Here is a 115,343-nt window from a genome sequence, read left to right on the forward strand (position 1 = left end):
CGATGCGGCCGAGGTAGTATTGCGCCTCGTTGGCATGCTGGCCCTGCTCCACCAGTTGCGACAGTTCTTCCCGTGCCAGTTCCTCTTGGTCATTTTCCATGGCGACCAGGGCATGGGAGAGGCGCAGTCCGGGCACGTCCGGGAACTGTTGCACCAAGCGGGCGAACTCGTCCTGGGCGGCCTGCAGCTCACCCTCGCTGATCAGCATGCGGCCATAGAGGGTGCCCATCTGCCGGCTGTCCGGAAACCGCCGGGTATTGCTCATCATGTAGTCGAGGGCCTCATGCTTGCGGCCGGTCTCGTACAGCAGGTCCCCCTTGAGGACAATGGCGGGCTGAAAGTTGTCATGGGCGTCCAGCAGCGGTTCCAGTCGTGCCAGGGCCTGTTTCGGTTGGCCGGTGACCTTCAGCAGCAGGGCGATGCCATACTCCAGTTCCGGCGTGTCGGGGTGGCGTTCCGCCAGTTGCTTGTACAGCGTCAGCAGCTCTTGCTGCTGGGCCGGCGCCAGGCTGCCCGCCATCACCGCCAGGCTGTCGAAATCGGCGTCTTCGCCCAGATTCATGATGGCTTCCATGTGGGCCAGCGCCGTGGCCAGGTCGCCACGCTTCACCGCCTGGATGGCGGCGATCCGGTGTGCCGGAAGGCTGTCCGGCTGTTCCTCGAGCCAGAGTTCGGCCAGCCGGGTTTGGGCGTTGTCGCCGTGCAGCGACTGGGCGATCTGCATGGCCCGTTCGATGACGCCCAGGTCGCGGGATTGCTGCGCCGCCTTGAGGTAGTTCACCAGGGTGACGTCATAGCGTCCGCGCTGGGCGGCGATCTCGGCGCTCAGGAGCAGGTACAGGACATCCGGTTCGAAATCGGCGTAGGCCGGGGCCGGCGGAGCGGGCTCGGTCTGGGCGGTTTGGGCCGCGTCTGGCTGAGACTGTGACGTGGGTGAGGATACGCTGGCGCAACCGGCGGCGAGGGTGAAAACGGCGCCGGCCAGACAACGGGCCATGAGTGGAGCGGATATGTGCATGCAGCTTCCCGTGACGGTTCGAGACACTTCAGAAAGACCCGGATTGCCACGAAATTGAGGTAGGTCGGGTCCCTGTCCAGAGCGAACCACTATAATGGCACAAGCATCTGAGCTTGCCCAACCCGTCCGAGTTTGCCGAAGGACCGCTGTCCGCGGGTGGCGGGGCGGGCGGCGGGTCGTTAAAATGACGCCATCTTTTCCTTTTGAAGCACAGGGTTTTTCGGGCTCGACATGGCACTGGTAACGCTGGGAATCAATCACCGCACGGCCCCCGTGGAGCTTCGGGAGCGTATTGCGTTCACGCCGGAACGGATGCCGGAAGCCTTTGCCGAACTTCGGGTGGCCTCCGGTGCCAGCGAGGCCGCGATCCTGTCCACCTGCAACCGCACCGAGTTGTACCTGGCCGGCGACGATGATTGCGCGCCGGCGGTGCTGCGCTGGCTGGCCGGGTTTCACAACCTGGACGTCGCCGATCTGGAAGCCGCGGTGTACGTACACCGGGACGCCGACGCGGTGCGTCACGTCATGCGGGTGGCGGCGGGCCTGGACTCCATGGTGCTCGGCGAGCCTCAGATCTTTGGCCAGCTGAAGGATGCCTACGCGCTGGCGCGCCAGCACAACGCCTGCGGCTCCTTCCTCTCCCGCATGTTCGAGCACTCCTTCTCGGTGGCCAAGCGGGTGCGTACCCAGACCGCCATTGGCGAGAACCCGGTGTCGGTGGCTTACGCCGCGGTGAGCATGGCACACCACATCTTTGCCGACATGTCCCGCAACCGGGCACTGTTGATCGGTGCCGGCAAGACCATCGAGCTGGTGGCTCAGCATCTGTCGGAGGCGGGGGTCCGGGATTTCGTCGTTGCCAACCGGACCCTGGAGCGGGCCCAGATCCTGGCGGAGTCCCACGGAGGCCGGGGCATCGTGCTGTCGGAGATCCCCGATCACCTGGCCGACGTGGACATCATCATTTCCTCCACCGCCAGTCCCCTGCCGATTCTGGGCAAGGGCGCGGTGGAGCGGGCCCTGAAGCGGCGCAAGCACCGTCCGTATTTCATGGTGGACATCGCCGTGCCCCGGGACATCGAGCCGGAGGTGGCGTCGCTGGATGACGTCTACCTCTACACCGTGGATGACCTGCGCCAGGTGATCGAAGAGAACATCCGTTCCCGCGAAGGGGCCGCCCGGGAGGCGGAAAACCTGATCGCCGACGGGGTCCAGGAGTTTCTCAACCAGTTGCGGGCGCTCGACGCCGTCTCCACCCTCAAGCAGTTTCGCCGCCGGGCGGAGATGATGCGGGACGCGGAGACGGAAAAGGCCCTGCGGGCCCTGCGCAACGGCGCGGACCCGGAGACCGTGGTGCGCAGCCTGGCCCGGGGGCTCACCAACAAACTGCTGCATGAACCGTCCGTCCAGGTCCGCAAGGCCACTACGGAAGGCCGCACCGAAGTCACCGAGTGGCTACGTGAGCTGCATCAGCTCGACGCCCTGGAGCCGGACGCGGCCACCACACCGGAAAAACTATGAAACCATCCATTCAGTCCCGCCTCGAGCAGTTGGCCGACCGTTTCGAGGAGGTCAGCGCGTTGTTGAGCGACGCGTCGGTCATCGCCGACCAGACCAAGTTTCGCGAGTTGTCCCAGGAATTTGCCGAGATCGAGCCGGTGGTGAAGTGCTTCCGGGCCTGGCGGGCATCGCTGGACGATATGGCCACCGCCCGGGAACTGGCCAGCGACGGCGACGCTGAGATGCGGGCCATGGCCGAGGAGGAGCTGAAGGCCGCCCGCGAGCGAAACGAGGCGCTGGAGGAGGAACTGCAGCGGCTGATGCTGCCGCGGGATCCGGATGACGGCAAGAACGTGTTCCTGGAAATCCGTGCCGGCACCGGTGGCGATGAAGCCGCGCTGTTCGCCGGAGACCTGTTCCGCATGTACTCCCGCTACGCAGAACGCCGCCGCTGGCAGGTGGAGGTGCTGAGCGAAAGCGAAGGGGAACACGGCGGTTACAAGGAAGTGATTGCCCGGGTGTCCGGAGACGGCGTGTACGGTGCCCTCAAGTTCGAATCCGGTGCACATCGGGTGCAGCGGGTTCCGGAAACCGAGTCCCAGGGGCGTATTCACACCTCCGCCTGTACCGTTGCCGTCATTCCGGAGGCGGACGAGGCCGAGGCGGTGGAAATCAACAAGGCCGACCTGCGCATCGACACCTTCCGGGCCTCCGGTGCCGGTGGCCAGCACGTCAACAAGACCGACTCCGCCATTCGCATCACCCACCTGCCCACCGGACTGGTGGTGGAATGCCAGGAGGAGCGCTCGCAGCACAAGAACCGGGCCAAGGCCATGAGTCTGCTGGCATCCCGGCTGCGCAACGCCGAACAGGAGCGGCAGCAGAAGGCGATGGCGGAAACCCGCAAGAGTCTGGTGGGCAGCGGTGACCGCTCCGAGCGCATTCGTACTTACAACTTCCCCCAGGGCCGGGTTACCGATCACCGCATCAACCTGACGCTGTACAAGCTGGACGAGGTTCTGGCCGGCGACCTGGACGCCGTCATCCTGCCGTTGCAGCAGGAACACCAGGCCGAACTGCTGGCCTCCATGGCCGATGACCAGTAAGCCCTCCCGGACCTGTGAGCAGCTGATTCGCGATGCCGTGGCCCGCATTGGCGGAGCGTCCCCGCGCCTGGATGCGGAGCTGCTGCTCAGTCACGTCACCGGTCTGAGCCGGACCCGGTTCCGGGCCTGGCCGGAACAGCCGGTGCCGGCGGACCAGGTCGAGGCGTTCGAGCGGCTGGTGGCCGGGCGAGTGGCGGGCCAGCCGGTCGCCTACCTGCTCGGGCATCAGGAATTCTGGTCGCTGCCGCTGAAGGTCAGCCCGGCCACGCTGATTCCCCGCCCGGACACCGAATGTCTGGTGGAGGTGGCACTGACCCTGCCGCTGGCCGAGCAGGCCCGGGTGCTGGACCTGGGAACTGGCACCGGCGCCATAGCCCTGGCGCTGGCCTCGGAACGGCCGGGCTGGCGGGTGGGCGCCTGCGACCGGATCGCCGAGGCGGTTGCGCTGGCGCGGTGCAATGCCGAGGCGTTGGGGCTGCCACTGCAGGTGTGGCAAAGCCGCTGGTTCGACGGCTTGCCTCCGGCCCGGTTTGACCTGATCGTTTCCAATCCTCCCTATATAAAGGAAGGCGACCGTCATCTGGGTGAGGGCGACGTGCGTTTCGAGCCGCCATCGGCGCTGGTGTCCGGGCCGGATGGCCTGAATGACCTGCGCGAGATCGTGCAGCGGGCGCCGGACTGGCTGGTACCGGGGGGCTGGCTGCTGGTCGAGCATGGCTACGACCAGGGCGCGCCGGTGCGGGCATTGTTTCAGGCCCGCGGCTTTGCCCGGGTGGAGAGCCGGCAGGACTATGGGGCGCGGGAGCGCCTGACCCTCGGTTGCTGGCCGGGGGCGGAGAAGGACTGAGGAGGCGGACATGCTCAGCGACGAGGAATTGCTGCGCTACAGTCGGCAGATCCTGATGCCGGCGTTCGATGTCGCCGGCCAGCGGCGCCTGAAGGCCGCGCATGTGTTGGTGGTGGGGGCCGGCGGCCTGGGCTGCCCGGTGGCCCTGTATCTGGGCGCAGCCGGTATCGGTCGGCTCACTCTGGTGGATGATGACGTGGTGGAGCTGGCCAACCTGCAACGCCAGGTCGCCTTCATCCAGGACGACCTGGGGCAGTCCAAAGCCGAGGTGCTGGCGGCGCGGGTGCGACGCATCAATCCGGGCATCGAGGTCCGGGCTCACCCGGTCCGACTGGATGGCCCGGCCCTGACCGAGGCGGTGGCGGCGGCGGATCTGGTGGTGGACTGTTCCGACAATTTCGCCACCCGTTTTGCTCTGAACCGGGCCTGTGTCGGCGCTCGGGTGCCGCTGGTGTCCGGCGCCGCGATACGGGGTGAGGGGCAGCTGTCGGTGTTCGATGTCCGCCTTGCCCACAGCCCCTGTTACCACTGCCTGTATCCCGAGCAGGGCAACGAGGACCTGACCTGTTCCGAAGCCGGTGTCATCGCCCCGGTGGTGGGCCTGGTCGGTTCCGCCCAGGCGATGGAGGCGATCAAGGTGATCAGCGGTGTCGGTGAGCCGCTGGTGGGGCGTCTGCTGCTGCTCGATGCCTGGCGGATGCAGTGGCGGGAAATGGCCCTGACGCCCGATCCGGGCTGTCCGGTCTGCGCCAGACGCTAGCCGCCCTCGGCTCCGTCCTTCAGGGCCCGGAACCTCGCAATCGCCGCCTGCCGGCTTGCCTTCAGATCCACGATCGGTCCGGGGTAGCCCTTCACCGTCGGGCCGTCCTGCCACGGCTGGTGAATGCGCTTGCTGTCCAGCGCCGCCAGTTCCGGCACCCAGCGGCGGATGAATTCACCGTCCGGATCGAAACGCGCACTCTGGCTGACCGGGTTGAAGATCCGGAAGTAGGGGGCAGCGTCGGTACCGGTGGAGGCGCTCCATTGCCAGCCGCCGTTGTTCGAGGCCAGGAACCCGTCCACCAGCCGTGACATGAACCAGGCCTCGCCGAGACGCCAGTCGATGAACAGGTTCTTGCTCAGGAACATCGCCGTGATCATCCGCAGCCGGTTATGCATCCAGCCGGTGGCGGCGAGCTGGCGCATCGCCGCGTCGACGATGGGGACGCCGGTCTGCCCGGCTTTCCAGGCCTCGAATGCCGGCCCGGTACCGTTCCAGTCCAGGGCTTCCGTTTCCGGCTTGAACGCCCGGTGCATGCTGACCTGGGGGTAGTGGTAGAGAATGTGGATGTAGAAGTCGCGCCAGGCGATTTCGTTGATCCAGCTGTCCACGCCTTCCCGGTTGCCGGCTGTGCGCGCCGCCTGGGCCGCCACCAGGCACTGGCGGCCAGAGAGCACGCCGCTGGCCAGGTAGGGGGACAGCCCGCTGGTGCCGTCGAGGGCCGGGACGTCCCGCCGCGTCTTGTAGTGCCCGGCCGCAGCGTCGAGGAACCGGGCCAGCCGGGCGTGGGCGGCGGCTTCGCCGGTGGCCACCAGGGCCGGGGGCGCCGGGTCGAAACCGTCCGGCACGGCAGCGATGGGCTTCGGTTCCAGTGCCTCGGCCCGGGGCCGCGGTGTCGGCAGGACCTGCGGAGGCTGGTGGTCGAGCCATTGCCGCCAGCGTCGCGAGAAGGGCGTGAACACCGTGTAAGGGGTGCCCTGGGCGGTGAGGATCTTGCCCACCGGGGCAACGCTCTGGTCCCGGTACTTGTTTACCGCCACGCCGTCGCGCTCCGCCCGCTGTTTCAGCGCCTTGTCGCGGCGTCGTTCATTGATACCGTACTCCTCGTTGAAATGAATCCGACGAACCCGGTGCTGCCGGGCGTGCTCGATCAGCCGGTCCAGGGCATCGTCAAACCGGTCCGCCCACAGGAAATGCATCGGGATGCCGAGGCGGGCCAGTTGTCGGGCCAGATCGTTGGCATGATCCACCACGAAGCGCACCCGAGCCGGTGACCAGTCATGGGCCTGCCACTGGCCCGGGGTCAGGATGAAGCAGGCACGTACCGGTGCGTTGCCGGCACAGGCGGCGGTGAGGGCGGGGTTGTCCGCCAAGCGGAGGTCGTTGCGAAACCAGACCAGTTCTGTCATGGGCGTATCCGTGTTCGGGGTTGGGGAATACGGGTAATTACCGTGGCTGCACCAATAAAATCACTAACTTGGATATTCGCTGGCGCCGCGCCTTTGGATTATAGTTAACCGATATTTGCCTTCCACGCAGCAGAGGATCGGTACCGAATGGAGCAGGAGTCCGAAGGCCGGCGCAACGGTGTCTGGGCGCAGCCCTACACGCTGGCTTCCGGTGAAACCCAGTATCACGAATTGGGCCATGTCCAGCTCTGGGTGACGTTGCTGGACCTGGAATGGCAGATCCGGGTCCGGTCGATCCAGGCGGAAGGTGATCCCTTCGACTGGACCGAACGGGTCGGCCATGTGCTGCCGGCGCAGGATGTACCGTTGCAACGCTTCATCCGGTCGGACCGTGGTACCGGCACGGTAACCTTCGTGCCGGCTCTGGCGGATCGGCCGACGGTGATCCGGCCGTTTCAGCCGCTGACCATTCCGGCCGGCCACCGGTGCGTGATCTACGTGGGTACCATGGTCTGGATGAAGGTCTGCGCCGGTCCGGCCCGGACGGTGTTGACGGAGATCCCGCTGTCCACGCCGCTGATGACCTGGGTGGGTCGCAACACCATGGAGGGGGAACTGTGCTACACCTCCTCCAGCTTTGCCCGGCTGGTTCTGGAGGCGGTGCCCAAGCGCCCCTGGCGGGCACTGACCCCGGTCACCATCGTCAACCGCCGGACCGAGCCGTTGCTGTTGGAACGGTTCAGCCTGCCGACGCCGTTGCTGCCGCTGTACCTGAATGACAAGGGGCAGCTGTGGACGCCGGGGGTGACGGTGGAGTGCGAGACTGACATGAACTCGGCGAGCCTGCGGGTGGAGCGGGGCCTGCACCAGGCCGCCGGCGCCTGTGTCGCCGTTGGCGAGGCGCGAGAAAAGATTTCCCGGGGCCGGCTGGTGCGGGCGTTCGACCGGATGTTTGGCTGATGACCCGCGGAGCATGAGGCATGATTGAGGATATCCAGGCTGGCCTGTCCCAGGCACTGACCGACATTCCCTGGGGCCAGTGGCTCAGTTCCCTGTTCCTGCTGCTGCTGGGACTGCTGCTGGCGTCCCTGGCGGGACGCAGCGCCGGCTCGCTGCTGGCCGACCGGGCCTCCCGTCATCAGTCTGCGATGATCCGCCGGCTGGTGTTCTACCTGGTGTTCCTGCTGTTCGCGATGGCCGCGCTGCGGGAAGCGGGGTTCTCCCTGGACGTGGTGCTGGGCGCCGCCGGGATCCTGACGGTGGCGGTGGGGTTTGCGTCCCAGACCTCGGCGTCGAACATGATCAGCGGGTTGTTCCTGCTGATGGAAAAGCCGTTCCAGATTGGGGACTTCATCGAGGTGGACGCCACCATCGGCGAGGTGGTGGGGATCGACCTGCTGAGCGTCAAACTGCGCACGCCGGACAACCTGTATGTGCGGATCCCCAACGAAACCCTGATCAAAACCCAGGTGGTGAACCGCTCCCGGTTCCCGATCCGTCGGCTCGACCTGACGGTGGGCATTGCCTACGCTGAGGATGTGGAGCGGGTCGAGGCCCTGCTGCTGCAGCTGGCCGAGCGGGACGCCATATGCCTGGAAGAACCCCGTCCGTTTGTCCTGGTCACCGACTTTGGGCCTTCGTCCGTGGATCTGCAGTTTTCCTACTGGGTTCCCAAGGACAAGGTGCTGGAAGGGCGCAGCGCCATGATGGTGGCGATAAAGAAAGCGCTGGACCAAGAGGGCATTGAGATTCCATTTCCCCATACCAGTGTGTATGCCGGCACGCACTCGGCGCCGTTCCGGGTCGAACTGCTGTCGCCGATGCACAGAGAAAAGGATGTACCGGATGCAGAAAAACACCAATGACACCAGCAAAACGACCCCGCCGACGCCGGCTGACCGCAAGGTCGCCCTGGGCTGGCGGGAGTGGGTGGCGCTGCCGGATCTCGGCATCCCCAGAATCAAGGCCAAGGTGGACACCGGCGCCCGCACCTCGTGCCTGCACGCGTTCCGGACCGAACCCTACACCCGGGACGGGGAGCGGCGGGTCCGGTTCTGGGTGCATCCGGTCCAGAACAACTTGCATGAGGTGGCCGAGTGCGATGCCCGGGTGCTGGACGAGCGCACCGTCTCGGACTCCGGTGGCCACCGGGAGTTGCGCCTGGTGATCGAAACCACGGTGGTGGTGGGCGACCAGGCTTGGCCCATCGAAATGACGCTGACCAACCGGGACTCCATGCGGTTCCGGATGCTGCTCGGGCGCACGGCCATGGCCGGACGCTCGGTGATCTACCCTGAAGCTTCCTATCTTGCCGGCCAGCCGGTGCTAAGGACTGAATCATGAAAATTGCTGTACTGTCGCGGAACAAGAACCTGTACTCCACCCGTCGCCTGGTGGAAGAGGGGATCAACCGCGGCCACGAGGTGCGGGTGATCGACTGCCTGCACTGTTCCATGAACATTACCTCCGCCAAACCCCAGATCCACTACCACGAGGAAGTGCTGGAGGACTTCGACGTGGTGATTCCCCGGATCGGGGCCTCGGTGACCTTCTACGGCACCGCCGTGCTGCGCCAGTTCGAGATGATGGGGGTGTTCCCGGTGAACGAGTCGGTGGCCATCACCCGGGCCCGGGACAAGCTGCGCTCGCTGCAGCTGCTGGCCCGCAAAGGGTTGGGGATGCCGGTGACCGGCTTCGCCAACAAGCCGGACAACGTGCCGGAACTGCTGCGCATGGTCGGCGGCGCGCCGGTGGTGATCAAACTGCTGCAGGGCACCCAGGGCATCGGTGTGGTGCTGGCGGAAACCCGTAAAGCGGCGGAGAGTGTGATCGAGGCCTTCATGGGACTGAAGGCGGATATCCTGGTGCAGGAGTTCATCAAGGAGGCCGGCGGTTCCGACATTCGCTGCTTCGTGATCGGCGACAAGGTCATTGCCGCCATGAAGAGGCAGGCCCCGGAAGGGGAGTTCCGCTCCAACTTGCACCGGGGCGGTTCGGCCTCGCTGGTTCGGATCACGCCGGAGGAGCGGCGTACCGCCATCGCCGCCGCCAAGGCTATGGGCCTGAACGTGGCCGGGGTGGATCTGCTGCGCTCCAGCCGGGGGCCGCTGGTGATGGAGGTGAATTCTTCGCCGGGCCTCGAAGGCATCGAGAATGCCACCGGCAAGAACGTGGCTGGCATGATCATCAACTGGACCGAAAAAAACCACAAGCCCTGGAAAACCAGAACCAAGGGCAAGGGGTAACGCATGGCCCGCGCGCCGTTTGAAATTGCCGGGGTGCAGGTGCCCCCCGGTACCCGCCGACTGGTGGAGGTGCCGGTGGCCCGGCTCTACACCCACACGCCTCTGCACATCCCGGTGGAGGTGGTGCACGGGCGCCGGGATGGCCCGGTGCTGATGGTGTGCGGCGCCATCCACGGCGACGAGATCAACGGTGTCGAGATCGTGCGCCGGGTACTGACCAACTCGGCCCTGCGCTACCTGCGCGGTACCCTGCTGGCGGTGCCCATCGTCAATGTTTTCGGTTTCGTTCAGCGGACCCGCTACTTGCCGGACCGGCGGGACCTGAACCGCTGTTTCCCCGGCAGTGAATCCGGTTCCCTCGGGGGCCGGATCGCCTACCTGCTGCGCACCCAGATCATGGAAAAGGTGACACACCTGATCGACCTGCACACCGGGGCCATTCACCGCTTCAATCTGCCCCAGATCCGTGCTGAGCTGACCAACCCGGAGACCATCCGCATGGCCGAGGCCTTCGGTGCCCCGATCATCCTCAACGCCAGCCTCCGCGAGGGTAGCCTGCGGGCCTACGCCGACTCCCAGGACATTCCGGTCATCACCTTCGAGGGCGGCGAGGCGTTGCGCTTTGACGAGGTGGTGATCGCCAGCGGGACCAAGGGCGTGATCCGGGTGATGCGGGCGCTGGATATGATCCCGGCCAAGAAAGGCCCGCGGGCCCCCAAGAAGCGTTCCGAAACCGCCGCCAATTCCCAGTGGGTGCGGGCGGACATGGACGGCATCATGCGCCCGGTGGCTAAGCTGGGACACAAGGTCCGTAAGGGCCAGAAGCTGGCGATGATCGCCGACCCCTTCGGCGAGACCGAGGTGGCGGTGATCGCACCCTGTTCCGGGATTGTCATCTGCGTCAACAACCTGCCGCTGGTGAATGAGGGCGAAGCCATCTACCACATTGCCCGGTTCGATGAGCTGAGCGAGGCGGAAAAGGTGATGGACTACTTCCTCAGCGAAGTGGAAACGGAAGTCAGCGAGGCGGTGGTGCCGGTCCATCCCTGGGACGAACTGCAAAAATGACGGAACACCGATAGGAGATGCCATGATCTGGGATCAGACGCTGATCGAACTGCCGCCCCTGCCCCGGGGCTTCCACCTGGTGACCAACGAGGTGCTGGCCCAGGCGCCCAGCCTGGCCAACTGCGAAGTGGGGCTGCTGCACCTGTTCATCCAGCATACCTCGGCGTCGCTGGCGGTGAACGAGAACGCCGATCCGGATGTCCGGGGCGACCTCGAGCGCCACTTCAACGTGCTGGTCCCGGAGCAGGCGCCCCACTACGCGCACGTGATGGAAGGGCCGGACGACATGCCGGCGCACATCAAGAGCGTGCTGATCGGCCCCTTCCTGACCTTGCCCGTCAGTCATGGCCATCTGGCCCTGGGGACCTGGCAGGGCATCTATCTGTGTGAGCACCGGGACCGGGCGGATGGCCGCAAGATTGTGGCGACGCTGCAGGGGCGCTGGTAGCACGCGTGCTTCCTTGACGTAAACGTCAGAGGTGGGCGCCTGCGGTGCCCGTGTGTGGAACTCCACCCATTTGCTGGGCCGGCGTGTGTGAATCCCCACCCATTTGCCCATCGGGCAGCGCCGGAATTTTCATCTAACTCGCTGGATTGTAAGTAATTTCCGAAACTGGTCCGCTCCTTGCTCCCTCTCAGGGCCACCGTGACCCTGACGGTCACGTCAAGCACCCGACAACCAGAATGACAAGGGAGCCTTTCCTATGAAAACCCAAGCTGTGATGGCGGCGGCCATTGCCTCCACGCTCGTAATGTCGACCGCAACCCAGGCCCAGGACCGTTCCGGCTGGCCCGAGAGCTTCACCGTAGGCACCGCCAGCCAGGGCGGAACCTACTTCGCGTACGGCTCCGGCTGGGCCAACTTCGTGGCGGAGAATCTGGGCGTGTCCGGCGGCGCCGAGATCACCGGCGGGCCGATGCAGAACATGGCGCTGGTGCACACCGGGGATCTGATGTTCGGCCTGACGACCCTGGGCCCGGCACGGGAATCCCTGGAAGGCAACAGCCCGCTGGCTCCGGGCATGAAAATGGACAACGTCTGCGCCATGTTCCCGATGTATGAGACGCCGTTCTCCATCACCGCCCTGGCCAGCTCCGGTATTACTTCCATCAGCGACATTCCCGACGGCGCCACCATCGGTTTCGGCCCGGCCGGCTCCACGTCCGACACCTACTTCCCGCGCATGATGGAAACCCTGGGCGTGAAATTCGAGCGCCGCAACGGCAGCTGGTCGGATCTGGGCGGACAGCTGCAGGATGGCCTGATCGACGTGGTGGCCTTTGCCGCCGGCATCCCCATCCCGGCGGTCAGCCAGCTGGAGGTGCAGACCAAGGTCAACATCATCGGCATGACCGACGAGGAAGTGAAGAAGATCACCGAGGCCTTCCCGGTCTCTGAGTTCACCATTCCGGCATCGACCTATCAGTCTCTGGACGCGCCGTCCCGGGTGGTGTCCATGTGGAACTTCGCCATGGTCAACTGTGACGTTCCCGAGAGCTTCGTGTACGAAGTGACCAAGCTGACCATGGAGAACAACGACAAAATGGTCTCCATCCACAAGGCTGCTCGTAACTCGGTGCCCGAGAACTACAGCAAGAACAACGTCCTGCCTTGGCATCCGGGCGCTGCGCGCTGGTTCAACGAACACGGTTACACCATCGACGCGAGCATGATCAAGCAGTAACCGACCCGAGCCGGAGGGCCGCCGAGGGCGGCCCTCCGCCGTGCCGTCGGCCAGGGGCCGACACGGTTTTTCTGTAAACAGGGCTAAACATGACCACTGAACACCCATCCCAAGACCGCCTCGGGCAAACACCGGGAACCCTCATTACCGACGACGACCACATGCTCGCCCACAACGTGGACGAGGAGCCGGTCGAGGCCAACCGCCGGCTGTTTCAGGGCGGTTTGCTGAAATTTGTCGTCCTGCTGGCCATCGCCTATTCGGCGTTTCACCTGTACACCCTGAACATCGCCCCGCTGGAAACCTGGTCGTTCCGTATCGTGCACATCGCTGGGGCGCTGGTGCTGGGGTTCATTCTGTTTGCCGGGGCCCGGTTCGTGTCCGCGGACGAGGGCGAGGCCCGGCGCCGCTGGACCACCTGGATCAGCGCCGTGGCCCTGCTGCCGGCGCTGTACGCCCTGTACCAGGGCTTCGCCTTCTATCAGGCGATTCGCGGAGGCGCGATGCGGATCGCGCCGGATCTGGAAACCTGGCACTTCGGCTGGCCGCTGCTGGCGGCGACCGGTACCGGCATCGTCATGTCCTGGTTCCACCGCCGTGACCGTGCCCGTTTCAGCGTGCCGGACCTGGTGCTGGTGGTGACCTCGCTGGCGGTCGCGGTGTATTTCCTGGTGGTGTACAACACCCCCATGCGTATGTCGACAGGGACGTCCTTTGCCCCGGTTGGCATCTCCTTCGCCGCCATCGCCGGCACCGCCCTGATCATGGAGCTGACCCGGCGCGTGGCCGGGCTGGCGCTGGTGGTGATTGGCTTGGTGTTCCTGGCGTATGTCTTCGCCGGCCCCTACCTGCCGGGCTTCCTGGGTTACCCGGGCCTGTCGGTGCAGCGGTTCTTCAGCCAGGTCTATACCGATGCCGGTATTCTGGGGCCGACCACGGCGGTGTCGTCCACCTACATCATTCTGTTCATCATCTTCGCTGCTTTCCTGCAGTCCTCGAAGGTGGGGGACTATTTCGTGAATTTCGCGTTCGCGGCGGCGGGCCGTTCCCGTGGGGGACCGGCCAAGGTGTCCATCTTCGCGTCCGGCCTGATGGGCATGATCAACGGCACCAGCGCCGGCAACGTGGTGTCCACCGGTTCCCTGACCATTCCGCTGATGAAACGGGTGGGCTACAGCAAGCAGTCCGCCGGCGCGGTGGAGGCGGCGGCCTCCACCGGTGGTCAGATCATGCCGCCGATCATGGGCGCGGGTGCCTTCATCATGGCGGAGATCACCGGCATTCCCTACACCGAGATCGCCATCGCGGCCCTGATTCCGGCCATCCTCTACTTCGCCTCGGTCTACTTCATGGTCGACTTCGAGGCCAAGAAGCTGGGCATGCGTGGCATGCGCTCGGACGAGCTGCCGCACTTGGGACGCCTGATGCGTCAGGTTTACCTGTTCGTGCCGATCATCATTCTGGTGGTGGCCCTGTTCCTGGGCTATTCGGTGATCCGCGCCGGTACCCTGGCGACCGTGTCCGCCGCTGTGGTGAGCTGGATCTCGCCCAATAAGATGGGCTTGAAGTCCATTCTCAAGGCGCTGGAGCAAGCCTCCTACATGTCGATCCAGATCATCGTGGTGTGTGCCGCCGCCGGTGTCATCGTGGGGGTGATTTCCCTGACCGGGGTCGGTGCCCGGTTCTCCTCCCTGCTGCTGGACGTGGCCGCCGCCAGCCACCTGCTGGCGCTGATATTCGCCATGTTCATTTCCATTCTGCTGGGCATGGGCATGCCGACCACCGCAGCTTACGCGGTCGCCGCCTCGGTGGTCGCGCCGGGCCTGGTGCAGCTGGGCATCGAGCCGCTTACCGCCCACTTCTTCGTATTCTATTTTGCCGTGGTGTCGGCCATCACGCCGCCGGTGGCGCTGGCCAGTTACGCGGCGGCCGGCATCTCCGGTGCCAATGCCATGGAAACCTCGGTGGCGTCGTTCCGGATCGGGATTGCGGCCTTTATCGTGCCCTTCATGTTCTTCTACAACAGCGCGTTGCTGATGGAGGCTGGCTGGTTCGAGATCGCCCGTGCCCTGGTCACCGCCACCTTTGGGGTCTACCTGCTGTCCGGTGGGGTGATCGGCTGGTTCGCCCGTGCCCGCGCGCCCTGGCTGATCCGCCTGATGCTGGTGGCCGCCGCGCTGTTGATGATCGAGGGTGGCCTCTGGACCGACCTGGCCGGTCTTGGCCTGACGGTGCTGGCGTATCTCATCCAGCGCCAACGGGGGGCGACCCTGGCGGCGGCCTGAGACGGTGGCCGCCGCCGGCCCGGCCGGCGACCGCGTGGGTGCGGTTGCCGTGCCGGGCGCCGGCGTCTAATCTGGCGTTTTTGGGCGGGTAAGGGGTGTCATGACCTACCGGATCGGTGCGAGTGTTCTGTTGCTGCTGACGGTCGCCGCGGCCTGGGTGCTCGGAGGCTGGTTCGGCTACCGCCAGGTGGAACAGCAGAGCCTGGAGGAGTCCTTCCGCTACCGGCAGCTGGTGGCGAATGAACTGAACCGGTACCTGCCCATTCCGGAGCTGATGGCGGAGCATCCGTTGCTGGCCGAGGCGTTGCGCTTTCCGGACAATCCGGAGGTGCTGCTGCGGGCCAACGAGGAAATGCAGCGCATGGCCACCATCGTCGGCAGCTCCGATGTCTACCTTATGGACCGCACCGGCCTGACCATCGCCGCCAACAACTACCGTCAGGAAGACAGTTTCGTTGGCCGCAACTTCAGTTTCCGGCCGTATTTCTATGAAGCCCTGGCCGCCGGGGACTCGGCCATCTACTTTGCCCTGGGGTTGATGTCCGGAGTTCGTGGTCTGTACTTCTCCCACCCGGTTCGTGACGACGCCGGCGAGGTGCTCGGCGTGGTGGCAGTGAAAGTGCTGGTGCACGAGCTGGAGTCCCAGTGGCATCGGCCGGCCGCGCTGCGGGAGGCGGAGATGGTGGTGCTGGACCGGGACGGCGTGAGTTTCCTGGCCAGCCGGCCCCAGTGGCTGTACCGGGATTTCTCCGGCCCCGATTCGCCGCCGCTGTCGCCGGAGGTCCGGCAGCGTTATCCGGACCGGGACCTGACGCCGATGAACCTGCGGCTGTTGCCGCGCCCCTGGGGGGTGTCTGAGCCCTCCGGCAAGATTCGTCTGGAAGACGCGGGGGCGTGGCGGGAGTACCTGGCGGTGCGCACGCCCCTGCCCAGGCTGGACTGGACCTTGCAGGTGATGGTATCCACCCGGTCGGTGCTCTGGACCCGCCTGGGTTTCGTGCTGGCCGGCGGGGTGATTTATGTCGGTGCTTTCCTGGCCTGGCTGTACCTGCGCGAGCGCTACCGACGGGAGGCCGAACTGGCCCTACGGGGCGAGCAACTGGAACGGCGGGTGGCGGAACGCACCGCTGACCTGGAACGTTCAAACCGGCAGCTGCTGGCGGAAATCCGTGAGCGGGAACGGGCCCAGAGCGAGCTGAGGGAAACCCAGCAGGAGCTGATTCAGGCGGCCAAGCTGGCGGTGCTCGGCCAGATGTCCGCCGGCCTGAACCATGAGATGAACCAACCGATCACCGCGATTCAGGCGTATGCCCGCAACAGCCGACGTTTTCTGGAGAAAGGCGCCCTGGACATGGTTGATGCCAACCTGGCGGAAATCGTCACCCTGTGCGGCAAGATGGCGGAGCTGACCCGTCAGTTCAAGGTCTTTGCCCGCAAGTCCGAAGGGCGCCCGGCGGTGGTGGATCTGCGCATGCCGGTGGACGCGGCCCTAAAAATCATCATGGCTCAAAAGGACAGCGAAGGCATCGATATCCGTTGGCAGCGGCCCGAGCGGCCGGTGCTCTGCCATGGCGACCTGATCCGCATCGAGCAGGTGATGGTCAACCTGCTGGCCAACGCCGTGCAGGCGGTGGAGGGACGGGCGCAGCCGGAGATCACCATCGACATCGGCGAGGAGTCGGGACACTGGCGGTGTCGGGTGCGGGACAACGGTTCCGGGCTGCCGGCGAACACCGAACAGATTTTCGAGCCGTTCTTCACCACCAAGTCGATGAAGCGGGGCCTGGGACTCGGTCTGTCCATTTCCCGCCAGATCGTGGATGCCCTGGGGGGACGGCTGACCGGTCATAACCGCACCGACGGCCCGGGTGCGGAATTTGTATTGATCCTACAGAAGCGTGAGACAGCGGAATGAACAAACCTTCGGTCATCTTTGTGGACGACGACCCCCACATCCTCCAGGCGATGGCCCAGAGCCTCACGCTGGAGGACCTGCCGGTGGCTTGTTTCGAGGACGCCGCCAGTGCCCTGCGTACTCTCGGCCCGGAGTTCGAGGGCGTGGTGCTGTGCGATTACAACATGCCCGGCATGGACGGGCTGGACATGCTCCAGCAGGTCCGGGCGGTGGACGACGCCATCCCAGTGATCATCCTGACCGGGCAGGGGGACATCAGCACGGCGGTGACGGCGATGCAGCAGGGGGCCTATGACTTCATCGAAAAGCCTTTTGACCACGACGAGCTGATCGAGCTGCTCCGGCACGCCCTGGAAAAACGCCATCTGGCACTGGAGAACCGCCGTCTGAAGGCCCAGTTGCGGCAGATGGCCAAGCCCGGCCCCCGGATTCTCGGCAACTCGCCGGCGATGCAGCGTGTGCTGGCCACCATCCATCCGATCCTGGAAACCTCCGCCAACATCCTGTTGCACGGCGAGACCGGCTCCGGCAAGGATGCCCTGGCCCGTTACATTCACGAAAACAGCCCCCGCAGCGCCCATAACTTCGTGGCCATCAATTGTGGCGCGGTGCCGGAAAACCTGATTGAGAGCGAGCTGTTTGGCCACGAACCCGGAGCCTTCACCGGCGCCGACAAGCTGCGCATTGGCAAGATCGAGTATGCTCACCAGGGCACGCTGTTTCTGGATGAGGTGGAAAGCATGCCGATGCCGTTGCAGGTGAAGCTGCTGCGGGTACTGGAAGAACGGATGGTGGAACGGCTGGGTAGCAATCAGGTCCGGCCGGTGGATGTGCGCATCATTGCCGCCACCAAGGCCGACCTGAAGCAGCTCAGCGACGAGGGCCGCTTCCGCCAGGATCTCTACTACCGCTTGAACGTGGTGAAGGTGGACATCCCGCCGCTGCGTGAGCGCAAGGAAGATATCCCGCTGCTGTTTCACCACTTCGCGCTGATCGCCGCCGCCCGCTACGACCGGGAAAGCATTCCCCTGGACGCCAGCCAGACGGCGCGGTTGATGCAGCGTTCATGGCCGGGCAACGTGCGGGAGCTGCGCAACCTGGCCGAACGCTACGTGCTGCTGGGCCCGGCGGCCCTGGACGAGAACGAGCGGGCCGGCGCCGGCAACATCTCGGGGCGCCAGACCCTGGCGGAAATGATGGACAGCTTCGAGCGCTCGGCCATCATCAGTGCCCTCAACGCGTGCCACGGCAGCATCAAGGACACCATGGTGCAGCTGGGCATTGCCCGCAAGACCCTGTACGACAAGATGAAGAAGCACGGCCTGGACAAGGCCCAGTTCAAGGACTGATCGCGCCTCAGGGCGCGATCTTCCGTTTCAGGGCCCGGGTCAGCGGACGCGGCAGGCTGGGCAGCGAGCGCAGCAGCCAGGGCAGCATCTTGCGCTTCAGCCCGGTCAGTGACTCCGGAATCATCACCTCGATCAGGTGCGGACCGGGCATCGACCAGGCATAGTCCAGCGCTTTCAGCAGGGCGTCGGTGGTGCTCACCCGGGTGCCATGCACGCCCAGACTCCGGGCGAGTTGGGCGTAGTGGGTGACCGGTCGGCTGATGTCGAGCTGGGCCCGGGCCTTGTCGCCGGCGCCTTCGGCTCCCACCCGCTCCAGTTCCACGTTGAGGATGGAGTAGGCGGCGTTGTTGAAGATCACCGTGGTCACGTTCAGGTTTTCCCGGGCCATGGTCCACAGTGCCTGGATGGTGTACATGGCACTGCCGTCGCCGACCAGGGCCAGCACCGGCCGGTCCGGGCAGGCAATGGCGGCGCCCACGGCATTGGGCAGGCCCTGACCGATGGCGCCGCCGGTCAGGGTCAGCAGGTCGTGCCGGGGCGCGCCGGCGGTGAGGGCATTGAGCATCAACCCGGAAGTGATGGCTTCATCCACCAGAATGCAGTGTTCCGGCATCCGGTAGCCAATCGCTTTGCATACCTTCTCGGCGGTCAGCTTGCCACGGGGGCGTGCCGGGCGGGCGGCGGGTTGCCGCGGGGGTTCCGCCGTGCCGGCCCCCAGCGCCTGAACCAGGGCTTCCAAGCTCGCCAGGCTGTCCTGTTCGGGCGTAGCCAGGGTGTGCAGGGTGCAGGTGTCGGGGACCAGGTAACTGGGCTTGCCGGGGTAGGCAAAGAACGACACCGGAGCCTTGGCGTCCACCAGTATCAGCTGATCGAACGCGGACAGCTGCAGGGTCGCCAGTTCCGCCAGGTAGGCGATCCGTTCCACCGGCGGCAGGCCCGCGCCCCGCTCCAGACGGGTGGGGAAGGTCTCGGCGAGCAGGGTCACGCCACAGTGGGCGGCAAGGCGTCCGGCCGCTTCCAACGCCGGCGCCCGCAGGGCCCGGCCACCCAACAACAGGGCGGTCTTGGCGCCGGTACGGATGGCCTCGGCCACGGTCTCGACGGTGGCGCTGTCCGCCGCCGGTGGCTGGGGTTGGGGCAAGGGCGGGCAGGGGGTCGCGCCCTCGCTCCAGGACACATCCGCCGGCAGGATCAGGGTTGCCACCTGGCCGGGCAGGCCACGGGCTGCGGCAATCGCTTCCGCGGCGTCCCGGCACAGGGTTTCCGGGCTGCGGGCGGTACGCACGAACCCCGGGGATACGTTGCGGGCCACGGTTTCGATGTCTGACTGCAGCTGGGCGTCGTATGGAACATGGTCGGTGGCGTGGTCGCCGACGATGTTCAGCACCGGCACCTTGCCCTTGCGGGCATTGTGCAGGTTGGCGAGGCCGTTGCCGAGGCCGCAGCCGAGGTGCAGCAGGGTGGCGGCGGGTTTGTCTGCCATCCTGGCGTAGCCGTCGGCGGCACCGGTGGCGACACCCTCGAACAGGGTCAGGACGGCCCGCATCCTCGGCTCGCTGTCCAGGGCTGCGACAAAGTGCATTTCACTGGTGCCGGGGTTGGTGAAGCAGACATCGATGCCAGCCTCGACCAGCGTGTTCATCAGGGCATGTGCGCCGTTGCTCATGGCTCTCTCCCACGGTTGAAAAGGTGAGTCGGTGGTTAGCGTCCGGTCAGAATGGAGCGGGCGGCCGCCCGGGCGGTCAGGATGCAGCCTGGCAGGAAGGTGCCTTCCAGCGAGCGCTTGCCGTTGGCGCCGCCACCGCCGAACCCGGCCGCCTCGCCGACGCAGTAGAGCCCGCCGATGGCCTCGCCGGCCGGGTTCAGCACCCGGCTTTGCAAGTCGGTGTGCAGGCCGCCGAGGCTCTTGCGGGTGGTCAGCTGCATGTGGATGGCGATGAAGGGTCCAGCGCCCGGTTTCTGCAGCGGTGCCGGCTTGCAGGTGCGCAGCCGGTCCGGGCCCCACTGGCGGGCGTGCTGGATCATCCGGATCTGGGCGTCGTTGTGCAGTTGCCGGCCTTTGCTGAAGTTGGCGTCGAAGTCATCCACCGTGGCCTGGAGAACGGCCGGGTCGATGTCCAGGGTGCAGGTGAGCGCGTTCATCTTCCGGGCCAGACCCGCTAGGGTGTCGTCCACCAGGAAATGGGGACTTTCCTCACTCATCTGGCGCACCAGCGGCGCGTTGCCCAGCAGCAGTTCCCTGAGAAAACGCAGGAACTGCCGGTCCCGGATCCGGGCGTTGTGTTCGGCCCCGGAAATGGCGAACTCTTTCAAGGCGATGCGCCGGTTCAGCAGATGCCAGGTCCAGGGCTGCTCTTGGGCGGCGACCCGCTGGCACAACCAGTGGGTATCAAAGCCCGTGACCAGTGGCTCGGGGCCAATCCGCTCGCCCCGGTGATTCAGCCAGAGCGCCGACTTGCAGGGAATGGTGGACAGGCCGTGGCCTTCAAAATGGGGAAAGGGATGGGGGAAACCGGCGGCGTAGTTCCACATTTCACCGGCATGGCGGATGCGGGCTTCCAGGTGGTCTTCGGCCCAGTGGTGCAAGGCACCGTCGGCCAGGGGGTGGGCCCCGTTCAGCAGGGTGGCCGGTTGGGGCCGGTCCTTGGGCCAGTTGGCGCGGCATTCCCGGTGGTTGCCGTTGAGGCCCCCCATGGCCAATACCACCACCGGCGCTTTGATGCGCACCTCGCGGCCGCTGGGTTCGTGCACGGCCAGGGCGCCGTGAACCTGGCCCGCCTGGTGCTCCAGGGCGGTCACCCGGTGCTGGTGCAGCAGGGTCAGGCGCCCGCCCGGGTCGGCCCGGTGCAATGCCGTCACCAGGCAACGGACCAGCGCCAGGCCGGTGCCCCAGACAATGTGATAGCGGGGCAGGCTGTTGCCATCGCCGAACCGGCCCCGTTCGACCCAGTTGACTGCCGGCAGGAATTTCAGGCCTTCGGCGCGAAGCCAGTCGTAAACCTCTGGGCGGGAACGTTCGACGTAGTGGCGGGCCCACTGCATCGGCCATGGGTCGGTTGGATCGAGCTCGCCAAAGCGCAGCCAGTCGCGCAGGGCGCGCTCGGGGGTGTCGGGAATCTTCAGACGCTGCTGCAGCGGTGTGCCAACCAGTGCCATGCCGCCGAAGGCCCAGCGTGCCAGCCCGCCGAAACGCTCCGGGCGATCGCGGTCCACGAGGGTGACCGAGCGGCCGGCGCGCAGGGCCTCCAGTGCCGTGACGATGCCGGCAAGTCCGCCCCCGGCGACGACGAGATCTGAGGAAATGACCTGGCTCATGGTGTGTATCCTGGATCGGTTCTTGTTGTGTTTTTCCAGACCTTAACCCGCTATGATGAGGACGGAATTGACCTTGGAGGCCAAGAAAATTGACATTAGAGGCCACGGTGTCCATCGGTTGGGTCAATACGGTGATCGACACGGCCCAGAGGCTGGGTGTTGAGCCCGATTCCCTGCTGCGGATGGCAGAGTTGCCGGCGGAGTCCTTGTCGTGGCCGCGCTGGCCCATCGATTTCATCACCCGGCTCTGGCACGCCGCCGAGCGCGGTACCGGCGATCCCGGCTTCGGACTGAAGGTGGGGGCAGGGGTGCGCCCGGCCAGCATGGACGTGGTGGCCTTCGCCATGCAGTCCGCCGCGACACTGCGGGAAGCCATTGCCCTGGTGCAGAAATACCAGCGGTTGATCTCCGACGGTGGCCGCTTCCAGCTGCTGCCGGGAGGTCGAAGCACCTGGCTGGTGTATCACCCGCGCCAGGGGCGGCTGGCGTTCAGCCCCCACCAGATCGAAGCCGTGCTGGCAGCGGTGGTCCGGTTTTCGGACTGGATCACCGGCTGCGGCGTGCGACCGCTGCGGGTGCAGTTCAGCCAGGGGCGGCTGGGGCCGCTGACGGGCTACCGGGCGGTGTTTGCCTGCCCGGTGGAGTTTGAGCAGGCCTTCAGTGGCCTGCTGCTGGCCAACGATGTACTGGACCGCCCGCTGCCCCAGGCCGACCCCAGGCTGGCGGTGCTCCATGAACGGTTCAGCGCCGGCCGCCTGGCGGCACTGGAGCGCGACGGTGCCGAGCTCCAGAATCTGGGTCGCTGGCTGTCCGAGCGCATGGGCCAGGGGGTGCCTCGCCGGGCCGAGGCGGCCCGGGCCCTGGGCATCAGTGAGCGCACGCTGGCTCGCCGGCTGGCGGCCCGGGGGCAGACCTTTCAGGGCCTGGTGGACGAGACCCGGCGAGCCCTGGCGTTGCAGGCGGTGGCGCAAAGCCGGCGCCCGCTGGCGGACATTGCCCAGTTCCTGGGCTTTGCCGAGGTCAGCACCTTCTATCGCGCGTTCCGGCGCTGGACCGGCCTGCCACCGGCCCGTTGGCGTCGGCAGGCTCGGGGCTGACGGTTCCAACTCAGGAGCGAGTTACAGTCCGTATACAAACGATGCAGTTCTCCCGGTGATCCGGTCGGCCGGCTCCGTTATCATTCCAGGCCGTTTCCCCGCCGCCTTGTCGGCGTCCACGGACCGGTAGACAACGGATCGCCATGAACAGACTGACCATTCAAACGCGGGTACTGCTGCTGGCGCTGTTGCCCGTCATTGGCCTGACGGCCTTTCTGACTGTCTATAACCTGAGCCAGGCGCGCGCGATCGGAGAGAACGCCGTCGCCGGTTTCGCCACCGACATGGAGGCGAGCAAGCGTCAGGAACTGAAGAATTACCTGCAGTTGGCCCGCTCGGCCATCGCCCATCTGTACGAACGGCCGGACGCGGCGACGGATCCTGCGGTCCGCGAGGAGGCCATGGCCATCCTGCGACAGATGCGGTTCAACGATTCCGGCGGCACCGGTTACCTGTTCGCCTACGACACCCAGGGTGTCAACGTCATGCATGGGGTCAATCCTGCGCTGGAGGGCAAGAACCTGTGGGATTTTCAGGATCCCAACGGGGTGTACCTGATCCGGGAGCTGGTGCAGGCGGCCCGCGGCGGTGGCGGTTATGTGTCCTATGGCTGGAAGAATGCGGACACCGGCCAGGTGGAGCCCAAACTCGGTTATGCGGAGATGCTGCCCAAGTGGGGACTCATGCTTGGCACCGGCTTCTGGGTCACCGGGCTGGAGAATCAGGTGGCGGCGATGGAGGGCGAAGTGGCGGATGACTTGTCCGACGCGGTGTTTGCCTCGGTGACCACTTCCCTGGTGGCGTTGGCGCTGATCGTACTGCTGGCGTTGCTGGTGGTGCGGGGTATTGTCCGGCCGCTGAGGCGTGTGGTGGCCGCCATGGACGACATCGCCGGCGGCGACGGTGACCTGACCCGGCGCCTGGAGGTTGACGGGTCCGATGAGCTTGGCCAGCTGGCCAAGGCGTTCAATCAGTTTGCCGATCAGGTGCACGGTTTGGTGCGCCATCTGCTGGCCACCGCCCACACCCTGAATGAGTCGGCCACCGATCTGGCCCGGGTGATGGACGAGACCGAGAAGGGCGTGGAACGCCAGACCTCGGAGAGCGATCAGGTGGCCACGGCGATGAACGAGATGACCGCGGCGGCGCAGCAGGTGGCGGGGAATGCCAGCGAGGCCTCGACTGCGGCGGAGAGTGCCAGTGCTCAGGTCGGCGAGGCCCGGGGCATGATCCAGCAGGCCGCCGAGGTGATTGGCGGGCTGTCGGACCAGGTGGCCCAGGGCGTTCAGGTGATTGAACGGTTGGGGGCGGACTCCCGCAAGATCGACCGTGTTCTGGAGGTGATCCGGGACATCGCCGACCAGACCAACCTGCTGGCCCTGAACGCGGCCATCGAGGCGGCCCGGGCCGGGGAGGCCGGCCGTGGTTTCGCGGTGGTGGCGGATGAGGTGAGAACCCTGGCCAGCCGCACCCAGGAAAGCACTCAGGAGATTCAGGGCACCATCGAACGGTTACAGCGGGGCGTGGATGACGCGGTGGCCCTGATCGGCGCGATCAGCGAACGCAGCGAGGCAACGGTGCAGGAAACCCGCCAGGTCATCGAGGCGCTGCAGCGTATCAGCGAGGCGGTGGCGACCATCACCGACATGAATACCCAGATCGCCAGCGCTGCCGAGGAGCAGACTCAGGTGTCGGAGGCGATCAATCAGAATGTGCACAGTATCGTCGCGGTGATTGAACAGAGTGCCCAGGGCACCCGCCGGGCTGGGGAGACCACCAAGCGGTTGCGGGCACTGGCCTCGGAACTCGCGGATCAGGTGGCGCGTTACCGGGTCTGATCAACGGCCGGCGAAGCCGGGCCCTGGGGCCCCGGCGTCGCCGGCTCCGGTTACAGGTTGGCTTCCGCGTATTCGGCCAGGGCCGAGCGGGGAACCCCCTGCAGATGGATGTGGGCGCCGTGGCGGAACCCCTTGAAGCGTTCGGTCATGTAGGTCAGACCTGAGCTGAGGGCGCTCAGATAGGGGGTATCGATCTGCGCCAGGTTGCCCAGGCAGATCACCTTGGAGCCGTTGCCGGCGCGGGTGATGATGGTCTTGATCTGGTGTGGGGTCAGGTTCTGGGACTCGTCGATGATGATCAGGCTGTGCTGGAAACTGCGGCCGCGGATGTAGTTCATCGACTTGAAGTGCAGCGGCACTTTGCTGAGGATGTAGTCGACCGATGCGGTCATGTTCTCGTCGTCCTCGTGCAGTGCCTCCAGGTTATCGACGATGGCGCCGAGCCAGGGCTCCATCTTCTCCGCCTCGGTGCCGGGCAGGAATCCGATGTCCTCGTCCAGACCCTGGGTGGAGCGGGTGGCGATGATGCGCTTGTACATTTTGCTGGCCACGGTCATCTCGATGCAGGCGGCCAGTGCCAGAATGGTCTTGCCGGAGCCGGCTGAGCCGGTCAGGTTCACCAGATGGATGTCCGGGTCCAGCAGCAGATGCAGGGCCATGGCCTGGTAGATGTCCCGGGGCACCAGGCCCCACACCTCTTCGTTCATCAAATCGTGCTGGTGCAGGTCGCGGATGATGACCTGCTCGCTGTCCACGTCCACCACCTTGCCGACGAAGCCCCGCTCGTCGATCAGGAACTCGTTGATGTTGACCTTCGCCAGCACGCCTTCCCGGCGCAGGATGTGCTCGGTGGCGCCTTCCCGCTGAACCGTCTCCACCTTCTCGATGTTGTCCCAGAACGAGTTCTCGAACTCGTGGTACCCCTTGGGCAGCAGGTCGATGTCGTCCAGTAGCTGGTCGTTATGGTAGTCCTGGGCCTCGACACCAAAGCCGCGCGCCTTCAGGCGCATGTTGATGTCCTTGCTGACCAGGATGATGTCCCGTGACTTGTGCCGTTCCTGCAGGGCCGCCAGGGTGTTGATGATCTTGTTGTCATTGAGGTGCTCGGGCAGGGCGTGGGCGCCGGCCCGCTCAGTGCTCATCAGGATCAGCAGCCGGCCCATCGGTTCGGCCTTCTCGCCGCGCACGATCGGCACGCCCTTCTCGATTTCCTTGGGGGTGGCGTCACCCAGGACCTTGTCGATGTTGCGGATGGCCTGGCGGCAGTCCGCCGCCACCGTTTGCTTGCCGGATTTGAGCTTGTCGAGCTCTTCCAGCACGGTCATGGGGATGATGACATCGTGTTCTTCAAAATTCAGGAGGGCGTTGGGGTCGTGGATCAGGACGTTGGTGTCGAGGACGTACATCTTCTTGCGAGCTTGCGGTGCTCTGGGCATAGGTGGGGCTACCTCTCTGGTGGCTCAGTCGTTCTCGGCGCAGCGCTGCGTCAGTTCCCGGTCGGAAATCAGTTTCAGCATGTCATAGGTGGTGATGATACCGGTGATTTTGGACTCCTTGGTGACGAAGATTCGGTGCAGGTGCTCCCGCATCATGATATTGGCGATGTCCCGGACCGGGGTCTGCTCATCGACCGACAGCACGCTGGGGGTCATGATATCCCGGACCTCCACCGGCACTTTGCCCATCTCCTCGAAAATGGCCAAGCGCAGCCGCCGGGCCTCGGCCAGTTCTTCCGGGGTGAGCTCGGCTTCGGTGTCCGGGCTGGTGGCGTTCCAGCGGAATTCGGTGATGTCCTTGAGGGTGACGATGCCCACCACGTCGCCGTGCTCGTCGGTGACGGGACTGCCGGTGATTTCGTTGTCGGTGAGGAAGCGGGCGAGCTGGTTCATGGTCCAGCTTTGGGGAACCGCCTTGATCTGAGGGGTCATGATCTCTCGGGCGAGAACGGTCATGGAGCCTTGCCTGCCTGTGGTGGTCGTCGGTTACTCCAAAGCTTAGCGTGACTTTGCCAGCCCGTCACCTATCAGGTCAGGAGCCGGGGCCGGCGACATCCACCAGGCGGCCGTGGTCATCCCAGACCAGGCGAAAGCCCTGGTAACGGGGCTGGCGGGCCACCCGTTCCAGCGACTGCATGGAGCGTACGGGAATGTCGATGACCAGAGCGTTCACCAGCCAGCCGGGCAGGGTGCCGTTGGGGTCGGTGTGCTGGATCCATACCATCCGGGTCCGGTCGCCCTCGGGGGTGAAGCGGTAGCGCGTGTCGGACCGGTCCACCCGGGTCCGGCCCTGGGTGTTGGGGCGCTGGTCGGGGGTGGCATTCAGATCCATCACGATGACCCCCGTGTCCCGCTCGCCCCGGGTGCGAATGTGCAGGACGTAGTCCCGGTCCGCGACCGGCCAGGGCATGTCGTTGACCGAGTAAGCGAAGCGGTCGTGGAAATCGCCCGGTCCGAAGGCCTGGGACTCCACGCAGTTGTGGACCCAGGCAACGCAGGACGTGGGATCGATCATGACCGCCATCAGGTTCTCGATCGGCACGTCCAGGGTGGCGACCGCCTTGAAGGCCTCGAACCGGGAGCCCGGCTGTTCGGTGGTATAGACGCGGATGCCGTCGGTCTCCTTGCGCAGGTGCCAGTCGGCGGCCTGCTCGTCGGGCAGGGCCTCGGCCTGTGCGGTGGCGCTGGCCAGAGCCAGCACCAGCAGCGCGCAGATCAGGCCAAAGGCCGGTGCAGCCCAGCCCGTAAAGCCATGGGCTCGGGGATTTCGCATGGGGTACACTCCAGGGAATGTGGTGATGCCGAGTCTAGCACGGTGCCTGGAACGGCAAAGCCACGGTCGCGGGGATTGTGAACCAGGTAGCTGGTGGAACCGGCAATCCCGTCAATTGGCCTGATCTGACGGTGCCTGAAACCTTGAACAAACTGATCGATGCCCAAGGCCGGATTCGTCCCGGTGTATTGTCGCAACCGGTGGATGAAATCAACTATCTGGACTATGACCTGCGTTCGGTGATGGACCGTCCCCGGGGACGCCTGGTCCGGCGCTGGCGGTTCAACCAGTTCCAGTTCGTCAGCGCCATGGCACCGGGCTGGGTATTCGGGCTGGCGGTGGTGGATCTGAAGCTGGTCGGCAACGCCTTTTTCTACCTCTATGATTTCGAAACCGGGGAGCTGCAGCAGCAGTCCCTGCTGCGGCCTCTGGCTTTGGGGACGTATCTGGAGCCCCGGCCCGAACGGGGGGTGGCGCGTTTTCACAAGGGCGATGTGCGGATCCAGGTGACGCCGGTGACGGCGGGTCGGCATGTCTCCGTTGTCGCCCCCGGCGGTGTCCGGGTGGACCTGGAATTGCGGGAACCGGTCGAGCCGTTGCGCCTGGTGTGTCCGGCCGGCTACAACGGCTGGGTGTTCACCCGCAAGTCGGCGGGGCTGCCGGTGGAGGGCCAGATTCGCTGGGGCGACCGGATCTGGCGTTGCGATGACGCCACCCGGGGCGCCGTCGACTGGAGCTGCGGCTTCATGCGCCGGGAAACGGCATGGAACTGGGCGTCTCTGGCCGGGGTACTGGCGGATGGCCGTACGCTGGGCCTGAACTTGGCGGCGGGGGTCAACGAAACGGGGATGACGGAGAATGCGCTGTGGCTGGGCGAGCGTCGCCTGAGGCTGGGCGCGGCCCGGTTCGAGTTCGACCGTTACCGGCCGGACAGTGCTTGGCGGGTCTGTACCGAAGACGGTCGCGTCGAGCTGCGGTTTACACCGGCCGGCGTGCGCCGGGAGAAGCTGAACGCCGGCTTGCTGGCATCCAACTTCCGCCAGTACATCGGTACCTTTGAAGGCCAGGTGATTGATGACACGGGCACCGCAATCCCCGTGTCCGGGCTACGGGGACTGATGGAGGACCACTTCGCCCGCTGGTAAGGCCCCGCCTATTCAGGCAGGGTGACGTTGAGCTCCAGGATGGAGCAGTTGTCGTTGCGGTCCACTTCCACCTGGACCATGTCGTCGGAGATCTGCACGTATTTGCGGATCACCGCCAGCAGCTCCTGCTGCAGCTGAGGCAGGTAATCCGGCTGGTCCCGACGGCCCCGTTCGTGGGCGACGATGATCTGCAGCCGCTCCTTGGCGACACTGGCGCTGGAGGTTTTCTTGCTCCGGAAATAGTCGAGGAAACGCATCCCTTAACCCCCCTTGAACATCCGTGAGAAGAACCCCTTCTTCTGGGCTGTCATGAACCGGTGCTCCCGCTCCTCGCCGAGCAGCCGGGCCACGGCGTCGTCGTACGCCTGACCGGCGTCGCTGTCTTCTTCCAGGATCACCGGCACGCCACGGTTGGAGGCGTTGAGCACCACCTGACTCTCGGGGATGACCCCGAGCAGGGGAATGGCCAGGATTTCCTCCACGTCCGCCACCGACAGCATTTCGCCCCGCTGTACCCGGGCCGGGTTGTAGCGGGTCAGCAGCAAGTGCTCCTTGACCGGCTCCTGGCCCATTTCCGCCCGCCGGGACTTGCTCTGGAGAATGCCCAGAATCCGGTCGGAGTCGCGCACCGAGGACACCTCGGGGTTGGTGACCACGATGGCTTCGTCGGCGTAGTAGAGCGCCATCAGCGCGCCATGCTCGATGCCCGCGGGCGAATCGCAGACGATGTACTCGAAGGTTTCAGACAGTTCGTTGATGACCCGTTCCACGCCGTCCTTGGTCAGGGCTTCCTTCTCCCGGGTCTGGGAGGCGGGCAGGATGTACAGGTCCTCCACCCGCTTGTCCCGGATCAGCGCCTGGTTCAGAGTGGCTTCGCCCTGGATGACGTTGACGAAGTCGTACACCACCCGGCGTTCGCAGTTCATGATCAGGTCCAGATTGCGCAGACCCACATCGAAGTCGATGACCACGGTCTTGTGACCGCGCTTGGCAAGGCCGGTACTGATCGAGGCGCTGGTCGTGGTCTTGCCAACGCCGCCTTTTCCTGAAGTTACGACAATAATTCTAGCCAAGGTTCAGTTCCTTTGTCGGGATGAGTTCGTCGTCGGTTCACGGTCGTTGTTGTGTGTCGTTATCAGGCCTTGTCCAGTGGCGAGACCACCAGCAGGTCGTCCTTGAGCTGGATGTGCACAGCGCTTTTCCAGCCATTGTCCTGAAGATCTTCGGAGATTTTATAGTGTCCCGCAATGGAGACAAGCTCCGCTTCCAGCGACTGGCAGAAGATCCGGGCGTCCTCGTTGCCGTGGATGCCGGCCAGCGCGCGACCCCGCAGGGGACCATAGACGTGGATATTGCCGCCAGCCAGGATTTCGGCGCCCGCCTGGACCGGGCCGAGTACCACCACGTCGCCCTCCGGAGCATGCACTTGCTGGCCGGACCGGACCGGCTGACTGATGACCCGGGCGGGGGCCGGGGACGGCGCGGTTTCGGCCTCCGGTTCGGCGCGGATGGGCTCGGCTTCGGCCGCACGCTCCCGATGGCTGCTGGCGGGCAGCAAGGGCAGAGAGGCGCCCCGGGCGAGCCGGCGCTGGTCATCGTTGCCGCCGCGCACACCCATGACGTGGATGTGGTGACGGCGGCAGGTGCCGATGATCTTGAAGAAATCCAGCTCGCTGTCGAGCCCCTCGTATTTTTCCAGGCTGATGATCAGGGGGATGTCCTTGAAGAAACCCGGCGCCTGGCTGATTTTTTCCCGAAGCGTGGCCTCGAAGTCGTGGCTGTCAAAATAGTAGAGTTCCAGAGTGGTCAGGGACAGGCTGGCACTCTTGAGCTGGAAACTGTGTCGAGTTCCCGTGCTGGCGGTTTCGGTCATGAATGGTTCTCTTCTGCCGTGGGGGGCGGGCTCTGGGGATCCTGTTTCGGGCCGTGTTGATAGCGCGCCTTCCATTCCTCGTAGGGCATGCCGTAGATCGCTTCCCGCGCCTGCGGGTCGGAGATCTCCAGCCCCCGCGCCTCGGCCTCCGCCCGGTACCACTTGGACAGGCAGTTGCGACAAAAGCCGGCCAGGTTCATCAGGTCGATGTTCTGGACTTCGGTGTGCTCGCGCAGGTGCTGGACCAGGCGGCGGAACGCCGCGGCTTCAATGGCGATGCGTTCGGATTCCGGAATGGGATTGCTCATGGGCCCCTCGGGACGATGGTCGTTGTGATCGCTGACGTCCCTGACATTCTCGGGATGTCAGCGTAAGATACAAGTCTGTATAAATGTACAGATGTCGGATGTAAACCCGGACCATGGCCCAGCGCAAGATCATCCATGTCGATTGCGACTGTTTCTACGCGGCGGTAGAGATGCGCGACGACCCGAGTCTGCGTGAGGTACCCCTGGCGGTGGGCGGGCAGGGGCCCCGGGGCGTTGTGACCACCTGCAACTACACGGCCCGCGCCTTCGGCGTGCGCTCGGCCATGCCCGGCGGAGAGGCCCGCCGGCTGTGTCCGGGCCTGGTCATGGTGCCGCCGGACATGGCCAAGTATCGGGCCGTTTCCCGGCAGGTCATGGACATTCTGCGCCAGCTCACCGACCTGGTGGAGCCTTTGTCCCTCGACGAAGCCTTTCTCGATGTCACCGACGTCACCGAGCACCACGGCAGCGCCACCCTGATGGCCCGACACCTGCGCGAACGGATCCGTCGGGAGGTGGGGATCACCGTGTCCGCCGGGGTGGCGCCCAACAAGTTCCTGGCCAAGATCGCCAGTGACTGGCGCAAGCCGGATGGGCTGTTCGTGATCACACCAGAGCAGGTGCCGGATTTCGTACGGACCCTGCCGGTGAACAAGATCCATGGGGTGGGTCGGGTCACCGCCGCCAAGCTGGGGGCGCTCGGTGTAGAGACCTGCGGCGACCTGCAGGATCTGGGGGTGGAGGTGCTGCTCGAACGATTCGGCAAACAGGGCTACCGCCTGTATGAAATGGCCCACGGTCGGGATGACCGGCCGGTGGTGGTGTCCCGGGTGGCCAAGTCGGTCAGCGTCGAGCGCACCTTCTCCCAGGATCTGCCGGACAAAAACGCCTGCGCGGCGGTGCTGCCATCCCTGGTCGCGGACCTGGGGGTGCGGCTGAGCCGGCGGGCCCGGGGACAGGCGATCCACAAGCTGTTCATGAAGGTGCGCTACGGCGATTTCTCGACCCACACCCTGGAGCGGGTACGGGAGTCGGTGACGGCGCCGGAGGTGGAGGATTTCCGGCCGCTGCTGGACCAGCTGGTTACCCGTGAGGGGCGTTCGGTGCGCCTGCTCGGGGTGGGCGTGCGGTTTCGCAACACCGATGCCCCGGTGACCCAGCTGCGTCTGTTTGACTGATCCGGTTCAGGCGGCCACGGTCAGTGCGGGTGCCAGCATGCGCACCGACAGCAGACCAAGGCTGCCACCGATCAGCGCCCCGGCGACCACATCGCTGGGGTAATGCAGACCGAGCACGACCCGCGAGGCCGCCACCGACAGAGTAAAGGGCAGCACCCACCAGGCCAGTGCCGGCAGGGTACAGGCCAGCATCACCTGAAAACAGACTGCGTGCAGGGTGTGGCCGGATGGGAAACTGTAGCGGTCAAGAGGCGGCGTGCCGCAGTTGATCGCAGGGAAGGAAATGAACGGGCGCTCGCGGATCAGCCAGCGCTTGAGCCCCTTGTAGGTCAGGGTACAGGTGAGCCCGGTCAGCGCCATCAGCAGGGCCAGGGCGGCGCCGTTGCCCGGTGCCAGCACCGGGATCGACAGGATCAGGACGTACCAGAACCAGCCATCGCCCAACCGGGACACCGTCCGGAAGTAGGCCAGCACCGGCCGGAACCGGACCGTGCGGTTCAGTGCCTGGCAGAACAGGTACTCCCGCTGGTCGATCCGGTCAAAAAGTCGAGAGGCTTTGCTTATTGAGGACATGGTACTTCCCCGGAGTGTTCGGTTTGAGCGCCAGATGTTCGAACTGTTCGATCTGGCTGGGCCAGTCCAGGTCCAGCGCGTCCAGGCGGGCCTGGGCCCGGAGTCGGTTGAGCAGGGACGGCTGGTCCGCCAGCCGGAGAGCGCAGTCAACGAAGCCCTCGTCGTCGTCCAGGGGCACCTTCATGCCGTTTTCCTCATGGCGGATGTGCTCGCTGGCGGCGGCGTCGTCGAAGGCGACCACCGCCAGGCCGCTGGCCATGGCTTCCAGTACCACGTTGCCGAAGGTGTCGGTCTTGCTGGGGAACAGGAACAGGTCGCCGGAGGCGTAGTGCCGGGCCAGATCCTCGCCCCGCTGGATGCCGCAGAAAATGTAGTCCCTGTGCCGTTCCCTGAGCTCGCGCTTGAGCGGGCCGTCGCCCACCAGCACGAACCGGGCGTTGGGATGCAGTCCGCGAATGCGCTCGTAGCAGGCCACCGCCATGCGCAGGTTTTTCTCCGCCGCCAGCCGGCCGACGTAGAGCACGGCCCGGTCATTGCCGGTCAGTCCCCAGCTGGCCCGCAGCGCGTTGTCCCGCTTGTGGGGAGAAAAACGGTGACAGTCGACCCCCCGGCTCCACAGCCCGGTTGGTGTGATGCCCATGGCCCGGGTTACCTGCTGCATCTTCGGCGTGGGTACCAGTGTGATGTCGGTGCGGTTGTGGAACCAGCGGCCATAGGCGCACAACAGTTTTTCCAGCATGCCCACGCCGTAGTAGCGGCTGTAGCGATGAAAGTTGGTGTGGAAACCCGAGCTGACCGGGATGCCCAGGCGCCGCGCCGCATTCACCGCCGCCACTCCCAGGGGGCCTTGGGTGGCCACGTACACCGCGTCCGGCCGTTCCCGGCGCCACAGACGGACCAGGCGGGTGGTGGTGGTCAGGCCGAAGCGCAGGTCGGCGTAGCCTGGCAGGGGTAGGCCGGTGACTACGTGCTCATGGCTGAACAGAGACTCGCCGGCCGCCGCCACATACCCCTTGATCTCGTGGCGCTGTCGTGGCCGAATCACCGTCACCCGGTGCTGGCGCTGCATCAGCCCCTGGCACAAATGCCGGAGGGTGTTGGCCACTCCATTGATTTCCGGGGGAAAAGTCTCGGAAACAATGGTAATGTGCTGATGACGCCGACTGGCTGTGGTGAGCTCGGTCACGGTGCTTCCTGTGGTTCCTCGAACATGGCTTCAACTATGGAAATCCGGCATGACAGTTCCGAGACACTCCCGTGACACTTCTCTTACCCGTGCCATCAACCTGACGGAGACGACATGCAAACGCGAAAGCTAGGCAATACCGACATCGACGTGACGCTCATCTGCCTGGGCACCATGACCTGGGGGGAACAGAACACCGAGCAGGATGCCTTCGAGCAGCTGGACTATGCCATCGCCGAGGGCATCAACTTCATTGACGCCGCCGAGATGTATCCGGTGCCACCGAGGCAGGAAACTCAGGGCCGGACCGAGGAGATTCTCGGCAACTGGCTGGCGCGCCGGGGCCGCCGGGACGACCTGGTGATCGCCTCCAAGGTGGCCGGGCCGGGCAATGGCCTGGGGTACCTGCGCCAGGGCCCGAGGCTGACCCGGGAACACATCCGCCAGGCCTGTGAGGACAGCCTCCGGCGCCTGCGCACGGACTACATCGACCTGTATCAGGTGCACTGGCCGGACCGGAACACCAACTTTTTCGGCAAGCTCGGCTATGTGCACCGCGAGGATGAGGACGCCACGCCGATCGAGGAAACCCTCGCGGCCCTCGACGAACTGGTGCGCGAGGGCAAGGTACGCCACATCGGTCTGTCCAACGAAACGCCGTGGGGGCTGGCCGAATACCTTCGCCTGTCCCGGGAGAAGGGGTGGCCCCGGGTGGCGAGTATCCAGAACCCGTACAACCTGCTGAACCGGTCGTTCGAGGTGGGGCTGGCGGAGTTCGCCCATCGCGAACAGGTGGGGCTGCTGGCCTATTCGCCGCTGGCCTTCGGCATGCTGACCGGCAAGTATCTCGGGGGCAAGTGGCCGGAGAAGGGGCGTCTGACCCTGTATGAGCGTTTCAGTCGTTATTCCAGTGAGCGCGCGCTGGACGCCACCCGCGCCTACGTCGAGCTGGCGCGCCAGCATGGCCTGTCGCCGGCCCAGATGGCCCTGGCCTATGTCAACAGCCGCGGCTTCGTGACCAGCAATATCATCGGCGCGACCACCATGGAACAACTGAAGGAAAACGTCGGCTCGGCCCAGGTGACCCTCAGTCCGCAGGTGCTGGAGGCGATTGAGTCGATCCACCAGGAGTTCACCTACCCCTGTCCCTGAGCGGACCGTAAGGGCCGGCCACGGCGGGCTGGCCCGGTTCCCGATGGTTCCGGTTTACAGACGGAAACATCGGGAATCTTTTCTTGACGAAAATCTGCCCAACGTGTGACAAAAAAACGGCGTCATTGTGTGCAATTTCACATCTTTCTGGCCCGCATCCATTAGACTTTAGCCTTACGAGTCCTTACACTTGCCACCTGAAACACGCTTTGGTCCGGAACATGATTATTCGCATCTTCGCCGCACTGCTCGCACTGAACCTGGTTGCCTTCGTGGTGCGGGCGGACGCCGCCGAGCACGAATTCGACCATGCCGACATCGCCCTGAGCGCGGCCCAGGAGGTCAACGAGATCCAGGAGCGGGTTTCTGGTCAATATGAGCAGGACAGTTCCGAAGCCTTCTCCGAAATTGGCTCGCGTCTGCTGAGCCTGACGCTGGTACGCGCTCGCCAGAACGAGCGTCACTACGCTTCCGACCCGGCCCAGCCGGACCACGGGATCGCCCTGCTCAACGAAGGGGCCTGCCTCAACCTGAAGTGGAAGTTCTGACCCGTCGCTGCCCGGTTTCCCCTTCCTTTTTCCCCTGCCGGCTCCGGTACCATGCCATAAGCTGACCTAGCGCATTGTCTGGGGTCGCCCGGCATGGGATCATCGCCCCATCGTTTGATCACCGACGCAACAACAAACAAGAAGGAGCTTGGCCATGTCGGAAGCCTGTCAGCGCCTGCGTGACGCCGAGGCCTGTGTGGAGGCCGTGATCCAGAGGGTCGGTCAGCAGATCACCCTGGGCTTGCCGCTGGGACTGGGCAAACCCATCCGTTTCGTCAATGCCCTGTACGAGCGTGCCCGGCAGGACCCGGAACTGCAGCTCCATATCGTGACGGCGCTGTCCCTGCGGCCGCCCGGCGGCCGTTCCTCCCTGGAGCGCCGATTCCTGACGCCGTTCGTGCAACGGCTGTATGGCGACATCCCGGAACTCGCCTATGCCCGGGACGTGGCCCGCGGTGCCCTGCCAGACAACGTCAGGGTTTCGGAGTTTTTCTTCAAGGCCGGTTCCTATCTGAACAATGACACCCAGCAGCGTCACTACATCTGCTCCAACTACACCCATGCGGTCCGGGACCTGCTGGCCCAGGGCGTGAACGTGGTGGCCCAGATGGTGGCTCCGGGCGAGGCGCACGGGGCCCAGGGGCAGGTCAGCCTCAGCTGCAACCCCGATTTGTCCCTCGACCTGATCCCCCTGCTGCGGGAGCGGGAAGCGCGCGGACAGCCGGTGGCGGTGGTGGGCGAGCACAACGCCCAGCTGCCGTTCCTGGGCCGGCACGCGGCGGTGCCTGAAACCACCTTCGACGTGATTCTGGATCAGCCGTCGACGGACTACCCGTTGTTTTCCGCGCCGCAGATGGCGATCAGCCCCGAGGATCACCTGATTGGGTTTTATGCCAGCTGTTTGTTGCGGGATGGCGGCACGCTGCAGGTGGGCATCGGTTCCCTGGGTGCGGCCCTGGTTCACAGCACCATCCTGCGGCACCGCCGGAATGAGCCGTGGCAGGCGGTGTTCAACCACCTGGAGGTGGACCGGCATTTCCCGGTGGTGGCCGAAATCGGCGGCTGCGGGCCGTTCGAGGCGGGCCTGTATGGCTGCAGTGAGATGATGGTGGACGGATTTCTGTACCTGATGGAGGCGGGTGTCCTTACCCGGGAAGTGTTTGACGACGCCGACCTGCAGACGCTGATCAACGACGGCCAGGTTGGCCTGCGGCCCACCCTGGAGGCTCTGGATGCCCTACGCCAGGCGGGGCGGATCGATTCTCCCCTGCGTGCGCGGGATGTCCACTGGCTGGTGGATTGCGGCTTCTTCCGCCCGGAGACCCGGTTCCGGGGTGGTCGCCTGCAGGTGGGGGAGCGGTCGCTGGCGGCCGATCTGGACGACGCGGACAGCCGGCGGCAACTGGCGGACTGGGTGCTGGGGGAGCGTCTGGCCGGAGGCACCGTTATGCATGGCGGCTTCTACGTCGGGCCGGAGCGCTTTTACCAGGCGCTCAGGGATCTGCCCGAAGAGCAACGCCAGCGCATTTGCATGACCAGCGTCAACTTCATCAACCAGCTTTACGACCACCGCTTCGGCGACCAGCGGCTGAAGGTCGCGCAGCGCCAGCACGGCCGATTCATCAACTCCGCCATGATGTATACCCTGAGTGGCGCGGCGGTCTCGGATGGCTTGGAGGACGGCCGGGTGGTCAGCGGGGTGGGTGGGCAGTACAACTTTGTCGCCATGGCGCACGAACTGCCAGGCGCCCGCTCCATCCTGACACTGCGGGCGACCCGGACGTCCCGGGGGCAGACCCTCTCGAACATCGTGTTCAACTACGGCCACTGCACCATTCCCCGTCACCTTCGGGACATTGTTATCACCGAATACGGCATTGCCGATTTGCGCGGGCAGCCGGACGAGCAGGTGTACCTGCGCCTGATCCGCATTGCCGATGCCCGCTTCCAGGAAGCGTTGCTGCGCCAAGCCCAGGCCGCGGGCAAGGTCAGCCGTGCGTTCCGGCTGCCGGAATCCTGGCGCCGGAACACCCCGGAGGCCGTGCGCGCGGCGCTGGCGGCCGGCGGCGCGGAGGACCTGTTCCCGGCCTTCCCGTTCGGCCGTGATTTCACCGACGACGAGCTGGTGTTGGGGAAAGCCCTTAAGGGATTGCAGGCCTCGACCGCGACCTGGCGTGGTAAACTGCGCACCCTCTGGCTGGCGGCCCGGGCCCGGGATGATGGCCGTTACCGGCGCCTGCTGGCCCGGATGGGGCTGGCGTCCGCCCGGACACCGCGGGAAGCCCTCGATCGGCGGCTGGTCATTCACGGGCTGCGGCAGCTCGACATTCAACCGGATACAGACAACTCGGAAGCCTGATGCACGATACCGACACACGACCGGACGTTTTTACCGTCCACTATGTCCTGAAAAACAGACTGGGAGAGCTGGTCGACACCTCCGAGGGCAGCGAGCCGCTGCACTTTCTCTATGGCAGCCCCAACATCATCCAGGGGATCCAGGAGGCGGTGAAAGATCGTCACGTGGGCGACTGTCTGGAGGTGACCATCCCGCCGGAGATGGCCTACGGCGAACACCGGGCGGATCTGGTCCGGAAGGTGCCGCGCTCCCTGTTCGAGGGCGTGGAGGAGCTCCAGGTGGGCATGAAGTTTCAGACCAACACCGGCCGGGAGGCCCAGGTGGTCAAGGTGGTTGGCATCGACGGTAACCTGGTGACCGTCGATGCCAACCACCCCCTGGCGGGTTTCACGCTTTATTTTGATCTGGAGATTGTTGGCCGGCGGCCAGCGACGGAAGAGGAGATAGCCCAGGGGCGTCCTCTGTTCTGAGGTCCGGGGCCTGGGTGTCGTAGCGGCCGGCCTGTATCTGCCTCAGTCCCTCCCGGACGGTGCCGTGGAGCCGCTCCGCCAGCTCGCCGGTGGTCAGCTCGCCGGTGGCCCGGACCGGGGGATGAAAGAGTACATCCACCCGGGACGGAGGCTGCTTCAGCATGCCGAGCAGGTGATGGTGAAAGGCGTCGTCGCCAATGAACGGCAGGATGTGGTCGGGGTGGCCGTCCCGGCGGTAGCTGATGGTCACCGGCTGAATGGGCACGTCCGCATCCCGGGCCGCCTGCAACAGCAGGCCATGGAACGGCAACACGGTCAGGCCGGCACTGGTGGTGCCTTCCGGAAAGAACAATACCGATTCCCCCTGCTGCAGCGTCCGTGCCATGGTGCCTTTCACACGCCGGGCCTGACCGCCTCCCCGCTGGATGAACAGCGTTCCGGCCTGGCGTGCCAGCCAGCCGATCAGTGGCCAGCGGGCCACTTCCGCCTTGGACAAGAAGCGGGCCGGAGCGAGGCTGCCGAGTACGGGAATGTCGCACCAGCTGATGTGGTTACTGACATACAGGGCCGGCTCCGTCGCCGGTGTGCCGTGGTATCGCAGGCTCAGTCCCAGACAACGGCAGGCACCGCGAAAGCAGCGCCCCGCCCAGGGGGTGCGGTCGATACGGCGGCGACAGACGACATCCGCCAGTCGCAGGATTAGGGCGAGCCCGGCCGTGCCGACCAGGAACAGCACAAAGGCGGACAACCGTACCAGTAATCGAATCCAGCCCATAGCGGCCTCCCGGTGTCAGGACGCTTTGCCCATGAAGTGGCGGCTGTAGCGGGCGGAGAGTTTTTCCACCTCCAGCAGCACCAGCAGATCGGCACAGCGGAACTCCGGATCCCAGCAGGGAGCGCCGCACACCCGGGCACCCAGGCGCATGTAGGCGCGGATCAGCGGAGGAACCTCCACGGGCCGGTCCGCTGGCGTCGTCTGGGTGAGGTGCGGCAGCTCGCGCCGTGGCGTCACCCGGAAGGATTCGCCGGCAAGATAGGTTTCCTGAAGGTGGTTGGCGATGCGCCAAGCCCGGTGGCCACCGTCGGACATGCCAATGCTGGCGCAGCCGATCAGATAGTCGATCCGGTGTTGCACCAGGTACTCCGCCAGGGTGGACCACAGCAGGGCGATGGTGGCGCCGTTACGGTGTTCCGGGTGGACGCAGGTGCGGCCGAGTTCCGCCAGAGATCCTGGCAGGCCGGCCAGCGCAGACAGGTCGAATTCGCCCGCGGAATACAATTGATGAACCGACGGGACACGCTCGGCCGGCAGAATCCGGGTGGTGGCCACCAGGGTGCCGGTCCGCTGGTCGGTCACGATGAGGTGGTCGCAGAGCGCGTCGAAGGCGTCCGCGTCCAGGCCCGGGGTACTGGCCCCGAGGTCACTGTCGTACTCGGCGGAGAACACTTGGTAGCGCAGCCTCTGTGCCTGCTCGACCAAGGCGGGATCACGGGTGATCCCGGTGACCAGGGATCGGGCGGTTTGCCGGACGCTCGCGGTTTGTGCAGTCATGGCTCGTTCTCTTTGTGTCCATTTCCGGGCAAGGTTATGAACCGGCTGTGACACCCCGGTGACTGACCGGTGACGAGTTCGTGACAGCCCGGAGGCGGGTGCGCGGGGGAAGAGGCTTGTGTGACGGGGTGTTACGGAGCGGCGGTTCCATGTATATTTCCGAACAGCATGTATAATTGCTGTAACAGCAGGTTGCCTGCTTATCCGGCGAGGTGGCAGCCAGAAACCGGAATAACAACACCAGAGATGGACGGCGTGGAACAGACGAACGAAAGTTGGCGAATTCTCATCGTTGAGGATGACGAACGACTCGCGGAACTGACCCGGGAGTACCTCGAAAGCAACGGCCTGACCGTATCCCTCGAAGCCAATGGCGCGGCGGCGGTGGAGCGCATCCGTAATGAGCAACCGGACTTGGTGGTGCTGGACCTGGTGCTGCCGGGCGAGGACGGTCTGTCGATCTGTCGCAAGGTCCGCCCGTTCTACAACGGCCCGATCGTTATGCTCACGGCCCGCACCGACGACCTGGATCAGGTATTGGGCCTGGAAATGGGGGCCGATGACTACATCAGCAAGCCGGTCAAGCCGCGGGTTCTGCTGGCCCGCATCCGGGCGATGCTGCGTCGGGTCTCCGAGGCAGCCCAGGCCGGCGGCGACGACGAGGGGGGCGAGGAGCCGGTTCGTCTTCAGTTCAATGACTTGGTGGTCGATCGTTCCATGCGCGAAGCCTGGCTCAACGACCAGAGCATCGACCTGACCAGTGCCGAATTCGACCTGTTGTGGCTGCTGGCGAGCAACGCCGGACGGGTGCTCAGCCGGGAGGAAATCTTCACGGCGCTGCGGGGCATCGAATACGATGGCCAGGATCGCTCCATAGATGTACGGGTGTCCCGGATCCGTCCCAAGATCGGTGACGATCCGATACATCCACGGCGCATCAAGACCGTTCGCAGCAAAGGCTATCTGTTTGTGAAGGAAGCCTGATCCAGCGGTTTCCGTGGGCGCGGCACCCATGTCCGGGGGGCCGCGCTGTTCCCCAGCCAGGGTCGTCACCATGCCCTTAACCTACCTCCTGAAGCTTTACGCCCGCCTGCTGGCCATCGCCGCTGCCGTCGTCCTGCTGTGTGTTGTTTTGTTCAACGGCCTCAATGCCGTTCGTCACCAGTTCTGGCTGGAGCGCATGCCGGACCCGTTGATGCGCTGGTTGGCATCGGTGCCACTGGCGGAAGAACCGTACCAGTGGCTCTCGGCTTGGTACGGGTTGACGGTGGCCAGCCCCGAGGACCTGGCGTTGCCCCCGGTGCTCCAGGAGCGGCTGGCCTACGGCCAGGTGGTGGCGACCGAAACGCCGGTTGGGGTATGGCTGATGGTGCAGACACCCGCTGGCGATGTCCTGCGGTTGTCGTTCGACGAACCCTACCGGGATGTTGCCAATGTCCTGTCGGAGTTGGTCAGCTGGTATCTGGGGCCGGCGGAGGCGGACCAGCGCGAGTCCCTGGCCCGGCAGCTGGAGCACCACCTCGGGGTCCGCATCCTCTGGCCGGATGACGGCCACGCGCTGCCCGGGGGCGCGGTCTTGCAGCGGGTATCCGAGCAGGGACTGGCGTTGTATCGGGAGTCCCCGGAAGGGCCGCTGAACGCCCTGCTGCAGCTGGACGACGGGGCACTGGTGGGCGTGGCGCTGCCGGCACCGTTTTCGCCCTGGGCCTGGCCCATGGTCCTGCTGCTGTTGCTGGTGGTTGGCGCGGTGCTGTGGCTGGCCCTGTTTCTGGGGGTACGCGAGCTGGACAGCAACCTGCGCAAGGTGGAATCCGTTGCCATGCGCATCGCCCGGGGGGAAATGGGCGCGCGGGTGGACGCCGGTCACGGCACCCTGGTGGAGCGTCTGGCCTCGGCGTTTAACGGCATGGCCGAGCATATCCAGCGGCTGGTCCAGGTCCAGCGGGAAATGATCCACGCCGTTTCCCATGAGCTGAGAACGCCGGTGGCGCGCATCCGGTTTGGTGTTCAGATGATCGAGGATTGCCGGGACGAGGTGGCCCTGAAGAAGCAGCTGGACGGAATCGACGGCGACATCCAGGAGCTGGATGAACTGATTGACGAAATCCTCACTTACGCCCGTCTGGAGCAGGGCGGCCCGGTGTTCTCGTTACGGGAGCACTCGGTCACGGACATCGTCCGGCAGGTGGTTTCGGAGCAGCAAGTGCTCCGGCCCCAGCTGGAGATCGAGGCGGATATCGACGAGGACACCGAGCGGCACGCCCTGTCCGACATAGAACCCCGCTACATCCACCGCGCCATCCAGAACCTGGTGGGCAATGCCGGCCGCTACGCCCGGCACCGGGTCCGGGTCCGGTGCCGGATCGACGACGACAACTGCCGGGTGGACGTGGAGGACGACGGTCCGGGCATCCCGGAGCAGGATTGGGAGAGGGTCTTCACCGCGTTTGCCCGTCTTGACGACAGCCGTACCCGGACATCCGGCGGCTACGGCCTGGGTCTGTCCATCGTGCGCCGAATCCTGTACTGGCATGGCGGGCAGGCATTCGTGTGCCGCAGTGATACTCTTGGGGGCGCCCGCTTCAGTCTGGTCTGGCCACGCCGTAAGCCCGAGGACGCGGTTTTGTGAACCAGGCCTCAGGACCTCACCTGATGTAACAAAGCCGCTACACAACCGCAACGGACGGGGCCGGGGCCATGGCCGATAATCGTTCGGGTAAGGGATGACTTTTGAGGTTGTAGTTCTTACGAACTTTCCTTGTTTCATTCGTCATTTCAAGGGCCGGTTTTCCGGCCCTTTTTTTGTTCGTTTTTGTGCACCGGCCCTCGCACGGCCCGGTCTTGCGTTTATGGCCTCGTGGTAGACTTCCCGGAAACAACAAGGAGGCATGTCATGAGCCGCTACCTGCTCGCCATCGATCAGGGCACCACCAGTTCCCGCGCCATCGTGTTCGACGCCACCGGCACCCGGATTGGCGTGGCCCAGCAGGAGTTTCGCCAGTACTTCCCGAGGGACGGTTGGGTGGAGCACGATGCCCGGGAAATCTGGGACACCACCCTGAGCGTGTGTCGTCAGGCCCTGGCGCGGGCGAAGATCGAAGCCCGGCAGCTGGTTGGTGTTGGCATTACCAACCAGCGGGAGACCACCATCCTCTGGGATCGGGCCTCGGGCGAACCCATCCACCCCGCAATCGTTTGGCAGGACCGGCGCACCACCTCCACCTGCGTCAAACTCCGCGCCGATGGCCATGAAGATCTGGTGGTGGAGCGTACCGGGCTGCTGATTGACCCCTACTTCTCGGCGACCAAGGTGGCCTGGATTCTCGACCATGTCGATGGCGCCCGGGTCCGTGCTGAGCGGGGCGAGCTGGCGTTCGGCACCGTCGACAGCTGGCTGCTCTGGAATCTGACCGGAGGGCGTACTCATTGCACCGACGCCACCAACGCCTCCCGCACCGCGTTGTTCAACATCCATACCCAGGACTGGGACGATCGGCTGCTGGCGCTGTTCCGGGTGCCTCGGGCGCTGCTGCCCGAGGTCCGGGACTGTGCTGCCGATTACGGCCGGACTGACCGCCAGTGGCTGGGAGCGGAGGTACCAATCGCCGGGGTTGCCGGTGATCAGCACGCCGCCCTGGTTGGGCAGGCCTGCTTTGAGCCGGGCATGGCCAAGAGCACCTACGGTACGGGCTGCTTTCTCATGCTCAATACCGGCGAACGGGCGTTGCGATCGGAAAACCGGCTGCTCACCACCCTGGCTTACCGCCTGCAGGGGCGCCCGGTATATGCGGTGGAAGGCAGCATTTTCGTGGCCGGGGCGGCGATGCAGTGGCTGCGGGACGGCCTGGGACTGATCCGGCATGCCAGCGAATCCCTGGCCCACGCCGAGCAGGTGGGCGTCGAGAACCCGGTTTATCTGGTGCCGGCGTTCACCGGCCTGGGCGCCCCTCACTGGGACCCCGACGCCCGCGGCGCGATTCTGGGCCTGACCCGGGACACGGGCATCGCCGAGATCGTCACCGCCGGTCTGCAGTCGGTCTGCTACCAGACCAAGGATTTGGTGCGGGCGATCCAGAATGACGGCGCCCGGCTGGAGACGTTGCGGGTAGATGGTGGCATGGCGGTGAATGACTGGGTGATGCAGTTTTTGGCCGACATCCTGAATGTGACGGTGGACCGTCCCGCGGTCACCGAAACCACGGCGCTGGGGGCAGCGTACCTCGCCGGCCTGCAAACGGGCGTGTTTTCGGGGCTGGATGACATTGCCCGGCTATGGAGCTGCGAGCGCCGTTTCCAGCCGGACATGCGCCCGGCGCTCCGGGAATCTCTGTATGCCGGCTGGCTCGATGCGGTCGACCGGATCTGCAACCACTGACGGGGTCAGGCCGATCGCTCGAAGGCAATCAGGTGGTCGGCCTCGACCCGCACCGGTACGTGCTCGCCCAAGTGAAAGTCCAGATGGCTCCGGAACAGGGCCTCGAACTCCGTTTCCTCGGAGCAGCGGAACCGGTAGAGGGTGGACGTGCCGGCAAAGGTTTTCTCGATCACCCGGGGGCGCAGCTCGGAGTCGGGGGCATAGACGATGTCGTCCGGCCGGATCAGCACGTCTACCAATGTGCCCGGAGGCCACTTGTAGGCCCGGTTGCCACGAATGATGCCCAATTCCGACTCGATCGTGTCCGGCCCCAGGGCCTTGCCGGGAATGAAGCCGCCCTGGCCAACGAAACTGGCCACGAACCGGTTGGCGGGCTCGTGGTAGAGATTGTAGGGCACGTCCCACTGCAGGAGCCGGCCGTCCCTGAGTACCGCGACCTGATCGCACATGGCGAACGCTTCTTGCTGATCGTGGGTGACCAGAAGGGCACTGATGCCCAGGGTTTTGAGGATGTCCCGGACATCCAGGCTGAGCCGGCGGCGCAGGTCCGCGTCCAGGTTGGAGAAGGGCTCGTCCAGCAGGATCAGCGTCGGCTCCGGGGCCAGCGCCCGGGCCAGGGCAACGCGTTGCTGCTGTCCGCCCGAGAGCTCATGGGGATAGCTGTCGGCAAGGTCCTTCAGGTGCACCAGGTCGAGCAGCTCCAGAACCTTGTGGCGGCGTTCCACCTTGCTCATGTCCTTGAGCCCGAAACCCACGTTGTCGGCGATGTTCAGGTGCGGGAACAGGGCATAGTCCTGGAAGACCATGCCAATGCGGCGTTTTTCGGGCGCCAGCGTGCGGCCTGGCAGGCTGATGGCGCGGGACGCCAGACGGATCTCGCCGGCGTCCAGGGGGAGAAATCCGGCGAGCGCCCTCAAAATGGTGCTCTTGCCACAGCCGCTGGGGCCGAGCAGGCAGCCAATGTCCCCCTGACTCAGGGCGAAGCTGACGTCTTTGACGACGGACTCGCCGCCATAGCCGCAAGACAGGTTGTTGACCTCCAGCAGCCAGTCGCTGGCGGGAGAAGCCGGAATGCCCATGGTCTCAGTCCAGACGGTTCAGGATAAGGAACTCCAGCAGCGCCTTTTGGGCGTGCAGACGGTTTTCCGCTTCGTGCCAGACCACGGACGACGGATGCGCCATCATGTCCTCGGAAACCTCCTCGCCCCGATGCGCCGGCAAGCAGTGCATGAACAGGGCATCCCGGTCCGCGAGAGTCATCAGCTCCGGGTTGACCTGGTAACGGCGGAAGACCCGCTCCCGGTCCGCCTGCTCGTCTTCCTGGCCCATCGAAGCCCAAACATCGGTGACCAGCAGCTGCGCACCCCGAGCAGCCTGCTCCGGCTCGCGCATGACGGTGACTCGGTCGGCGTGCTTTGCAAGCAACTCCGGGCTTGGCTCGTAACCCTCCGGGCAGGCGATGTTCAGCCTAAAATCGAATTTGGCGGCGGCGTTGATGTACGACTGACACATGTTGTTGCCATCGCCAATCCAGGCGACGGTGGCGCCGCGGATGCTGCCCCGGTGCTCACGGTAGGTTTGCATGTCGGCCAGCAGCTGACAGGGGTGGAAGTCATCGGTCAGGGCATTGATCACCGGTGCCCGGGAGGCCCGGGCAAAACGCTCGACCGTGGCGTGGGCGAAGGTGCGGATCATGACCGCGTCGACCATGCTGGAAATGACGATGGCGGAATCTTCAATCGGCTCGCCGCGACCCAGTTGGGTGTCCCGGGGGGAAAGAAACATGGCGGAACCGCCCAGCTGCGTCATGCCGGCTTCGAACGACACCCGGGTCCGGGTGGAGGATTTCTCGAAGATCATGGCCAGAACCCGGTTTTTCAGGGAGTCGCGTACCTTGCCCTGATGCCACTCGTTACGGAGTCGGGAGGCGTGATCCAGCAGCTGCTCAAGCTCGCCGGTGCTCATGTCGTTCAGTGTCAGAAAATGTCTTGCCGCCATGGACTGGCCCTTACCTCAATGAAACCGCGCCGGGGCGCCGGTCCCCTGATGTCTGTTCGTGGGAATGGGAATGAAAAAACGGGGGATCAAGTCTAGCCCTTCGGGCCAGGGATGACAACGCCGGGGCTGGTGGGGAGGTTTGGTGGGCGCCGCGGGGGGCGTGTACAATATGGGCAGCCGGTTGCCAGTCAGGCAATTCCGTTTTCAAGTCAGAGGTGAATGTTCATGGACATCAACGAAACCATCAAGAGCCAGCTGGAAGAGAACCCCATCATCCTGTACATGAAGGGTACGCCGCAGGCTCCCCAATGCGGTTTCTCGGCCAGGACCGTGCAGGCGTTGATGGCCTGCGGCGAGCGTTTCGCGTTCGTCAACATCCTGGAAAACCAGGAGCTTCGTGAGGCGCTGAAGGTTTACTCCAGCTGGCCGACCTACCCGCAGTTGTACATCAACGGTGAACTGGTGGGCGGTTGCGACATCGTCCTGGAGCTGGCCGAAAGCGGTGAGCTGGAAAAAATGGTCAAGGCTGCGGCCAAGCAGGCAGAGGCCTGATCAGCCCCTGACCCCGGTTGCGCTTCGGGGTGTGACCTCCACGTCCACCTCGAAGCGTTCTTCCCCTCCTTTTCCTTTTTTCCCCCCGGGCGGCTCCGGATAGGGGCTGGCCGCCAGGGCCGCGCGATAGGCGGCGCTGTCCATACTTTCGATCCCGCTGGATGTCATGACTCGGGCCCGAGTCAGGGTGCCATTGGCCATCAGATACAACTCCAGGCGGATACGCCGGACCTCCTTCAGCTGACGAACGCCGGGCAAAGGCTGCCGAGCCATGACTTCGGCAATACGCAGCGCCAGTTGGTCGTGGTACGACATGTGTTCTGAGGGCCGCTGCGTCAGTTGGGCCACCGTCTGCGTGGGCGAGGGAGGCGTCGCCTCTTGCGGTGTTCGGCGGGCGGCGCCGGACACCGCCGGGCGCTGGAGCGGCTGTGGTTTGGGATGCGCTGCCGGCGTGGGGACGTCGGTCGCCTGTCCGGTCGCCGGGTGTGGGCTGGTGGTGTGCCGGCGGTCGGGGCGCGACGCCGTCGGCATGTCGGACGACCGACGGCCGGGCGGTGTCGAAGCCGGGGCGGCGGGAAGGGGCGCGGGGGTGCCTGTCGCCAGGAGGGTCAGGTTGAGAGGGTGTTGCGGTGGTTGTGGGGGGTGGTCCGGCCCGGGCAGGCCCAACAGCAACAGGGTGTGGAGGCACAGTGCCAGGGACAGGGCCAGTATCAGGCGCAGGTTAGCCGGTAGCGTCGTCCCAGGCATCCAGAATCGTCAGGCGGTCTTGCTGCGGAGACTGCCCACCACTGCATCCAGAGCGCGGTCGATGAGTGAGCCCTGCTCCAGCAGAGTCAGGCGCCCGCGGCGCATTTCGTGGGCCAGCTCCAGCCGCGTTTTCTCAATCACCTTGAGCCCCATCCGGTTGACGAACACGAAGGAATCGGCTTCCTCGATGATGGCGGACAGCTTGCAGCGGAAACTGGCACCGTTGACTAGGCGGAATTCCACCCAGTCGCCGATTTCGATGGCGTCGATCTGGGTGACGAACTCGGCGATGGCGGCATCCTCCGGCTGGCCGGCCGGGCTGCTGGCCGCCGGTTGTTCCGAGGCTTCAGCGGTGGTGGCTTCGTCCTCGCGCACCTCGCTGAGTGGCCGGGTGCGGAAGGCTTTCGCCAATTCATGCTTGAGTTCGCCCATCATTTCGTCCAGCCGGGAGGCGTTGTAGGACACTTCCTCCAGACCGGCCCGCAGCGATTTCAGCAGCCCGGGAACCACCCGGACCCACTGGTCGCGTTCGGCATCTTCCTGATGGGGGTGCAGGCACCAGATCAGGTCGTCCACAACCTTGACGGTTTCTTGCCAGCGGTGTTCGACGTCATCACGCAGATAGGCCAGAAACATGACCCGGCTCCAGCCGTTGACGAGGATGGAATGGATGGGCTCCGGCAGCGGGTAGCGGCGAATTTTCTCCTGCAGAATGCGGTCCACCGTTTCCTGGGCCTTCTGGGACTTGATCCTTCCTCGTTCGGACTCCCGCGTCCGTTGTTCCACCAGGGAGGCCCGGCGATTTTCCCGGGCCAGGTACTGTTCAAACTCCTCGTTGAGCGTTTCGAACAGGGCCAGGTCGCCGTCGAATTCATTGAGGATGCGCTGAACGATGCCGTGGATTTTGTCGTACAGCTGGTCCTTGGTCTTCTCGTCGCTCTTGCTCCAGCCGATGCCGGCCCGTGCCAGTGCATTCAGCAGTTTCCGGGCCGGATGGGTCGCCTTGCTGAAGAACGTCTTGTCCTTGATGACCACTTTCAGGATGGGGATTTGCAGGCGGCTGATCAGAACCTGTACCGGGGGGGACAGGTTGTAGTCGTCCAGGATGAACTCGAACAGCATGGAGACCAGGTTGATCAGGTCCTCGTCCACCTCTTTCAGGGCCGGCTGCTTGCCGTCACCGGTGTCCACCTGGGTCAGCGCCTGCTGGATCAGACCGCGAAGATCGATGGTAACGGGCTCGCCCTCGCTCAGGTTGACGCCTGGCTCGGCCGGAACCGGCGTCGGCAGTGCGCTGAGCAGGGTGATCAGCTCCCGGTCACCGATAACATGGAACCTGGGGTCCGTGGCGCGGGCCGGGATGCCGGCATTGGCCCGCTGCAGGGCCAGCATCTGGCGTATCTGTTCGAATACCGCGGTGCTGTCGGCGGCGGTCTCGGCCGGGCCGGTGCTGGCCTCGGAGGTTTCGCTCGAATCGGCCTTCGCTCCCGGCGGCGGGGCTTGCTTGCCGGTTTTACCGTGGTACCGGAAATTGGGAATGATGCCGGCCTGGATCAATATCCGGTTGGCCTCGTCCAGCAGCATGCCCAGATTGGAAACCACGTAGCGATCGAACTGCTTGAGCAGGATCAGGCGTTCACGAATCTGGATTTCCAGTACCTGTATCGCCTCGGTGAAGGCACTGCACAGGTGTTCCGGCGCCAGTGGGTTGACCGGCGACTCATCGCTGGCGCCCGGGTAAACTTGGCTGAACCGGGCCTGGAGTTGCAGCAGGGGCCCTTGAAAGTGGGCCTTTGCCTTGGTGATCATGGCGTTGAGCGCGACCTGTTCCTCCAAGTCGTCGTTACCGACCAGGGAGAGGGTTTCCGCGCTCACCGGTGGGGCGGAGGGTTCCGGCTCGGGCTGGGCGCTGCCGGGCGGATCGGCAAAGAACTGGGCAATGGCGTTCTGGAAGTGGCGTTCGACGCCCTTGCGCTTGATGCGGATTTCCCGCATCGCTTCGAAATAACGGTTCTGTTCGTTATTGCTGCGGGCGTTGTTGGCGAGCTCGAACAGGGAGTCATCGACGGCGTCAAAAGCCCCCTGCAGCAAATCGCCCAGTCCGGCGATGACTGTATCCCGTATGCGGGCCACCTCCGGGGGCACTGGCCTGGTGCTGCCGGCCTTCCTGTGTTCTCGGAGGTAATGTATCCCGGACTGCTTGTTCATGGCCGTCTCCTGTCTACGCCTCAACCGGATACATGACCGAGCTCTGACTGCCTGCGTTTTGGTTATTGGTTAAATTTACCGCATTCCGCCGAACATTAACATGACTAAATGCTAACCCGGGGGACTTGTCAACCTGGGATCAGGATTGTGTGGTTGCCGGGCGTTTTTTCCGCTTCTTCGGATGCACGATGGCGGCTTTCACCACATTGTCCTTGATCTGCAGTACCTCGACCCGGTGGCCGTCCACCTTCAGGCAGACGTTGGTCTCGGGAATGTTTTCCAGGGTTTCCGTGATCAGGCCGTTCAGGGTTTTCGGACCGTCGGTCGGCAGCTTCCAGCCCAGGGTCTTATTGATGGTCCGCACTGGGGTGCCGCCATCGATGATGAAGGTCCCGTCCTCCTGGGGAATGATGTCCGGGCTGGTGGCGGCGTAGTCGGTGGTGAATTCGCCCACGATTTCTTCCAGGATATCCTCCAGCGTTGCCAGGCCGAGCACGTCGCCGTACTCATCCACCACCATACCGAACCGGCGCTTTTCTTTCTGGAAGTTGAGCAGCTGGGTATTCAGGGGAGTGCTCTCGGGGATGAAATAGGGCTCCTGGCACAGCTGCATGATCATGGCCTTGTTGACCTCCTCCTGTTGCAGCAGTTTGGAAACGCTGCGCAGATGCAGGATGCCGAGGATGTTGTTGATGTCGCCCCTGTACACCGGCAACCGGGTGTGCTGGCTGCTTCGCAACTGGCGCAGGATGGTGTCGGTGTCGTCATCCAGATCGATGCCGATGACCTCGTTGCGCGGCACCATGATGTCGTTGACGGTCACCTTTTCCAGGTCCAGGATGCTGACCAGCATATCCTTGTGCTTGGCGGGGATCAGTGCCCCCGCCTCATTGACCAGGGTGCGCAGTTCCTCGCGGCTGAGGTGCTCGCTGGACGCCTCCTCCGGCGACACCTTCAACAGCTTGAGAATCAGGCCGGTGAAAAGGTTGACGGCCCAGACAATCGGATACAGTGCCTTGAGCAGCGGGCCAAGCACATGGCTGGCGGGGAAGGCAATCTTCTCTGGAAATAGCGCCGCCAGGGTCTTTGGAGTGACCTCCGCGAAAATCAGAATGACGATGGTCAGCAGCAGGGTGGCGATGGCAATACCAGCGTCGCCCCAGAGGCGCATGGCGATGACCGTGGCGATCGATGAGGCCAGAATGTTGACAAAGTTATTGCCAATAAGAATGACGCCGATCAGCTGGTCGGTCCGCTGCAGCAGGGCCTGAGCGCGTCGGGCTCCCTTGTGCCCGGTTTTCGCCATGTGCTTCAGGCGGTACCGGTTCAGGGACATCATTCCCGTTTCCGAGCTGGAGAAGAATCCCGACAGGAGAATGAGGGCGACGAGAAGGATAAACAGCGCGGTGAGCGATGTTTCGTTCAAAGGGGGACGTCCTTATATTGCCGACAAGTTGGGAACATAGGGTGTGGCCCGGCGGGGTGTCAAGGCCCCGGTGGCGGATCAGCCGCCCCGGTGGAAGACCAGCTCCAGAACGAACTTGCTGCCATAAAAAGCGATCATCAGCAGCAGGCAGCCGGCCAGGGTCCAGCGGCTGGCCGTCATGCCGCGCCAGCCCTGGGTGTAGCGGCCGATCAGCAGCGCCACGAACACCGCCAGGGACAACAGGGAGAACAGGGTCTTGTGGGCCAGATCCTGGGCGAACAGATCCTTGATGAACAGGGCGCCGGTGATGATGGCCAGCACCAGCAGCACTACCCCGGCCCAGACCATTTCGAACAGCAGGGATTCCATGGTTTGCAGCGGCGGCAGGTTGCGCACCAGGATGCTGTTGTAGTTGCGCTTGAGTTGTCGGTTCTGGAAGTACAGCAGAATGGCCTGGATGGCGGCCAGGGTGAACAGGCTGTAGGCGGTCACCGACAGCGCCACGTGGGACAGCATGCCGTAGCTCTCGTCCGATACCAGTTTCGATGGCGTATGGGTCACCAGCACGGCGATGATGGTCAAGGTGGCCAGTGGGTACACCACCAGGAACAAGCTTTGCACCGGCTTTTTCAGATTGAGCCCCAGCAGAAGCAGCACGATCAGCCAGGAGATCAGCAACGAGCTCTTGAAGAAACTGGTGTCGAGGGCGCCGTCATGGTAGACGGTCTGGGAAATCAGCAGGCCGTGGCTGGTGAGGGCCAGCAGGCCGATCAGCGTGGTGATGGCCAGGTTGGCCTGGATGCGGCCCCGAAACTGGAGTGCCTGCAACGCGGTACCGATGCTGTACAGGAAAAGCGAGGTTACCGCGAGAATCAGCGTTCCCATGACGTCCTTAATCGCACTCTTGGCTGGAAAGCGGATACAAGTCCCATCCGATTTGACCGGGCTGGTCGTTTCGGGGCGATAGTCTGGTTATAATGTCGCGATTATGCAACAGGAATCAAGGCGCCGCGCCGCCGGTGGCCCGATTCGGCATTCACTTTTTCTCCCGGATACGGAAGAGACGCATGTTTGAAAATCTTCAGGACCGGCTTTCCGGTAGTTTGCGCAAGATTACCGGTCAGGCACGGCTGACCGACGACAACATCAAGGACACGCTGCGCGAGGTGCGCAAGGCGCTGCTGGAGGCGGATGTTGCCCTTCCGGTGGTCAAAGCGTTCGTGGAGAGTGTGCGCAAGCGGGCGATTGGCCAAGAAGTCCAGCGCAGCCTGACGCCGGGCCAGGTGTTCGTGAAGGTCGTCCAGCAGGAGCTGGAGCGGGTGATGGGGTCGGGCAGCGAACCCTTGAATCTGTCGGTACAGCCACCGGCGGTGATCATGATGGCGGGTCTGCAGGGCGCCGGTAAGACCACAACGGTGGCCAAACTGTCCCGTTTCCTCAAGGAGCGCCAGAAGAAGACGGTGATGGTGGTCAGTGCCGACGTATACCGTCCGGCGGCCATCAAGCAGCTGGAGACCCTGGCGGCGGAAGTTGGCGTTGAATTCCATCCCAGCAGCGCCGACCAGGACCCCGTGGCCATTGCCGAGGGGGCGATCGCCGCAGCCCGCAGGAAGCATGTGGATGTGGTGATTCTGGATACGGCGGGGCGTTTGCACGTCGATGAGCAGATGATGGCGGAAATCGGCCGCCTGCATCGCGCCGTCAACCCGGTGGAAACGCTGTTCGTGGTTGATGCCATGACCGGCCAGGACGCCGCCAATACCGCCAAGGCCTTCAATGATGCGTTGCCGCTGACCGGCGTGGTGCTGACCAAGACGGACGGCGATGCCCGGGGCGGGGCCGCATTGTCGGTTCGCCACATCACCGGCAAGCCCATCAAATTCCTCGGGGTGGGCGAGAAGACGGATGCGCTCGAACCCTTCCATCCGGATCGGGTGGCCTCCCGGATTCTGGGGATGGGAGACGTGCTGTCTCTGATCGAGGAGGCCGAGCGCAAGCTGGACCGTCAAAAAGCGGAGAAACTCACCAAGAAGATCAAGAAAGGCAAGGGCTTTGATCTGGAAGATTTTCGCGATCAGCTGCAGCAGATGAAAAACATGGGGGGGGTTGCCGGTCTGCTGGACAAGCTGCCGGGCATGGGGCAGATGGCCCAGGTGGCTCAGCAGCAGGTGAACGACAAGTCCCTGGGGCGGATGGAGGCCATCATCAACTCCATGACGCCCAAGGAGCGCCGTTATCCGGATGTCATCAACAACTCGCGCAAGCGCCGCATTGCCGCCGGCTCTGGAACTCAGATTCAGGATGTCAATCGGCTGCTCAAGCAGCACAAGCAGATGCAAAAGATGATGAAGAAGTTCGGCAAGAAAGGCGGTGTTGCCAACATGATGCGCGGCCTGGGTGGGATGATGCCCCCCGGGGGTGGCATGCCGCCGTTCGGACGTATGTAAAAAGCCGTATGCCGAAAACGGGAAACGGTCGCTTTTCCCTGTTTTCTTTGCTGCTTTTTTGGCATAGAATAGCGGCCCTTTCGAGTATGGGTCTTCGCGCCAACCCGAGTGGCGTGGCGCGAATCGTACAAAGTTCGTACAACAGAACAGGATATTGGTCGAAATGGTAACAATCCGTTTGGCTCGTGGCGGCTCCAAGAAGCGCCCGTTCTACCATCTGACAGTCACTGACAGCCGCAGCCCGCGTGACGGTCGGTTCATTGAGCGCGTTGGTTTCTACAACCCGGTCGCCCGTGGCCAGGAAGAACGTCTGCGTGTGAACCAAGAGCGCGTGAACTACTGGCTGGAGCGTGGCGCCCAGACTTCCGAGCGCGTCGCCCAGTTGCTGAAGGCTGCCGGGTAATCGTTTCGGTTGCGTGAAATTTCCGGGGTTGCGGGCATGACACAGACTTCGCAGGAAACTGTGCTTGGCCGGATTACCTCGGTGTTTGGGGTTAAGGGGTGGCTCAAGGTCTACTCTTACACCGACCCCAGGGAAGGAATCCTGAGCTACCGGAACTGGACCCTGGTTCAGGACGGTCAGCGGATTTCGGCCCGGCTTGAGGACGGTCGCCGCCAGGGGCAGGGGATCGTGGTCAAGCTGAAAGGTATCGATGACCGCGACCTGGCCCGGAGTTATTGTGGGGCCGAAGTGCGGGTTGCCACCGCCGAACTGCCGGAGTTGCCCAGTGGCGAATACTACTGGTATCAGCTGGAGGGGCTGGAGGTGGTGACGGTCTCGGGTGACTGCCTGGGCACGGTCAGTCACCTGATGGAAACCGGGTCCAACGATGTCCTGGTTGTGCAAGGTGGCCCGGGCTCCGTCGACCAGCGTGAGCGGCTGATTCCCTACCTGCCGGAGCAGGTGGTTCAGGACGTGGACCTGGCGGGTGGGCGCATGATCGTGGATTGGGATCCGGAGTTCTGACGGGTGTGGATTGGCGCGGTCAGTCTGTTCCCGGAAATGTTTCGTGCGGTCACGGATTACGGGATTACCGGGAGAGCGGTTCGGGACGGTCTGCTGACGTTCCGGAGCTGGAATCCCAGGGACTTTACCCACGACCGGCATCGCACGGTGGACGACCGGCCCTATGGTGGCGGTCCCGGCATGCTGATGAAGATACAGCCGCTGCGGGATGCTATTCATGCGGCTCGGGAGGCGGCACCCGGTAAGCCCTGCGTGGTTTATCTGTCGCCCCAGGGAGAAACCCTGACGCAGTCTGTTGTCGAATCCCTCGCGGAGGCGCGACAGCTGATTCTGGTCTCGGGGCGGTACGAGGGTGTTGATGAGCGCCTGATCTCGACGGAAGTCGATCGGGAAGTGTCACTGGGTGATTTTGTTCTTTCCGGTGGCGAGCTGGCGGCCATGGCCGTCATTGATGCGGTGACTCGCCTCATTCCCGGCGCGCTGGGCCACGCGCAGTCGGCGGAGCAGGACTCCTTCGCCGATGGCTTGCTGGATTGCCCGCATTACACCCGGCCCGAGGTCTACGAGGGTTTGGCGGTGCCGGAAGTCTTGTTGGGCGGGCACCATGAGCAGATCCGGCGTTGGCGGCTGAAGGAGTCGCTGAGGCGAACGCGGGAGCGGCGCCCCGACCTGTTGGCAAAACGGGTGCTGACGGACGAAGAGCGTGAGCTGCTGGAAGAAATTTTGAATGAACCGGGTGTCTCTGAGTGATCAGGGCATTGAGAGATTGGGTATCAGGAGCATTACGATGAGCGGCAAGAACAACATCATCAGTCAAATTGAAGCAGAACAGATGACCAAGGACATTCCCGCGTTCGCGCCGGGTGATACCGTGGTCGTTCAGGTTCGTGTCACCGAGGGCAACCGTGAGCGTCTGCAGGCGTTCGAAGGTGTGGTCATCGGCAAGCGTAACCGTGGCATGAACTCCTCCTTCACCGTTCGTAAGATTTCCTACGGTGTGGGCGTGGAGCGCACGTTCCAGACTTACTCCAAGCTGATCGACAGCATCACCGTCAAGCGTCGCGGTGACGTGCGTCAGGCCAAGCTGTACTACCTGCGCGATCTGTCCGGCAAGGCGGCGCGCATCAAGGAGAAGCTGGGCTGATTGATCCGCGGATCGGTCAACTGGTAAAAAGGCAGCCTCTGAAGGCTGCCTTTTTCTTTTTGGAGGAGAAGCGTGAGAACGCAGGATGAAGCCGTGGTGCGCCGGTTTACCGACGCCCTGTGGCTGGAGGAGGGGCTTGGCGAGCGTACCCGGGAGGCTTATCGGAGCGACTTGAAGCGCTTATCCCGATGGCTGGCGCAGCGCCCGGGAGCCCCCCTGCTGACGGCGGTGCGCCGTTCCGACCTGCTGGCTTGGCTGTCGGCCGGCCTGGCCGAGGGGGTCAAGACCTCCACGGCGGCCCGGCGCCTGTCCGGGCTCCGGCGTTTCTACCGCTATCTATTGCGGGAAGGGGTGATCGACGAGGACCCTACCTTGCAGATCGACAGTCCCCGATTGCCAAGGCGTCTCCCGGATACCCTGACGGAAGAGGACGTAGAGTCCCTGCTGGATGCGCCGGACCCCGAGACCGCCCTTGAACTGCGCGACAAGGCAATGCTGGAAATCCTGTACGGTTGCGGTCTGAGGGTGTCCGAACTGACCTCGCTGCGGGTTGATCAGGTGAACGTGCGACAGGGCGTGGTGAGAATCACCGGCAAGGGCGACAAGGAGCGGCTGGTGCCGCTGGGCGAGGAAGCGGTGGACTGGTTGCTCCGATACATGAAGGAGGGGCGACCTGAACTCCTGCAGGGGCGCGCCAGCGACGCTCTGTTTCCCGGCAGCCGGGGGACTGCCATGACGCGCCAGGCATTCTGGTATCGGCTCCGGCATTACGCCGTGCGCGCGGGTATCGACAAGCCTCTGTCGCCCCACACCCTGCGTCACGCCTTCGCCACCCATCTTCTGAACCACGGAGCCGATCTTCGGGTTGTGCAGATGTTGCTGGGGCATGCCGACCTGTCCACCACCCAGATCTATACCCATGTCGCCCGCCAGCGGCTCCAGGCGCTGCATCAGCAGCACCACCCGCGCGGATAGCGCCGGGTCCTCCGGCAATGTGATATCCTCGCTGAACTTTTCCGCCCCGCTCTGGTCGCAAGCAGGGCCAAGTGGCCGTGTCGGCCGACGATTCGCTCATGGGAAGTTGATATGTTGAAACAGATGATTTGCAAACGGTTGCCGCTGGCGTCTCTTGCCGTTGCCGGCCTGCTGTCCGCGACGGTAGCCTCGGCCGGGGATCTCGAGGACGGGATTGCCAAGCGGCTTGAGGCCGCCGTGCCCGGCCTAGAGGTGTCCTCGGTGATGAAATCGGAGGCCCCCGGTCTCTATGAGGTCGAAAGCAACAACGGCCAGACCATCTACACCACCGAGGACGGCCAGTACCTGCTGACGGGGGATCTGCTGAAGATCACCGACACCGGCATTGCCAATGTTTCGGAGCAGGCCCGTGCACGCCAGCGCAAGGCCGCCCTCGAGGCCTACGGTTCGGACGGGCTGATCCGCTTCCCTGCCAAAGAGGAAAAGGCGGTCATCAACGTGTTCACCGACATCGACTGCCCGTATTGCCGCAAGCTGCATGACGAGGTGCCTCAGCTGAACCGTTACGGCATTACCGTCAATTACTATGCCTTCCCCCGGTCCGGCCCGGATACACCGTCCTTCCGCAAATACGAGTCGGTGTGGTGTGCCGACAATCCCCAGGCGGCGATGACTGCGGCCAAATCCGGCCAACCGGTGGAGTCGGCCCAGTGCGACAACCCGGTTCTGGAACAGTATGAGCTGGGTGGGCGGATCGGCGTCACCGGCACGCCCGCCATCGTACTCGAGGACGGCAACATGATCCGGGGGTATGTGCCGGCCGATACCCTGGCCAAGGGGCTGGGCCTGCTCTGATCCGCTGGGCGGGGTTATTCCGCCGCCCCTGAATCGGTATACTATGCGACCTTGATTTGAATCCATTCAGTGCCCCTTGGGATCAGAGGTGAGAGTTTGAAAGACGTCAGTGTCGGAATCTGCGGACTGGGAACCGTTGGCGGCGGTACATTCAACGTTTTGACCCGGAACGCCGCGCTCATCGCGGGGCGGGCCGGGTGCAACATCCGGATTGCCCGGGTTGCCAGCCGCCGTGGCCGGGATGACCTGGATCTGGGGGGCGTTCCGTTCAGCACCGACATTTTCGACGTCGTCAACGACCCGTCGGTGGACGTGGTGGTGGAGCTGATCGGCGGTTACGATGTGGCGCGGGAGCTGGTCCTGGCGGCGATCGCCAATGGCAAGCATGTGGTGACCGCCAATAAGGCCCTGATCGCGGTGCACGGCAACGAGATCTTCGAGGCTGCCGAGAATGCCGGCGTGGTTGTGGCCTACGAGGCTGGCGTCGCCGGAGGCATCCCGGTGATCAAGGCGGTCCGGGAAGGCATGGCGGCCAACCGGATTGACTGGATCGCCGGCATCATCAACGGCACCGGTAACTATATCCTGACGGAAATGCGGGCCGGCCGGGAATTCTCGGACGTGCTCAAGGAAGCACAGGCGCTGGGCTACGCGGAGGCCGATCCTACGTTCGACGTGGAAGGTATCGACGCGGCGCACAAGCTGACCATCCTGGCCGCCTCGGGCTTTGGCGTGCCGCTGCAGTTCGACAAGGCGTATACCGAGGGCATCGCCGGAATCACCCCCTACGACATCGCCCACGCCGAACTGCTGGGCTATCGCATCAAGCATCTGGGGATTGCCCGCCGGCGCGAGGACGGCATCGAGCTTCGCGTGCACCCGACATTGGTTCCCCAGAGTCATCTGATTGCCCAGGTGGACGGTGTCCTGAACGCCGTTCTGGTGGACGGCGACGCCGTCGGCCAGACCATGTACTACGGCCCGGGGGCCGGCGCCGAGGCTACCGCCTCCGCGGTGATCGCGGATATCGTGGACGTGGCGCGCTTGGTGGCCTCGGGCGGCTCTCCCCGGGTCCCGTATCTGGGCTTCCGGCCGGAAGCCATGGCGGACCTGGGGGTGCTGCCGATGGAAGACGTCCAGTCCGCCTACTACCTGCGCATCCAGGCGTTCGACCATCCGGGCGTGCTGGCTAAGATCGCGTCCGTCCTGAGTGAGCATGGCATCAACATCGAATCCATCATGCAGAAGGAATCCGAATTCCGGGATGGACGGATTCCGGTGATCATTCTGACCCACACGGTCCTGGAACGTCAGATGAACCTGGCGATCGAGGCGCTGGAGTCGCTGTCGGAAATCGATGGCAAGGTGGTGCGCATTCGCGCGGAAAACTTCAACTGACAGGTACGCACGTGAGATACATCAGTACGCGGGGCGAGGCGCCCGCACTGGGCTTTGAAGACGTCCTCCTTACCGGCCTGGCCAGCGATGGCGGCCTCTATGTTCCCGAGTCCCTGCCGCACTTCAGCCTGGAGGAGATCCGGAGCTGGCGCGGGCTGTCCTACAGCGAGCTGGCCTTCAACGTGATGCATCCGTTCGTGGAAGACGCCATCCCGGCGGACGACTTCCGCGACATGCTGGAGGAAACCTATGCCGTCTTCGCCCACCAGGCGGTGGCGCCGCTGGTGCAGCTCGACAGCAACGAATGGGTGCTGGAGCTGTTCCGTGGTCCGACCCTGGCGTTCAAGGACTTCGCCCTGCAGCTGCTTGGCCGCCTGCTTGACTACGTGCTGGAAAAACGCAACCAGCATGTGGTGATCATGGGCGCCACCTCCGGCGATACCGGTTCGGCGGCAATCGAAGGCTGCCGCCGCTGCAAGCACGTCGACATTTTCATCCTGCACCCGTATCAGCGGGTGTCCGAGGTCCAGCGCCGGCAGATGACCACGGTGCTGGGTGACAACATCCACAACATCGCGGTAAAGGGCAATTTCGACGACTGCCAGCGCATGGTCAAGGCCAGTTTTGGCGATCAGTCCTTCCTCGGAGGCAAGACCCAGCTGGCCGCGGTGAACTCCATCAACTGGGCCCGGATCATGGCCCAGATCGTCTACTACTTCCAGGCCGCGCTGGCGCTCGGAGGCCCGGACCGGAGCGTGGCCTTCTCCGTGCCCACGGGCAACTTTGGCGATATCTTCGCCGGTTACCTGGCGAAAAAAATGGGCCTGCCGGTGTCCCAACTGGTGATCGCCACCAACCGCAACGACATCCTGCACCGTTTTATGAGCGGCAACAGGTACGAGCAGCGGCAACTGGAGCACACCCTGTCGCCGAGCATGGACATCATGGTGTCCAGCAATTTCGAGCGCCTGCTGTTCGACCTGCATGGTCGTGACGGCGCCGCGGTCAAACAGCTGCTGGAAGATGCCGCGAAGGGGCCGGTGAGCATCGCGGATTACCGCTGGCGACACGCCCGCAAGCTGTTCGACAGTGAGTCGGTGGACGACGAAACCACCTGCGCGACCATTCGTGAGGTATACCAGCGCAATGAATACCTGCTGGACCCCCACACCGCCATCGGTGTGAGGGCCGCGCGGGCCTGTCGGCGTGATCCGGCGGTGCCGATGGTCACGCTGGGGACGGCCCATCCGGCCAAGTTCCCCGAGGCCATTGAGCGTTCCGGTCTGGCGGTGAAGCCGGCGCTGCCGACGCACATGGCCGACCTGTTCGAGCGTGAAGAGCGCTACACGGTGATTGACAACGATCTGGCCCAGGTGCAGGCGTTCATCGCCTCTCACTGGCACGATGCCTGATTCGGAATGACGCCGAAGAAGATCCTGCGCCGCCCCCAGCCGGATGGTGTTCCGGCCTGGGGGCAACACCTCCCGCCGCTGCTGCGGCGCCTGTATGCCGCCCGTGGCGTCCGGTCCGATGCTGAACTCGCCTACACTCTGAAACACCTGGCCTCGCCCCTCGACATGCGGGGCATCGACCGTGCCGTGGCGTTGCTGGCCGAAGCTATCGAGCAGCGGCAGCGAGTGCTGGTCCTGGGGGATTTCGACGCCGATGGCGCTACCAGCACGGCGGTGGCCTTGCTGGGGTTGTCGATGCTGGGGCTCCAGGACATCGATTTCCGGGTACCCAGCCGCTTTTCCGACGGTTATGGGCTGACGCCGGGTATTGTCGAGCGTCTGCACTCGGAGGGTGCGCTGCCGGACCTGCTGGTCACCGTCGATAATGGCATCTCCGCCATCGAGGGCGTGCGGGCGGCCCGGGCGCTGGGTGTCCGGGTGCTGGTGACCGACCACCACTTGGCCGGCGAGTCGCTGCCCGAAGCGGATGCCATCGTCAATCCAAACCAGCCGGGCTGCCCGTTCCTGAGTAAACACGCCGCAGGCGTGGGCGTGATGTTCTATGTCTTGACCGCGCTGCGCCGTCACCTGCGGGAGACCGGGCGGCTGCCGGCCCCGGAGCCGAATCTCGGCAGCCTGCTGGACCTGGTGGCCCTGGGCACCGTCGCCGATGTGGTGCCACTGGATCACAACAACCGGATCTTCGTGGAGCAGGGGTTGCGGCGCATTCGCCAGGGGTTGGCCCGTCCGGGCATCCTGGCGTTGCTGGACGTGGCCGGTCGGGACCACCGGCAGGTGAGTGCCACCGATCTGGGTTTCGTGGTCGGGCCCCGTCTCAACGCCGCCGGCCGGCTCGACGACATGAGCATCGGCATTGCCTGCCTGTTGGCAGACGACCCCGAGGAGGCCCGGCGCCTGGCGCGCGAGCTGGATGCCTTCAACCGGGAGCGGCGTACCATCGAGCAGGAGATGAAGAGCCAGGCCCAGGAGTTGCTGGCGTCTATGTCGCTGGATGTGTCGGGCCTGCCCTGGGGGTTGGCGTTGTTCGATCCGGACTGGCACCAGGGGGTGATTGGAATTCTGGCGGCGCGCATCCGGGAGCAGACGCATCGGCCCACGATCGCCTTCGCCCCCGATGACGGCCAGCACCTGAAAGGCTCGGCCCGGTCAATCCCTGGTCTGCACATCCGCGACGCGCTGGCGACGCTGGATGCCCGCCACCCGGGTTTGCTGAAGAAATACGGCGGCCATGCCATGGCGGCGGGCATGACCATCGCCCGGTCGGACTTCGATGCCTTCTGTGCTGCGTTCGACGCCACCGTACGGCAGCTGCTGACGCCTGCGGACCTGGAAGCCGCCATTGTCACCGACGGCCCGCTGGAGCCCGCCGAGTTGTGTCTGGAGACGGCCCATTTGCTCAAGCATGCCGGTCCCTGGGGGCAGCACTTTCCGGAGCCGTTGTTTGACGGTGAATTCCGGGTGGTGAGCCAGCGGGTGGTGGGGGGGCACCACCTCAAGCTGGTGCTCCAGCCGCTGGCCGGGCGGGAGCCGGTGGACGCCATTGCCTTCAATACCGGACCGGAGGTGCCGGACTTTACCCGTACCGGTGCCCGGGTGGTCTACAAGCCGGATGCCAACACCTTCCGTGGGCGCACCAGCCTGCAGTTGCTGGTGGACTACCTGGAGCCGCTCGCCGGCTAGGGCGGCCCCGTTCCAGCTGAATTGCCTCGGAATTTCCGGTAGAATTCCGCCCCTGTTTCTACCCCATTTGCCAAAGCGAGAAAGGGTTTCATGGAAATCAATCCCATAGTGACGAAGATCAAAGAGCTTCGCGAGCGCACTGAAGCGCTGAGGGGGTATCTTTGACTACGATCAGCGCAGCGAGCGCCTGATCGAAGTAGAGCGCGAACTGGAACTGCCGACGGTTTGGGACGATCCCGATCGGGCCCAGGCCCTGGGTAAGGAGCGGTCGGATCTGGAGCTGATCGTTCACACCATCGACCGGCTGACCAACGGTCTGGCGGATGCCGAAAGCCTGTTGGAGCTGGCGGTGGAGGAAGAGGACGAGGCCACCGTCGCCGAGATCCAGGCCGATCTGGAGGCGCTCGACGGCGAGCTGCAGAAACTTGAGTTCCGCCGCATGTTCTCTGGTGAGATGGACGCCAACAACGCCTATCTGGATATCCAAGCCGGTTCTGGCGGCACCGAGGCTCAGGACTGGGCCAACATGCTGCTGCGCATGTACCTGCGCTGGGCGGAGCGCCGGGGCTTCAAGACCGAAATCGTGGAGCTGCAGGAAGGCGAGGTAGCAGGCATCAAGAGTGCCACCATCCATGTCCAGGGGGACTACGCCTACGGCTGGCTGCGTACCGAGACCGGCGTACACCGCCTGGTGCGCAAGTCGCCGTTCGATTCCGGCAACCGTCGCCACACTTCCTTCTCTTCGGTGTTCGTGTCGCCGGAAGTGGATGACAGCTTCGAAATCGAGATCAATCCGGCGGATCTGCGCGTGGACGTCTACCGGGCCTCCGGCGCCGGCGGTCAGCACGTCAACCGGACCGAATCGGCGGTGCGTCTGACGCACAAACCGACCGGGATCGTAGTGGCCTGTCAGGCCGGGCGCAGTCAGCACCAGAACAAGGACCAGGCCATGAAACAGCTGAAGGCCAAGCTCTTTGAACTGGAAATGCAGAAGCGCAACGCCGAGAAGCAGAAACAGGAAGATGCCAAGGCCGATATCGGCTGGGGCAGTCAGATCCGTTCCTACGTGCTGGACGACAGCCGCGTCAAGGATCTGCGTACCAAGGTTGAAACCAGCAACACCCAGGCGGTCCTGGACGGCGATATCGACAAGTTCATCGAAGCCAGCCTGAAGATGGCGCTGTAATCCGGCGCCGTCGACTTCCTCTTAACCCGGACAACCCGAATCCGAGCGAGCCAACATGACCGAACACACTCAACACGCCGCACAGCACGAAGACAACAAGCTGATTGCCGAACGCCGCGCCAAACTGGCGGAGCTGCGTCGTCAGGGCCACCCGTTCCCCAACGATTTCCGTCGTACCGCGACGGCTGCCGAACTTCAGGAAATGTACGGCGACAAGAGCAAGGAGGAACTGGAGGCACTGGCGGTCAAGGTGGCGGTGGCCGGCCGCATGATGCTGGACCGTAAGGCGTTCAAGGTGCTTCAGGATATGAGTGGCCGTATTCAGATCTACGCCACCAAGGAAGTCCAGAAGGACACCAAGCACTGGGACCTGGGGGATATCGTGGGGGTTCGGGGCACCCTGGCCAAATCCGGCAAGGGGGATCTGTATGTCACCATGGACGAGTATGTGCTGCTGACCAAGTCGCTCCGGCCGCTGCCCGAGAAGCATAAGGGGCTGACCGACATGGAGGCCCGCTACCGGCACCGCTACGTCGACCTGATGGTCAATGAGGAAACCCGGCGCACCTTCCAGATCCGCACCCGGATCATCAACAGCATGCGCAACTATTTCAATGCCCGCGGCTTCATGGAAGTGGAAACGCCCATGCTGCAGGTGATTCCCGGTGGCGCCACGGCGCGGCCCTTCGTCACCCATCATAACGCCCTGGACATTGACATGTACCTGCGCATTGCGCCGGAGCTGTACCTGAAGCGGCTGGTGGTGGGCGGCTTCGAGCGTGTGTTTGAAATCAACCGCAACTTCCGTAACGAGGGGTTGTCCACCCGGCACAACCCCGAGTTCACCATGGTCGAGTTCTACCAGGCCTACGCAGACTACAACGATCTGATGGACCTGACCGAGGACATGCTGCGCCAGATCACCCAGGAGGTGCTGGGCACCACCGTGGTGGTTAATACCCGGGAACTGGCCAACGGCGAGACGGAAACGGTGGCGTACGACTTCGGCAAGCCGTTCAGACGCATGACCGTGGTTGAGGCCATTCTGGAGCACAACCCCGACATCCAGGCCGGCCAGCTGGGGGACGAGGCCAGCGCTCGTCGCGTGGCCGAAGGACTGGGCATTCCGCTGAAGGACAGCTGGGGTCTGGGTAAGGTGCTGATCGAGATCTTCGAGGCCACGGTCGAGCACAAGCTGATCCAGCCCACCTTCATCACCGACTATCCGAAGGAAGTGTCGCCGTTGGCCCGTTGCCGGGACGACGACCCGTTCGTGACCGAGCGCTTCGAGTTCTTCGTGGGCGGCCGGGAGCTGGCCAACGGCTTCTCCGAGTTGAACGACGCCGAGGATCAGGCCGAGCGCTTCCGGGCCCAGGCCGAGGAAAAGGCGGCCGGGGACGACGAAGCCATGTTCTATGATGCCGACTACGTGATGGCTCTGGAGTATGGTCTGCCGCCGACGGCCGGCGAGGGCATCGGGATCGACCGGCTGGTCATGCTGCTGACCGACTCGCCGTCGATCCGGGACGTCATCCTGTTCCCGCACATGCGGCCTGAACAGCGGTCCGAGCCGGCGGCGGGCGAGTCCGAGGCGTGAGCCGATGCATCCGGTAGAGGGCCTGGCCCACCAGCTGAAGCCGGGGCGGGGTTGGGACGAGTATCTGGCTCCGGAATTTCATCAGCCGTACATGCGGGCGCTGGCGGAGTTCCTGGCCGCCGAGGAACAGGCCGGCAAGGTCCTGTTCCCGCCCAGCAGTCACTGCTTCAATGCCCTCAACAGCACGCCGCTGGAACAGGTGAAGGTGGTGATTCTGGGGCAGGACCCCTACCACGGTCCGGGGCAGGCCCATGGCCTTTGTTTTTCCGTGCGGCCCAATGTGCCGCCGCCGCCGTCCCTGGTGAACATCTTCAAGGAAATCGAGGACGACCTGGGGATCGCGCCGCCGGACCACGGCTGCCTCCAGCCCTGGGCCGAGCAGGGAGTGTTGCTGCTCAACAGCGTATTGACGGTGGTCCAGGGCCAGGCCGGTGCCCATCAGGGCAAGGGCTGGGAACGCTTTACCGACAAAGTGGTGGAAACCGTCAACCGGCATCGGGAGGGAGTGGTGTTCCTGTTGTGGGGAAGCCATGCCCGGAAGAAGGGCCAGCACATCGATCGCCGGCGCCACTTGGTGCTGGAAGGCCCGCACCCGTCGCCCTTGAGTGCCTATCGGGGCTTTTTCGGCTGCCGTCATTTCTCAAAAGCCAATACCTGGCTGCAACAAAAAGGGCAGAACCCCATCGACTGGGCTCTGCCCTCCCGCAACGAGCTGTTGGCCCGTTACCGCAAGTAGCCGGTCTCGCCGCTGCCCGGATTACTTCAGAAGGGCCATGGCCGCTTCCATCTGGGCACTCAGGTCTTCTTCCTCGCCCATGTCGATGTTCGGGTCCAAGCTCAGACGGTCGAAGGCGGAGATCCGGTTCCAGTCCATGTCCGTCCAGGGATGCTCGGTGCCCGCCACCAGTTGCAGGTTTGCCACCATCACCAAGTCGGCGTAATCGGCGGTCGGCACTTGGCGCTGGAAGTCGGTGTACTCCAGCGGCACGTTCTGCAATTCTTTCGGGAAATCCCATTTCTTGAGGATCAGCGCACCGATGCGCGGGTGCAATTCGTCGATGACGTTGTCGAGCATAATGCTGCTGATCTGTATGTCCCGGTCTTCCACATAGCGCAGAATTGGCAGCACGCCGATCAGGTGCACCAGGCCGGCGAGGGTGGCCTGCTCGGGTTTGAGACGGGTGTAGTGCTGCGCCAGCACATGGCAGACACCGGCCACTTCCGTGCTGGTCTGCCAGGTTGCGCGCAGGCGCTTGTCGATCATGTCGGACGTAGCCTGGAACATCTGCTCCATCGCCAGCCCCATGGCGAGGCTGCTGGTATAGGCCATGCCCAGGCGGCTGACCGCCATATTCAGGTTCTCGATGGCCCGGCTGCCGCGGAACAGCGGGCTGTTGCAGACCCGGATGATCCGGGCCGACAGGGCGGTGTCGTTGCTGATCACCTTCACCAGATCGGCGATGGCCGAGTTTTCCGATTCGGCGATTTCGCGTACCTGCAGCGCCACTTCCGGCAGCGTCGGCAGGATCAGTTTGTCCGCCTCGATGGCGTTGATCAGGTCGTTCTTAATGGTTTCAACGATATTCGACATGGGCGTTGGAATCCGCTGGTGAGCACGCACGCCGAGCCGCCGCTCGCGGCCAGGCACGTTAAGAGGGTCCTTGGCTCCCTTTATAGCAAATTTCCCCGAGCTTGCCTGTCAACTTATGTATCGGCGTTGGCGGGGCCTTCCCGTTCCGGAACCGGGTAGGGCAGGGGGCGGGGCATCAGCGGTTGCCCCTCAACGGTCAGCGGCTGTCCGGCAGCGTCGTGGCGAACCACGGCCAGCAGTTCGGAGGAGCCGTCGGTATAGGTCACCGCCGTGACAACCTCGCCAACCGCCTGATTGCCGGCCAGGACGCGGCTGCCGGTGCGCACTCCGCCCGGGCAGGAAAACCGGTACAGGCTTTTCTTCAGTTGCCCGAGAAAGTGCATGCGGGCGATGACTTCCTGGCCGGTGTAGCAGCCTTTCTTGAAGTGGACGCCGCCCAGGTGATGCCAGTTGAGCATCTGGGGCACATAGGCTTCCCAACTGTGGGTGTCCAGCTGGGGCACGCCGGCGGCGATGTCCCGGGCCTGCCAGTCGGCCACGGACAGCTCGGGCGTGCCCGTCAGGTCCGGTGCCGTGTCGCCAGTTTGCCAGAACTCGAAACGGACGATGCCCCGGTCGTCGTCCTCGACGCGGATCAGCAGGCCCGAGTCCAGGGGCTGGGCATCGGCCGGCATTCCCAGAGCGGCGGGCGTGGCGCCGGCGATCTGCGCCGCAGCGTCCATGCCGACCAGACCCCATACCTGGGCGTTGGCCAGGGGCGTCATGGTGGTGCCCCGGAACAGTCTCAGGTACTTGTCGAGCTGAGCCTGGGTGGCTTCAAGCAATGCCTTGGGCAGCACCATCAAGACATCCTCGCCGTCCCGGGCCAACCGGGTCAGGGCATAGGCTCGGCCCTTGGGGTTGGCGGCGGCGGCCCGGGGTGCGTGGTTTGGGGTTACCTCATCCAGATGCTGACTGAACTGGCCCTGAAGGAAGGCACGGGTGCCTGGCCCGGAAACCCGGACCAGGGTCCGGTCCGACAATCTGGCGTGGCCGGTGTCCGGTATCGGCAGTCGGGCCGGTTCGTCGCTATCGGAAGGGGTGGCGATGACGGTGTCCGTATCAGTCATGGGTGCTCCGGGTCAGCAGTCGGAATGGGTCCCGGCAACCCCAGCCGCAGCCATTGGCGGAACTTTCGGAAACGATCCGGGCAGACATTGCCTGGGTAGCGGTGGCCGGGAGCCAGGAGAATCACGGAATATACTCTGAATTTGGTGCCGGGCGGACGGAGTTTCAAGAGCGCGAAGCGAGCCCCCAGGTGGCTGCTGGCGGTTGGTATCACCTGAATCGGGCCCCCGGCGGTATGGGCGGTCAGCCGGTTGCCGTCGACGCTCAGGGCGGTGATGGCTCGTGAGCCCCGCAGCCGGCCCAGGCGGCGATAGTGAATGATGGCGCCAGCGGCGGCCAGGGGCAGGCAGACCAGGAGCCAAATGTGGCCCAGGCCGGCGGCTGTCAGGAGAAAGGCGGCGAGAACCGCCCAGGGCAGCAAGGCCACGAGGCCCGCCGCCCAGGACGGCGACAGCGACAGGTCAATCCGGTTGCACACGATCGAGGATCATGTCCACCATGCGCCGCAGGTCCGGATCCTCTGGCCGGCCACGTTGCATGAACCAGGCGAACAGGTCCGTGTCCTCACAGTCGAGCAGTTTCCGGTAACGGGCCTGATCCTCTGGGTCGAGGTCCCGGTAGACCTCCTCCAGGAAGGGAATCAGCAATACGTCCAGCTCCAGCATGCCCCGGCGGCTGTGCCACCAGAGGCGCTTGAATTCGGGATTGTCGGATGCGGGAGGGGTATTGGCCATAGGGGTTCGGTTGCCTCGCGGTTCGTTGGTTCAGGGAGCCAGGGTACGGTAGGTGGTCGGGACCAGGACCGTGTCCCGGGCCTCGTGGAGCAGTCCTGGGTAATCCAGGGTGTAGTGCAGGCCGCGGCTTTCCTTGCGTTGCAAGGCGGAGCAGATGATCAGGTCGGCGACGGTCACCAGGTTACGCAGCTCCAGCAGGTCGTTGGAAACCCGGTAATTGCTGTAGAACTCGCTGATTTCCCGGCTCAGCAGGTCGACCCGGTGCTTCGCCCGCTGCAGACGCTTGGTGGTGCGCACGATACCCACGTAGTCCCACATGAAATGCCGCAGCTCGTCCCAGTTATGGGAGATCACCACGTCCTCGTCGGAGTCGCGCACCTGGCTTTCGTCCCATTCCGGAGCCTCGGGCGGGGCCGGAATATCCGCTTCCCGGCGGGCGATGTCTGCCGCTGCCGAGCGCCCATAGACCAGGCATTCCAGCAGCGAGTTGCTGGCCATCCGGTTGGCGCCGTGCAGGCCGGTGAAGGCGGCCTCGCCAACAGCGTAGAGCTGGTTGATGTCGGTGCGCGCGCGGGCGTCAGTGATGATGCCGCCACAGGTATAGTGAGCGGCGGGAACCACCGGGATCGGTTCCCGGGTGATGTCGATGCCCAGACTCAGACACTTCTCGTGGATGGTCGGGAAGTGGTGCTTGATGAAGTCGGCCGGCTTATGACTGATGTCCAGAAAAACGTGATCCACCCCCAGGCGCTTCATCTCATGGTCGATGGCCCGGGCGACGATGTCGCGGGGGGCCAGTTCCGCCCGTGGATCGAAACGGTCCATGAAACGGCTGCCGTCCGGCAGCGTCAGCACCCCGCCTTCGCCCCGCACCGCCTCGGTGATCAGGAAGGATTTGGCGTGGGGGTGGTACAGGCAGGTCGGATGGAACTGATTGAACTCCATATTGGCGACCCGGCAGCCGGCCCGCCAGGCCATGGCAATGCCGTCTCCGGAGGCGCCGTCGGGGTTGGTGGTGTAACGGTAGGCCTTGGAGGCGCCGCCGGTGGCGATCACCGTGAACCGGGCGCGGAACAGCTCCACGTGATTGTTCTCCAGGTTGAGAACGTAGGCGCCCACGCAACGGTTGCCTGGCAGTGACAGCTTGCGGTTGGTGATCAGGTCCACCGCCACCCGTCGGGTGAGCAGGTGGATGTTGGCGCGGGCCTGGGCCTGGGCCGCCAGGGTGGTGGATACGGCAAAACCGGTGGCGTCGGCCGCGTGGATGATCCGCCGATGACTGTGGCCGCCTTCCCGGGTCAGGTGGTAGTGTTCGTTGTCGTCCTCGCGGGTGAAGTTCACGCCGGACTCGATCAGCCAGTCGATACTTTCCTTGCTGTGTTCGACGGTGAAGCGGACGGCGTCCTCGTGGCACAGTCCGGCGCCCGCGGTCAGGGTGTCCTGAATGTGGTTCTCGACCGAATCCTGGTCGTCCAGTACGGCGGCGATGCCGCCCTGGGCCCACAGGGTGGCGCCACTGCTGATGTCGGCCTTGCTGATGACGCACACCTGCAGGTGGGGCGGCAAATTGAGGGCCACGGTCAGGCCGGCGGCACCACTGCCGATAATGAGAACATCGTATTCGTAGGACTGTGGCATTGGATCGATAACGCAGGCCATAATGTGGAGGTGTATTGAACTAAACTTTACGCCCGCTGTCTATTTGGCCGGATGGGGCGCCCATGCCAGGCGCGTTTCTCGGGACCGAACATCAGGCGGTGGTGGATGACACAGACACTTGTCGTAACGGCCGGTCAGCTGGCCAGGAAAACGGGGACTACCGGCAAACCCTCCATGACGCCCGACCAGAATCAAAGCCAGGGTGACCATCCCGACAGCCAGACAGACCTGCAGCTGGTGCGCAAGGTCCGGAACGGTGACCGCGCCGCCTTCGACCTGCTGGTGGTCAAGTACCAGTCCCGGGTGGCCTCGATCATCAGCCGCTATGTCTACGACCCCCAGGAAGTCATGGACCTGGCCCAGGAGACCTTTGTTAAGGCGTACCGGGCCATTGACCGGTTCCGGGGCGACAGCGCCTTTTACACTTGGCTTTACCGGATCGCCGTCAACACCGCCAAGAACTTTCTGGAGTCCCGCGGGCGTCGCCCCCAGCCAAGTGCCGATGTGGCCGAGGCGGAGAACTTCGACGACGGCCGCCGGCTGCGGGATCCGGCGTCTCCGGAACGCCTGCTGCAACGGGAACAGCTGCAGGAAGCCCTGTCCCGGGCCATTGCCCAGCTGCCAGAGGACTTGCGCTCGGCCTTCCTGCTCCGGGAGTACGACGGTCTCAGCTACGAAGACATCGCCCGAATTCTCGATTGCCCCATCGGCACGGTCCGATCTCGGATATTCCGGGCCAGGGACGCGGTGGACCGTTATCTCGGCCCTTTACTCAACCCTTCAGAGACAGTTTGAGGTTGCATCCGATGGATGATCGTCTCAGAGAAACCTTGTCGGCAATGATGGATGATGAGGCGGATGAACTGTCGGTTCGCCGGCTGCTGTCTTACCCGGAACAAAACCAGGTGCGGGAACAGTGGCGACGCTGGCAGCAAATCCGGGACTTGATGCACGGTGGCCACGGGCCGGCCGAGGGGATGGATGTGTCCGCCTCGGTGCGGGCGGTGCTGGACGGGCGTTCCGGCGCCGGACCGGAGTCCGCGCCGGCCCGGCGTGCCGGTGGCGCGTCCTGGCACTGGCCGGTGGTGGCGATGGTGACCCTGGCATTGGTGATTGGCTTTGGCGCTGGCGCGGGTTGGGAGTCCGGTGGTGTCGACGGCCCCCGGGTGGCGGCTCCGGGTCCGGGCGCTCTGCCGTCGCCGGTAGCGGCGCTGCCTGAGCCGGCGGTTCCCGATCAGGAAGTGGCGTTGCAGGGGCTGGACGAGGAGCAATGGGAGCTGATGAGCCGCTATCTGCTGGAACACGCCCAGCACAACAGCGTGGGGGCTGGACGTGGCGCCGTGGGATACGCCCGGGTGGTCAGTGCCGGCCACGGTTACTGATGACGGAGAGCCCCGAGTGACGCTTGATACGACCATCCGACGCGTTCCTTGGTACCCGGTGGGGCTGCTGCTTCTGGTGCTGCTGGGCGCGTGGATGCCGCTGCGGCCGGCCCTGGCCGAAGAGGCGCCGGTCAACCAGTGGCTCGAGCGTTTGGCGCCCGCTCTGAACATGACGTCCTACCGGGGCGTGTTTGTTTACGCCCGGGGAGATCAGGTGCATTCCATGCGGATTGCCCATCGCTATCACGACGGTATGGTGGAGGAGCGATTGGTGCTCCAGGATGGCGGCAGCGGTGAGATCGTTCGCCGCGGAGCCGACGTGGTCTGTGTGTTGCCCGACCAGGGGCGGATACGACTGGATCAGGTGATTCCATCCGGGCCGTTCGCGGAAGCGTTTACCCGACAGCTGATGCCGGTCAACCGCTGGTATCGCGCCAAGCTGGTGGGGGAAGACCGGGTGGCCGGCTATGACACCGTCAAGATCGTTCTGGAGGCTCGGGACGCACACCGGTACAGCCACAAGCTGTGGCTGGAGCAGAGTACCGGCCTGCTGGTCAAAAGCAGTGTCCAGGATGCGTCCGGCAAGGTGATGGAACACTTCCAGTTCACCAGTCTCGAAATCACCGATGATATTTCCGACGATGAGTTTCAGGTTAAGACCACCGGCCGGGAGATTGCCCGTACCTTGCCGGGTGCGGCGCCGGTTCCGGCGCATACCCCTGCCAGCCGCATGAACGGCTGGGAGCTGGGCTGGCGCCCGGATGGCTTCATGCCGGCGGCCGCCCCCCGCAGCGGCCGGCTGCGGGCCGTGGCGTTCTCCGATGGGCTGGCGGCATTCTCGGTGTTCGTGGAACCGCTGGGCCGGCTGAAGATGCCGATGGGGGTTTCTCGCATCGGTGCCACCACGGTGTTTACCCACGAGCTGGATGTGGCGGGGCAGCCGTTTCTGGTGACGGTGGTGGGCGAGGTGCCGCCGGTGACCGCCAGAAAGGTGGCGGAATCGGTTCGGGTGGACGCCGCCCAGGTGTTTGGAGACCGGCGGCCATGATCACCGAAACCGGCAAAGTGATTGCTCTGAAGGGTGACCAGGCGTGGGTGCAGACGATCCGGGCCAGCGCTTGCCAAAGCTGCGCCGCCCGCCACGGCTGTGGCCAAAAGGCACTGGCCACCGTGACCGGCGGTCGGGCGAATCAGGTGCTGGTGGCCAACACGGTGGACGCCCGGGTGGGGGATGAGGTGGTCATTGGTATTCCGGAACAGGCCCTGCTGGGAGCGTCGCTGCTGGTGTACGCCTTGCCCCTGCTGACCCTGGTGCTGGGCAGCGTGGTCGGCCATCAGCTGGCCCCGAGCGGGGACCTGCCCGCGATGATTGGCGGTGCCGGCGGTCTGGCCTCGGGCCTGGGCTTGGCGGCGCTTTGGCAGCGGCGACTCGGTTCCGCCTGCGAGCCTCGCCTGGTGCGGGTGCAACGTGCCGCTTCCGCCGCCTGTCAATAATTCCTACGGTTTTGTAAGTTGAAAACGGGTCGTGCGGCCTCAACACTACTTTTGGATTTTCCGAGTGGAGGGGGAGACATGCCGAGAGTCAGAGCAGTTGCAGTACAACCACGACCAGCACTTCGGATGGATCGGGCGCTCCACGCCCTGCTGGTATTGTCGGTGATGCTGGTGGTTCTCTGGAGCCAGACCGTCAGCGCCCGTAGCCTGCCCGACTTCACCGATCTGGTGGAGGAGAATTCCGGGGCGGTGGTGAACATCAGCACCACGACCGAGCCTAAAGCCGGCAACACCGGCTATGGCCTGCCGTTCGACGAGCGCCAGCTGGACCAGATGCCCGAGTTTTTCCGGCACTTCTTTCGCGGTCCGCAGTCTCCGTTCGCAGATCCCGACACCGTCCAGCCCCGACACTCGATTGGCTCCGGTTTCATCGTATCCTCGGACGGTTACGTCCTGACCAACAACCACGTGGTCGAGGGTGCGGATGAAATCGTGGTGCGTCTGAGCGACCGGCGCGAACTGCCGGCCACCCTGGTGGGGACCGACCCGCGTTCCGACGTGGCCGTGCTGAAAATCAAGGGTGACAACAAGCTGCCGGTGGTCAAGATCGGCAAGTCCAAGGAACTGAAAGTGGGGGAATGGGTGTTCGCCATCGGCTCCCCCTTCGGCTTTGATCACACCGTTACGGCGGGCGTTGTCAGTGCCGTCGGGCGTTCCCTGCCAAGCGAAAACTACGTGCCCTTCATTCAGACCGACGTTGCCATCAACCCCGGTAACTCGGGGGGGCCGCTGTTCAACATGGATGGCGAGGTCGTTGGCATCAATTCCCAGATCTATACCCGCTCCGGCGGTTTCATGGGGGTCTCCTTCGCGATTCCCATCGATGATGCCATGAATGTGTTCCGGCAGATTCGTGACAAGGGCTCCGTGTCCCGCGGCTGGCTGGGTGTGCTGATTCAGGAGGTCAACCGTGATCTGGCCGAGTCGTTCGGGCTGAAGCGACCCCGTGGCGCCCTGATTGCGGAAGTGATGGAAGGTTCTCCGGCGGAGGAAGCCGGGCTGCATTCCGGCGACATCGTGCTGGAATACGACGGCGAGGAAATCCGCTTTTCGTCCGACCTGCCGCCACTGGTGGGCCGCACTCAGGCCGGAGAAACGGCCCGCCTCACCATCCTGCGTGGTGGCCGGGAAATGGATGTCGATGTGAAAATCGGTCAGTTGCCGGACGAGGGCGCAGAGGTGGCGCAGGGCCCGTCCGGTGACAGCGGCTCCGCCAGCGCGCCACTGGGCATGTCGGTGGAGGACCTGCCCGCGGAAGCCGCCGACTCCCTGGGTATCCCGGGTGGCGTCCTGGTGACCGGTATTGCCCGGGGTCCGGCGTTCGATGCCGGTATTCGGCCCCGGGATGTGATCACTGAGATCAATCGCCAGCAGGTCCGCTCCGTGGCTGACTTCCGTCAGGTGGTCGCATCCCTGCCGGAGGGTCGGGCGGTCTCGGTTCGGGTCATCCGCCAGGGTCGGGCCCTGTATCTGGTGCTCAAGCCCTGACCTGAGCACGGGTTAACGCCGCCGGGACGGGTCTCGGCGGAACTCGAGCCCCCGTGGTTGTGCAAAAGACAGCCACGGGGGCTTTTGCTATACTCTGCGGACTGTGACGGGCCGACGGGCCAGGGACTGGGCTTGCTTAGATGATGAATAAGAAGGATCTTCCCCTCCGTAAACTGCTGCAACTGCGCCATGCCTGGGCCGCGTGGCTGGTGCTCGCCGTGGCCGTGGCCGCCACGGTGGGGCTTTGGCAGCTGTCGATCCGCCTGGTCGAGGATCGCACCGAGGCACGTTTCCGCACGCAATCCCTGCAACTGAAAACCGCCATCGAGGAACGTCTGCTCAATTATGAGCAGGTCCTGGCCGGCAGCGCGGGCCTGTTTGCGGTGGCGGGCGAGGTGTCCCGGGAGGCGTGGCGGGAATACGTGGAAAAGCTGGATATCAACCGTTACTACCCCGGTATCCAGGGTATCGGCTACGTCAAGCGTGTCGATGTGCGCCAGATGGCGGACCACATTGCCTCGGTGCGGGCCGAGGGCGTCCACGACTACCTGGTGACCCCGCTGGGGGCCGGGCCCTTCTACTACCCCATGGTGTACCTGGAGCCCAGCACCGACCGTAACCGTCGTGCGCTCGGCTACGATGCCTTCAGCGATCCGATCCACCGGGAGGCCATGGAGCGGGCCCGGGACGAGGCGGTGCCCACGGTGACCGCCAAGGTGGTACTGGTGCAGGAGGAACTGGCGGAAGACCAGGCCAGTTTCCTGATGTACTACCCGGTCTACCAGGGGGGCGAGATTCCCGAGATCCGCGCCGAGCGCCGTATGATGCTGGCGGGATACGTGTTCAGCGCCTTTCGCACCAATAACCTCCTGGACGGCATTGTCGGCCTGATCGCGCCGTTCCTGGATGTCCGCATTTACGACAATGGCGTGGTCAGCCGGGACAACGTCATGTACAGCTCCAACCTGGGGTCCCTGGACAACGAGTTCAGCTTCGAGATGAGTCAGACGCTGACCCAGGGCGGGCGCAACTGGTTGCTCCAGACCCGGTCCACGCCGGCGTTCGACTATCTGGCGTCCGATCCCCGGCCCCCCATTGTCCTAGGGAGCGGCCTGCTCATCAGCCTGCTGCTGTTCCTGTTCGTGCTGGCGATGGTGAGATCCCGGCTGATGGCCCAGATCTCTGCCGGACGCTACCGGGCCATCACCGAGGGCGCCGCCAATGTCACCCTGGTGATGAATCCGCAGGGGGAGCCCCTGTATGCCAGCCCCTCCAGCCTCGATATTCTGGGGTTCGAGCCGGATACCGTGGCCGAACTTGATTTCGAGAGCCTCGTGCACGCCGACGACTGGGGCCAGCTGCAGCGAGGGTTCGAGGATTCCATGAAGTCCCCGGGCAAACAGATGCCGATCATCCGGGCCCGGATCCGGGATGCCGCGGGCCGTTGGCGGGACATGGAAGGAACCTACACCGCCATGCTCAAGGTGCCTGGGGTCAATGGCGTGGTGCTCAGCTTGCGGGATCTGACCCAATTGAAGGCCGCCCAATCCGAGTTGCATCGGCTGGCGTTCTACGACCCGCTGACCGGGCTGGCGAACCGGCAGCTGTTCCGTGACCGCCTGAGCCATGTGGTGCGGCGGTCGCGCCGCAGCTCCGAGCCGGCCGCCCTGATGTTTCTGGATCTCGACGGTTTCAAGCGCATCAATGACACGCTTGGGCACGATGCCGGTGATGAGCTGCTGGTGCAGGTGGCCCAGTGGCTGGTGGGCTGTGTGCGGGAGGAGGACTCCGTGGCCCGCCTCGGTGGTGACGAGTTCGTGGTCCTGCTGTCTCGGATCAGCGGCCCCGACGCCGCCGGCAAGGTGGCGGAGACCATCCTCCGCCGACTGTGTCAGCGCCTGCGCCTGAATGACCACGAGGTCGGCATCACCGTCAGTATCGGCATTACCATGATCCCACACGACAGCGAGGACCCAGGCACGCTGATGAAGTACGCCGACCTGGCCATGTACCGGGCCAAGGAATTGGGTCGCAACACCTACCAGTTCTTCACGCCGGCGATGAACATCAAGGCGGCCCGGCGCCTGCTGCAGCAAGAGGAACTGGCGACGGCGCTGGAGGGCGACCGCTTCGAACTGCACTACCAGCCCAAGATCGACCTGGCGACGGAGCGGGTGATCGGTGTTGAGGCCTTTCTGCGCTGGCACCATCCGGAGAAGGGGCTGGTGTCGGCCCAGCAGTTCATCGGGCTGGCGGAAGAGACCGGGCTGATTGTCCGGCTGGGCGAGCTGGCGTTGCGCCAGGCCTGTATTCAGATCCAGGCGCTGGAACGGGCCGGTTTCGAGTCCCTGAAAATGGCCGTCAACTTTTCCGTCCGGCAGCTGACCGATCCCGGTTTCCTGGACATGATCCGCAAGGTGATCACCGAGACCGGCGTGTCCCCGGACTGCCTCGAGCTGGAGATGCCCGTCGAGCTGCTCAACGAAGATCCGCGCATGCTCAGGGAGCTGCTGGTGTCCCTGAATGATCTGGGGGTGTGTCTGATTCTGGACGACTTTGGGGCCGGTTCCTGTTCGCTGGTGTCGCTGCAGCAGCTGCCCCTGGACGTGATCAAGATCGACCACCGTTTCATCCGGGACATCCCCTACAACGTCAGTGCCACGGACGTGGCCTCGGCGGTCATCGCGCTGGCCCGCAAGCTGCATCTGACCGTGGTGGCCGAAGGCGTGGAGACCCTGCAACAGCTGAGCTTCCTGAAATCGGCCGGCTGCGCCCAATGCCAGGGTAATCTGTTCAGCTATCCCCTCGACGAGGACGCCCTGATCGGCTTCCTGATCCGCCAGTATGAGAAACCGCTGATTTCCTGATCATGGCAATGACCTGCGGTAACCGGTAAAATCACGCCGTCCCCGGACCCTGGCAGCCAGTCGCCCGGCCTCTCCGGGCGCAATTCTTCGTCCACATTGCGAGTGTTCATTGTCTGTGACCGAACTGAGCCGAATCCGTAACTTTTCCATCATCGCCCACATTGATCACGGCAAGTCCACCCTGGCGGATCGTTTTATCCAGATCTGCGGCGGCCTGAGCGACCGTGAAATGGCCGAACAGGTCCTCGACTCCATGGACCTGGAGCGGGAGCGCGGGATTACCATCAAGGCCCAGAGTGTCACGCTTAACTACAAGGCCCGGGACGGTGAAACCTACAAGCTGAACTTCATCGATACCCCGGGACACGTGGACTTTTCCTACGAGGTGTCGCGCTCCCTGTACGCCTGCGAAGGGGCCCTGCTGGTGGTTGATGCCGGCCAGGGCGTGGAAGCCCAGTCCGTGGCCAACTGCTACACCGCGATCGAGCAAGGGCTCGAGGTGGTGCCGGTCCTCAACAAGATGGACCTGCCGCAGGCGGAGCCGGAGCGGGTCGCCGCGGAAATCGAGGACATCATCGGCATCGAGGCGCAGGATGCGGTACGTTGCAGCGCCAAGACAGGCCTGGGCGTGGAGGATGTGCTGGAGGACCTGATCCGCAAAATTCCGCCCCCCAAGGGCGATCGTGGCGCGCCTCTGCAGGCCCTGATCATCGACTCCTGGTTCGACAACTATCTCGGGGTGGTGTCGCTCGTGCGAGTGGTGGAAGGAACCCTGCGCAAGGGCGACCGGATTGTGATCAAGTCCACCGGCAAGGCCTGGCTTGCCGACAAGGTGGGCATCTTCAATCCGAAACCCACCGACACCGACATCCTCGAAGCCGGCGATGTCGGCTTCGTGGTGGCCGGTATCAAGGACATCCATGGCGCGCCGGTGGGCGACACCATCGTGCACCAGAAGTTTGCCGAGGAAACGCCGGCGCTGCCGGGCTTCAAGAAGGTCAAGCCGCAGGTGTACGCCGGTCTGTTCCCGGTCAGTGCCGATGATTACGACGATTTTCGGGATGCCCTGGAAAAGCTCACCCTCAACGACGCGTCCCTGTTCTTCGAGCCAGAGAACTCGGATGCTTTGGGGTTCGGTTTCCGCTGCGGGTTCCTGGGCATGCTGCACATGGAGATCATCCAGGAGCGTCTGGAGCGGGAGTACGACCTGGACCTCATCACCACGGCGCCGACGGTGGTATACGAGGTGGTGACGCGCCAGGGTGAGACGCTGTTGGTGGACAACCCCTCGCGGCTTCCGGATATTGGTTCCATCGAAGAGATGCGCGAGCCGATTGTCGAGGCCAACATCCTGGTGCCCCAGGAACATCTGGGCAACGTGATTGCCCTATGTGAAGAGAAACGGGGCATTCAGAAGAACATGCACTTCATGTCCACCCAGGTGCAGCTCACCTACGAACTGCCCATGGCGGAAGTGGTCATGGATTTCTTCGATCGGGTCAAGTCGGCCAGTCGTGGTTTCGCCTCCCTGGACTATCATTTCGTGCGCTTCCAGACCGCCAACTTGGTCCGGCTCGATGTCCTGATCAACGGTGACCGGGTCGATGCCCTGGCGCTGATCGTGCATAAGGAACAGGCGCACTACAAGGGCCGGCAGCTGATCGAGAAGATGAAGGAGCTGATTCCCCGGCAGATGTTCGATATTGCCATTCAGGCGGCTATCGGCAATCAGGTGGTGGCCAGGGTGACGGTCAAGGCGCTGCGCAAGAACGTGACCGCCAAGTGCTACGGTGGCGACGTGAGCCGCAAGAAGAAACTGTTGCAGAAGCAGAAGGAAGGTAAGAAACGCATGAAGCAACTCGGTAACGTCGAGGTGCCCCAGGAAGCATTTCTTGCCGTATTGAAAGTCGACAAATAGCAGAAGGCCCCCGGATGGATATTGATTTTCCCCTGGTATTGGTGGTCCTCACCCTGGCAACCGGACTGATCTGGCTGGCGGATATCCTGTTCCTGCGCGAGCGCCGGCTATCGGCCGCGAGGGCCCAGGGAGCCGGGCAGCCGACCGGGACCGATGGTCTCCCGTCCGAGCAGGCCGAGCCGAAAGAACCCTACCTGGTCGACCTGAGCCGCTCGTTCTTTCCCGTGCTCGCCATCGTCCTGATCCTGCGCTCGTTTCTGGTGGAACCGTTTCAGATCCCCTCCGGCTCCATGTTGCCGATACTCGAAGTGGGAGACTTCATCTTGGTGAACAAGTACGCCTACGGTCTCCGGCTACCGGTGCTCGGTACCAAGATTGTCGACGTGGGCGAGCCCCAGCGTGGCGATGTCATGGTTTTCCGCTACCCTGAGGATGGCGAGACCAACTACATCAAGCGGGTGATCGGGTTGCCGGGGGATCACATCCGCTACCGTGACAAGCAGCTGTTCATCAATGGCAAGCGGATCGAAAGCCAGTTCGTGGCCCGCCTGCCGCCGGTGGAGTTGCGCCGGGAGATCCTGGGCGAGGTGGAACACGATATCTTCCTGACCCTGGGCCGTCCGGGCACCTCCGGTGAAGGCGAGTGGGTGGTGCCGGAAGGGCACTACTTTGTCATGGGTGACAATCGGGACAACAGCAACGACAGCCGATACTGGGGCATGGTCCCCGAGGACATGGTGGTCGGCAAGGCCTTTGCCATCTGGATGCACTGGAAGTCGTTGGGCAGCCTGCCATCCTTTGATCGTGTGGGCAGTATCGAATAATTCGGGCGATTCGGAGCGCGGTAACAATGAAAACGGACAAGCTTTCCTCCATGGGGCGCCAGCGCGGCGCGTCGGTGCTCACCACGCTGGTGATGGTGCTGTTCTTCGGCAGCCTGCTGACGCTGGTGATCAAACTGGGGCCCGTCTACATTGACGACCTCACCATCCAGGAGGCGTTGGAAAGCCTCGAGGGCACGGAGGGGCTCTCCGGCATGGGGCCGGCCCAGGTCCTGAGCCTGATCAACAAGCGCCTGAGCGTGAACAACATCCGCGGCTTCGACCTCAAGCAGATTCAGATTGAGAAAGACGGTGACATCGTCCACCTCAACGTGGATTACGAGGTTCGAAACAACATCATCAGCAACGTGGATGCGGTCATCCACTTCCAGCACGAGTACGAGTTGAAGGGCAAGTGAGTTCGCAACCGGATCTGGACCAGTTACAACGACGCATCGGCTATCAGTTCCGCTCGCCTGAGCGGCTGCTGCTTGCACTGACCCACCGCAGCTACGGCAATCAGAACAACGAGCGCCTGGAGTTTCTTGGTGACTCCATCGTCAACATGGTGATCGCCGAATACCTGTACCTGCATTTCGAGAAGGCCCGGGAAGGGCAGCTCAGCCGGCTTCGGGCCCGGATGGTCAAGGGCACGACCCTGGCGGAGATTGGCCGGGAGTTCGAGCTGGGTAAATACCTGCGTCTGGGGTCCGGTGAGCTCAAGAGCGGTGGCTACCGGCGCGACTCCATCCTGGCAGACGCGGTGGAGTCGATCATCGGTGCCATCTACCTGGACAGCGACTTCCTGACTTGCCGGGCGCAGGTGCTGCGCTGGTTCGAGCAGCGACTGAACAACCTGGACCTCCAGGACACCCAGAAGGACCCCAAAACCCGGCTGCAGGAGTACCTGCAGTCCCGGCAGTTTCCATTGCCCCGCTACGACGTTATTTCCGTCGAGGGCGAGGCCCACAACCAGACGTTCCACGTCGCCTGCGCCCTGCCGTCCCTGGATCGGCGCACCACCGGAAGCGGCAGCAGCCGCCGGGTGGCGGAGCAGCAGGCCGCTCGCAACGCCCTGAAAGAACTCGGCGTGGAGAATTCCTGATGAACGAGATCACGCGCCCCGACGACCCAGACAGTCGTTGCGGCTTTGTCGCCATTGTCGGCCGCCCCAATGTTGGCAAGTCCACCTTGCTGAACCATATCCTGGGGCAGAAACTCAGCATCACCTCACGCAAGCCCCAGACCACCCGTCACCAGGTGCTCGGCATCAAGACCGACGGCCCGGTGCAGGCCATCTACGTGGACACGCCGGGCATGCACGAGGAGGAGCCCCGGGCCCTCAACCGCTACATGAACCGGGCCGCGTCCTCGGCCCTGGTGGATGTGGATGTGGTGGTGTTCGTGGTGGACCAGCTGGCCTGGACGCCGGCGGATGAGCTGGTGCTGGACAAGCTGTCCAGGGTCCGTTGCCCGGTCATCCTGGCCGTTAACAAGGTGGACAAGCTGGCCAATCGGGAACAGCTGCTGCCCCATATCGAAATGCTCTCGAAAAAGCGGGAGTTTGCCGAGATCATCCCGCTGTCCGCCTTGAAGGAAACCAACCTGGCGCCGCTGGAGGCTGCGGTTGGGCGTTTTCTGCCCAAGAGCGTGCACTTTTATCCGGATGATCAGATCACGGACCGGAGCGAACGCTTCTTGGCCTCGGAGATCGTCCGGGAAAAGATCACCCGTCAGCTCGGGGCGGAGGTTCCCTACTCGGTGGCGGTGGAGATCGAGCAGTTCAAGCACGAGGGTAAGACCTTGCACATCGCGGCCTTGATCCTGGTGGAGCGGGAGGGCCAGAAGAAGATCATCATCGGCGACAAGGGGGCCCGCCTGCGCCGAATCGGTCAGGAGGCGCGCTTGGACATGGAGCGCCTGTTCGGCAGCAAGGTCATGCTGCGCCTGTGGGTCAAGGTCAAGCGTGGCTGGGCCGACAGTGAGCGGGCGCTGAGAAGCCTGGGCATGGACAGCCACTGAGACCGCCATGAAAGGCGCGGAACACCAGGAGCCCGCGTATGTGCTGCATCGCCGGCCCTGGCGTGAACACAGCCTGCTGGTCGACCTGTTCACCCTCAACCACGGCCGCGTGACGGTCATTGCCCGTGGTGCCACTCGCGCCCGAAGTCCGCTGAAGGCCCAGTTGCAGCCGTTCCTGCCGCTGTTGCTGGACTGGGCCGGCCGGGGCGATCTCAAAACCCTGACCCAGGTGGAGGTCCGTTCCGGGCCGGCCCTGTCACGCCCGATTGCACTGTACAGCGGCTTGTACCTGAACGAGCTGTTACAGCGCATCCTGCCGGTGGCGGATCCCCATCCGGATCTGTTCGCCGCGTACATCGACACGGTGGCACACCTGGCCGAGGCCGTGGACATCGAGCCCATCCTGCGCCGCTTCGAGAGGCGCTTCGCGGCCGCTCTTGGCTATGATTTCGCCTGGGACCGGGCGACCGACACCGGCGCTCCGGTCGAACCGGACCGGTCCTATGGCTACGACCCGGAACAGGGCATCGTGGCTACGCCGGCCCCCGGCGTCCGGTTGTGGCACCTGCCGGGGCGGGCCTTGCTGGCCCTGGCGGAGGACGATCTGGTTTCCGCCGAATGCCGCCGGGTGGCCAAACAGGTCATGCGGGCGCTGGTGGACTACCTGCTCCAGGGGCGTCCCCTGAACAGTCGCCGGCTATTCACCCAGCTTCGTGGAGAACACCATGAACCCTAGAGTTTTGCTTGGAGTCAACATCGATCACGTGGCAACCCTGCGCCAGGCGCGGGGCACCCGCTATCCGGATCCAGTGCAGGCCGCCATGATCGCCGAGGAGGCCGGTGCCGACGGCATTACCCTGCATCCCCGGGAAGACCGCCGCCACATCCAGGACCGCGACGTCCTGCTGCTGCGGGAAACACTGCAAACCAAGATGAACCTGGAAATGGCAGTGACCGAGGCCATGCTGGCGTTTGCCGAGCAGGTGCGCCCCGAGTGCGTCTGCCTGGTTCCGGAAAAGCGGGAGGAGTTGACCACCGAGGGCGGTCTGGATGTCGACGGCCAGGAAGACCGCGTGGCCAGTGCCTGCGAGCGCCTGTCCCGCATCGGTGCGGAAGTGTCGCTGTTCATCGACCCGGATCCGGTCCAGATCGACGCGGCGGTGCGCTGCGGTGCCCCGGTGGTGGAACTGCATACCGGTGAATACGCCGAAGCCAGAACGCCGGAGGAAACGGAGGCGGCGTTTTCGGCGCTGGTGGAGGCAGTGGCCTATGCCCGCAAGAAGGGATTGGTGGTCAACGCCGGGCACGGTCTGCACTATCACAACACCGAGCGGGTCGCGGCCATCCCCGGGATTCATGAGCTGAACATCGGCCACGCGATCATTGCCCGGGCGGTGTTTGTCGGACTCAAGCAGGCGGTCGCCGACATGCGGGCGATTCTCGACCGTGCCCGAGGACGCGCCTAGGACGCGGTTTCCGCCTCGCCCCGATGTTCCCGGAACAGCTGCTGCCAGTCCATCTGCTCACTCCAGGCCAGCAGCCGGTCGATGGCCGCCAGCAGCTGTTCCAGCAATCCCTCCAGGTCCGGCTCGGTACGTTTCAGCCCGGTTTCCAGGCGGTTCGCCGCCGTCCTCAGTTCGGGTACCCCGCAGTAGCGAGTGGCGCCGTGCAGCTTGTGCACGCAGTCAATCAGTGCCTCGGTGTTGCCGGCCGCCCACAGCCGGCTCAGTTTGTCCCGGTCCGTGATCAGCTGTTCCAGTAGCATGCTGAACAGCTCCTCCGCCAAGTCGGCCTTACCCGCAGCCAGCTGAATACTTTCCTCGATGCTCACGCATTCCTGCTGCAGCTTCCGGCTGGACGGACGCAGGGTGGCGCGGCGGGTATCCCGGATGTCTGGGGTGGCGACGGTCTCGCCGGTGACGCCGCAGTCGTAGCCGGTGAAGTCCCGTATGAGCGCGGCCAGCTGGCGGCTGCTGATGGGTTTCGCCATGTAGCCGTCGAACCCCTGCTGGGTCAGCTGGTGCTGCTCCTCGGACAGCGCGTGGGCGGTCAGGGCAATGATCGGGGTGCGGTGATGGTTGTCGTCCAGCTCGCGGATGCGGGCGGTGGTCTCGACGCCGTCCATGCCCGGCATCTGCAGATCCATGAACACCAGATCAAACGGCTGCTGTCGGGCCTTGCTCAGGGCCTCGAAGCCGCTGGCGGCACCTTCGGCCTCGATCTGGAAGTCTCGCAGCAGGGTCAGGACCAGTTTCAGGTTGGCTTCGTTGTCGTCCACCGCCAGCACCCGGGGGGCTTGTGGGGTGGGGCGGGGCGGTGGGGGCACCGCAGGAAACTCCGCCATCACCGGCTCGCGGGTGTGGATGCCATGCACCAGGAGCAGCAGCTCCTCGTACAGGGCATCGCGGCAGACCGGCTTGGTGAGATGGCCGCTGGCGAGGTGGGTCAGGCCGTTGTCGTGGGTCTCCAGCGTCGGGGTCAGCAGCAGCGTGCGACAGTCGCGCTCGATCTCCAGGGTCCGGACCAGGTTGATGTACTGGCTGGAGTTCAGCAGGTGGCGGGTGATGCCGATGACGGCCACGGCGTAGCCCGCCTGGTTTTTCTGGGCCTCCTCGATCTGTTCCTGCATGGCGCCGGGTGAGGCCACCCGGTCCACCGTCATGCCCCAGTCCCTCAGCATGTGTTCGACTGCCAGGCCGGTGGTTTTCTGGTGCTCCAGATAGAGGACCCGCTCACCCTGCAGCGCATCCTTCGGACTGACGGTATCACCGCTGGCCGCCAGGTCCGAATTCAGCGTGAACCAGAAGGTAGAGCCCTTGCCCAGTTCGCTTTCCAGCCCGATTTTGCCGCCCATTTCTTCCACCAGGCGCTTGGAGATGGCCAGACCGAGCCCGGTGCCGCCATACTGCCGGGCGGTGGAGGCGTCGGCCTGGCTGAACGCATTGAACAGGGACTGTTGCTGCGCCCGGGAGAGGCCGACGCCGGAGTCGGTGATGCTGATACGCAGGGTGACGCGGTTGCGTTCCTTGTCTTCCTCTTCCAGGCTGGCGCGCAGCACCACCTCGCCGGTTTGTGTGAACTTGATGGCGTTGTTGACCAGGTTGGTGATGATCTGCTTGACCCGCAGGGGATCGCCCATGATGTTGTCCGGTACATCGTGGTAGACCAGGGGCACCAGATCCAGGTTCTTGGCATGGGCCGCCGGCGCCAGCATGACCATCACTTCCTCGATGGTGTCTCTGAGGTGGAACGGCACCCGATCGAGGATCAGCTTGCCGGCTTCGATCTTGGAAAAGTCCAGGATGTCGTTGATGATGGTCAGCAGGATCTCCGAGGATTTGCGGATGGTGTTGAGGTGATCTCTCTGGGGTCGCGGCAGAGGGCTCTTGAGCAGCAGCTCGGTGAAACCGATGATGCCGTTCAGCGGCGTCCGGATCTCGTGGGACATGTTGGCCAGGAATTCGGACTTGATACGGCTCGCTTCCAGAGCCTCCTTGCGGGCGAAGTCCAACTCGATGTTCTGGATCTCGATGGTCTCAAGAGTTTCCCGCAGGTCCTCGGTGGCCTGGTCGATGTTCTGCTGCATTTCCGCCTGTGCCCGGCTGAGTTCCTCGGCCATGGCGTTGAGCCCCGATTCCAGCTGCTCGAACTCCGGGCCGGCGCCGGTATAGACCCGGGTATCCAGCTTGCCTTCCTTGAGCTTGGCGACCGCCGCGTTCAGTTCGAAGATCGGATCGGTGAAGGCGCGGCTCAGGCGCAGGGCGATGGCGAGGCTGACAATCACGCCGCCCAGTACGAGCAGCAGGGAAATCAGCATGGCCTTGTAGGTTTCCTTGTCCGTGCGCACGTGGGACATTTCCACCGACACCCAGCCCAGCGGCTTGCTCAGCTCGGACGTGGACTGGCGGATACCCAGATCGAGCATGGACTCGATCATCAGGTTTTGCAGCTGTACCGGGGTCACGAAACGGGTGCTTTCCAGGTCGACCACCCGGGTGGCGCCGCTGGCGGGCAGGTGTTCGGCGGCGAGTCGCTCGGAGCTGCCGGGCCCGGTGTGCAGCAGGCGGCGGCCGTCGCTGTCATAGAAGGTGATGGAGCGGACGTCCTGCTCCTCCAGAAAGGCGTTGGACAGGCTGCTGAGCAGGCTGCGGTTGCCGGTGAACAGACCGTATTCGGCACCGGCGGCGAGCTGGCGTGACAGCGACTCTCCCCGGTCCCGGAGCAGGCTCTCGATGTTGTTGACCCAGCTGTAGGTGAAGAACAACCCCAGCATCAACGTCGTCAGCAGGGTGGGGACAAGCGTCACCACCAGAACTTTCTTGCGAATACCCCAACGTCGCATACGGTAGTCCTGAATCTTGTTCGCGCCGGCTCGTGGGCCGGGCATCACTTCCCTGTCAGAATAGACGGTCCGGCCGGTCCCCACCGAGGCGGTCCCAGCCCCTCCGAATCGGACGGATATAGCCGGTGGTCATGGATATAGCGACAAGCTGTATTGGGATGACGCGGCCATAACGCGTATTATTCGGAGCCAAAAGTGTACCACAGGGTTGGATTATGACTTTCCCCACCATCGAAGATTATGTTGGCCACACGCCCCTGGTGCGGCTGCAACGCCTGCCTGGCGAAACCAGTAATATCATCCTGGCCAAGCTCGAAGGCAACAACCCTGCCGGCTCGGTCAAGGACCGGCCGGCCCTGAGCATGATTCAGGAGGCTGAGCGCCGGGGTGAGATTCAGCCCGGCGATACACTGATCGAGGCCACCAGTGGCAACACCGGCATCGCTCTGGCCATGGCAGCGGCCATCAAGGGCTACCGGATGGTGCTGATCATGCCCGAGAACATGAGCGAGGAGCGGCGGGCCGCCATGCGTGCCTATGGTGCCGAGATCGTTACCGTGAGCCAGCAGGAGGGCATGGAAGGGGCCCGCGACCTAGCGCTGGCCATGGCGGCGGACGGGCGGGGCAAGGTGCTGGACCAGTTCAGCAACCCCGACAACCCGCTCGCGCACTACCGGACCACCGGACCGGAGATCTGGGAACAGACCGGTGGCCGGATCACTCACTTTGTCAGCGCCATGGGCACCACCGGTACCATCATGGGCGTGTCCCGGTACCTCAAGGAGCGCAATCCAGGGATTCAGGTGATTGGCCTGCAGCCGAGGGAAGGCGCGTCGATTCCCGGTATCCGTCGTTGGCCGGAGGCCTACCTGCCCAAGATCTACGACGCCCGTCGGGTCGACCGGGTGCTCGACATCGGCCAGGACGAGGCGGAACAGACCATGCGGGCGTTGGCCGCCCGAGAAGGTATCTTCTGCGGCGTCTCCTCCGGTGGCGCCATTGCCGCGGCCCTGAAATTGTCTGAGCAGGTTGAAAACGCCGTGATCGTGGCCATTATCTGTGACCGTGGTGACCGTTACCTGTCCACAGGCGTCTTTCCCGGCGCCTGAATCCGTCAGCAGTAGAGAACCCACTATGAGCAAGAGACGCCGGAAGGTTCTGCCCCAGGAGCCGGTCCGATGTGCTATCGAAACCCTCAGCCATGACGGCCGGGGCATCGCGCGCCAGGAAGGCAAGACGCAATTCGTGGACGGTGCCCTGCCGGGGGAAACCGTGATGGCGAAAATGGTGTCCAGCCGTCGCAAGTTCGATGAACTGCGCACGCTGGAGGTTCTGGAGCCGGTGCCGGAGCGGCAGGCGCCTCCCTGTGAGTATGCCGACCTGTGCGGCGGTTGCAGCCTCCAACACATGAGCGGCGATGCCCAGATCCGGTTCAAGGAAGACACCCTGCGCGAGCATTTTGCCCACTTTGGGGGCATCGAGCCGGAACACTGGGAAGCCCCGATGCGCTCGGAACGCACCACCGGCTACCGCCGTAAGGCCCGCCTTGGTGTGCGTTACGTCCGGGCCCGGGCGTCGGTGCTGGTTGGTTTCCGGGAAAAGCGGAACAATTTTCTGACGGACATCGACCGTTGCGTGGTACTGGATCCGCGCATTGGTGAGCGTATCACCCCCTTGCGCGAGTTGTTGCAGGGGCTGGACGCCTACGACCGGATTGCCCAAGTGGAGGTGGCCTGCGGTGATGACGCCGCAGCGCTGGTATTCCGCAACATGGAGGCCTTGAGCGAGCGCGACCGGAACCGGTTGATCGACTTTGGCCAGGCCCACGACTTGCATATCTACCTGCAACCGAAGGGGCCGGATACGGTGCACCGGATCTGGCCGGCGTCCGGGGATGCCTCGGAGGAGCGCCTGGACTATCGTCTGGAAGCGTTCGACCTGACCCTGCGTTTTCATCCCATGGACTTTACCCAGGTCAATGCAGACATCAACCGGGCGATGATAAATCGTGCCGTGGACTGGCTCGACGTGCAGCCTGGTGAGCGGGTGCTGGACCTGTTCTGCGGTCTGGGTAACTTCACCCTGCCGCTGGCACGCCGTGGCGGCCAGGTGGTGGGCGTGGAGGGCGATGAAGCCATGGTGCGGCGCGGCCGCGAGAACGCCAGGCTCAATGGTCTGGACAATGTCACCTTCTACGGTGCCGACCTGCAGGGCGACTTTACCCGTGAGCCTTGGGCCCGGGAGGGGTTCGACAAGATTCTGATCGATCCGCCCCGGTCCGGTGCGGAGGACGTGTGTCGGTACCTGACGGCCTTCGGTGCCCGGCGGATCGTCTATGTGTCCTGTAACCCGGCCACCCTGGCCCGGGACGCGGGCGTCATGGTACGCAATGGCTATCGCCTGGTGCGTGCCGGTGTGATGGACATGTTCCCCCACACCACCCATGTGGAATCCATTGCCCTGTTCGAACGGGCGAATCACTGATGGGTTCGGTGCCGCCATGGAGGGCGGCGATGACAAGCGGGAATGGCAGTGCGTTATGGTCAAAGTTCGCGAAAACTACGCGGTAACCGGTGACGGCGAGGTCGACCTCGAAAAATGGGTCGCCCACATCGCCTCGCAAACCCACCTTGAGGACCTGGATCAGTTCCGGCGTGCCTGTGAGAAAGCCGCCGAGATCGACCGGCAGGCATCCCGGGAGGATCGCCTCTGGGCGCCCGGGACCAGCAGCTTCGAGATCGGCCTGGAGATGGCCCAGGTGCTGGCCGAGCTGCATCTGGATCAGGCCAGCTTGGTGGCAGCGGTCCTGTACCGGGCGGTCCGGGAAGAGCGGGTGCCGTTGGAAGAGATCCGCTCGGAATTCGGTGACGAGGTGGCGGGTCTGATCAGCGGCGTCCTACAGATGGCCGCCATTTCCTCGATCCATCATCCGCTCAAGGGCAATGTCCTCGGTCAGAGCGAGGGCCAGCTCGATAACGTGCGCAAGATGCTGGTGACCATGATCGACGATGTCCGGGTCGCCCTGATCAAGCTCGCCGAACGCACCTGCGCCATTCGTGCGGTTAAGTACGCGTCGGAAGAAAAACGCATGCGGGTGGCCCGGGAGGTGTTCGACATCTACGCGCCGCTGGCGCACCGGCTGGGCATTGGTCACATCAAATGGGAGCTGGAAGACCTGTCGTTCCGCTACCTGCACGAGTCCGCCTACAAGAAAATCGCCAAGTTGCTGGATGAGAAACGGCTGGACCGGGAAGGTTACATTCGCCGGGTCATCGAAACCCTGCAGAAGGAGCTGAAGGCGGCCGGCATCGAGGGCGAGCTGTCCGGGCGGGCGAAGCACATCTACAGCATCTGGCGCAAGATGCGCCGCAAGGGCATCGACTTCTCCCAGGTCTACGACGTGCGGGCGGTGCGGATTCTGGTGCCGGAGGTCCGGGACTGCTACGCCGCGCTGGGTATTGTCCACAACCTGTGGCGGCACATTCCCAACGAATTCGACGACTATATCGCCAACCCCAAGGAAAACGGCTACCAGTCCCTGCACACGGCGGTGATCGGCCCTGAGGGCAAGGTCATGGAAGTGCAGATCCGGACCCACAAGATGCATCAAGAAGCCGAGCTGGGGGTCTGTGCCCACTGGCTGTACAAGGGCACCGACAGGAACAACAAGTCCACCGGCTACGACGCCAAGATCAACTGGCTGCGTCAGGTGCTGGAGTGGCAGGAGGAGCTGGGCGACCTGTCCGGTCTGGCGGACCACCTGAAGTCCGATGTGGCCTCCGACCGGGTGTATGTGTTCACGCCGGAGGGCCATGTGGTGGACCTGCCTCAGGGAGCCACGCCAGTGGACTTCGCCTACCGGGTGCACACGGAGATTGGCCACGCTTGCCGCGGGGCGCGGGTGAACAGCCGCATCGTGCCGCTGACCTATCCGCTCAAAACCGGGGACCAAGTCTTCATCCTCACTTCCAACAACCCGGCGCCGAGCCGGGACTGGCTGAACCCCAGCCTGGGCTACATTCAGACGTCCCGGGCCCGGGCCAAGGTGACCCATTGGTTCAAGCAGCAGGACCGGGGGCGTAACATCGCCGATGGCCGGGCCATTCTGGAGGACGAATTCAAACGGTTGTCGCTGTATGACGTCAGCCTGGAACAGCTGGCCAGGAAGGTGAACTACCAGAGTGCCGAGGACATGTTCGCGGCCATCGGCGCGGGCGACCTGCGCCCGACCCACGTCGCCAACGTCGCCCAGCAGATGCTGGAGCCGCGCACCGAGCAGCTGGACCTGAAGCTGACGGGGCAGCGGAAATCCTACGACACCGAGTCCGATATCCAGATCCTCGGGGTGGGCAAGCTCAAGACCCAGGTCGCCAAGTGCTGCAAGCCGTTGCCGGGGGACCCGATTGGCGGCTACATCACCGTCGGCCGGGGCGTCACCGTGCATCGTCAGGACTGCCTCACGTTCCTGAACCTGAGGGAGTTCGAGCCGAACCGGATCATCGAGGTGAGCTGGGGCGGCAAGCCGGCGGCGGTCTATCCGGTGGACATTGAGATCGAGGCCTACGACCGCGCCGGCCTGCTGCGGGACATCACTCAAGTGCTGTCGGCCTCCCGCAGCAACGTGCTGGCCCTGAACACCCAGACCAACAAGGACGACAACACCGCCACCATGACCGTGACGGTGGAAATCTCCAGTCTGGAACAACTGGCGAGGCTGCTGGCTCAGATCCGCAACCTGCCCAACATCATCGACGTGAGGCGCCGGCGCGGATGAGTTACACCATCGAAGATCTCAAGACGCTGATGGCCCGGCTGCGCGACCCCGAGACCGGATGCCCCTGGGACACCCGGCAGAGTTACGACACGATCGTGCCGCATACCATCGAGGAAGCCTACGAGGTGGCGGACGCCATCGAGCGCGGCGACTTCCCGCATCTCAAGGACGAGCTGGGGGATTTGCTGTTCCAGGTGATCTTCTATGCGCAGCTGGGGCGGGAAGATGGCCACTTCGACTTCGATGCGATTGTCGATCACCTGGTGCGCAAGCTGCTGCGACGGCATCCCCATGTGTTTCCGGAGGGTACCCTGGACAGCCGGGTGGATCCGGAGCACCGTCCGGACGATGCCTGGATCAAGGAAAGCTGGGAGCGCATCAAGGCCGAGGAGCGCGCCGAAAAGGGGGCGGACGACCGGCCGGTCAGCCGCCTGGATGGCATTGCGCGGGCGCTGCCGGCCATGGCTCGGGCGGAAAAGCTCCAGCGCCGGGCGGCACGGCATGGTTTCGATTGGCCTGGGATCGCCCCGGTCTTCGACAAGCTGCACGAGGAAATCGACGAGCTCAAGGAGGCTTGGCGGGCCGCCGAATCCGGCCAGGGGGATCGGGACGCGGTGGAGGACGAGCTGGGTGACCTGCTGTTCGTCTGCGTCAACCTGGCACGATTCATGAAGGTCAATCCGGAACAGGCGCTCAAACGGACCAATCACAAGTTCGAGAGCCGGTTCCGAGCCATCGAGCGGGTGCTCGCCCGCGAGGGGCGTGACATGGACGACGAGTCGCTGGAAGCGCTGGACGCCATCTGGCAAGCGGTCAAAGGGGTGGAAAGGCAGGACCAGGAAGGCTAAGGGCGGCGGTTGGTAGGTACAATCCGTTACCAACTTTGCGGCCCCGGAACGCCGGGCTTCGTCTACACTTCCCCGGAACGGATGCACTGTTTCGATGCGCCGTTGGCGACCCAAGAAGAGGCAGGAGTGAAGGCACCATGAAAATCAAAGATCTGGTCAATTACTGGGACAAGCATGCCCGGGGTCGGCTGACCCGGGACGCCTACTTCGTGGCGTTGTCCGACCAGCATCACAAGCGGCTTGAGAAACTGGCCGCGCTGTACCCGTTGAAGTCTCCCCAGGACCTGATGCGGGACCTGATTTCCGCCGCTCTGGATGAGCTGGAAACCAGTTTCCCCTACGTGCAGGGCACCAAGGTGGTGGCGTACGACGAAGACGGTTTCGAGATCTACGAGGATCAGGGGTTGACGCCGAAGTTTGTCAGCCTCAGCCAAAAGCACATCCAGCGCCTGAAAGCCCGCCAGCTGGAATCCGTGGCCTGAGTACCTGCAGGCGCGGGCCGGGGTGGCGGCGAAGCCACTCCGGCAAGGATTTCATTTCCCCTTTGATTCCTTTCCTTCCAACCGGTCCCTGATCGGCGTCTGGCGCACCAAATCGTCCAGGGCGGCTGCGATCATGTCATTGAGAATGTCGGATTCGCTCCGGTCCGGATAGAGTTCGGCCAGGGCGGCAATCCGCGCGGCATCTTCCAGCGGCAGGCGCAGGTTGTAATCGTGGGTCCGCTCCACGGGCTCTTTCTTCTGTTCCCAGTGCTTGGGCAAATCGGTGACTTTCATGGGTACTCCTAGCGGCCACTTCCAGTAGCGTCGATAGACTTCGTCGACTGGTTCTTAGTATCGTAAGTTTACTTCGCCGCCGTCAATTCAAAAGGATGCCAACGTGACAGAGCTACACCCCGATTTGCGAGAAAACGTGCGGATGCTGGGCGAGTTGTTGGGCCAGAGCATACGCCGTTACCCCGGGCAGGACTGCTACGACCTGATCGAGCAGATCCGGGCCGCGGCCAAGGCGGACCGACGCCAGGAGAGTGGCTCCGGGCAGCGTCTGGTCAGCCTGTTGGGCAAGCTCAGCGACGACGAGCTGCTGCCGGTGACCCGGGCCTTCAACCAGTTTCTGAACCTGGCCAATCTGGCGGAGCAATATCACGGCATCCGGCGCAAGCGCGGGCACCACTCCGATCTGATGGTGGAGTCCCTCGGCGAGGTGTTTGCCCGCCTGAAGACGGCGGGCGTGGACGCCGAAACCCTGCACCAGCGGGTGTCCGACCTGCGGATTGAGTTTGTGCTCACTGCCCATCCCACGGAAGTTGCGCGCCGCACCCTGATCAAGAAATACGACGAAATGTCCGATTGCCTGGCCCAGCTGGACCATGACGACCTGATGCCGGCCGAGCGGGAGGCGATCGTGGCGCGGCTGGCCCGGCTGATCGCCGAGGCTTGGCACACCGATGAGATCCGCCATGAACGCCCGACTGCGGTGGATGAGGCCAAGTGGGGGTTTGCGGTCATCGAGAACAGCCTCTGGCAGGCCCTGCCGGATTTTCTCCGCAGCCTTGACGTGTCCCTGACCGAGGCCACGGGCCAGGGGCTGCCGCTGCACGCCACGCCGATCCGTATCGCCTCCTGGATGGGCGGCGACCGCGACGGCAACCCGAACGTGACCCATGAGGTGACGCGCAAAGTCTTTCTGCTTGGCCGCTGGATGGCCGCCGACCTGTTCCTGCGGGACGTCCGGGCCCTGCGTGCCGAGCTGTCCATGTGGCAGGCCAGTGACGAGCTGAAAGCCCAGGTGGGCGATGCCCGCGAGCCCTACCGGCAAGTGCTGGCGGATCTGCGCGACCGCCTGCTGAAAACCCGGGACTGGGCCGAGGCGCTGGTCAACGGTGAACCGGCGGATGCCAGCGGCATCCTGTTCGAGAACGAAGACCTGACCGGCCCTCTGGAGCTGTGTTACCGCTCCCTGGTCGAATGCGGCCTGGACACCATCGCCCAGGGCCCGCTGCTGGACACCATCCGGCGGGCCCACACCTTCGGTTTGCCGCTGATCCGGCTCGACATCCGTCAGGAGGCCTCCCGCCATGCCGAGGCGGTGGCGGAAATGGTGGATTACCTGGGACTGGGGGACTACCGGCAATGGTCCGAGGTGGAACGACAGGCGTTCCTGGTACGGGAGCTGAGCGGCCGTCGGCCTCTGGTGCCTCGGCACTGGCAGCCGTCGGAACCGGTGCGCGAGGTGTTGGCGACCTGCGAGGTGGTGGCCCGGCAGACCCCGGAAGCCCTGGGCTCCTATGTCATTTCCATGGCCAGCAAACCCTCGGACGTGCTCAGTGTGATCCTGCTGCTGCGGGAAGCCGGGATGAAGTTCCCGATGCGCGTGGTGCCCCTGTTCGAAACCCTGGAGGATCTGCGGGGCGCGCCCGAGGCGATGGCGGCGCTGTATCAGGTGGACTGGTACCGTGACTACTGCCAGGGCCGCCAGGAAGTCATGATCGGCTATTCCGACTCCTCCAAGGACGCGGGCCAGCTGATGGCGGCCTGGGCCCAGTACCAAGCCCAGGAACAGCTGACCGAGGTCGCCCGGCGCCACGGCGTGCATCTGACCCTGTTCCACGGTCGGGGCGGCACCGTCGGCCGGGGCGGCGGCCCTGCCAACCGGGCCATCCTGTCGCAACCCCCCGGCTCAGTGAACGGCAGCTTCCGGATCACCGAGCAGGGTGAGATGATCCGCTTCAAATTCGGTCTGCCGAGGCTCGCGGTCCAGAGCCTGACCCTGTACAGTACGGCGGTCATCGAGGCAACCCTGGCGCCGCCCCCCGGGCCGGAGCCCGAGTGGCGAAAAACCATGGACTGGCTGACGGAACGATCCCTGAGCGCCTATCGTGAAGTGGTTAGGGAGAACCCGGATTTCGTTCCCTATTTCCGGCAGGTCACCCCCGAGCAGGCCCTGGGCAAACTGGCCCTGGGCAGTCGTCCGGCGCGCCGTAAACCCAGTGGTGGCGTGGAAAGTCTGAGGGCGATTCCCTGGATTTTCGCCTGGACACAGATGCGGCTGATGCTTCCCAGCTGGCTTGGCAGCGATGTGGCCCTGGAGGAAGCGGCTCGGCACGGCCGCATGCCGGTGTTGCGCGAGATGATGCAGGGCTGGCCGTTCTTCAGAACCTATGTGGACATGCTGGAGATGGTGCTGGCGAAGGCCGACCTACGCATCGCCAGCTATTACGAGCAGATCCTGGTCCGGGACCCGAGCTTGCGAGCCCTCGGCGAAAGCCTGAGGTCACGGCTACAGGGCTGCATCAAGCGCCTGCTGGAGCTCAAGGAACAGGAGCGGCTGCTGGAGCAGGAGCCGGTATTCGCCCACTCGATGCGGGTCCGAAATCCCTACACCGATCCATTGCATTACCTGCAGGCGGAGCTGTTGCGCCGCGACCGGGAGAGTGAGGGCAAGGGCGAGGTGCCGGAGATGGTCGAGCGCGCGTTGAAGGTGACCATGGCCGGTATTGCCGCGGGTATGCGCAACACCGGCTAGTGACGGACGGCATGGGCCGGCGTGTCCCGCCGGCCAGGAAAAAGGAGACTTGCCGTGGCGCTTGCCGCGAGACTGGAACAGTTCTTTAACCGCATGGGCATTGCCTACCGGGAGTGGCCGATCGATCAGGTGGTGAACCTGGACGCGGCCGTCATCGCCTCCGGCCGGCCCCAGCACGACTTTCTCAGGGCCAGCCTGCTGATCGATATCCAGGGGGCGCTGATGGTGGTGCACCGGTTCGACAGCAGCCTGGACCTGGACGCCGTCCAGCAGCTGACCGGTCGGCGCCTGCAACCGCTCACCGCCCGCCAGGCCATGCGCCTGTTCGGGGACTGTGACCCAGGCTTCGTGCCGCCCGTGGGCGCGGCCTATGGTTTGCCGGTGCTGATGGATGAGGATGTGGCCGGCGACGGTCCGGTCCTGTGTTCCGGCGGCACTGACCATGCACTCGTGGAACTGGACGCGGGGGCCCTGCGGCAGGCCCTGGCGGGCGCCCGCACCGGCCGCCTGGTGATCCGGGGGCAGGGCGCATCCGTGCGCAAGGCGCTGACGCTGGAGGAAGTGGCGGACAAGCTGCAGAGGCTGTACCGCCTGCCGCCGATGCCGGCGTTGGCGATCCGTATCCTTCGCCTGACCAGCAATACCGAGGCCACCGCGCGGGAATTGGCGGAACTGATCGAGTTTGATCCCAGCCTGACCGCTCAGGTGATGCGTTACGCCCGCTCGGCGCTGTTCAACTATCCCGGCCAGATCAACACCGTCCAGGAAGCCGTCACCCGGGTCTTGGGGTTCGACCGGGTGGCGCACATTGCCCTAGGCATTGCCTCGGTGCGGGCATTCGACGTGCCCCGCAGGGGCATGCTCGGCATGGATGCATTCTGGCGCCACTCCCTCTACTGCGCCTTCCTGTGCCAGATCTTGGCGCCCCGTTGTGACGCCGACAAGGGACTGGCTTACCTGTGTGGGCTGCTGCACAACTTCGGACTGCTGCTGGTCGGGCACCTGTTTCCCGCCGAATACGAGGAGCTGAGCCAGCTGCGGGAAGCCAATCCGGAAGCCAGCATGCACTCTCTGGAGCAGCAGGTGTTCGGCCATGGCGACAACCAGGACATCCTGTCCGTCGGGCACGGTGCCATTGGCGGCATTCTGCATCGCCTGTGGCAACTGCCGGATCCGGTGGTGAAAGCGGCGGGCATGCACCAGCACTGCGGCTACCAGGGGGATCACGAGCGGTACGTGCTGATGGTGCAGCTCGCCAATGCCCTGCTGAAAACCCGGGGCATCGGCGACGAGTTCAACGAGGACGACCCCGAACCGCTGCTGCGTTCCCTGGGCATGGCACCTTCCGACATCGCTGACCTGGAGCGGGAAATGGAACGTGTCGCCGACGACCTGGACGCCCTGGCCGCCTCGCTCTCCTCGTGAGCGACGGCGGGCTCCCGGCTTTCGCGCCATTTGCCCTGTCCTGGTGCATGAGACGGAGGTCGACTTTCTATGACGGGGCGGACTTCGTATAATGCGCCTTCGCCGATCCGCACGGACCTCCGACAGCGGTGCGAGAGGTTGTCGCAAAGGCAGGGATCTTTGCCGCAACTTTTCAAACGATAATGACGAAATCGGGAGCACAGCGTTATGCGAATCATCATGTTAGGCGCACCTGGCGCAGGCAAGGGAACCCAGGCCCAGTTCATCACCGAGCGGTTTGGCATCCCTCAGATCTCCACCGGCGACATGCTGCGGGCGGCGGTCAAGTCGGGCTCCGAGCTCGGCAACCAGGTGAAGGAAGTCATGGCCTCCGGGGGCCTGGTTTCCGATGACATCATCATCGCCTTGATCGAAGAACGCATTCAGCAACCGGACTGCCGGAACGGTTTCCTGCTGGACGGTTTCCCGCGCACCATTCCTCAGGCCGAAGCCCTTAAAGATCAAGGTATTGCTATTGATTATGTGGTGGAAATCGCCGTGGACGACGAGGAAATTGTCAACCGCCTGTCCGGTCGTCGCGTGCACGAGGGCAGTGGCCGTATCTACCACGTCAAGTACGATCCCCCCAAGGTGGCTGGCAAGGACGATGAAACCGGCGAGCCTCTGGTGCAGCGGGAGGACGACAAGGAGGAAACGGTGCGCAAGCGTCTGCAGGTGTATCACGAGCAGACCGCGCCGTTGATCGACTTCTATCGCGACTGGGCGTCGCGGGAGCCGGAAGCCGCGCCAACGTACGTTCGCGTCGAAGGGGTCGGCAGTCTGGACAGCATCCGCGATCAGATCCTGTCCCAGTTGAAGTAATCTTCCCAATACCGGATTTCCCACTCCGTGAAACTGCTGGCACTGGACACATCCTCCGAGGGCTGCTCCGCGGCCCTTCTCATCGACGATGAGCTGACCGAACGCTTTGAGCGGGCGCCCCGGGGACACACCCGCCTGCTGATGCCCATGGTCCGGGAGCTGCTGTCGGCGCAGGCGCTGACCCCCTCGGATCTCGACGCGTTGGCGTTTGCCTGCGGTCCGGGTTCCTTTACCGGCCTGCGCATCGCCACCGGGGTGGTTCAGGGCTTGGCCTGGGGGCTGGAACGGCCGGTGGTGCCGGTTTCCTCGCTGGCGGCGGTGGCCTATGGTGCCATTCAGGAAGCGGCCGTGGCGGAAGGGGACGGTGTGGCCGTCGCCTTCGACGCACGCATGGACGAAGTCTACTGGGGCTGTTTCCGGTGCCACCAGGGCCTGCCGGAGGCGGTGGCGGAGGAGCGGGTGTGCCCGCCTTCGCAGGTTGCCTTGCCGGAAACGGTCAAGTCCTGGATCGGGGTGGGGGCCGGCTGGCACTACCAAGACCGTATGCCGGGCGGTGTACGCGAACGTGTGGTCTCGGTCGATACCGGCATGACCGTACGTGCCGCCTGGGTGGCCCGGCTGGCACAGGGGGCCGCCCAGGCGGGCCGAACCGTCCCCGCGGCCCAGGCCCAGCCCGTCTACCTGCGGGATGAGGTGGCCTGGAAAAAACTGCCGGGCCGGGGCTGATCGGGCCCCTGGCCGGTTTACAAGGCCGCTGCCTTTCTTTCATACTCAGCCTGTTTCTGTCCGTTTCCAGCCGGTAACCTGCCATGTTGATTGGTTCCACCACCGGTGGCATCGCTCCTGCTCAGACCAGCGGCACCGCCACCCGCAAGGGGGACCCCGGTCCCGCCAACGCCGGTGCCCCGGAAGCGCCGCCGGCCGCCGCGTCTCCCGTCCGGGAGAGTGACGGCTATGCACGCCGGGTTGAGGCCCGGCGGGCCGCCGAGGATGCCCGCCTCGAACGTTTCCGGGCGGATGATCTGCCCCTGCCGGCCGCCCGGGCCTTGTCGGCCTTTGCCAGTGTCGCCGCCGTCGGCGATGACTCGGAGACCGCCTCCGGCCTGGCGGGTATTGATATTACGGTGTGATGTCCCGCAACCCTGGTTCCCCGAATTCTCCCTCGCCCCTGCCACTGGCGGTTGCCTGCAGCCCACTGGCGGAGAGTGCCCGTGCCCGGGCACTGGCCGAGCGTTTGGCACTTCCGTATCTGGGGGTGGCGATGCCAAGGGAGGTGTGGCAGGCCGAACGGCTGTTGTTTCTGGACGAGGCCGGGCTGTGCCTGCAGGTGACCGGCCGGGGCGCGCCGGGGCCGATCCGGGCCGAGTTCGTGTCGGGCAGGATGGGCTACCGGCGGGCACATGGCGGGGGTGCCGGCCAGCTGGTGGCCCGGGCGGTGGGGTTGCGGAAAACCCGGCAGCCCCTGCGGGTGCTGGATGCCACTGCGGGGCTGGGGCAGGATGCCTTCGTGCTGGCCAGCCTGGGATGTTCGGTGACGCTGTATGAGCGCAACCCGGTGATCCACGCCCTGCTGGCCGATGGCCTGGACCGGGCCGCACTGAACCCGGACTGCGCGCCTGTGGTGGCACGCATGACGCTGGCGGAGGGCAACAGCATCGAGGCGCTGAGGCACGCCGGACACCCCGTGGCGGACGTGGTGTATCTGGATCCGATGTTTCCGCACCGGGACAAGTCGGCACGGGTAAAGAAGGAGATGGCGGTGTTCCGCACGGTGGTGGGGGACGACCCGGATGCCGGAGCCTTGCTGGCGGCGGCGCTCAAGGCCGCCGCCTATCGGGTGGTGGTCAAGCGCCCGCGCAAGGCGCCAGCCATTGCCGGACCGGAGCCCAGCACCCGGATCGAGGGCAAAAGCAGCCGTTATGACATATACGCGCTGAAGGCACTGCCCTCCGGCTAGCGTCAGGCCCCCAGCATGGTGACCTGCTGGATGGCCTGACGCTTCTCTACGCTCAGAACCAGGCGAGCGTCGTCCGCCACTTCCTCCAGTCCCTCGCCATAAGTGATCAGCCCGTTCTCGTCGGTGTCGATGACGCCGTTTTCCTGCAGGTTGGCGATGAAATTCCGGAACAGGCTCTTGTCGAAGAATTCCGGCGCGTTCAGCCCGAACAGGATGGACATCCGCTCGGCCAGGAGGGCGCTCTGCTCTTCCAGCTCGGCGGCGCTGATCTTACCGGAACCGTATTTTCGCAGAATACCCAGCGCGATATGGTAGCGCTCCAGGGTCTGGATGATGAACCGCGACAGTATTCGCAGCCTCAGGGTGGCTTCGGTGCCTTCTTCCGGTCGGCCGATGCGGCCGTCATCCAGCGCTTTCAGCAGGCCCTGGGCCACCAGAACGTCGATCCAGCGGTGGATGACATCCTCCACCTGGTCCTTGTCATACCTGAGGAACAGCTCCGACTGGAGATAAGGGTAGGCCACGGACGACAGGAACACGATCTTCTCGCGCCGGAGCGATTCCTTGTTCTCGAACAGGCTGGCCACCAGCGAGGGCAGGGCAAACAGGTGCTGGATGTTGTTGCGGTAGTACGTCATCAGGATGGCGTTGCTGCCTTCCAGGGCAATGATGTCGCCCAGTTTCTGGGGCTGGCGGGCGACCAGCCCCATGGCCTCGCAGTAGCTCACCCAGTCACGACCGGACCCTTCCGGCAGGGTGACGGTCTCGGCGTAGGGGTACGCCCTGAGCAGCGAGGCGAACTGGTCCAGCAGCCGGATCAGCTGGCCCTCGTCCATGGCCAGCCGTTCGGTGCCCAGCAGGACGGTGGCGGTTAGGCCGATCGGGTTCACCGCCACCGAAGCGTTGATATGCGAGGCCACCCGGAACGCCAGCTCGTTCACCACCTGGGGCAGCCAAGCCGGGCGATAGTCCGCGTCGTAGGCTTCCTGACGCCAGCTGTCATGCACCTCGTCCAGTACCTGCGCCAGCGGGATGGCGTCACCAAAGTTCACCGACACCCGGCCAAAGGAGTGGGTCAGTTTGCGCATGGCCTTGGCCAGCCCGAAGATGCTCTCCTTCTGTTTTTTCTTGCCGCGCAGTTCGCCCAGGTAAGAGCGGCCTTCCATCACCTTTTCGTAACCGATATACACTGGCACGAACACGATCGGCTTGCGGTGATCCCGGAGGAAGCTGCGGACCGTCATCGACAGCATGCCCGGCCGGGGCTGCAACATGCGGCCGGTCCGGCTGCGCCCACCTTCCACAAAGTATTCCACCGAATAGCCCCGGGAGAACATCACGTGCATGTACTCGTTGAACACGGTGGCGTAGAGGGGGTTGTCCCGGAACGACCGGCGCATGAAGAAGGCGCCGCCCCGGCGCAGGATCGGGCCCACCACCGGCATGTTCAGGTTGATGCCGGCGGCGATGTGCGGCGGCATCAGGCCGTTCTTGTACAGCACGTAGGACAACAGCGGATAGTCGATGTGGGAGCGGTGGCAGGGCACGTACACCACGGCGTTGTCCTGGGCCACTTCCTTGGCCACTTCGATGTTGTTCACCGCGATGCCCTTGTAGATCCGGTTCCACAACCAGGAAAGTACCACCTCCAGAAACCGGATGGTGACAATCGACATGTTGGCGGCGATTTCGTCCGCGTACTTGTAAGCCTTGGCCCGGACCTTTTCCGGGGGGATGTCGTCGCGGGCGGCGGTTTCCCGGATGGCCTCCTTGACGGCCTGGGTGCGCACCAGCCCTTCCACCAGGGTGCGACGGTGCGACAGGTCCGGCCCCAGCACCGCCTGGCGCACGCGGCGGAAATGTGTGCGCAGGATCCGGGCCAGCTTGCGGTTGGCCCGGCCTTCGTTGTGACGGTACTCGTCGATCACCTGCCTGAGTGACAGGGGCCGGTTGAACTGAACGTAGGTGTTGCGCCCATGTACCAGAATAATGAGGAACTTCTGCAGCCGCCCGGCCACGGACCAAGTGTCCGACAGCAGCAGTTTGACCAGCGATTTCTCCTTGTCCGGCGAGCGGCCCCAGAACAGAGAGACGGGGACGATCTGGACATCCTGTTCCGGGTGCTCGATGCCGTAGTGAACCAGCGCCTTGAATTCATGGGTGGGCACCGGGGTCTGCCGCCGGCCCTTGAACAGGCCGCCGGTACGGCGATACAGAAAGAAGAAGGAGTGTGCCGGCCCGTTTTTCACCGGCAGGGCCTCGGTGGCACCGGGCAGGCCGGCCCGGATAACCTCCTGTTCCAGCACCAAGCGGGCGGACAGGGAGCTGTACTGCAGCACGTAGCAGACGGGTTTGTCGGGATCGAGCCCCAGGGCTTCGGCACTGTTGCCGCTGACATCGGTCCGCACCCAGAGGAACAGGATCTTGCGGAACATGGTCAGGATCAGGCTGCGAATGCCCTGGTAAAGTCGCATATCGAATGGCTCCGGTGACTCGAGACAGGCGCTAAGTTTACTTGCTTGATGGCGGTGCGCAAAGCCGCGCCGGCGTTCTGGGCCGGAACCGCGATGTGGTACATTCTGGCATCGACTTCGGTCATTGCGAGGAGCCAGAACACGATGAACGCAGACACCGCCTGGAACGCCGGCTGGAGCCCTGATCCCCCCGTTCCCGGAGCCCCCACCCTGGTGGTTTCCGGTCACCATATCCTGAAACCGGCCCAGGGCTGGCTCCTGCCTTGGGGCCGGGGCCCCCTGGCGGATGCACCGGCGACAGCGGTGATGGTTGGGGAAATGGCCGGTGAGCGGGTGTATGTCACCGAACGGTCGGAGCCGGATCCGGCTCTTGAAACCGTGTCTCTGCGGGAGGCTCTGCTGGCCCGGGAGGATGCGCCGGTGGACTTGCTGAATACCGGCGTGCAGGTCTGGCATTGGTGGCGTGATCACCGCTATTGCGGGCGATGTGGCCGGGAAACCGGGGTTCACCCGAGAGAACGGGCCAAGTGGTGCGAGCCCTGCCAGCTGCCCTGGTATCCACGCATTGCGCCCTGTGTCATCGTGGTGATCCGCCGGGGTGACCGCTTCCTGCTGGCCCGGAACGCTCGGGTCCACCGCCCCTTCTACAGCCTCATCGCCGGATTTGTTGAACCGGGTGAAAGCCTGGAACAGGCGGTAGCCCGGGAGGTTCTCGAGGAAACCGGGTTGCGGGTGGACAACATCCGCTATGCCGCGTCTCAGCCCTGGCCGTTCCCGCACCAGCTGATGGTCGGGTTCTTCGCGGACTACGCCGGCGGGGAGCTGGTGCTGCAGGAGGACGAGCTGGCCGACGCCGGTTGGTTCCGGCCCGGCGACACACCGCCGGTGCCCCCCTTGACCACCATCGCCGGGCGTCTGATCCAGGCCATGGAAGCGGATATCCGGGCCACGGGGGGTGGCCGGTGACACGGGACGCCCGCCCACGCATCCTGGTCTTCGACTCCGGCATCGGCGGCCTCAGTGTCACCCGCTGTATCCGGGCCGTGCTGCCGGGTGTCCATTTCGTCTACCTTGCCGACAGCGCCGGTTTTCCCTACGGCGATCAGTCGGATGGCGTGGTTGTCGAGCGTTGTGTCGCGTTGGTCGAACAGGCCCTGGTCGAATTCCGCTGTGATCTGGTCGTGGTGGCCTGCAACACCGCCAGCACGGTGGTCCTGCCGCACTTGCGAGCCCGGGTGTCGGTGCCGGTGGTTGGGGTGGTGCCGGCGATCAAACCGGCGGCCGGACTGACCCGAAATGGCCGCCTGGGGGTGCTGGCAACGCCGGCGACGATCCGCCGCCCCTACCTGAACCGGCTGATCGACGAGTTCGCGAACCACTGCCTGGTTGAGCGGGTCGGGCACCCGGCCCTGGTGGCCTGGGCCGAGGGGCTGGTCCGGGGGGACCCGGTGCCGGTTTCCGAGCTGGCCGGGGTGCTCCGGCCGCTCAGGGAGGCCGGTGTCGATACGGTGGTGCTCGGCTGCACCCATTACCCCTTGCTGCTGGCGTCGTTGCGCCAGGCGCTGCCGGAGGTGGTGCATTGGGTCGATTCCGGCGAGGCCATCGCTCGCAGGGTATCGTATCTGCTGGCGCAAGGGGCCTGGCCCATGGCTCCGCTCCGGGATCAACGGGCGTACCCGCCGGTGGAGGCCGTCCTGTTGTCGGGCGAAGCCCGGGAGCGGCTGCCCGAATTCATGGTGGAGCTTGACCTGGCCACCGGCCGGGTCGAAAGCCGCTGGGGTGGCCTGGCGCCGGTCAGAGCAGCCGGGTCAGTTTGAACATCGCCAGGAACTCCAGCGCCGGGATCGCGCGCCGGTGGCAACAGTAGGTTTTGACGGTTTCTCCCCGGAAACGGGACTTGGTGAACTCCAGTCCCTTGAAGTTGTATAGAAAGTTGCCTTTTTCGTAAACTAGGTGCAGTAACCGCTTGAGCAACCGGCTCTCCTGTGCCTCGGTCTGCGACGCGAGTGACAGCGGGATCAGGCCGAGGTCGAGGTAGGGTACGCCCTCGGCCTTGAACACGGCCATCGCGTGTGCCATCAGCGTATAGAAAATACCCTGGCGAAAGTCGGCGTTGGCCCGGGAAATGTTGGGCACGTAGCTGATGATCTCGTTGTTCCGGTAGATGGGATCGAAGTATATGAATCCGACCGCTTTGCCATTCTCGTAGGCGTAGAAGTGGCGTTCATTCTCCCGGTAGTCCATCTCCATGGGACGGATCAGGAAGCGGATTTCGTTGCTCTTGCACTTGCGGGTGCGGATCCAGGCTTCGGAAATCTCGCGGGTGTGGTCGTCACTGAACCGTTCTTTCACCACGATGCCTTTCTTCTCCGCCTGGTTGAGCGCTGTGCGCAGGATCTGCTTTTTCTTCCCGGTCAGGTTCCAGCGTTTCAGGTCGATGCGGGACTCGCTGCCGAACTGGGTGCCGTAGAGACCAAACCTCAGGTGCAGGAAGTCCACCACCGGCCGGGATACCTGGATGTAGCTGGCGTTGGGAAAACGCCGGTGGAAGTGTTCCAGAATCACGGGAAAATGCTCCGGTGCGCACACTGGGTCGGACAGCACGAAGGTCCCGCCCCATTTGCGCATGTAGGCGACATAGCCGATGTCGGGCAGGTCGAAGAACTGCATGCCCGGCTGCAGGGTGGAAAAAGATTGGGAATGGGTTCCGTACTTTTTCAGGTACCCGACCCGTTCGCTAAAGGTGAAGTGGCCGGATGCGACGCCCTGGAGACTGTCCAGGGCCAGCAGTTGGTCGGTCATGTCTCGACTCCCGGTTTCTTGTTGTTGTGGGTCGGCTCAGGACATCAGGCCTGTTTTTGCCCGAGAATGGACCAGTAGCAGTCCATGTTGAGCAGCTTGAAATGCTTCTTGGCCGTGACTTCCAGGCCCAGGCGCCGCATGTGCTCCGGGTAGTTGTAGATTTTGTGGAAGGCGTTGTTGGCGAACAGCCAGAAGACGAATACCGCCATGTACCAGTACGCCTTCTTGAACAGGCGTGACAGGAGGTTCCCGGTGGGGTAACAGAAATCGCCCACCACCACCTTGGCGTCCGCCTTGCCCAGACGGATGAGGTGCTCCAGCACTTTCACCATGGTGTCCTCGTCGAACACGTTCAGGAAAAAGTTGGCGACCACCATGTCGTACTGCTCGAATTCCTCCACCTGCATGATGTCGCTGTGAATGCGGCGGATGTTCAGCTGTGGCGCCTCCTTGCGCTGGGCCTCGGCGAACTTGCGCAGCATGGTTTCGGACAGGTCCACCACGGTGACCTCGGCGCCCAGCTCGGCGGCGCGCAGGGCGTCCCGGCCGTGGCCGACACCCGCGAACAGGACGCGGTCGCCGGGGCGGACGGTTTCCACATCCAGCATGGCGGTCTTGCAGCGGTGAATGTTGCGGCCGCTGTAGAGGTTGCTCAGAAAGTCGTAGACAGGACCAATGTACTTGTACTTGTCGCGCATGATGACGGCTGCCTGTTGTTCTTGTTCCTCGGATGCTGACACCTTGTTGTTGTTTTCACTCCGGTCCGTAGAGCGGGGTGTGTCGGTATCAGCGACGTGAGACTTGAGATTAGAGAACAGGCTTGGGCAATTGTGTGGCGCACTCCGCATTTTCGGATACATGCGGTAACGCAAAGAAACACTTTGCAAACCGGGTCATGGTTTGGTTTTGGAGTGTTGGACAATCTTAGTGGCTAGAAGGAGGCTACCCGGGCCGGCCAGCTGCCCAGCAGGCGGTTGATGTCCTCGGGCGGGCGGGCCGGGCCGTAGAAAAAGCCCTGTACCTGGTGGCAGCCCAGGCTGCGTAGGTAATCCAGCTGCTCATCCGTTTCCACGCCCTCGGCCACAATTTCGAGCTTCAGGCCGTGGGCCATGGCCACGATGGCGTTGACGATGCAGGCGCCGTCCTCGCCGCTGCGAATGGCTTTGACGAAGGACTGATCCACCTTGAGGGTGTGGATGGGCAGGCGGTGCAGGTAGTTGAGCGAGGAGTAACCGGTCCCGAAATCGTCGATGGCGATGCGTACGCCGAAGGCGGCCAGCTCCCGGAGTTTCTGACTGATCTGTTCCAGGTCGCTCATGATCACGTTCTCGGTGATCTCGATTTCCAGGTTTTCAGGCGGGAACTGATGGGCTTGGACCCGCTGCATCAGGGTCTCCACGAAACGGGGGTGTTCCACCTGGACCGGAGACAGGTTGACGGCCAGTCGAAGATCCGGATGGCCGGAACGGATCCAGCGCCCCACGTCCTTGCAGGCCCGGTCCAGGACCCGCTCGCTGACCTGGCTGATCAGCCGGGTTTCCTCCGCCAGCGGCAGGAAGTCGCCGGGGTAGAGCAGGCCCCTTTCGGGGTGTTGCCAGCGCACCAGGGCCTCCAGGCCGACGATGCGGTTGCTCTGGGAGCACACCTGCGGCTGGTAGTAGACCTTGAGCTCATCCCGCTCCAGGGCCAGCCGAAGGTCCCGCTCCAGGCTGAGGCGGCTGGCGGTGTCGACGCTCATGCTTTCCGAGTAGAAGCGATAGCCGTCCTTGCCCCGGGCCTTGACGTGATACATGGCAATGTCCGCGCTCTGGATCAGCTGGTCCATGGTGCTGCCGGCTTCCGGAAAGACGGCGATGCCGATGCTGACACCGACAAACACTTCATGCTCGCCGAGCTGGAAGGGCGCCCGCAGCGCCCGGATCAGCTTCTTTGCGATGTGCTTCGCATCGTCGTGGCTGTGGATGGACGGCAGGAGCAGCGTGAATTCGTCGCCGCCGAAACGGGACAGGGTGTCGCCTTTGCGCAGGAACTGGGTCAACCGGTGGGTGACAGCCTGCAGCAGGCGGTCCCCCATGGCGTGGCCGAGGGTATCGTTGACGATCTTGAAACGGTCAAGATCCAGAAACATCACCGCCAGCTTCTGCTGATTGCGGCGGGCCTGGGTGATGGCCAGCTCCAGCCGGTCCTTGAACAACGCCCGGTTGGGCAGTCGGGTCAAGAGGTCATGATAGGCCTGGAAATTGATGAACGCCTCGGCTTCCTTGCGGTCGGTCACATCCCGGGCAATGCCGTAGTAGCGGGCGGTCTTGCCGCTGGCTTCGCCGGCGAGGTTGCTGCTGGGCGGCCAGGTTTGTGGGTCCACCGGGAAAGCGGTGATCTCAAAGTGGCGGGTGGCGCGCCGGCTGCCCCGGGTTTTCAGACGCACCTCCAAAGTCCTGGGGTTGTCCGCTGAAATGCCCGGGCCCTGCAGGGCGTACATGCCCCGGGCCACGTCGCGGTCGTCCAGTACATGGCGGAAGTGCTTGCCGCACAGTTCCGCAGGTGTGTAGCCCAGCAGGCTTTCCACCTTGTGGTTGACGAAGCAGAAATGCCCGTCCTCATCGAGCATGAACACGATGTCCGGCGAGCTGTTGACGATGTAGCGATGCAGCGCCTCGGACTTCTCCAGGCGCATCTGGATGTGCTCGTGGGCGCGCACCAGCGACTGCTGGCTCAGTACGCTTTCCACCGTGGCCAGCAGTTCTTCCGGGTCGAACGGTTTGCGGATGTAGTCGAGGGCGCCCCGGCGCAGGGCACGACTGACCGCGGTAAAGGCGCTTTCCCCGCTGACCACGACGGCACCGCAATCGGGCTGGCACTTGGCCAGGTGGGCCATGACATCGAAGCCGTCCACGTCGGCCATGCGCAGATCCAGCAACGCCAGGTCGAAGGGGTGCTGGTCGATGAGCTCACAGGCCCGTCGGCCACCGGTAGCGGCGGTGACGTCGTAACCCTGCTGACGCAGCAGGGAGGCCAGGGTGTTCAGGAGGCGGGGCTCGTCATCTACAACCAGAATGCGCGCCGAGACCGCTTGACTGCGTGGCTGCTCCGTATGTTCCGGTGTCATCGGTCGGTACCTGTATCGTCAATCTGTCTCGTTGTCGTTCCTGGTCGCCGCCGGGAACAGGATCCGGAAGGTGGTGCCTTCCTGGCTGGTCCGGCAGGCAACGATGCCCTCCATGTCATCAATGAGTTGCTTCACAATACTCAGGCCCAAACCGCTGTGGCCTTCTCCCTTTGTGCTGCTGACCGGCATGAACAGACGTTCCCTGAGGTGCTCGGGGATGCCCGGGCCGGTATCGCTGATTTCCAGTTCCACCCAGGTCCGGTGATTTTGCCAGATCGGGGCGGAGGTTCGTATGGTCACTTGGCCCCCGTCCGGTGGCAACGCTTCCGCGGCGTTGCGCAGTAGGTTGAGCGCTACCTGCCGTATCGACGAGGCCTTGCCGCGAATGGTCGTCGGTGCCGGACACAGGGCCAGACGCAGTTGCCGGTTATCGCGGCTGAACAGGGTGTCCTCCAGGATCCTTGCCAGGCTTCGCAGCTCCTCGTTAAGTTCCACGCCCTGGTCGGTGCGGGCGGGGGTGTCGCTGTGACTCATTTGCAGCAGCAGGTTGCCGGCCCGGTCCAGTTCGTCCCGGATCACGTCCAGTTCCCGCTGGAGGTCCGTGTCCTCCAGCCGGCCCCTGAGCTGGTAAATGTACTGACGGATGATGGTCAGGGGGTTGCTGATTTCGTGCACCTGCCGGCGCAGCTGCTCCCGTTCCAGTTCCTGTCGCAGCCGGTCGGAGTCCGGCATCGCTTCGCAATCGTTCTGCCGGGGGGCCAGGACCCGGCCCAGTTGCTGGGCAAACAGGGTGGCCCGTTCCAGCGTCGCCGGCCCGGGCGAGGTTTCCGTGCCCAGCACAAAGACTCCGGGACAATCGGTGCCGATCACCACCGGTATTGCCAGCAGCGAGGGCGTGTGCAGCAACGACAGCAGCTGCCGGTCCAGCACGGTGGGGCTGCGCTCGCCCAGGGCGAGCGGCTGGTGGGTGTGGAACGCCTCGGTCAGCACACTGCCGCCCCGGGTTGAGGTCACGCTGAGTTCCGGCATCGGTCCGCAGCTGCCGGACAGCAGCACCAGCGACTGCTCGACGGGGCCGAAGCACAGGGCCGGGTAGCCGGTCACAAGGGTCAGACTGGCAACGGTTTCGGCAAGAATGTCCTGGCGGCCACCGGCGAGGTCCGCCAGACCGATGGCCTGGCTGGCCATGGCTTGGCTCAGGATGGCCTGACGCAGTTTGCGGGTGGCGTCCTCGCCATCGTAGGTCTCGTCCAGAGGGATGCCCAGGGAGGCTGCGGTGCCGGCGACTTCGTGGTCAATGCGGCGGCGGATTTCCCGGGTCAGTTCCTCGCTCAGACCGAACACGGTGCCCGCCGCGGCGATACCGGAGGCATCGTTCAGGGCCAGGCGGGTGGCCAGGCTGATGACCTTGACCAAGTGACCGGCGTCCCGCAGTTCATTGGGCAATGCCTGCTGGTAGCGCAGGGCGTCGGCGGCCATGGGGCCGAGACCCCAGGCTGTGACCAGGTTGGCGGCCAGGTCGGCCTGATGGGTGAAGTAGTACTGCTTGGTTTCCGGTTCCCGGGTCTTGATGGCGATCAGTTCGCCGATGTTGTGAACCATGCCCAGCATGAAGGCTTCATCGGGTTCGGGGTAGCTGGTCAGCGTCGCCAAGGCGCGGGCGGTAAGGGCGGTGGTCAGGGAATGGCGCCAGAAGTCTCGCAGCTGCTGCCACTCGTCACCACCGAGCTCGAACAGGAGCTGGCGGAGCGCGGCGGTCAGGACCAGGGTATGAAAGCGGCGGGTGCCCAGCCGCAGCAGAGCCTGGTCGATGGAGCGTATGCGGGTGGCGGGGCCATAAAGTGCCGAGTTGGCCAGCGCGAGGATTCGGGTGACCAGTGCGGTATCGTTGGAAACGATGTCGGTGATGGTCCGATAGTTCGCGTCCTGGTGGCATGCCTCAAGCGCCCGTAGGGTGACCTCCGGAAGGCTCGGTAGCTGAATGTCTGGCGCCATGTGCATAAAACTCGCTTGCCGCCCGGAACGAGCGCCCAATATCAAGTGACCAATAGGGACATCAGTCTTTCTTTTTATTGTCCAGTGAGATTAGACAATAAATTGTACATATTAAATAGTTATTGCTCTTTTTTTAAGCAATATATGATCTGATCTGTGATATGTGTAGAATTTTTACAGGTTAGCCCGACGGGCTTTGAATTGCCATGGATGAAAACGCACGCCGATGACCTCCAGCTCCTCCACCTCCAAGCACAATCCGGACCTGCCCAGAACCCTTGCCATCGCCGGAGGCAAGGGCGGCGTGGGGAAAACCTCGGTGGCCCTGAACCTGGCCCTGACCCTGTCGCGGCTCGGGCATCGGGTGCTGTTGCTGGACGGTGATACCGACTTGGCCAACGTCAGTATCCTGGTCGGACTTTACCCCAAGAAAACCCTGGCCGACGTTATCAGCGGAGACTGCCGGATCGAGGATGTGCTGTTGCACGCCGACTACGGTCTGCACATCGTGCCGGGGGCTTCCGGCGTCCAGGCGTGCATGGACCTGGGGCCGGAGGACAGTGCCCGGGTGCTGGGCGCGCTGGCGCGCCTGGAGCGCCGCTATGACTATATCCTCATCGACACCGCCGCCGGCCTGCAGGCGACCACGCTGCACATGATCGCCGCCGCCGAGCTGGCCTGCGTGGTGGTAACTCCGGACCCGGCGTCCCTGACCGATGCCTTTTCCCTGATCAAGGTCTTGAGGCGACGCGGTTACCGGCGGCGGCCGAGTATTCTGGTCAACATGGCCCAGGGGGCCAGCCAGGCACGCTCGGTGTTTCAGCGCCTGGACGCCGCCGCGCGCCGGCACCTGGGCGACTCCCTGCATTATCTGGGGGCCATCTGGCGCGACGAGACCCTGCGCCAGTCGGTGCTGACTCAGCGGCCGGTGGCGTTGCTGCCGGCTTCCGACCCCTCCTGTCGGCAGTTTCATACCCTGGTGGACATGCTGGAGGTCCGTCTGTCCCAGTTGCCTCCCCGCAAGGCGGGCATTGCCGCTTACTGGTATTCGGCGGCCCGCAGGCAGGCGCGAAGCCCGGTATCGGCACCGGTGGCTCCTGCCGAAAGTGCCCGTCAGACCTGCCAGCGGGCCATCGAGCAGCTGGACACCGTGTTGGCCCGGGATGACGCCGATGTCATGCTGCGCTATGAAGCATTCAACCGGCTTTTTGCACTACTAGGGCGCACGCTCGACGGCGACGCCATCGAGATCGTCCAGACCGGTCTGGCGGCGCTGCCGTGGGAGCGGGTGCCGGCGGACCTGCGACAGCGGATGGCCCGTCATCTTCGGGATCTGGCAGACCAGCTGGCTGCGCCGGAAACCGCGGCCGATCCTGTCGGCGAGGACCACGAGACCGGGGCGGAGCCGGTGTATGACCGGGTCAGCTTTGGTGATCAGGAACGCCTGCTCCAGGTGTTGCGGGAGCAGCCGGCGGACATCGCCCTGGACGAGCTGCTGCGCTCGCTGGCCGGAAAGGCTCGAAAACCCCGGTCCTGAAGCGGTCGGGCGCGGCCGCCCGGGGTATTTTTTTGTATCGCAACTTTGCAGTGTGTCACCATGTTGCCATGGAAACTGTGCAACGATTGAGCAGGTGCCCGCGATCGTGGCCCGCAATATGCAATGTCTTTCGGTGAAGATCCGATACTTGAGAAGGAGTTCTCCCATGGCAACACCGCATGTATCCACCGAGTCGTCCTCGAACGTCCTGGAAACGCTTCGGGGCAAGCACGTTCTGATCACCGGCACCACTGGGTTCCTGGGCAAGGTGGTTCTGGAAAAACTGATCCGTGCGGTGCCGGACATCGGCGGCATTCACCTGCTGATCCGTGGGAACAAGCGGCATCCGGATGCCCGCAGCCGGTTTCTGAATGAAGTGGCGACCTCGTCCGTATTTGAACGCCTGAGGGCGGAGGACAACGACGGGTTCGAGGCGTTTCTGGAGGAGCGGGTCCATTGCGTTACCGGGGAAGTCACCGAAGCCCGGTTTGGTCTGGCCGATGCCGAGTTCAGGGCCCTGGCCGGCCGCTTGGACGCCGTCATCAACTCCGCGGCGAGTGTCAACTTCCGCGAGGAACTCGACAAGGCACTGGCCATCAACACTCTGTGCCTGCACAACATCGCCGATCTGGCTGCGCGCAATCCTGACCTGGCGGTTATTCAGGTCTCCACCTGCTACGTCAATGGCATGAACTCGGGGCAAGTGACGGAATCCGTCATCAAGCCGGCGGGGGAAGCCATACCCCGGACCGCACACGGCTACTACGAAATCTCCGAGTTGGTGCGTCTGCTGCAGGACAAGATCGCCGACGTCCGCTCCCGATACTCCGGCAAAACTCTGGAAAAGAAACTGGTGGAGCTGGGCATCCGCGAGGCCAACCGCTACGGCTGGAGCGACACCTACACCTTCACCAAGTGGTTGGGCGAACAACTGTTGATGAAGGCACTTGCCGGCCGGACTCTGACCATTGTCCGGCCCTCCATCATTGAGAGCGCTCTGGAAGAACCGGTGCCGGGCTGGATCGAGGGCGTTAAGGTGGCGGACGCCATCATCCTGGCCTATGCCCGGGAGAAGGTGACCCTGTTCCCCGGCAAGCGCTCCGGCGTGATCGACGTGATCCCGGTGGACCTGGTCGCCAACGCCATTGTCCTGGCCTTGGCCGAGGCGTTGTCGGCTCCCGCCGGCCCGCGTGTGTACCAGTGCTGCAGCGGCAGCTCCAACCCCATTTCCCTGGGGCAGTTCATCGACCACCTGATGGCGGAGTCGAAAGCCAACTATGCCGCCTATGACTCGCTGTTCTACCGGCAGCCCACCAAGCCGTTCGTGGCCGTCAACCGACGCCTGTTCGATGCCATCATGGGGGGCGTGCGTCTGCCCCTGAGCCTGGCCGACCGGGTCTTCAGGCTGCTGGGGCAGAGCCGGGAGCTGAAGATGCTGCGCAATCTGGATACCACCCGCTCGCTGGCCACCATCTTCGGTTTTTACACGGCGCCCGATTACATCTTCCGCAACGACGAGTTGCTGGCCCTGTCGGCCCGGATGGGGGCCGTGGATCAGGCCCTGTTCCCGGTGGATGCCCGTCGCATCGACTGGTCCGTCTACCTGCGCAAGATCCACCTGGCGGGGCTGAACCGCTACGCCCTGAAGGAGCGCAAGCTGTACAGCCTGCGCTCCGCCAAAGCGAGAAAGAAACAGGCCGCCTGAGTCTGAATCAAGGTCCGGCCCGCCGGGGGCCGGACCTTGCGCTTCCCCCGTTCCCGTCTATTCTTGAGACAGCTTCCTTTTTGAGCGATTTTCTGTCCGTTTCCTGCACTTTTCCGTGTGTTTCTGTCTAAAAGTGCAGGCGCATTAGGACGTTAGTCTAATTCATTGTGTGGTGGCACACAGGTAGAACTAGCACTATCCGTCTTCCGGGCCCGGCAGGCCCGCCGCTCTATTTCAAAACCGACAATGACAACAGACTCTGAATCAAGGGGGAGCACAATGACAGACAAGCACGTATACCCGGTCAGTCCCGAGGTGGCCCAGCGCGCGCTGCTGAACCGCGAACAGTATGAGGCCATGTACCGTCAGTCCATCGAGGATCCGGACACCTTCTGGGGCGAGCATGGCAAGCGGATCGACTGGATCAAGCCATACACCAAGGTCAAGAACACCACGTACGACTACAACAACCTGTCCATCAAATGGTTCGAGGACGGCGTACTGAACGCCTCCGCCAACTGCCTGGATCGCCACCTGGAAACGCGGGGTGACCAGACCGCCATCATCTTCGAGGGCGATGACCCGTCCGAATCCCGTCACGTGACCTATCGCGAGTTGCACGAGGCCACTTGCCGGTTCGCCAATGTGCTCAAGAGCCGGGGTGTGAAGAAGGGCGACGTCGTCACCATCTACATGCCGATGATCATCGAAACCGCCGTGGCCATGCTCGCCTGTGCCCGCATCGGTGCCATCCACTCGGTGGTCTTTGGCGGCTTCTCGCCGGAAGCTCTGGCGGCCCGGATCGTCAACGGCAAGTCACGCTATGTGATCACTGCTGATGAAGGGCTGCGTGGTGGCCGAACCATCCCGCTCAAGAAAAACGTGGACGCCGCTCTGCGTCACGAGGAAGCGGCCAACGTCGAGACGGTCATCGTGGTGACCCGCACCGGCAATCAGGCGGTGCCCTGGACCGAAGGTCGTGACTTCCGTTATGAGGACTTGATGAAGGCCGCGTCGCCGGAGTGCGATCCGGAGCCGATGAACGCGGAAGACCCGCTGTTCATGCTCTACACCTCCGGCTCCACCGGTGCGCCCAAGGGCGTGTTGCACACCACCGGGGGTTACATGGTGTACGCCTCCATGACCCACCAGTATGTGTTTGACTACCACGACGGTGACGTCTACTGGTGCACCGCTGACTTCGGCTGGGTAACCGGCCACAGCTACATCCTGTACGGCCCCCTGGCCAACGGTGCCATCACCCTGTTGTTCGAGGGCGTGCCCAACTATCCGGACAGCTCCCGGATCGGCAAGATCGTGGACAAGCACCAAGTCAACATCCTGTACACCGCGCCGACGGCGATCCGTGCCCTGATGGCCGAGGGTGAGTCCTGCATGGCGGGGACCTCCCGTGAGAGCCTGAAACTGCTCGGTTCCGTGGGTGAGCCCATCAACCCCGAGGCCTGGGAGTGGTACCACCGGGTGATCGGCAACGGCAAGTGCCCGATCGTGGATACCTGGTGGCAGACCGAGACCGGCGGCATTCTGATCGCGCCCCTGCCTGGCGCCATCGACCTTAAGCCGGGGTCCGCCACGGTGCCTTTCTTCGGAGTCCAGCCGGCGCTGGTGGACAGCGAGGGCAACATCCTGGAGGGCGCGACCGAGGGCAACCTGGTGATCCTGGACAGCTGGCCCGGCCAGATGCGGACCATCTACGGTGATCACGAACGCTTCGTGCAGACCTACTTCAGCACCTACAAGGGTATGTATTTCACCGGTGACGGTGCCCGTCGGGACGAGGATGGCTACTACTGGATCACCGGCCGGGTGGACGACGTGCTGAACGTCTCCGGCCACCGACTCGGCACCGCCGAAATCGAGAGTGCCCTGGTGGCCCACGAGAAGGTGGCCGAAGCGGCCGTGGTGGGGTATCCGCACGAGATCAAGGGGCAGGGCATCTACGTTTACGTCACCCTGGTGCAGGGCGAGGAGCCGACCGATGCCCTGAAGAAAGAGCTGGTGCAGTGGGTTCGTCAGGAAATCGGTCCGATTGCCTCTCCGGATGTGATCCAGTGGGCGCCTGGACTGCCCAAGACCCGCTCTGGCAAGATTATGCGCCGGATTTTGCGTAAGATTGCCGCCAACGAACACGATCAGCTGGGCGATACGTCCACCCTGGCGGACCCGAGCGTCGTGGATGATCTGATCAACAGCCGGGCGTTCAAGTAACGCCGGCTGTTGCCAACAACCTGTGAGGACTCTGTTGAATGGC

Annotated in this window: 102 protein-coding genes (2 of these 102 running past the window's edge); 69 read left to right on the top strand and 33 right to left on the bottom strand. The window is 64.2% G+C overall.

Features of this window, described 5'->3' with window-relative positions; genetic code table 11:
• A protein-coding gene (locus BTO32_RS13910; RefSeq protein ID WP_076725241.1) for a tetratricopeptide repeat protein crosses the window boundary here: on the bottom strand, nt 1-1,018 show its 5' portion. Its footprint begins 737 nt before the window's first position; only the first 1,018 of its 1,755 coding nucleotides appear in the window; the start codon lies at nt 1,016-1,018; the stop codon falls past the left edge of the window.
• Nucleotides 1,019-1,249: 231 nt separating this feature from the next.
• Between BTO32_RS13910 and hemA the strand changes: the two genes are divergently transcribed.
• From hemA to BTO32_RS13930, 4 genes are read left to right on the top strand one after another with little or no spacing between them, the layout of a single operon-like run.
• Nucleotides 1,250-2,539 carry a glutamyl-tRNA reductase gene (gene hemA / locus BTO32_RS13915; protein ID WP_076725242.1) on the top strand — a complete coding sequence of 430 codons (1,290 nt, stop codon included), beginning with the start codon at nt 1,250-1,252 and terminating at the stop codon, nt 2,537-2,539.
• Nucleotides 2,536-3,624, top strand: coding sequence for a peptide chain release factor 1 (gene prfA / locus BTO32_RS13920; protein WP_076725243.1), 1,089 nt, complete (start codon nt 2,536-2,538; stop codon nt 3,622-3,624). The genes hemA and prfA overlap by 4 nt, the downstream gene beginning before the upstream one ends.
• Nucleotides 3,614-4,471: a peptide chain release factor N(5)-glutamine methyltransferase gene (gene prmC / locus BTO32_RS13925; RefSeq protein WP_076725244.1), complete on the top strand. Its 858-nt coding sequence runs from the start codon at nt 3,614-3,616 to the stop codon at nt 4,469-4,471. Before prfA ends, prmC begins: the two co-directional genes overlap by 11 nt.
• A 10-nt stretch (nt 4,472-4,481) precedes the next feature.
• Nucleotides 4,482-5,231, top strand: a complete 750-nt coding sequence (locus BTO32_RS13930; protein ID WP_076725245.1) for a HesA/MoeB/ThiF family protein — start codon at nt 4,482-4,484, stop codon at nt 5,229-5,231.
• On the opposite strand, the gene phrB is transcribed toward BTO32_RS13930, so the two are convergent.
• On the bottom strand, nt 5,228-6,640 hold the full coding sequence (phrB, locus tag BTO32_RS13935) for a deoxyribodipyrimidine photo-lyase (RefSeq protein WP_076725246.1): 1,413 nt from the start codon (nt 6,638-6,640) through the stop codon (nt 5,228-5,230). The two genes, BTO32_RS13930 and phrB, sit on opposite strands and share 4 nt — an antisense overlap.
• 147 nt (nt 6,641-6,787) lie before the next feature.
• Between phrB and BTO32_RS13940 the strand changes: the two genes are divergently transcribed.
• The 10 genes from BTO32_RS13940 to BTO32_RS13985 all read left to right on the top strand — a co-directional run bounded on the left by BTO32_RS13940 (nt 6,788) and on the right by BTO32_RS13985 (nt 18,187).
• Nucleotides 6,788-7,600 carry a hypothetical protein gene (locus BTO32_RS13940; RefSeq protein ID WP_076725247.1) on the top strand — a complete coding sequence of 271 codons (813 nt, stop codon included), beginning with the start codon at nt 6,788-6,790 and terminating at the stop codon, nt 7,598-7,600.
• A gap of 20 nt (nt 7,601-7,620) precedes the next feature.
• On the top strand, nt 7,621-8,505 hold the full coding sequence (locus BTO32_RS13945; RefSeq protein ID WP_076725248.1) for a mechanosensitive ion channel family protein: 885 nt from the start codon (nt 7,621-7,623) through the stop codon (nt 8,503-8,505).
• Entirely contained in the window at nt 8,486-8,983 is a 498-nt protein-coding gene (locus BTO32_RS13950; RefSeq protein ID WP_076725249.1) for an ATP-dependent zinc protease family protein, read from the top strand. Before BTO32_RS13945 ends, BTO32_RS13950 begins: the two co-directional genes overlap by 20 nt.
• The gene (rimK, locus tag BTO32_RS13955) at nt 8,980-9,885 is read left to right on the top strand and encodes a 30S ribosomal protein S6--L-glutamate ligase (RefSeq protein WP_076725250.1); all 906 of its coding nucleotides are present in this window, start codon (nt 8,980-8,982) and stop codon (nt 9,883-9,885) included. Before BTO32_RS13950 ends, rimK begins: the two co-directional genes overlap by 4 nt.
• Before the next feature lie 3 nt (nt 9,886-9,888).
• Complete coding sequence (locus BTO32_RS13960) at nt 9,889-10,953, top strand: succinylglutamate desuccinylase/aspartoacylase family protein (protein ID WP_076725251.1); 1,065 nt, start codon at nt 9,889-9,891, stop codon at nt 10,951-10,953.
• A gap of 22 nt (nt 10,954-10,975) precedes the next feature.
• Nucleotides 10,976-11,401: a secondary thiamine-phosphate synthase enzyme YjbQ gene (locus BTO32_RS13965; protein WP_076725252.1), complete on the top strand. Its 426-nt coding sequence runs from the start codon at nt 10,976-10,978 to the stop codon at nt 11,399-11,401.
• 256 nt (nt 11,402-11,657) lie between these two features.
• A complete protein-coding gene (locus BTO32_RS13970; RefSeq protein ID WP_076725253.1) occupies nt 11,658-12,638 on the top strand; it encodes a TAXI family TRAP transporter solute-binding subunit in 981 nt (326 codons plus the stop codon).
• 89 nt (nt 12,639-12,727) lie between these two features.
• Nucleotides 12,728-14,923: a TRAP transporter permease gene (locus tag BTO32_RS13975; RefSeq protein WP_076725254.1), complete on the top strand. Its 2,196-nt coding sequence runs from the start codon at nt 12,728-12,730 to the stop codon at nt 14,921-14,923.
• Nucleotides 14,924-15,023: 100 nt separating this feature from the next.
• Nucleotides 15,024-16,838 carry a sensor histidine kinase gene (locus BTO32_RS13980; protein ID WP_076725255.1) on the top strand — a complete coding sequence of 605 codons (1,815 nt, stop codon included), beginning with the start codon at nt 15,024-15,026 and terminating at the stop codon, nt 16,836-16,838.
• Nucleotides 16,835-18,187 (top strand): sigma-54-dependent transcriptional regulator, encoded by a 1,353-nt coding sequence (locus BTO32_RS13985; protein WP_076725256.1) that lies wholly within the window; start codon nt 16,835-16,837, stop codon nt 18,185-18,187. The genes BTO32_RS13980 and BTO32_RS13985 overlap by 4 nt, the downstream gene beginning before the upstream one ends.
• Before the next feature lie 7 nt (nt 18,188-18,194).
• Here BTO32_RS13985 and BTO32_RS13990 read toward each other — a convergent pair whose 3' ends face one another.
• The gene (locus tag BTO32_RS13990; RefSeq protein ID WP_076725257.1) at nt 18,195-19,853 is read right to left on the bottom strand and encodes an acetolactate synthase large subunit; all 1,659 of its coding nucleotides are present in this window, start codon (nt 19,851-19,853) and stop codon (nt 18,195-18,197) included.
• Nucleotides 19,854-19,888: 35 nt separating this feature from the next.
• A complete protein-coding gene (locus BTO32_RS13995; RefSeq protein WP_076725258.1) occupies nt 19,889-21,502 on the bottom strand; it encodes an FAD-dependent oxidoreductase in 1,614 nt (537 codons plus the stop codon).
• A gap of 89 nt (nt 21,503-21,591) precedes the next feature.
• On the opposite strand from BTO32_RS13995, the gene BTO32_RS14000 reads away from it, so the two are divergent.
• Complete coding sequence (locus BTO32_RS14000; protein WP_076725259.1) at nt 21,592-22,599, top strand: AraC family transcriptional regulator; 1,008 nt, start codon at nt 21,592-21,594, stop codon at nt 22,597-22,599.
• A gap of 143 nt (nt 22,600-22,742) precedes the next feature.
• Nucleotides 22,743-24,437 (top strand): methyl-accepting chemotaxis protein, encoded by a 1,695-nt coding sequence (locus BTO32_RS14005; RefSeq protein WP_076725260.1) that lies wholly within the window; start codon nt 22,743-22,745, stop codon nt 24,435-24,437.
• A 50-nt stretch (nt 24,438-24,487) separates the two neighbouring features.
• On the opposite strand, the gene BTO32_RS14010 is transcribed toward BTO32_RS14005, so the two are convergent.
• From BTO32_RS14010 to BTO32_RS14020, 3 genes are all read right to left on the bottom strand, one after another.
• Nucleotides 24,488-25,873, bottom strand: coding sequence for a PhoH family protein (locus BTO32_RS14010; RefSeq protein WP_425435230.1), 1,386 nt, complete (start codon nt 25,871-25,873; stop codon nt 24,488-24,490).
• A 24-nt stretch (nt 25,874-25,897) separates the two neighbouring features.
• Nucleotides 25,898-26,389: a CBS domain-containing protein gene (locus BTO32_RS14015; protein ID WP_076725262.1), complete on the bottom strand. Its 492-nt coding sequence runs from the start codon at nt 26,387-26,389 to the stop codon at nt 25,898-25,900.
• 76 nt (nt 26,390-26,465) lie between these two features.
• Entirely contained in the window at nt 26,466-27,206 is a 741-nt protein-coding gene (locus BTO32_RS14020; RefSeq protein ID WP_076725263.1) for an START domain-containing protein, read from the bottom strand.
• Between the two features lie 143 nt (nt 27,207-27,349).
• Here BTO32_RS14020 and BTO32_RS14025 point away from each other — a divergent pair, with 143 nt between their 5' ends.
• Nucleotides 27,350-28,351, top strand: a complete 1,002-nt coding sequence (locus BTO32_RS14025; protein ID WP_076725264.1) for a DUF2804 domain-containing protein — start codon at nt 27,350-27,352, stop codon at nt 28,349-28,351.
• Nucleotides 28,352-28,359: 8 nt separating this feature from the next.
• Here BTO32_RS14025 and minE read toward each other — a convergent pair whose 3' ends face one another.
• From minE to BTO32_RS14045, 4 genes are all read right to left on the bottom strand, one after another.
• Complete coding sequence (gene minE, locus BTO32_RS14030) at nt 28,360-28,608, bottom strand: cell division topological specificity factor MinE (RefSeq protein WP_076725265.1); 249 nt, start codon at nt 28,606-28,608, stop codon at nt 28,360-28,362.
• Nucleotides 28,609-28,611: 3 nt separating this feature from the next.
• A complete protein-coding gene (minD, locus tag BTO32_RS14035) occupies nt 28,612-29,424 on the bottom strand; it encodes a septum site-determining protein MinD (RefSeq protein ID WP_076725266.1) in 813 nt (270 codons plus the stop codon).
• A gap of 62 nt (nt 29,425-29,486) precedes the next feature.
• Nucleotides 29,487-30,224: a septum site-determining protein MinC gene (gene minC / locus BTO32_RS14040; RefSeq protein WP_076725267.1), complete on the bottom strand. Its 738-nt coding sequence runs from the start codon at nt 30,222-30,224 to the stop codon at nt 29,487-29,489.
• Nucleotides 30,221-30,532: a DUF1244 domain-containing protein gene (locus BTO32_RS14045; protein ID WP_076725268.1), complete on the bottom strand. Its 312-nt coding sequence runs from the start codon at nt 30,530-30,532 to the stop codon at nt 30,221-30,223. The genes minC and BTO32_RS14045 overlap by 4 nt, the downstream gene beginning before the upstream one ends.
• 113 nt (nt 30,533-30,645) lie before the next feature.
• Here BTO32_RS14045 and dinB point away from each other — a divergent pair, with 113 nt between their 5' ends.
• Complete coding sequence (gene dinB, locus BTO32_RS14050; protein WP_076725269.1) at nt 30,646-31,710, top strand: DNA polymerase IV; 1,065 nt, start codon at nt 30,646-30,648, stop codon at nt 31,708-31,710.
• A 6-nt stretch (nt 31,711-31,716) separates the two neighbouring features.
• Here the strand turns inward: dinB and BTO32_RS14055 are convergent, their stop codons facing one another.
• Entirely contained in the window at nt 31,717-32,283 is a 567-nt protein-coding gene (locus BTO32_RS14055; RefSeq protein WP_076725270.1) for a phosphatase PAP2 family protein, read from the bottom strand.
• Nucleotides 32,249-33,469: a glycosyltransferase family 4 protein gene (locus tag BTO32_RS14060; protein WP_076725271.1), complete on the bottom strand. Its 1,221-nt coding sequence runs from the start codon at nt 33,467-33,469 to the stop codon at nt 32,249-32,251. Before BTO32_RS14060 ends, BTO32_RS14055 begins: the two co-directional genes overlap by 35 nt.
• 114 nt (nt 33,470-33,583) lie before the next feature.
• Here BTO32_RS14060 and BTO32_RS14065 point away from each other — a divergent pair, with 114 nt between their 5' ends.
• From BTO32_RS14065 to BTO32_RS14080, 4 genes are all read left to right on the top strand, one after another.
• The gene (locus BTO32_RS14065) at nt 33,584-34,621 is read left to right on the top strand and encodes an NADP(H)-dependent aldo-keto reductase (RefSeq protein WP_076725272.1); all 1,038 of its coding nucleotides are present in this window, start codon (nt 33,584-33,586) and stop codon (nt 34,619-34,621) included.
• Nucleotides 34,622-34,842: 221 nt separating this feature from the next.
• Complete coding sequence (locus BTO32_RS14070; protein ID WP_076725273.1) at nt 34,843-35,169, top strand: hypothetical protein; 327 nt, start codon at nt 34,843-34,845, stop codon at nt 35,167-35,169.
• A 154-nt stretch (nt 35,170-35,323) separates the two neighbouring features.
• Nucleotides 35,324-37,528 carry an acetyl-CoA hydrolase/transferase C-terminal domain-containing protein gene (locus BTO32_RS14075; protein ID WP_076725274.1) on the top strand — a complete coding sequence of 735 codons (2,205 nt, stop codon included), beginning with the start codon at nt 35,324-35,326 and terminating at the stop codon, nt 37,526-37,528.
• Nucleotides 37,528-37,998 (top strand): FKBP-type peptidyl-prolyl cis-trans isomerase, encoded by a 471-nt coding sequence (locus tag BTO32_RS14080; RefSeq protein ID WP_076725275.1) that lies wholly within the window; start codon nt 37,528-37,530, stop codon nt 37,996-37,998. The genes BTO32_RS14075 and BTO32_RS14080 overlap by 1 nt, the downstream gene beginning before the upstream one ends.
• On the opposite strand, the gene BTO32_RS14085 is transcribed toward BTO32_RS14080, so the two are convergent.
• Both BTO32_RS14085 and BTO32_RS14090 read right to left on the bottom strand, forming a co-directional pair.
• Nucleotides 37,916-38,773, bottom strand: a complete 858-nt coding sequence (locus tag BTO32_RS14085; protein WP_084206858.1) for a lysophospholipid acyltransferase family protein — start codon at nt 38,771-38,773, stop codon at nt 37,916-37,918. The genes BTO32_RS14080 and BTO32_RS14085 overlap by 83 nt on opposite strands.
• Nucleotides 38,774-38,788: 15 nt before the next feature.
• The gene (locus BTO32_RS14090; protein WP_076725276.1) at nt 38,789-39,550 is read right to left on the bottom strand and encodes a GNAT family N-acetyltransferase; all 762 of its coding nucleotides are present in this window, start codon (nt 39,548-39,550) and stop codon (nt 38,789-38,791) included.
• 246 nt (nt 39,551-39,796) lie between these two features.
• Here BTO32_RS14090 and BTO32_RS14095 point away from each other — a divergent pair, with 246 nt between their 5' ends.
• The 3 genes from BTO32_RS14095 to glpK all read left to right on the top strand — a co-directional run bounded on the left by BTO32_RS14095 (nt 39,797) and on the right by glpK (nt 43,925).
• Nucleotides 39,797-40,534: a response regulator gene (locus BTO32_RS14095; RefSeq protein WP_076725277.1), complete on the top strand. Its 738-nt coding sequence runs from the start codon at nt 39,797-39,799 to the stop codon at nt 40,532-40,534.
• A gap of 70 nt (nt 40,535-40,604) precedes the next feature.
• Complete coding sequence (locus BTO32_RS14100) at nt 40,605-42,179, top strand: ATP-binding protein (protein WP_076725278.1); 1,575 nt, start codon at nt 40,605-40,607, stop codon at nt 42,177-42,179.
• 264 nt (nt 42,180-42,443) lie between these two features.
• The gene (gene glpK, locus BTO32_RS14105; protein ID WP_076725279.1) at nt 42,444-43,925 is read left to right on the top strand and encodes a glycerol kinase GlpK; all 1,482 of its coding nucleotides are present in this window, start codon (nt 42,444-42,446) and stop codon (nt 43,923-43,925) included.
• A gap of 5 nt (nt 43,926-43,930) precedes the next feature.
• Here the strand turns inward: glpK and BTO32_RS14110 are convergent, their stop codons facing one another.
• Together BTO32_RS14110 and argF are read right to left on the bottom strand one after the other, a co-directional pair.
• Nucleotides 43,931-45,004: an ABC transporter ATP-binding protein gene (locus BTO32_RS14110; protein WP_076725280.1), complete on the bottom strand. Its 1,074-nt coding sequence runs from the start codon at nt 45,002-45,004 to the stop codon at nt 43,931-43,933.
• A gap of 4 nt (nt 45,005-45,008) precedes the next feature.
• On the bottom strand, nt 45,009-45,923 hold the full coding sequence (argF, locus tag BTO32_RS14115; protein ID WP_076725281.1) for an ornithine carbamoyltransferase: 915 nt from the start codon (nt 45,921-45,923) through the stop codon (nt 45,009-45,011).
• 225 nt (nt 45,924-46,148) lie between these two features.
• Here argF and grxD point away from each other — a divergent pair, with 225 nt between their 5' ends.
• The gene (gene grxD, locus BTO32_RS14120) at nt 46,149-46,475 is read left to right on the top strand and encodes a Grx4 family monothiol glutaredoxin (protein ID WP_076725406.1); all 327 of its coding nucleotides are present in this window, start codon (nt 46,149-46,151) and stop codon (nt 46,473-46,475) included.
• Here grxD and BTO32_RS17600 read toward each other — a convergent pair whose 3' ends face one another.
• From BTO32_RS17600 to BTO32_RS14140, 4 genes are all read right to left on the bottom strand, one after another.
• A complete protein-coding gene (locus BTO32_RS17600; RefSeq protein ID WP_084206859.1) occupies nt 46,476-47,222 on the bottom strand; it encodes a TonB family protein in 747 nt (248 codons plus the stop codon).
• A gap of 9 nt (nt 47,223-47,231) precedes the next feature.
• Entirely contained in the window at nt 47,232-49,430 is a 2,199-nt protein-coding gene (locus BTO32_RS14130; RefSeq protein WP_076725283.1) for a DUF1631 domain-containing protein, read from the bottom strand.
• Between the two features lie 139 nt (nt 49,431-49,569).
• The gene (locus tag BTO32_RS14135) at nt 49,570-50,856 is read right to left on the bottom strand and encodes an HlyC/CorC family transporter (RefSeq protein ID WP_076725284.1); all 1,287 of its coding nucleotides are present in this window, start codon (nt 50,854-50,856) and stop codon (nt 49,570-49,572) included.
• 78 nt (nt 50,857-50,934) lie between these two features.
• On the bottom strand, nt 50,935-51,741 hold the full coding sequence (locus BTO32_RS14140) for a cytochrome C assembly family protein (RefSeq protein WP_076725285.1): 807 nt from the start codon (nt 51,739-51,741) through the stop codon (nt 50,935-50,937).
• A 182-nt stretch (nt 51,742-51,923) separates the two neighbouring features.
• Here BTO32_RS14140 and ffh point away from each other — a divergent pair, with 182 nt between their 5' ends.
• The 13 genes from ffh to ung all read left to right on the top strand — a co-directional run bounded on the left by ffh (nt 51,924) and on the right by ung (nt 65,313).
• Complete coding sequence (ffh, locus tag BTO32_RS14145) at nt 51,924-53,303, top strand: signal recognition particle protein (RefSeq protein WP_076725286.1); 1,380 nt, start codon at nt 51,924-51,926, stop codon at nt 53,301-53,303.
• Between the two features lie 163 nt (nt 53,304-53,466).
• On the top strand, nt 53,467-53,706 hold the full coding sequence (gene rpsP / locus BTO32_RS14150; protein WP_076725287.1) for a 30S ribosomal protein S16: 240 nt from the start codon (nt 53,467-53,469) through the stop codon (nt 53,704-53,706).
• Nucleotides 53,707-53,742: 36 nt separating this feature from the next.
• Nucleotides 53,743-54,270, top strand: coding sequence for a ribosome maturation factor RimM (gene rimM, locus BTO32_RS14155; RefSeq protein ID WP_076725288.1), 528 nt, complete (start codon nt 53,743-53,745; stop codon nt 54,268-54,270).
• 3 nt (nt 54,271-54,273) lie between these two features.
• Nucleotides 54,274-55,020, top strand: coding sequence for a tRNA (guanosine(37)-N1)-methyltransferase TrmD (trmD, locus tag BTO32_RS14160; protein ID WP_076725289.1), 747 nt, complete (start codon nt 54,274-54,276; stop codon nt 55,018-55,020).
• Nucleotides 55,021-55,057: 37 nt separating this feature from the next.
• Nucleotides 55,058-55,414: a 50S ribosomal protein L19 gene (gene rplS, locus BTO32_RS14165; protein ID WP_076725290.1), complete on the top strand. Its 357-nt coding sequence runs from the start codon at nt 55,058-55,060 to the stop codon at nt 55,412-55,414.
• Nucleotides 55,415-55,486: 72 nt separating this feature from the next.
• Entirely contained in the window at nt 55,487-56,389 is a 903-nt protein-coding gene (xerD, locus tag BTO32_RS14170; RefSeq protein WP_076725291.1) for a site-specific tyrosine recombinase XerD, read from the top strand.
• A gap of 111 nt (nt 56,390-56,500) precedes the next feature.
• A complete protein-coding gene (locus tag BTO32_RS14175; protein ID WP_425435231.1) occupies nt 56,501-57,244 on the top strand; it encodes a DsbC family protein in 744 nt (247 codons plus the stop codon).
• Nucleotides 57,245-57,340: 96 nt separating this feature from the next.
• Complete coding sequence (locus BTO32_RS14180; RefSeq protein WP_076725292.1) at nt 57,341-58,642, top strand: homoserine dehydrogenase; 1,302 nt, start codon at nt 57,341-57,343, stop codon at nt 58,640-58,642.
• 11 nt (nt 58,643-58,653) lie between these two features.
• The gene (thrC, locus tag BTO32_RS14185; protein WP_076725293.1) at nt 58,654-60,054 is read left to right on the top strand and encodes a threonine synthase; all 1,401 of its coding nucleotides are present in this window, start codon (nt 58,654-58,656) and stop codon (nt 60,052-60,054) included.
• A 6-nt stretch (nt 60,055-60,060) separates the two neighbouring features.
• Nucleotides 60,061-61,794, top strand: coding sequence for a single-stranded-DNA-specific exonuclease RecJ (gene recJ / locus BTO32_RS14190; RefSeq protein ID WP_076725294.1), 1,734 nt, complete (start codon nt 60,061-60,063; stop codon nt 61,792-61,794).
• Between the two features lie 90 nt (nt 61,795-61,884).
• Nucleotides 61,885-62,980 (top strand): peptide chain release factor 2 gene (gene prfB / locus BTO32_RS14195; RefSeq protein WP_139339071.1). Its coding sequence is split into 2 segments (ribosomal slippage): nt 61,885-61,956 and nt 61,958-62,980, totalling 1,095 coding nucleotides; the frame shifts between segments, so codons are not numbered across the junction.
• A 55-nt stretch (nt 62,981-63,035) separates the two neighbouring features.
• Nucleotides 63,036-64,577 (top strand): lysine--tRNA ligase, encoded by a 1,542-nt coding sequence (gene lysS / locus BTO32_RS14200; protein WP_076725296.1) that lies wholly within the window; start codon nt 63,036-63,038, stop codon nt 64,575-64,577.
• 4 nt (nt 64,578-64,581) lie between these two features.
• Entirely contained in the window at nt 64,582-65,313 is a 732-nt protein-coding gene (ung, locus tag BTO32_RS14205) for a uracil-DNA glycosylase (protein WP_076725297.1), read from the top strand.
• A gap of 21 nt (nt 65,314-65,334) precedes the next feature.
• Here ung and BTO32_RS14210 read toward each other — a convergent pair whose 3' ends face one another.
• The 5 genes from BTO32_RS14210 to nadB all read right to left on the bottom strand — a co-directional run bounded on the left by BTO32_RS14210 (nt 65,335) and on the right by nadB (nt 69,647).
• Nucleotides 65,335-66,168, bottom strand: coding sequence for an HDOD domain-containing protein (locus BTO32_RS14210; RefSeq protein ID WP_076725298.1), 834 nt, complete (start codon nt 66,166-66,168; stop codon nt 65,335-65,337).
• 113 nt (nt 66,169-66,281) lie between these two features.
• Nucleotides 66,282-67,277, bottom strand: coding sequence for a CAF17-like 4Fe-4S cluster assembly/insertion protein YgfZ (gene ygfZ, locus BTO32_RS14215; RefSeq protein WP_076725299.1), 996 nt, complete (start codon nt 67,275-67,277; stop codon nt 66,282-66,284).
• Nucleotides 67,274-67,753 carry a hypothetical protein gene (locus BTO32_RS14220; protein ID WP_076725300.1) on the bottom strand — a complete coding sequence of 160 codons (480 nt, stop codon included), beginning with the start codon at nt 67,751-67,753 and terminating at the stop codon, nt 67,274-67,276. The genes ygfZ and BTO32_RS14220 overlap by 4 nt, the downstream gene beginning before the upstream one ends.
• Nucleotides 67,737-68,009: an FAD assembly factor SdhE gene (locus BTO32_RS14225; protein ID WP_076725301.1), complete on the bottom strand. Its 273-nt coding sequence runs from the start codon at nt 68,007-68,009 to the stop codon at nt 67,737-67,739. Before BTO32_RS14225 ends, BTO32_RS14220 begins: the two co-directional genes overlap by 17 nt.
• A gap of 30 nt (nt 68,010-68,039) precedes the next feature.
• A complete protein-coding gene (nadB, locus tag BTO32_RS14230) occupies nt 68,040-69,647 on the bottom strand; it encodes an L-aspartate oxidase (RefSeq protein WP_175618668.1) in 1,608 nt (535 codons plus the stop codon).
• Nucleotides 69,648-69,773: 126 nt separating this feature from the next.
• Between nadB and rpoE the strand changes: the two genes are divergently transcribed.
• The 13 genes from rpoE to pdxJ all read left to right on the top strand — a co-directional run bounded on the left by rpoE (nt 69,774) and on the right by pdxJ (nt 83,186).
• Nucleotides 69,774-70,463, top strand: coding sequence for an RNA polymerase sigma factor RpoE (gene rpoE / locus BTO32_RS14235; RefSeq protein ID WP_076725303.1), 690 nt, complete (start codon nt 69,774-69,776; stop codon nt 70,461-70,463).
• 11 nt (nt 70,464-70,474) lie between these two features.
• On the top strand, nt 70,475-71,050 hold the full coding sequence (locus tag BTO32_RS14240; RefSeq protein ID WP_076725304.1) for a sigma-E factor negative regulatory protein: 576 nt from the start codon (nt 70,475-70,477) through the stop codon (nt 71,048-71,050).
• 16 nt (nt 71,051-71,066) lie between these two features.
• Nucleotides 71,067-72,098 carry a MucB/RseB C-terminal domain-containing protein gene (locus BTO32_RS14245; RefSeq protein WP_245820344.1) on the top strand — a complete coding sequence of 344 codons (1,032 nt, stop codon included), beginning with the start codon at nt 71,067-71,069 and terminating at the stop codon, nt 72,096-72,098.
• Nucleotides 72,095-72,544 carry a SoxR reducing system RseC family protein gene (locus BTO32_RS14250; protein WP_076725305.1) on the top strand — a complete coding sequence of 150 codons (450 nt, stop codon included), beginning with the start codon at nt 72,095-72,097 and terminating at the stop codon, nt 72,542-72,544. Before BTO32_RS14245 ends, BTO32_RS14250 begins: the two co-directional genes overlap by 4 nt.
• A 126-nt stretch (nt 72,545-72,670) precedes the next feature.
• The gene (locus tag BTO32_RS14255) at nt 72,671-74,092 is read left to right on the top strand and encodes a DegQ family serine endoprotease (protein WP_076725306.1); all 1,422 of its coding nucleotides are present in this window, start codon (nt 72,671-72,673) and stop codon (nt 74,090-74,092) included.
• A gap of 140 nt (nt 74,093-74,232) precedes the next feature.
• Entirely contained in the window at nt 74,233-76,959 is a 2,727-nt protein-coding gene (locus tag BTO32_RS14260) for a bifunctional diguanylate cyclase/phosphodiesterase (protein WP_076725307.1), read from the top strand.
• A 115-nt stretch (nt 76,960-77,074) separates the two neighbouring features.
• A complete protein-coding gene (gene lepA, locus BTO32_RS14265) occupies nt 77,075-78,877 on the top strand; it encodes a translation elongation factor 4 (protein ID WP_076725308.1) in 1,803 nt (600 codons plus the stop codon).
• A 14-nt stretch (nt 78,878-78,891) separates the two neighbouring features.
• Nucleotides 78,892-79,701 carry a signal peptidase I gene (gene lepB / locus BTO32_RS14270; protein ID WP_076725309.1) on the top strand — a complete coding sequence of 270 codons (810 nt, stop codon included), beginning with the start codon at nt 78,892-78,894 and terminating at the stop codon, nt 79,699-79,701.
• Nucleotides 79,702-79,727: 26 nt separating this feature from the next.
• Complete coding sequence (locus BTO32_RS14275) at nt 79,728-80,117, top strand: DUF4845 domain-containing protein (protein WP_076725310.1); 390 nt, start codon at nt 79,728-79,730, stop codon at nt 80,115-80,117.
• The gene (gene rnc / locus BTO32_RS14280; protein ID WP_076725311.1) at nt 80,114-80,803 is read left to right on the top strand and encodes a ribonuclease III; all 690 of its coding nucleotides are present in this window, start codon (nt 80,114-80,116) and stop codon (nt 80,801-80,803) included. Before BTO32_RS14275 ends, rnc begins: the two co-directional genes overlap by 4 nt.
• Nucleotides 80,803-81,720, top strand: coding sequence for a GTPase Era (gene era, locus BTO32_RS14285; RefSeq protein ID WP_076725312.1), 918 nt, complete (start codon nt 80,803-80,805; stop codon nt 81,718-81,720). Before rnc ends, era begins: the two co-directional genes overlap by 1 nt.
• A 7-nt stretch (nt 81,721-81,727) precedes the next feature.
• A complete protein-coding gene (gene recO / locus BTO32_RS14290; protein WP_076725313.1) occupies nt 81,728-82,456 on the top strand; it encodes a DNA repair protein RecO in 729 nt (242 codons plus the stop codon).
• The gene (gene pdxJ / locus BTO32_RS14295; RefSeq protein WP_076725314.1) at nt 82,446-83,186 is read left to right on the top strand and encodes a pyridoxine 5'-phosphate synthase; all 741 of its coding nucleotides are present in this window, start codon (nt 82,446-82,448) and stop codon (nt 83,184-83,186) included. Before recO ends, pdxJ begins: the two co-directional genes overlap by 11 nt.
• On the opposite strand, the gene BTO32_RS14300 is transcribed toward pdxJ, so the two are convergent.
• The gene (locus tag BTO32_RS14300; RefSeq protein ID WP_076725315.1) at nt 83,183-86,062 is read right to left on the bottom strand and encodes an ATP-binding protein; all 2,880 of its coding nucleotides are present in this window, start codon (nt 86,060-86,062) and stop codon (nt 83,183-83,185) included. The genes pdxJ and BTO32_RS14300 overlap by 4 nt on opposite strands.
• Before the next feature lie 215 nt (nt 86,063-86,277).
• On the opposite strand from BTO32_RS14300, the gene cysM reads away from it, so the two are divergent.
• The 5 genes from cysM (at nt 86,278) to BTO32_RS14325 (ending at nt 92,166) form a co-directional block, all read left to right on the top strand.
• A complete protein-coding gene (cysM, locus tag BTO32_RS14305) occupies nt 86,278-87,171 on the top strand; it encodes a cysteine synthase CysM (RefSeq protein ID WP_076725316.1) in 894 nt (297 codons plus the stop codon).
• Between the two features lie 25 nt (nt 87,172-87,196).
• Complete coding sequence (gene rlmD / locus BTO32_RS14310; RefSeq protein WP_076725317.1) at nt 87,197-88,546, top strand: 23S rRNA (uracil(1939)-C(5))-methyltransferase RlmD; 1,350 nt, start codon at nt 87,197-87,199, stop codon at nt 88,544-88,546.
• 55 nt (nt 88,547-88,601) lie between these two features.
• Nucleotides 88,602-90,836 (top strand): GTP diphosphokinase, encoded by a 2,235-nt coding sequence (gene relA, locus BTO32_RS14315; protein ID WP_076725318.1) that lies wholly within the window; start codon nt 88,602-88,604, stop codon nt 90,834-90,836.
• The gene (gene mazG, locus BTO32_RS14320) at nt 90,833-91,684 is read left to right on the top strand and encodes a nucleoside triphosphate pyrophosphohydrolase (protein WP_076725319.1); all 852 of its coding nucleotides are present in this window, start codon (nt 90,833-90,835) and stop codon (nt 91,682-91,684) included. Before relA ends, mazG begins: the two co-directional genes overlap by 4 nt.
• Before the next feature lie 137 nt (nt 91,685-91,821).
• A complete protein-coding gene (locus BTO32_RS14325; protein WP_076725320.1) occupies nt 91,822-92,166 on the top strand; it encodes a pilin assembly protein in 345 nt (114 codons plus the stop codon).
• Nucleotides 92,167-92,217: 51 nt separating this feature from the next.
• On the opposite strand, the gene BTO32_RS14330 is transcribed toward BTO32_RS14325, so the two are convergent.
• Nucleotides 92,218-92,460: a hypothetical protein gene (locus tag BTO32_RS14330; RefSeq protein WP_076725321.1), complete on the bottom strand. Its 243-nt coding sequence runs from the start codon at nt 92,458-92,460 to the stop codon at nt 92,218-92,220.
• A 103-nt stretch (nt 92,461-92,563) separates the two neighbouring features.
• On the opposite strand from BTO32_RS14330, the gene ppc reads away from it, so the two are divergent.
• The 6 genes from ppc (at nt 92,564) to BTO32_RS14360 (ending at nt 99,452) form a co-directional block, all read left to right on the top strand.
• A complete protein-coding gene (ppc, locus tag BTO32_RS14335; protein ID WP_076725322.1) occupies nt 92,564-95,209 on the top strand; it encodes a phosphoenolpyruvate carboxylase in 2,646 nt (881 codons plus the stop codon).
• Between the two features lie 54 nt (nt 95,210-95,263).
• Entirely contained in the window at nt 95,264-96,634 is a 1,371-nt protein-coding gene (locus BTO32_RS14340) for an HDOD domain-containing protein (RefSeq protein ID WP_076725323.1), read from the top strand.
• Between the two features lie 207 nt (nt 96,635-96,841).
• On the top strand, nt 96,842-97,495 hold the full coding sequence (gene adk, locus BTO32_RS14345) for an adenylate kinase (RefSeq protein WP_076725324.1): 654 nt from the start codon (nt 96,842-96,844) through the stop codon (nt 97,493-97,495).
• A 27-nt stretch (nt 97,496-97,522) separates the two neighbouring features.
• The gene (gene tsaB / locus BTO32_RS14350; RefSeq protein WP_076725325.1) at nt 97,523-98,221 is read left to right on the top strand and encodes a tRNA (adenosine(37)-N6)-threonylcarbamoyltransferase complex dimerization subunit type 1 TsaB; all 699 of its coding nucleotides are present in this window, start codon (nt 97,523-97,525) and stop codon (nt 98,219-98,221) included.
• An 83-nt stretch (nt 98,222-98,304) separates the two neighbouring features.
• On the top strand, nt 98,305-98,625 hold the full coding sequence (locus tag BTO32_RS18155) for a UDP pyrophosphate phosphatase (protein WP_245820345.1): 321 nt from the start codon (nt 98,305-98,307) through the stop codon (nt 98,623-98,625).
• Nucleotides 98,625-99,452 carry a class I SAM-dependent methyltransferase gene (locus tag BTO32_RS14360; protein ID WP_076725326.1) on the top strand — a complete coding sequence of 276 codons (828 nt, stop codon included), beginning with the start codon at nt 98,625-98,627 and terminating at the stop codon, nt 99,450-99,452. Before BTO32_RS18155 ends, BTO32_RS14360 begins: the two co-directional genes overlap by 1 nt.
• A gap of 2 nt (nt 99,453-99,454) precedes the next feature.
• Here BTO32_RS14360 and plsB read toward each other — a convergent pair whose 3' ends face one another.
• Entirely contained in the window at nt 99,455-101,926 is a 2,472-nt protein-coding gene (gene plsB, locus BTO32_RS14365; protein ID WP_076725327.1) for a glycerol-3-phosphate 1-O-acyltransferase PlsB, read from the bottom strand.
• A gap of 144 nt (nt 101,927-102,070) precedes the next feature.
• Here plsB and nudC point away from each other — a divergent pair, with 144 nt between their 5' ends.
• Together nudC and murI are read left to right on the top strand one after the other, a co-directional pair.
• A complete protein-coding gene (nudC, locus tag BTO32_RS14370) occupies nt 102,071-102,892 on the top strand; it encodes an NAD(+) diphosphatase (protein WP_076725328.1) in 822 nt (273 codons plus the stop codon).
• Nucleotides 102,889-103,743, top strand: a complete 855-nt coding sequence (murI, locus tag BTO32_RS14375) for a glutamate racemase (protein ID WP_076725329.1) — start codon at nt 102,889-102,891, stop codon at nt 103,741-103,743. Before nudC ends, murI begins: the two co-directional genes overlap by 4 nt.
• On the opposite strand, the gene BTO32_RS14380 is transcribed toward murI, so the two are convergent.
• The 4 genes from BTO32_RS14380 to BTO32_RS14395 form a co-directional block, all read right to left on the bottom strand.
• A complete protein-coding gene (locus BTO32_RS14380) occupies nt 103,721-104,728 on the bottom strand; it encodes a DUF2156 domain-containing protein (RefSeq protein WP_076725330.1) in 1,008 nt (335 codons plus the stop codon). The genes murI and BTO32_RS14380 overlap by 23 nt on opposite strands.
• Nucleotides 104,729-104,772: 44 nt before the next feature.
• Nucleotides 104,773-105,426 (bottom strand): class I SAM-dependent methyltransferase, encoded by a 654-nt coding sequence (locus BTO32_RS14385; RefSeq protein ID WP_076725331.1) that lies wholly within the window; start codon nt 105,424-105,426, stop codon nt 104,773-104,775.
• Between the two features lie 233 nt (nt 105,427-105,659).
• On the bottom strand, nt 105,660-107,834 hold the full coding sequence (locus tag BTO32_RS14390) for an EAL domain-containing response regulator (RefSeq protein WP_076725332.1): 2,175 nt from the start codon (nt 107,832-107,834) through the stop codon (nt 105,660-105,662).
• Between the two features lie 18 nt (nt 107,835-107,852).
• Complete coding sequence (locus BTO32_RS14395) at nt 107,853-109,835, bottom strand: HDOD domain-containing protein (RefSeq protein ID WP_076725333.1); 1,983 nt, start codon at nt 109,833-109,835, stop codon at nt 107,853-107,855.
• Nucleotides 109,836-110,055: 220 nt separating this feature from the next.
• Here BTO32_RS14395 and BTO32_RS14400 point away from each other — a divergent pair, with 220 nt between their 5' ends.
• The 4 genes from BTO32_RS14400 to BTO32_RS14415 form a co-directional block, all read left to right on the top strand.
• Nucleotides 110,056-111,366, top strand: a complete 1,311-nt coding sequence (locus tag BTO32_RS14400; protein WP_076725334.1) for a MinD/ParA family protein — start codon at nt 110,056-110,058, stop codon at nt 111,364-111,366.
• A 166-nt stretch (nt 111,367-111,532) separates the two neighbouring features.
• The gene (locus BTO32_RS14405; RefSeq protein ID WP_076725335.1) at nt 111,533-113,071 is read left to right on the top strand and encodes a fatty acyl-CoA reductase; all 1,539 of its coding nucleotides are present in this window, start codon (nt 111,533-111,535) and stop codon (nt 113,069-113,071) included.
• A gap of 279 nt (nt 113,072-113,350) precedes the next feature.
• Nucleotides 113,351-115,300: an acetate--CoA ligase gene (acs, locus tag BTO32_RS14410; protein WP_076725336.1), complete on the top strand. Its 1,950-nt coding sequence runs from the start codon at nt 113,351-113,353 to the stop codon at nt 115,298-115,300.
• A 38-nt stretch (nt 115,301-115,338) separates the two neighbouring features.
• Nucleotides 115,339-115,343, top strand: partial view of a response regulator gene (locus BTO32_RS14415; protein ID WP_076725337.1) — the start only. Its footprint extends 661 nt past the window's final position; 5 of the gene's 666 nt are visible here — the first part of the coding sequence; the start codon lies at nt 115,339-115,341; its stop codon lies off the right edge, out of view.

This window comes from Marinobacter lutaoensis (assembly GCF_001981305.1).
In the GTDB taxonomy this organism is placed as follows: Bacteria; Pseudomonadota; Gammaproteobacteria; order Pseudomonadales; family Oleiphilaceae; genus Marinobacter; species Marinobacter lutaoensis.

Excerpts from the sequence above, each read along its gene's own strand:
- argF (WP_076725281.1), bottom strand. The coding sequence starts at position 45,923 with ATGGCGGCAAGACATTTTCTGACACTGAACGACATGAGCACCGGCGAG.
- minE (WP_076725265.1), bottom strand. The coding sequence starts at position 28,608 with ATGCGTTTCCTCGACTATTTCCGGAGCAAGAAAACCTCCAGCGCCAGT.
- BTO32_RS13940 (WP_076725247.1), top strand. The coding sequence starts at position 6,788 with ATGGAGCAGGAGTCCGAAGGCCGGCGCAACGGTGTCTGGGCGCAGCCC.
- BTO32_RS13975 (WP_076725254.1), top strand. The coding sequence starts at position 12,728 with ATGACCACTGAACACCCATCCCAAGACCGCCTCGGGCAAACACCGGGA.
- dinB (WP_076725269.1), top strand. The coding sequence starts at position 30,646 with ATGGCCCAGCGCAAGATCATCCATGTCGATTGCGACTGTTTCTACGCG.
- prmC (WP_076725244.1), top strand. The coding sequence starts at position 3,614 with ATGACCAGTAAGCCCTCCCGGACCTGTGAGCAGCTGATTCGCGATGCC.
- lepB (WP_076725309.1), top strand. The coding sequence starts at position 78,892 with ATGGATATTGATTTTCCCCTGGTATTGGTGGTCCTCACCCTGGCAACC.
- BTO32_RS14240 (WP_076725304.1), top strand. The coding sequence starts at position 70,475 with ATGGATGATCGTCTCAGAGAAACCTTGTCGGCAATGATGGATGATGAG.
- acs (WP_076725336.1), top strand. The coding sequence starts at position 113,351 with ATGACAGACAAGCACGTATACCCGGTCAGTCCCGAGGTGGCCCAGCGC.
- rimM (WP_076725288.1), top strand. The coding sequence starts at position 53,743 with ATGACACAGACTTCGCAGGAAACTGTGCTTGGCCGGATTACCTCGGTG.
- rlmD (WP_076725317.1), top strand. The coding sequence starts at position 87,197 with ATGAGCAAGAGACGCCGGAAGGTTCTGCCCCAGGAGCCGGTCCGATGT.
- BTO32_RS14300 (WP_076725315.1), bottom strand. The coding sequence starts at position 86,062 with ATGCGACGTTGGGGTATTCGCAAGAAAGTTCTGGTGGTGACGCTTGTC.
- BTO32_RS14380 (WP_076725330.1), bottom strand. The coding sequence starts at position 104,728 with ATGACCGACCAACTGCTGGCCCTGGACAGTCTCCAGGGCGTCGCATCC.
- rpoE (WP_076725303.1), top strand. The coding sequence starts at position 69,774 with ATGACACAGACACTTGTCGTAACGGCCGGTCAGCTGGCCAGGAAAACG.
- recJ (WP_076725294.1), top strand. The coding sequence starts at position 60,061 with ATGACGCCGAAGAAGATCCTGCGCCGCCCCCAGCCGGATGGTGTTCCG.
- BTO32_RS13995 (WP_076725258.1), bottom strand. The coding sequence starts at position 21,502 with ATGAGCCAGGTCATTTCCTCAGATCTCGTCGTCGCCGGGGGCGGACTT.
- BTO32_RS13990 (WP_076725257.1), bottom strand. The coding sequence starts at position 19,853 with ATGAGCAACGGCGCACATGCCCTGATGAACACGCTGGTCGAGGCTGGC.
- rpsP (WP_076725287.1), top strand. The coding sequence starts at position 53,467 with ATGGTAACAATCCGTTTGGCTCGTGGCGGCTCCAAGAAGCGCCCGTTC.
- BTO32_RS13950 (WP_076725249.1), top strand. The coding sequence starts at position 8,486 with ATGCAGAAAAACACCAATGACACCAGCAAAACGACCCCGCCGACGCCG.
- cysM (WP_076725316.1), top strand. The coding sequence starts at position 86,278 with ATGACTTTCCCCACCATCGAAGATTATGTTGGCCACACGCCCCTGGTG.
- BTO32_RS13965 (WP_076725252.1), top strand. The coding sequence starts at position 10,976 with ATGATCTGGGATCAGACGCTGATCGAACTGCCGCCCCTGCCCCGGGGC.
- BTO32_RS14325 (WP_076725320.1), top strand. The coding sequence starts at position 91,822 with ATGAAAATCAAAGATCTGGTCAATTACTGGGACAAGCATGCCCGGGGT.
- BTO32_RS13960 (WP_076725251.1), top strand. The coding sequence starts at position 9,889 with ATGGCCCGCGCGCCGTTTGAAATTGCCGGGGTGCAGGTGCCCCCCGGT.
- BTO32_RS14005 (WP_076725260.1), top strand. The coding sequence starts at position 22,743 with ATGAACAGACTGACCATTCAAACGCGGGTACTGCTGCTGGCGCTGTTG.
- BTO32_RS14210 (WP_076725298.1), bottom strand. The coding sequence starts at position 66,168 with ATGTCGAATATCGTTGAAACCATTAAGAACGACCTGATCAACGCCATC.
- BTO32_RS14275 (WP_076725310.1), top strand. The coding sequence starts at position 79,728 with ATGAAAACGGACAAGCTTTCCTCCATGGGGCGCCAGCGCGGCGCGTCG.
- BTO32_RS14055 (WP_076725270.1), bottom strand. The coding sequence starts at position 32,283 with ATGTCCTCAATAAGCAAAGCCTCTCGACTTTTTGACCGGATCGACCAG.
- BTO32_RS14045 (WP_076725268.1), bottom strand. The coding sequence starts at position 30,532 with ATGAGCAATCCCATTCCGGAATCCGAACGCATCGCCATTGAAGCCGCG.
- ung (WP_076725297.1), top strand. The coding sequence starts at position 64,582 with ATGCATCCGGTAGAGGGCCTGGCCCACCAGCTGAAGCCGGGGCGGGGT.
- BTO32_RS14390 (WP_076725332.1), bottom strand. The coding sequence starts at position 107,834 with ATGACACCGGAACATACGGAGCAGCCACGCAGTCAAGCGGTCTCGGCG.
- glpK (WP_076725279.1), top strand. The coding sequence starts at position 42,444 with ATGAGCCGCTACCTGCTCGCCATCGATCAGGGCACCACCAGTTCCCGC.
- adk (WP_076725324.1), top strand. The coding sequence starts at position 96,842 with ATGCGAATCATCATGTTAGGCGCACCTGGCGCAGGCAAGGGAACCCAG.
- BTO32_RS13945 (WP_076725248.1), top strand. The coding sequence starts at position 7,621 with ATGATTGAGGATATCCAGGCTGGCCTGTCCCAGGCACTGACCGACATT.
- BTO32_RS14360 (WP_076725326.1), top strand. The coding sequence starts at position 98,625 with ATGTCCCGCAACCCTGGTTCCCCGAATTCTCCCTCGCCCCTGCCACTG.
- mazG (WP_076725319.1), top strand. The coding sequence starts at position 90,833 with ATGAGTTACACCATCGAAGATCTCAAGACGCTGATGGCCCGGCTGCGC.
- BTO32_RS17600 (WP_084206859.1), bottom strand. The coding sequence starts at position 47,222 with ATGCCTGGGACGACGCTACCGGCTAACCTGCGCCTGATACTGGCCCTG.
- BTO32_RS13930 (WP_076725245.1), top strand. The coding sequence starts at position 4,482 with ATGCTCAGCGACGAGGAATTGCTGCGCTACAGTCGGCAGATCCTGATG.
- BTO32_RS14260 (WP_076725307.1), top strand. The coding sequence starts at position 74,233 with ATGATGAATAAGAAGGATCTTCCCCTCCGTAAACTGCTGCAACTGCGC.
- nudC (WP_076725328.1), top strand. The coding sequence starts at position 102,071 with ATGAACGCAGACACCGCCTGGAACGCCGGCTGGAGCCCTGATCCCCCC.
- ffh (WP_076725286.1), top strand. The coding sequence starts at position 51,924 with ATGTTTGAAAATCTTCAGGACCGGCTTTCCGGTAGTTTGCGCAAGATT.
- BTO32_RS18155 (WP_245820345.1), top strand. The coding sequence starts at position 98,305 with ATGTTGATTGGTTCCACCACCGGTGGCATCGCTCCTGCTCAGACCAGC.
- BTO32_RS14070 (WP_076725273.1), top strand. The coding sequence starts at position 34,843 with ATGATTATTCGCATCTTCGCCGCACTGCTCGCACTGAACCTGGTTGCC.
- BTO32_RS14175 (WP_425435231.1), top strand. The coding sequence starts at position 56,501 with ATGTTGAAACAGATGATTTGCAAACGGTTGCCGCTGGCGTCTCTTGCC.
- BTO32_RS14405 (WP_076725335.1), top strand. The coding sequence starts at position 111,533 with ATGGCAACACCGCATGTATCCACCGAGTCGTCCTCGAACGTCCTGGAA.
- BTO32_RS14140 (WP_076725285.1), bottom strand. The coding sequence starts at position 51,741 with ATGGGAACGCTGATTCTCGCGGTAACCTCGCTTTTCCTGTACAGCATC.
- lysS (WP_076725296.1), top strand. The coding sequence starts at position 63,036 with ATGACCGAACACACTCAACACGCCGCACAGCACGAAGACAACAAGCTG.
- era (WP_076725312.1), top strand. The coding sequence starts at position 80,803 with ATGAACGAGATCACGCGCCCCGACGACCCAGACAGTCGTTGCGGCTTT.
- BTO32_RS14075 (WP_076725274.1), top strand. The coding sequence starts at position 35,324 with ATGTCGGAAGCCTGTCAGCGCCTGCGTGACGCCGAGGCCTGTGTGGAG.
- BTO32_RS14095 (WP_076725277.1), top strand. The coding sequence starts at position 39,797 with ATGGACGGCGTGGAACAGACGAACGAAAGTTGGCGAATTCTCATCGTT.
- BTO32_RS14110 (WP_076725280.1), bottom strand. The coding sequence starts at position 45,004 with ATGGGCATTCCGGCTTCTCCCGCCAGCGACTGGCTGCTGGAGGTCAAC.
- BTO32_RS13980 (WP_076725255.1), top strand. The coding sequence starts at position 15,024 with ATGACCTACCGGATCGGTGCGAGTGTTCTGTTGCTGCTGACGGTCGCC.
- nadB (WP_175618668.1), bottom strand. The coding sequence starts at position 69,647 with ATGCCACAGTCCTACGAATACGATGTTCTCATTATCGGCAGTGGTGCC.
- BTO32_RS14065 (WP_076725272.1), top strand. The coding sequence starts at position 33,584 with ATGCAAACGCGAAAGCTAGGCAATACCGACATCGACGTGACGCTCATC.
- minC (WP_076725267.1), bottom strand. The coding sequence starts at position 30,224 with ATGACCGAAACCGCCAGCACGGGAACTCGACACAGTTTCCAGCTCAAG.
- phrB (WP_076725246.1), bottom strand. The coding sequence starts at position 6,640 with ATGACAGAACTGGTCTGGTTTCGCAACGACCTCCGCTTGGCGGACAAC.
- grxD (WP_076725406.1), top strand. The coding sequence starts at position 46,149 with ATGGACATCAACGAAACCATCAAGAGCCAGCTGGAAGAGAACCCCATC.
- BTO32_RS14255 (WP_076725306.1), top strand. The coding sequence starts at position 72,671 with ATGGATCGGGCGCTCCACGCCCTGCTGGTATTGTCGGTGATGCTGGTG.
- BTO32_RS13985 (WP_076725256.1), top strand. The coding sequence starts at position 16,835 with ATGAACAAACCTTCGGTCATCTTTGTGGACGACGACCCCCACATCCTC.
- hemA (WP_076725242.1), top strand. The coding sequence starts at position 1,250 with ATGGCACTGGTAACGCTGGGAATCAATCACCGCACGGCCCCCGTGGAG.
- ygfZ (WP_076725299.1), bottom strand. The coding sequence starts at position 67,277 with ATGACTGATACGGACACCGTCATCGCCACCCCTTCCGATAGCGACGAA.
- BTO32_RS14090 (WP_076725276.1), bottom strand. The coding sequence starts at position 39,550 with ATGACTGCACAAACCGCGAGCGTCCGGCAAACCGCCCGATCCCTGGTC.
- rplS (WP_076725290.1), top strand. The coding sequence starts at position 55,058 with ATGAGCGGCAAGAACAACATCATCAGTCAAATTGAAGCAGAACAGATG.
- BTO32_RS14225 (WP_076725301.1), bottom strand. The coding sequence starts at position 68,009 with ATGGCCAATACCCCTCCCGCATCCGACAATCCCGAATTCAAGCGCCTC.
- pdxJ (WP_076725314.1), top strand. The coding sequence starts at position 82,446 with ATGAACCCTAGAGTTTTGCTTGGAGTCAACATCGATCACGTGGCAACC.
- BTO32_RS14250 (WP_076725305.1), top strand. The coding sequence starts at position 72,095 with ATGATCACCGAAACCGGCAAAGTGATTGCTCTGAAGGGTGACCAGGCG.
- rimK (WP_076725250.1), top strand. The coding sequence starts at position 8,980 with ATGAAAATTGCTGTACTGTCGCGGAACAAGAACCTGTACTCCACCCGT.
- BTO32_RS14395 (WP_076725333.1), bottom strand. The coding sequence starts at position 109,835 with ATGCACATGGCGCCAGACATTCAGCTACCGAGCCTTCCGGAGGTCACC.
- plsB (WP_076725327.1), bottom strand. The coding sequence starts at position 101,926 with ATGCGACTTTACCAGGGCATTCGCAGCCTGATCCTGACCATGTTCCGC.
- BTO32_RS14080 (WP_076725275.1), top strand. The coding sequence starts at position 37,528 with ATGCACGATACCGACACACGACCGGACGTTTTTACCGTCCACTATGTC.
- recO (WP_076725313.1), top strand. The coding sequence starts at position 81,728 with ATGAAAGGCGCGGAACACCAGGAGCCCGCGTATGTGCTGCATCGCCGG.
- BTO32_RS14010 (WP_425435230.1), bottom strand. The coding sequence starts at position 25,873 with ATGCCCAGAGCACCGCAAGCTCGCAAGAAGATGTACGTCCTCGACACC.
- BTO32_RS14020 (WP_076725263.1), bottom strand. The coding sequence starts at position 27,206 with ATGCGAAATCCCCGAGCCCATGGCTTTACGGGCTGGGCTGCACCGGCC.
- BTO32_RS14330 (WP_076725321.1), bottom strand. The coding sequence starts at position 92,460 with ATGAAAGTCACCGATTTGCCCAAGCACTGGGAACAGAAGAAAGAGCCC.
- BTO32_RS14385 (WP_076725331.1), bottom strand. The coding sequence starts at position 105,426 with ATGCGCGACAAGTACAAGTACATTGGTCCTGTCTACGACTTTCTGAGC.
- prfA (WP_076725243.1), top strand. The coding sequence starts at position 2,536 with ATGAAACCATCCATTCAGTCCCGCCTCGAGCAGTTGGCCGACCGTTTC.
- BTO32_RS14015 (WP_076725262.1), bottom strand. The coding sequence starts at position 26,389 with ATGACCGTTCTCGCCCGAGAGATCATGACCCCTCAGATCAAGGCGGTT.
- BTO32_RS14400 (WP_076725334.1), top strand. The coding sequence starts at position 110,056 with ATGACCTCCAGCTCCTCCACCTCCAAGCACAATCCGGACCTGCCCAGA.
- BTO32_RS14130 (WP_076725283.1), bottom strand. The coding sequence starts at position 49,430 with ATGAACAAGCAGTCCGGGATACATTACCTCCGAGAACACAGGAAGGCC.
- relA (WP_076725318.1), top strand. The coding sequence starts at position 88,602 with ATGGTCAAAGTTCGCGAAAACTACGCGGTAACCGGTGACGGCGAGGTC.
- BTO32_RS14085 (WP_084206858.1), bottom strand. The coding sequence starts at position 38,773 with ATGGGCTGGATTCGATTACTGGTACGGTTGTCCGCCTTTGTGCTGTTC.
- BTO32_RS13970 (WP_076725253.1), top strand. The coding sequence starts at position 11,658 with ATGAAAACCCAAGCTGTGATGGCGGCGGCCATTGCCTCCACGCTCGTA.
- BTO32_RS14100 (WP_076725278.1), top strand. The coding sequence starts at position 40,605 with ATGCCCTTAACCTACCTCCTGAAGCTTTACGCCCGCCTGCTGGCCATC.